Here is a 115,343-nt window from a genome sequence, read left to right on the forward strand (position 1 = left end):
CGGACTCCACCTCGGCGACGGATTTGAAATCATGCACGCGGCCGCTGCGGCTGCGGATTTCGCCGGCCGTCTGCAAGCCGCGCAGCATCAGGATCGTCAGGATGGCCAGCTTGTCCTGTTCCAGCGACCATTTGATGCGCATGCGGTGTTCATACTTGGCGACCCTGGCGCCCGCCTGCGTGATGCCGTTGACGAACTTGCGCTGCATCAGGCGCTGCAGCACGTCGTACACGGTTTCCTCGGTCAGGGCCATGACGGGGTCGCGGCTGGACAACTGGTTGCAGCCGTTGGTCAGGGCATTGAGCGACAGCGGATAGCTGTCCGGCGTCAGCGCTTCCTTCTCGGCCAGCACGGCCAGCACGCGGATCTCGAACGGGTCGAGCAGATTGGGATTGTCGCTGCTCTTGTCAGCTGCCGTCACATCAGTATTCATGCATAAATCCTTAATCGACCAGTTTGTTCATTTGTTCCGAATCAAATTTATCACATTCCGGCACGCCCTGGCAGCAAATGCCCGCCGCCTTCAGGGTGGCGAGGATGGTTTCGATGCGCTGTTCCTGCGCCACGGCGTGCGTGATCAGGCCTTGCAGCGCCTTCGACAGCGGATCGTCGCCGTTCGGCGTGACGCCGTACGCGGCGAACAGGTGCGCCGTGCTGCCTTCGCGCAAGGCGTTGACATCCTTTTGCACGATGTGCGCGGGGTTGCCGACGGCCGTGCCGCCGGCCGGCACGGGTTTCAGCAGCACGGCGTTCGAGCCCACCTTGGCGTACTCGCCCACCGTGAAGCTGCCCAGCACTTGCGCGCCGGCGCCGACGATGACGCCGCGCTCGAGGGTCGGATGGCGCTTGCTGCCGCTATGCAGCGAGGTGCCGCCCAAAGTGACCCCCTGGTAGATGGTGCAGTCGTCGCCGACGATGGCCGTCTCGCCGATCACCACGCCGAAGCCGTGGTCGATGAAGACGCGGCGGCCGATGGTGGCGCCCGGGTGGATTTCGATGCCCGTGATGATGCGGCCGAGGTACGAGATGAAGCGCCCCACCCACTTCATGCGCCGCGTCCAGCACCAGTGCGCCCAGCCATGCATGACGATGGCGTGCAAGCCCGGATAACAGGTCAGCACCTCCCAGCCATTGCGGGCGGCGGGGTCACGTTCAATGATGCTGTTGATATCTTCGCGCAGGTGGTGGAACATAAGACGGATTTCTGAATGGGTAAGAGACAAGACGCTAAATGGTAGCGTATTCGGCGGCGTGCTGCCGGAGAGGCAGATAAACAAGCGCCGCCTCGAGGGCGGCGGCTTGTCAGGGAAGCGCTACAAAACGGTCAGGGCAAGGCGCATTGCCGAAGACAGTACGCAAGTACGGCGCGGCAATGCAACGCCGCCCTGGACGTTTTTTAGCCTTCTTTCGCGATGCGCTGGCGGCGGGCTTCGTACAGACAGACGCCCGAGGCGACCGACACGTTCAAACTCTCGACGGAGCCGAACATCGGGATGCTGACGAGCATGTCGCAGGTATCGCGCGTCAAACGGCGCATGCCTTCGCCTTCGGAACCCATGACCAGAGCCGTCGGGCCCGTGAAATCGGCTTCGTACAAGCCTTTTTCGCCGTCGTCCGACGTGCCGATCAGCCAGATGCCGCGGTCCTTCAATTCGCGCATGGTGCGCGCCAGGTTGGTCACGGTGATGTACGGGACGGTTTCGGCGGCGCCGCTGGCGACCTTGGCGGCCGTGGCGTTGAGGCCCACGGCGCGGTCCTTCGGCACGATGACGGCATGCGCGCCGACACCGTCGGCCACGCGCAGGCAGGCACCCAGGTTGTGCGGGTCGGTGATGCCGTCGAGAATCAACAGCAGCGGCGGGCCATCGATGGCGTCCAGCAATTCGTCGAGGTTACGCGCCAGCGACAGTTGCGAGGCAAACGCGATCACGCCCTGGTGGCGGCGCGTGCCGACGATCTTGTCGAGGCGCGACGAGTCGACGGGCATGACGCGCACGCCGGCCGACTTGGCGGCGGCGATCATGTCCTTCATGCGGCCGTCAACACGGCTGGCATCGACAAAAATTTCTTCCACGGACGACGCTTCATGACGCAGGCGCGAGGTGACGGCGTGGAAGCCGAAAATCATTTTATTCTTCATTATCTATCTATCGCTTATCGCTTGTTCTTGCTTGATTTTGATACAGTTTTTGCTGCACGTGGTGCCGCCGCGGCGGGTGCCGCGGCTGGTTTCTTGCTGCGCTTCGGCTCGCCCTTGGGCGCGGCCTTGGGAGCTGCTACCTTCGGTGCGGCCTTGGCTTGCGCCTTGCCTGCAGGCTTGGCGCCATTGCTGCCATGGCCAGCCTTGACGCTGGTCTTGATCTCATGGCGCTGCTCGGTCGCGGGACCGGGCTTGACCATGGATTTCTTTTCGCCCTTGCGCTTGCCGCTGCCGTTCGGCTTGGCAGGCGCTTCTTCGCCCGCCAGTTCCGCATCGGTAACCAAACGCAGGTCGATCTTGCGCGTTTCCAGGTCGACTCTTGCCACTTGCACCGTCAGGCGGTCCGTCAATTGATAACGCTTGCCCGTGCGTTCGCCGCGCAGTTCGTGGCGCGCATCGTCGTACTGGAAGTAGTCGGTGCCCAGTTCGGTGACGTGCACCAGGCCTTCGACGAACAGGGTGTCGAGTTGCACGAACACGCCAAACGTGGTCACGCCGGTGATCGTGCCGGTGAATTCCTCGCCCAGCTTGTCCTGCATGAAGTAGCACTTGAGCCATGCTTCGACGTCGCGCGACGCTTCATCGGCGCGACGTTCGTTGGCCGAGCAATGCACGCCCAGCGCATCCCAGATGGTCAGATCCGTCTTCTTCGGCTTGCCTTCGGCCTTGTCCTTCGCCTGCTGCTTGCGCGTGGCGTTCGACACGTTCGTGTTCAGCACGGTCTTGTCCGACAGCTTCGGCTCGTATTTCTTGCCTTGCAAGATGGCCTTGATGGCGCGGTGCGTCAACAGGTCTGGGTAGCGGCGGATCGGGCTGGTGAAGTGGGCATACGCCTCGTACGCCAGGCCGAAGTGGCCGATATTATCCGGGCTGTAGACGGCTTGCTGCATCGAGCGCAGCAACATCGTTTGCAGCAGGGCCGCGTCGGGACGCATCTTGATCTGCTGCATCAAGGTCTGGTAATCGGATGCCGATGGCGTGTCGCCGCCCGTCAGGTTCAGGCCGACCTGCTTGAGGAAGGTGCGCACTTGCGTGAGCTTTTCCTTGGTCGGGCTGGCGTGGATGCGGTAGGTGCCTGGGTGCTTGTTGCGCAGCAATAAATCGGCCGCGCAGACGTTGGCCGCCAGCATGCACTCTTCGATGATCTTGTGCGCTTCGTTGCGCGTGCGCGGAATGATCTTTTCGATCTTGCCGGCGCTATTGCAGACGATATACGTTTCCGTCGTCTCGAAATCGATGGCGCCCCGCTCCGTGCGCGCCTTCAGCAAGGCGCGGTAGACGGCTTCCAGGTTCTGCAAATGCGGCAGGATGTCGGCGCGGCGTGCCGCTTCCGGCCCCTTGGTGTTGCCCAGTACGGCGGCCACTTCGTCATACGTCAAGCGCGCGGCCGAATGGATGACGGCCGGGTAGAACTGGTACGCCTTCAATTCGCCCTTGTCGCTGACGACGGCGTCGCAGACGAGGGTCAGGCGGTCGACGGCCGGGTTCAGCGAGCACAGGCCATTCGACAGCTTTTCCGGCAGCATCGGGATCACGCGGCGCGGGAAGTAGACGGACGTGCTGCGTTCGAGCGCGTCGGCATCGAGCGCGTCGTTCGGTTTCACGTAATGGCTGACGTCGGCGATGGCGACGATCAGGCGGAAGCAGTTGGCGCGGCCGATCTTGACGGGCTCGCAATACACGGCATCGTCGAAATCGCGCGCGTCTTCGCCGTCGATGGTGACCAAGGGCACGTCGCGCAAGTCGACACGGTCTTTCAGGTCGGCGGCACGCACTTCGAACGGCAGTTTTTCAGCTTGCTTGAGGGCGGCGGCGGAAAAGATGTGCGGCACGTTGAATTTACGCACGGCAATCTCGATTTCCATGCCGGGGTCGTCCAGGGCACCGAGCACTTCGACGATCTTGCCGACGGGCTGCTTGAAGCGCATCGGCTGCTCGGTCAGCTCGACGCTGACGATCTGGCCGGCCTTCGCCTTGCCCAGCGAACCGGTCACTAAAATGTCCTGGCCGATGCGCTGGTCTTCCGGCGCCACGACCCAGGTGCCGTTTTCCTGGATCAGGCGGCCGATGACGTGGGTATTGGCGCGCTGCGTGACTTCCACGATCGTGCCTTCCGGACGGCCGCGGCGGTCGGTGCCGACGATGCGGGCCATGACCTTGTCGCCATGCAGTACTTTCTGCATTTCTTTCTCAGGCAGGAACAGGTCGGCGCTGGCGTCGTCGGGAATGACGAAACCGAATCCATCGCGGTGGCTGGTGACGCGACCGGCGACGAGCGCGCTCTGGTCGGCCAGCGCGAACACGCCGCCGGCATCAGACTTGAGCTGGCCGTCGCGCTCCATCGCCTTCAGGCGACGGACCAGGACATCCATGGAATCGGCATGCACTTGCAGCGTTTTCCCGAGAGACTGCGGATCGAGAGGCGCGTTGACGCTGCGGAATATGCCGAGAATGTCCTCCCGGCTGGGGATGGTGTGGGTATTTTGGCTCAAAAGTATTTCTATAGTTGGTATTGACAGTGATCAAACGGAGAACAAAGACCGATGACATCACCGTCAATATTGACGCGGTGATGTCCGGTAGTGTACCGGACGACGCCTTGGTTTGCCTAACGGACAGCGTAGCGGAAACCGTACAAGTACCCCGCCGATGAAAAAAAGGAGAAAAGCTGCGCAATGCATTTGACTTCGGCAAATATTGCTCTATAATCTCGGTCTCTTGCAGCGACAAACCTTCACGGGAATGCAGTTGCAGGAAAGCGGTACAGGGTTGATGTGCAGTATGGAGCGAAAGCTCATCTGGCGCAAAACTCTTCAAGTCGCTATAATAGCAGAATTGTTGTTGTAAGTTGTTTTGCAACAAATACTCGAGCAGTAAAAAGTAGTAAGTCAGCAGCATCAGTGCCCACGTGGCGGAATTGGTAGACGCGCATGGTTCAGGTCCATGTGCCTTCGGGTGTAGGGGTTCGAGTCCCTTCGTGGGCACCATTACCTAATTCGCAAAAAAGCCGCAAACTTTCACGAGTTTGCGGCTTTTTTCATGGTCGCAGCCACGACATCGGCGGCCAGGCAGTTAATTATCAAAAAGAAACTTCCTCCCATCCATTTGATAGTATATTGACATCTCCCCATGCCACGCATCACGCTTGGCTGGCAACGGCATTTTGGAGATAAGTCATGACATGCAGGCCCCGCAAACACCAACGAATTCTTCTCGGCAGCTTTATGGCATTGAGCCTCGGCGCTGGCGCCAGCCCGGCGGCGGACTGGGTGAGCACCCGCTCCAGCAGCCCGGAAATCGTCAAGCCGGCGCCGGAACAGGTGCAATTGCAGGTGCAAAATCCGCCGTCCTTCGCCTGGCCGCGCCATGGCAGTTATCCCGCACAATATGTCGTGGAGATTGCGCCGGTTGGCGGCGCCGCGAGCAGCTACACCGTCTCGCGCAACTTCCTGCTGCCATCGAGCGCACTGCCTCCCGGCCAGTATGAATGGCGCGTGAGCCCACGCGCCACATCCCCCGACTGGTCCGACAAGCGCCCGTTTACCATCGACAGCAATTCACGCAATTTTGTCGTTCCCGAATCGTCCGAGCTGGCGAGCACCGTGCGGGCCCATCCGCGCCCCCGCCAGTTGCCAGCTTCATTTGCGCAAGCCAGCGCCTGGGATGCCGCCATGGATGGCAAACGGCGCCCCTTCCTGAACCGGCTCGTCAGCGAAGTCAATCTGAATACCACCGCCGTGGCCAGCGTCAACGATGGCCTGTGGACCACGCCCAACGATGGCGGCCAGTACGGCCGCATCGCCAATGCCGCCGGCGCCGTGATCCGGCAAATGGAGGCGGCCGCCCTGCTATTTCGCCTGACACAGGAACGCAGGTATCTGGACGAAGCCATAGTGCGCGGCGACCAGCTGGCCGCGCTGAGTCCGGATGGACCCACCAGCTATAAAGCCCAGGATCAGGTGGCGCGCATGATTGCCCTGGTACTCGCCAAGGGCGCCGATTTCCTGTGGCTGGACCTGGACCTGCCACGCCGCAGCCGCTGGCTGTCGGTCGCCGCGCAACGACTGACACCCATTTATGCCGATCTGTCCGCCGCCGGCGGGCGCCTGGATCAATCCCCCATGGACTCGCACGGCGTCGAGGCACTCGGCTACCTTGCCGCCACCTCAACCTTGCTGCTCGACGCCAGGCCGGAAGCGCAAGCCTGGTTCGACTTCGCCGTGCGCTCGTACATGCATATCGTCCACGTCTGGAGCGGTCCGGAAGGCGGCTTTGCCAATGGCTCGGCGTATGGCCAGTACACCACCGACATGCAACTGCAATTATGGCAACCGCTGGCCGAAGCCACTGGCGTCAGCCTGTTCAACAAACCCTGGGCCGCGGGATTTTCCGATTATTTCATGCAGTTCATTCCACCGAACGCACCGCGCCACGTCTTCGGCGATGTCCATGAAAGCAAGCCGGACCCGGCGCTCCTGAAGGCGTATGTGGCACGGCAAGCCACGCCGGCGGCGGCCTGGTACAGCAGCCAGCCAGGCGCGCAGGAAAATCCCATTACCCTGCTGCAAGCACCCTACCCGCTCCCCGCCGACACAATCGCGCCCGAGGCACCACCCAACGCCATGCTCTTTCCCAGCATCGGCTGGGCTGCCATGCACAGCGACATGAGCAACCCGGCCCGCACTTCCGTCTACTTCAAGTCGAGCCCGTTTGGCGCCTTCAATCACAGCCACGGCGATCAAAACAGCCTGGTCATCAACAGCGGCGGCAAGCCACTGCTGATCGAAGCCGGCTACCAGGACTACTATGCATCGCCGCTCTCGAAAAGCTGGTACCGCCAGTCGCGTGCGCACAACGCCATCACATTTGATGGCGGCAAAGGCCAGTTCATCGAAGGCCATTACGAGATGCGCTACAAAAACGGCAAGATCACGACATTCACGCACGCGACAGACCTCGACTACGTGGAAGGCGATGCCAGCGCCGCCTACAGCAACGACTTGAGCCTGGCCAAGCGTCAGGTATGGTATTCGCGCCTGAACGACGTGGTGGTGGTGCGCGACAAGCTGAACTCCGCCACAGCCCGCACTTTCGAGTGGAATATCCATGCGCTCAATACCTTATACCTGTACCCGAATGGCCGGGCCAGCATAGAAAATGGCACGGCTTCGCTGTGCCTGCAATCACTACGGCCGGACGAGGAGCAATTGTCCGGCTTTAGCGCCCCCAATCCGCCCCTGGAAGCCAGCCAGCAACATGCCGCCTATATCAAGACGACCCCGGCCATGACGGCGGAGTTCCTGATCGTGCTCGATGTCGGCTGCAAATCGGTGCCCACCTCCTTGCAGCTGGTGCCTGGCGGACGCTTGCTGCAGATAGGCACGCAAACCATCACCCTGCCGCAATAAGCGGCAAAGGCCTGTTTTTGCTTAAAAAACAGGCAGAATTATCCCCTCTTTCATAGGGAAATGCCTTTTTTCAAGTGAAAAAGGTATTTCTTGAAGAAAAGTGCAAAATGTTGATTGACCGAATGCGCGCCAGCCCTTATGATTTTGTCCTCGCTGCAGAACACGCAGCGACTAGCAGCAAGCAGTAACAATGCCCACGTGGCGGAATTGGTAGACGCGCATGGTTCAGGTCCATGTGCCTTCGGGTGTAGGGGTTCGAGTCCCTTCGTGGGCACCACCAGCAACGGTTTGCATGACGTTGTGATCCGCAGTAAAAAGTAGTAAGGTAGCACAGCAGTTAGCAGCACAATGCCCACGTGGCGGAATTGGTAGACGCGCATGGTTCAGGTCCATGTGCCTTCGGGTGTAGGGGTTCGAGTCCCTTCGTGGGCACCACCAGCAACGAGTCGTTCATCGTTGTAATCCGCAGTAAAGTAGTGAGACATCGCAGTAACAGTAGCAACAAGCAGCATCAGTGCCCACGTGGCGGAATTGGTAGACGCGCATGGTTCAGGTCCATGTGCCTTCGGGTGTAGGGGTTCGAGTCCCTTCGTGGGCACCATTACCTAATTCGCAAAAAAGCCGCAAACTTTCACGAGTTTGCGGCTTTTTTCATTCCAGAATGCCGCGCAGTCTTCCCGACCTGCGGCACCCTTCCCTTATTTGACCAGCGCCGCCTTCACGGCCTCGGCCAGGGTCGTCGTCGGACGGCCGATCAGCGTACTCAGCTGCTTGCCGTTCTCTTCCAGCCCGCCTTGCGCCGCGCCCGCATCGGAATCGGCCAGCAAATCGGCAAAGCCTTCCGGCACGCCCACGCCGACCAGGGCCGCCTTGAAGTCCGCCTGCGGCATATCCTTGTAGACGATGCCCTTGCCCGACTGGCGCGCCACTTCGGCCGCATAGTCCGTCAAGGTAAAGCCGTGGTCGCCTGCCAGTTCATATATGGCTTGCGGCTGCTGCGCCGTCAGGACGGCAGCGGCGGCGGCGGCGTAGTCGGCGCGCGCGGCCGACGAGAAGCGGCCCTGTTGCGCCGCGCCCAGCACGACGCCGTGCTCGAGCACGGGCGCCAGGTGTTCCGTATGGTTTTCCAGGTACCAGCCGTTGCGCAGGAAACTATAGGGCAAGCCGGAGGCGCGGATGGCCGCTTCCGTCACCACGTGCTCGGCGGCCAGGCCCAGCGGCGACGTATCGGCGCGCAGGACGCTGGTGTAGGCGAGCAGCGCCACACCGGCGCGCCTGGCTGCTTCGATGACGTTCTGGTGCTGCTGCGCGCGCTGGCCCACTTCGCTCGACGAGATCAGCAGGATTTTCGTTGCCCCCTGGAATGCCGCATCGAGGCTGGCGCCATCGTTGTAATCGGCCTGGCGCACTTGCACGCCTTGGGCGGCCAGGCTGGCGGCCTTGGCCGGGTTGCGCACGGCGGCAATGATATTGCCAGCAGGGATGGATTTGAGCAGGCTGGCGATGACGTGCTGGCCCAGCTTGCCTGTGGCGCCGGTAATGACGATCATGATTTTCTCCTTGGAAGGTGATGGCTAAAATCCTATAATAGGACTATTGCTTACTTATTGTAAGTACGTACCTTTTGGTAAGTATGAGATTTTCTTTTCCATGCATCACCCGGCGCGCTTGATGACGCCACTTTTACGGACACCCTATCATGGACATAGACACTCCCGGCGCCAGCATGCGCGCCGCCCTCGCCCGGCAAAACCAGGGGGCGCACCTGCTGGCGGCCGCCTGTCCGTCGCGTGCCGTGCTCAGCCACCTGACCAGCCGCTGGGCCGTGCTCGTGCTGGTTCTGCTGCTGAGCGGTACGCGGCGTTTTAGCGAGCTGCGCCGTGAAGTGGGCGGCGTCAGCGAGAAAATGCTGGCGCAAACCCTGGAAGCGCTGGCCGGCGACGGTTTCGTGCTGCGCCAGGCCTACCTGGTGATTCCGCCGAAAGTGGAGTACAGCCTGACGCCGCTGGGACGCGAGGCGGCCGAACGCCTGGCCGTGCTGGTCGACTGGATAGAGGATAATTACCCGCGTATCGAACAGGCGCGCGCCGAGCTGGCAGCGACGCCGGAGGCGAAAAACGCCGCTTGAAGCGGGCGTGACGGTCGCGCAAACGCGTTGCTTTGCATAATTATTAATTATCGTTTACTCCTCCTTGCCTTGATGTAATATTAGTCCCATGAACCGCGTAAGGGCGCGACACCATGAATCAGTTGATTTCCTCCATCGCCGACCGCGCCAAGGTGCTGCTGGTCAGCAGTTCGCCGAACGATGTGCGCGAACTGCTGTATGTGCTGGACCGGCACAACCTGGGCACCGGGCTTGCCGGCGATATCGATGAGGGCGTGGAACTGGCGTCCGGGGGCACGGACCTGATCCTGCTCGACGCGGCGCTGGCGGGCACGAATATCGGCGCCACCTGCATGCGGCTGCGCAATGCGGGCGGGCGCCACAGCGTGCCCCTGCTGCTGATGTCGGCCACCCCCAGCGCCGAGGAACAGGGCCGCAGCGTGGGCGCCGGCGCCAGCGACTACATCCGCATGCCCTTCAATGCGCGCGACGTGGCGGAAAAAATCCTCATGGAACTGGCGCTGCACAAGGCCGAGGCGCCCGCCGCCCGGCCCCTGGCCGACACCGCCACGCCGCCGCGGCCCCTGCATCCGCAGACGCTGGAAGTCAATTACCATTCGATCCTGGCCGGCTCGCCCGATGCCGTGCTGCTGTTCGACATCGACAACAAGCTGCTGATCGACGCCAATCACCTGGCCGAAGAGCTGTTCGGCTTGCCGCTGGCGGAATTGCTGCAAGGCGGCATGGAGCAACTGTTCCCGCAGACGCAGGACGATGGCCTGTCATCGCCGCAATTGCTCGATGAAAAGATCCGCGAGACCCTGCAGGGCAAGATCGTCGTCTTCCGCGCCACTTGCTGCCATCGCGACGGCCACCCCATCGCCTGCGAGCTGCGCCTGATGCGCCTGTCCGTGCCGGGTCGCCAGCTCGTGCATGCGCGCATCATCGACTTGACCGAACGCAACCTGGCCGAAGCGATGCGCTCGGGCCAGAGCGCCTTGCTGGAAATGGTCGCCAAGGGCGCGCCGCTGATTCCCACGCTGAACCAGCTGCTGCTGCTGATCGAAGGCCAGTCGCGCGGCGTCTACTGCTCCATCATGCTGCTCGACGACGACGGGCGCCACATGCACAGCGCGGCAGGCCCCAGCCTGCCGCCCGACTACATGGCCCTGCTCGAAGGCGTGGAAATCGGCCCCGGCGTGGGCTCCTGCGGCACCGCCATGTTCCGACGCGAGCCGGTGGTGGTCAGCGACATCATGCACGACCCGCTGTGGGCGCCCTACCGCGAGCTGGCCGCGCCATTCGGCTTGCGCGCCTGCTGGTCGCGCCCCATCTTCGGCCAGGATGGCAGCGTGCTCGGCTCGTTCGCCATGTATTACCGCGAAGTACGCAGCCCCGACGCCCACGACCAGGGCTTGATCGACGCGGCCACCGACCTGGCCGGCATCGCCATCGGCCGCATGCGCCATGAACGCGAGCTGCAGCGCCACCGCGCCCACCTGGAGGAACTGGTGGCGGAACGCACGGCGGCATTGACGCAGGCCAAGGAACAGTCCGAACAGGTGAACCGCGAATTGGCGGCCGCGCTGGACAACCTGTCCATCACGCAAGAGGAACTGGTGCGGCGCGACAAGCTGGCGGCGCTGGGGGCCCTAGTGGCCGGCATCGCGCATGAACTCAATACGCCGATCGGCAACGGCCTCGTGGTGGCCACCACGATGGCCGAGCGCACGCGCGAAATCCAGGCCAGCTTCCACGACGGCTTGCGCCGCTCGGAACTCGACGCCTACCTGACCCAGGCGGGCGAGGCGGACGCCATCATGCTGCGCAACCTGCAGCGGGCCGCCGACCTCGTCTCAAGCTTCAAGCAGATCGCCGTCGACCGCGCCAGCTCGCAGCGCCGCCACTTCCTGTTGCGCCAGTTCATCGCCGAACTGATGCTGCCGATGTCGACGCCGCTGAAGGCCGCCGGCCTGAGCCTGAAGCAGGACGTGCCCGACGGCCTGGCCATGGACAGCTATCCCGGCCCGCTGGGCCAGGTACTGAGCAACCTGCTGGAAAATTGCCTGCGCCACGCATTCGAGGGCCGCAGCGGCGGCAGCATCACGCTCACGGCGCGCGGCAGCGACGATGGCCAGGGCATCACCGTGTCCATCGCCGACACGGGCGTGGGCATCACGGCCGACGACCTAACGCACATCTACGACCCCTTCTTCACGACCAAGCTCGGCTCGGGCGGTTCGGGCCTGGGCCTGCACGTGGCGCACAACATCGTCACGGGCGTGCTGGGCGGCCATATCGACGCCAGCAGCAGCCCCGCCGGCACCACCTTCACCCTGCAGCTGCCCGCCGTGGCGCCGCAGTCGCCCGCCCCCTGACGCCCAGGCACGCTACAATGCGGGCACGCTTTTCTTTCGGAGCACTGCCATGAAATACCTGATCGCGGCCAGCCTGCTGCTGGCCTGCACCTGCGCGTCGGCCGGACCTGCCCCCTGGTACCAGTGGCGCAGCAAGGTCGACGGCACCCTGTCCTGCGCCCAGTCGACGCTGGGATTTGGCTGGGAGCTGGCCTCGGGACCGTACAAAGATAGCCGTTGCGAAAAACCGGCGCTTGTTAAATAATGGGGTCATAACAACACGGGGAACCGGCTTGATTGCTTAAAGAATTAGCGATGGCAATGCGGCGTCGAAAGAGTATGGAACGATAAGAACGTATCTATTCAAACCGAGGAGACCACATGTTTACGAATCCCGAACAATTCGCATCGGCCACCAAGGCCCTGTTTGAATTCCAGCTGATGACCTTCAATACCCTCACCACCAAGGCCGTGCAAGGCGTGGAACAGGTGCTGGCGCTGAACATGGCCACCGCCAAGTCCGGCATCGCGGATGGCATCGCCGCTGGCAAGGAAATCAGCCAGGCCAAGGATCCGAAGGCCGCCATGGCTGCCGCCGCCGCCCAGCTGCAACCGGGCGTGGCCGGCGCGAAAGCGTATAAACAGCAACTCGACGACATCATCAAGGAAATCCACACGGAATTCACCACGGCCGCCGAAGCCCACGTGGCCGAAGCGAAAAGCAATTTGAGCGCGCTGATCTACGACGTGACGAAAAACGTGCCGCCGGGCTCGGAAAACGCCGTCGCCATCGTCAAGGCCGCCATCGACAACGCCTTCCTCGGCTACGAGCAAGTCACCAAGGCGACGAAACAGGCCGTGAAAACGGTGGAAGAGCAGATCGCCAAGGCCAGCGCGCAAGTGGCGCAGGCCACGGAAAAGGCGACGGCCGGCGCCACCGCCGCGGCTGAAAAAGCAGCGCCTGCCGCCAAGCCCAAGGCGACTAAAAAGTAAGCGATGTAGGTAGGATTAGCGCGGCAACGCCGCGCGTAATCCGACGCATTGTTGGCGCCAATGGTGATGTCGGGTTACGCGCGCAGCGCTAACCCGACCTACAACCCGGCGGACGACACATCCACCGGCATGATCCTGTACACGCAGCGCCTGCCTCCCTCCAGCAGGTATTCGCTGCGTTCCACCGTGCAGTCGCCCCCCAGTACCCGTTGAAAGATGGCCAGTTCCGAGCGGCAGAAATTCTGGCATGCCGTGGCGGCCGCGCAGATGGGACAATGGTTTTCCACCAGTAACACGCTGCCATCGTCCTGCGCCTCGGCATGGGCCATGTAGCCCTCGCCATCGCGCGCCTGGGCCAGGGACTCCACCCTTTGCGCCAGATCAAGCCGCACGTCGACCAGCTTGCCATACGCGGCTTCGCTGCTGCGTTCGCGCGCGCTGATCAGCTTATCCAGTCCCTCGTCGCCAAACAGGGCTTGCACTTGCGCGATCAATTCCACGGTCAGGTCGGCATGGCGGTCGGGAAAGCGCGCATGGCCCGCCGGCGTCAATTGCCAGCGCCGCGACGGCCGCCCTACCTTGTCGGCCACATCCTCGAACGCCACCAGCCCCTTGTCGCGCGCCGCTTCCAGCTGGCGCCGCGCACCCATGGACGTGATATCGAGCAAGGCGGCCAGCTGCTGCGCCGTCTGCGGCCCGCGCATCTTCAGCAGGAACAGGCTCTGCTCCGACGTGCTGGCGTTCATGCCACCGCCTTCGCCTCGCCGACACCGGCCAACTGGCGACGCCAGGCCGCCATGCGCCAGGCGGCCCAGGCTGCCGAGCAGGCGCCGGCGACGAGGATCAATCGCGTATCGATCAGGGTCAGCACGGAGCCGCTGAGGGCGACGACGATGTTGGCGATGCAAAAGGTGGTGGCCAGCAAGCCCATCACGGCGCCCTGCCCGTGCGCGCTGAAACGCTCGGCGCACCAGCCCTGTATCACCGTGTTGTACAGCGCATTCGGGATGCCGAACAGCACGATGGCGGCGATGCCGACCCAGATATTCCCCAACGCCAGGACTCCCACGGCCAGCGCCACGCCGCAGGCATACCAGCAGGCGCGCAGCAGCGGCGCGTGGCGGCTGGGGCCGCCTGCCAGCAAGAAGGTGATGGTCATCGTGCCGCACAGGCCGACATTCACCCAGGCAATCGCCTGCGCATTGTAGTTGGCCGTCTCGACCAGCCACAAGGGATAGAACTCATAGAAACTGGCCACGCCGCACGTCAACGCCAGCTGCACGATGAACAGGGTGCGCAGCTCGTCGTGGCGCAGCAGGTTCAGCGAATGCTGGTCGCGCGCCACCTGCCACCAGGACGTCGTCAGCAACGATGGCGTTTCGCGCGGCAAGCCGACGGCCACCAGCACGGCGACCAGCATCAGGGCGGCGGCGGCGATCCAGAACGGCACCGTCACGCCCCACACGAGGGTCGCGCCGGCCAGGATCGGCCCCACCAGCCAGCCCAGGTAAAACGCGCCGTTCAGCCACGACATGGCGCGCAGGCGCAGCGGCCCCTGCAGCTGGTCGGCCAGCATGGCGCGCGCCACGGCGCCATTCCCTTCCAGCAAGCCGGTGATGAAACGGGCGACGATGAACAGCGGATAGGACTGGATCACCAGCGCCCAGGCCGTGATGGCGTGGCCGATGGCGGCGCCCACGGCCGTGCGCATCAGCAGGGGACGGCGGCCATAGCGGTCCGACAGCGGTCCCAGCAAGGCCGAACCGATCAGCAAGCCCAGCGGATTGATGGTCAGCGCCAGGCCGAACAGCAGTTTCGATGGCAGGCCGAGGAAATTATTGAAGGCATTCGGCGCCTCGGCCGCGAACAGCGGCGGCAAAATCGGATACGGCAGGGATGCGCCGATGGTCGACAGCAGCGCCAGCAGACAGGCGGCGGAGATCAATATGATGTTTTTCATGCAGCCTCTATCCGTTTCTTGATTATGTGTATATGGCAAGGCTACGTGGACAGCGCAGATAAGTAAACAAAAAAGTTTATTAATTGAGTGACGCCACTGCGTGTCCCCTGGAATCCTGCAACGCCTTGCTGCCGTGCATGGCATTGCGTCGGCTATCATTCCTGCTTACCACGTTGAACAGGGCACATATGACACTGTCGCAGATTGAAGATAGCCACGGCTTTTCTTACCCGCCACTCTATAAGCGGCTCGCCCAGGACGGCATGCTGGAGGTGGGCGAATACGGGCCGGACTGGTACCGCCTGGTATTTCCGACACTCAAGGAGCATCCTACCCTGCTGCTGCATGCGGACGACTTCGAATTGCTCAATGTAAAGGGCGTCGCTGAAGCGATGGAAGAGCTGGCAGACGCCGGCGACTACCGGCAGATCGACCCGGCCTTCCAGTTCATCCCGTTCGCGCAAACGGGCGCCGGCGACCATTACTGCTTCTTTGCTTCCCGCCAGCAGGACGGCGAGATGCCCATCGTGCTGCTGTGGCACGACCAGAATGAAGCCCAGTACCTGGCGAAGAACCTCCACGATTTCATGTTTCACATGCTGCTCCATGCCATGGCCGACCAGGATACCTACAACGAGGTGAGCGACGAGGAATTCAGGGATCAGCTGGAAAAAACCCTGACCACGCACGCGCGCTACCTGACGCCGCAGCAAGGCGAGGTATTGCAGGCGCTGCTGGCCAGGGACCTCATCGATTACGAGGTGCCGTTGCCGAAGGGACGCAAGGAGGTGCACCGGGGCTTGCTGACCGACATAGAACTCGCCAGGCTGCGCGAGCAATTCATTCCTTACGACAAGTTCGACAGCTATTTTGCCTACAGCACGGCTGGCTGAACATAAAATCGCTGGGCAAGCGGCGGATGAAGGTTTAAACTGTATATAAACACAGTAAAACCCGTTACATTGCCGCTAGCCCTACTATTATTCCCATGTTGAGAGTCCTGGAAAATCCCCTGTACTATCTGGATAATTTCCAGGATGTGCTGAACTGGATCGGCGCGCGCTATGCCGATCTGCTGAGCGCGGAAGAAACGCAATTCATCACCCAGTTCGGCACGCTGCCGCTGGCGTCACGCGCCCTGTTCGTGCGCCTCGTCATGCGCAAGGGCTGTCTGTTCCGCGCAAGCAAGCTCAACTACGACGAGATCGGCGACACGCGCGCCGCCGCCCTGCCCCTGCTGGCCTTGCACTGGGTGGCGGCCGATCCCGCCATCTCGCTCGACGAACTGTTCGAACTGCTGCTGAAAGGGGAAATCGGCCAGGCTTTCGGCCTCGCCGCGCCCCTGAAGGCGGCGCGCAAGGCCGAGCAGCTCGAAGCCTTGCGCGAGGCCCATGCGGAAGACAAGCCGTTTTCCGCCTGGTATCCGTCCTCGGACGACGTGCTGTACCGCATCGACAAGCAGGCCCTGTGCGACCGCCTGCGCCTGATTTACTTTGGCAACTATCACCAGGACTGGTCGGAATTCGTGCTGTCCGACCTCGGCGTGTACCAATACGAAAAAGTGGAATTCTCGCCGCAGTCGCGCGGTTTCCGCACGCGCCAGGATATCGAACACTATGAAGTGCTGCACCAGTGCCGCGAACGCTACAACGACAGCGCGCCGGCCGACGAGGTGCTGCAGGAACTGGCGGCACTGCCCTTGTCGCAGGACAATACCTGGCTGCTAGGCCGCCGCGACAAGCTGCGCTTCCAGATCGCCCAGCACCTGGAAAAATGCCAGGACTGGCCCACCGCCTACCGAGCGTACGCCGATTGCCGCTATCCGGGCGCGCGCGCCCGCGCCATCCGCGTGCTGGAAAAGGATGAACAGCCGCAGGCGGCCTACGACAGGCTGCTCATCGCCCTGGCGGCGCCGGAAAGCGAGGCGGAACAGCAATTACTGCTGCGCATGGCCCCCCGTTTGCGGCGCAAGCTGGGCCACGCCAGGCAGGCGGCCAGCGCGCCCGCCAGCGTCGAGCGCATCGACTTGCAACTGCCGTTTCCCCGCGAAGCATGCTATGTGGAAGGCGTGGTGCAAGCCCATCTGAGCCAAAGCGACGCGCCCGTGTATTACGTGGAAAATACCCTGATCAACTCGCTGTTCGGCCTGCTGTGCTGGCCCGCCATCTTCAAGGCCATCCCCGGCGCCTTCTTCCACCCGTTCCACCGGGGGCCGGCCGACTTGCACAGCGCCGACTTTTCCCTGCGCCGCAGCGCCGACTTCGCCGCCTGCCTGGCGCAGCTTGACGACGGCAGCTACCGGACGGCCATCCGCGCCACGCATGCCGCCAAGCACGGCATCGTCTCGCCCTTCGTCAGCTGGGAGGTGCTCGACGATGGCTTGCTGGAACTGGCGCTGGCCTGCATGCCGGCCGCGCACCTGAGGAAGGCGTTCGAACGCATCTTGCTCGATATCAAAAGCAACCGCAGCGGCTTGCCCGACCTGATCCAGTTCTGGCCGGCCGAACAGCGCTACCGCATGATCGAAGTCAAGGGTCCGGGCGACCGCCTGCAAGACAACCAGCAGCGCTGGATCGCATATTGCGCGCAGCACGCCATGCCCGTCAGCGTGTGCTACCTGCAATGGGAGGCGGCCGCGTGACGTACACGATCGCCGTGCGCGCCCTGTGCGAATTCACCGCCAAGGCGGGCGACCTGGACTTGCGCTTCACCCCCTCGCCCACGGCCCAGGAAGGCATGGCTGGCCACGCCACCGTGACGGGCCGGCGCGACGACGGCTACCAGCGCGAAATCAGCCTGTGCGGCGACTTCGGCCCCCTGCACGTGCGGGGCCGCGCCGATGGCTACGACCCCGCGCGGCGCCAACTGGAAGAGATCAAGACTTACCGGGGCGAGCTCGACGCCATGCCCGCCAACCACCGCCAGCTGCACTGGGCGCAGGCGCGCATCTATGGCCACTTGCTGTGCCAGCAGCTGAAGCTGCCCATGCTGCGCGTGGCGCTCGTGTATTTCGACATCGCCAGCCAGAAGGAGACCGTGATGCACGAGGAATGCACGGCCGAGGCGCTGCGCACCTACTTCGAGCAGCATTGCGCGCTGTTTCTCGACTGGGCCGAGCAGGAAATGGCGCACCGGGCCAGCCGCGACGCGCAACTCGCGGCCATGGCCTTCCCCCACGCCGACTTTCGCCCGGGCCAGCGCCAGCTGGCCGAAGCCATGTACAAGGCCAGCAGCCGTGGCTGCGGCTTGCTGGCGCAGGCGCCGACGGGCATCGGCAAGACGGTGGGCAGCCTGTTTCCCATGCTCAAAGCGACGGCCGCGCATGGCCTCGATAAACTGTTCTTCCTCGCCGCCAAGGTGCCCGGGCGGCAAATGGCGCTCGACGCCTGCGCCATCCTGAAGGACAGCGCGCCGCTGCTGCCGCTGCGCGTGCTGGAACTGAGCGCCAAGAGCAGCGCCTGCGAGCATCCGGACAAGGCGTGCCACGGCGAAGCGTGTCCGCTGGCCAAGGGCTTTTACGACCGCTTGCCGCTGGCGCGCGAGGTGGCGCTGGCCAGCGGTTTGATACTGGACAAGGAAGCCGTGCGCGCCATCGCCTTGCAGCAAGGTATCTGCCCGTATTACCTGGGCATGGAATTGGCGCGCTGGAGCGATGTCGTCATCGGCGACTACAATTATTATTTCGACCTCAGCGCCATGCTGTACGGCATGACCCTGGCCCACGAATGGAAGGTCAACGTGCTGGTCGACGAGGCGCACAATATGGTGTCGCGCGCGCGCAGCATGTATTCGGCGGAACTGGCACAGATCGACCTGAAGATGCTGCGCAAGTTCGCGCCCGAGGCGCTGAAAAAACCGCTGGACCGCGTGTCCCGCCAGTGGACGGCCCTGCTCAAGCAGCAGGAGGGCGATTACCACGTGCATGCGGCCTTGCCGGACAAATTCTTTGGCGCCCTGCAAGGCGTGGCGACGGCCATCGGCGACTACATGGCCGAGCACGCGGGGGCGCTGGACGAAGACTTGCAGCGCTTTTACTTCGATGTGCTGCTGATCAACCGGCTGGCCGAGAGTTTCGGCACGCATTCGCTGTTCGACGTCAGCAAGACAGAGACGGGCTCCACCGTCTGCATCCGCAACATCGTGCCGGCGCCCTTCCTCAAGGAACGCTTTGCCGCCAGCCACAGCACGGCCCTGTTTTCCGCCACCCTGAGCCCGTGGAATTACTACAGCGATACCTTGGGCATGCCGGAGAACACGGCCTGGGTCGACGTGGAGTCACCGTTCCATGCGGAACAATTGTCCGTGCGCGTGGCCGACAGCATTTCCACGCGCTACCAGCACCGCGCCGCATCGCTGCTGCCCATCGCGCAACTGATGGCGCGCCAGTACGCGGAAACGCCAGGCAACTACCTGGCCTTTTTCAGCAGTTTCGACTACATGGAAAAGACGGCCACCCTGTTCGCCCAGCATTACCCGGACGTGCCCATCTGGCAGCAGCCGCGCCGCATGGATGACGCGGCGCGCGCGCAATTCCTCGGCCGTTTCGGCCTGGACACGCGCGGCATAGGCTTTGCCGTGCTCGGTGGCGCCTTCGGCGAAGGCATCGACTTGCCCGGCGCGCGCCTGATCGGCGCCTTCATCGCCACCCTGGGCTTGCCGCAAATCAATCCCGTCAACGAGCAGATCCGCCAGCGCATGGGCGACATCTTTGGCGCCGGCTACGACTACACGTATCTATACCCGGGCATGCAAAAGGTGGTGCAGGCGGCTGGCAGGGTCATCCGCACGCAGTCGGACAAGGGCGTCGTCTACCTGATCGACGACCGTTTCTCGCGTCCGGAAATCCGCCAGCTGCTGCCGACGTGGTGGGATGTGCAGTCAAGCAGGCCGCTATAAATATTGCGATTTCTGACGTCCATTCGCGGCGCTCTGCGGTGTGGCCCGCTGCTGGCAGTGCCCGCACTGCGTCGCAACGGGCGCCTTGCAACACATCCGCTTCTGTTCTTCATAACGTCACAATAATTGCCCACGACCTGCTTAGCCAACCAGTACCTTGAGCTTCTGGTAGCCCGCCTTGCTGACGGGAATGCGCGTGTCGTCGCGCAGGATGGCCACGTGGCTGTCTTTCGTCGCCGCCTCGATGCGGCAGATGCCGTCGATATTGAGCAGGTACGACCGGTGCACGCGCACGAACTTGGCCGGGTCCAGCTGCGCCTCGAGTTCGGCCAGGGTCTGGCTTTTCAGGTAGGACTTGCCTTCCGCGCGAATGCGGATGTAGTCGTCCTGCGCCTCGATGTAGTCGATGCGGGCGCTGGCGATCACGTGGACCTTGGCGCCGTCGCGTATCAGCACGCGGGCCAGGGGCGCGGCGCGCGTGGCCGCCTCGCGTGCCGCCGCGTGCACGGCGGCTTGCAGCTGGGCCGGCGCGCGGCGCTGCGCGCGCGCATGCGCCAGCGCCTGCTCGAAGCGCTGCTCGCTGTACGGCTTCAATAAATAATCGAGCGCATGGCATTCGAAGGCCTTCAAGGCGTACTGGTCATAGGCCGTGACAAAGATCAGCCGCGTCTTCGCGCCGATCAGCTCGGCCACTTCGAAGCCGTCCAGGCGCGGCATCTGGATGTCGAGGAACACCAGTTCCGGCGCCAGTTCCGCGATGGCCTTGACGGCGTCGAAGCCGTTCGCGCATTCGGCCACGATCTCGATATCGTCATGGCGCGCCAGGTATTCGCGCAGCACGCCGCGCGCCAGCGCTTCATCGTCGACGATGGCGACCCGCATTCTTGCCTGCATCATTGCTCCTCCGTGTCGCCGGTCTGCGCCGGCATGGAAATCGTCACTTCGAAAGCGTCGCCGCGCCGCGCCCAGTGCACGCCGGCTTCGTGGCCATACGCGCCGGCCAGGCGCTGGCGCACATTTTCCAGGCCCACGCCATTGCCGCCGGCTGGTCCTTGATCCACGTCAACAGGATTGCGTACCTCGATCTGCAGCAGGCTGCCGGCACGGCGCACGGCCAGCGTGATGCGGCCGCCGTCCGTCAAGCCGCAGATGCCGTGCTTGACGGCGTTTTCCACCAGCGGCTGGATCAGCATGGGCGGCAGCAGGCACGCCAGCGCGGCATCGTCCACGGCAAGCGCCACTTGCAGGCGTTCGCCGAAGCGCACTTGCTCGATGTCGAGAAAATGGCGGATCAGCACGAGTTCCTGTTCCACGGTAATTTTCTTGTGCGCTTCCATGCTCAGGCTCTGGCGAAAGAAGCTGGCCAGCTGCAAGGTCATCTGGCGCGCACCCGCCGCATCGATCGAAGTCAAGGCGCTGATGGAATTCAAGCTGTTGAACAGGAAATGCGGATCGATCTGCGTGCGCAGCATGCGCAATTGCGCCTCCTGCGCCACCAGCTGCGCTTCCAGGCCCCGCTGTTCGGCCGTCTTGGCGCGCACGAATTCCAGCAGCAGGTAATGCACGGCGGCGGCCAGGCAGTACAGCAGCACACCCAGGCCGAAGAACAGGGCCAGCAGCGATTGCGCCAGGTGCACGCCCAGCCAGCTCACCTCGAGCAGCAGGCTGACGCTGTTGAGAAATTGCAGCAGGGTCGCCCACAGCAGGCCGGCGAACAGGGCCGCCACGGCCAGCACACCGGCAATCGCGGCCGGTTGGCGCTTGTTCAGCGGATAGGCGCGGCACAGGTAAAACGCGGAAAAGCCCGTGCCGATCGCATACACGAGCGTGGCGGGCGCCACCAGCAGGACGGCGTTGAGCCAGGGCGCATGGGCCACCCTGGCCAGGATGGAGGCCAGGGCCAGGCCCAGGGCGATGCAGACCAGAAACACCACCACGGCGCCGCGCCGCTTCGACAAGGGCCCCGACATGCGCGCCTAGTTGCGGATTTCCAGGCCGCCCATGATGGCGTAGCCCGTCACGTACAGGCGCTTGTCCTGGTTCGGCGGCACGATGGTTTTCTCTTCAAAACCGCCGAGGATGGGCGTGCCCTGCAGCACGACGCTCCAGTCGGGCGGGATCTTGATGGTGATGCCGCCGCACATGGCAAACACATTGAGCACGGCCTCGCCTTCGATCGACGCCTGGCGCAGGTCGATTTCGCAGCCGGCCATGATGACGTTGATATCGCCGCCCTTGAAGCGCTGCGACGACACGCGCCGCACATAACCGCCCAGGATGGCCGTCACTTCGATGATGCTGTCTTCATCCACCTGGCCGCTGGCGCCGGGCGCTGCCGGTTCCTTGTCGAGCGAGACGGCGCCCTTGCGCGGCTGGCCGAAGTGATCGGCATCGTCGGCGGGCAGATGGCGGCGGCGCTGGCGCTGCTGTGCGCCGGGCAAGGACTTCGACACGACGGCCATGCCGACGGCGATGATCACCAGCGGCCACAGCATGCTCCAGTTGATGTAGAACAGGCCCATGGCTTTCAGGGTCCAGCTCACGCCCAGCAAGACCATCACGCCGCCGACGATGTAGCCGGAGCGGCTATGGCTTTGCGAAATCTTCAGCAAGCCGAAAATGACGAGGATGGTGGGCCAGAAACGGAAGGTGTAGCGCACGTTGATGAAGCCGAGGTTATCGAGCAGGAACAGCAACCCCAGCCCGATGACGATCACGCCCAGCACGATCTGCGACGGCGAGTGCAGCTGCGGTTTATTTTTCATGCTCGGACTCCCGGTAGGCAATAAAATGTTGGTTCAACAGCGGTTCGAGCACCAGCCCCACGCCCCAGGCGATCAGCAGGGCCGGCCAGCTATTGTAGAAGTTCAAGTTCCACAGTTCCTCGTACGACACATACCACCAGGCGGCGAAGAAGATCAGCCACAGGCCGCTCAGTATCTGCCTGGCCGAGACGGGCGCCAGCAGCTTGTTGATGCCGAAGACGACCAGTATCAGCGGCCAATAATGCCATAGAGAATAATAATCGTGGAGGATGATCATATCGAGCCGGTCCAGCAGGATGACGGCGCCTATGGCAATGAGCAACACCCCCCACAGGAGCTGGGTGCGGCGGCAATACGCTTGTTCGGATTTCACGATACCCCCTTGATGTTGGTTGATCGTAAAGATACGCGCGATCGATGCGCAACGATAGCCCGCGTCGGCGAATGGCGGAAATGGCACGGTGAATGGCGGCGGGAACGGCGGATGGCGAAAAAAAGGGCCGGCAAACGCCGGCCCATAAGGGGTTAATGCAGCAGTACACGACTTGGGGAGCCCTTGCGCGATCCCATGGCGGGACGCGCATGCGGAGGCAAAATCTGGTGCCGATCCTTGAGGCGACCGGCTGACCTGCTGGAAGATCGAACATGCCGCCAACTTCACGGCAGTGCGTCTCAACCAAGCAAAGTCATCATACTCCCGATCGCGAAAAAACACCGTTCGCTAGCGCACACAGAAGTGGCTTTACTGCGCTGTATCAAACCCTGCCCCCATTCAATGCGGCGGATGGAGCATATCGCGCTCGATCCAGTCGATCACCGATGATCCCCGCGGCTGCCAGCCCAGCAGCTTGCGCGCCCGTTCGCCACGCACGCGGCTGTTCGAACCGAGGCCGTACGAGGCCATTTCATAGCCCCACTCGGCGATGGCGTCCGGCAAGGGCCAGTCTTGTGCGGGGCCCAGTTGCAGGGCACCGGCGATGGCGGCCGTCATGTCGCGGAACGCCGCTTCGCCCGACTCGACAAAGTAAAAGGTGCCGGCCGGCGACTTTTCCAGCGCCAGCAGGTACAGGCTGACGACATCGTCGATATGCACGTTCGACCAGATGTTGCGGCCCGGCCCCACGTGGCGCACGATGCCGCTCTTGCGCGCCTGCTTCAGCAGACGCGGCAGCTGCACGCTGTCGCGCGGCAAGGCGCCGTGGCCATAGATCAGGGTATTGCACAGCACGCTGGCGCGCACGCCCTGCTGCGCGCTGGCCAGCACCAGCTCGTCGATGGCGACCCTGGCCGCCTTGTCGGCCGTGGGTTCCGGCAGCTTGTCTTCGTAATAAATCTGCTGCGTGCCCTCGCCGCCCGAGGCGTCGCCCACGATGGACGAGCCGCTGGTGTGCAGGAAGGGCTTGTTGGTGCCCGCCAGCGCTTCGATGATGGCTTCCACGGCGCCCCGGTGGTCGCTGCTGGCCGCGTTGACGACGGCGTCGGCCGCGCGCGCCTGCTCGATGATCAGTTCGCGATCATTCAGGGTGCCGACGACGCCCTGCACGCCGATGGTGGCCAGCTCGGCCACCTGCTCCGGCTTGCGCACGAGGCCCGTGACCTGGTGGCCGGCGCGCACGAGGCCCGCCGCGATGGAACTGCCGATGAAACCTGCCGCGCCTGTCAAAAATACCTGCATATTTACTCCCTGTCTGGTTAGATTGCTTTCAATCACACCAACCCAGTATGCCCGCTTTCTTCTTTCGCAAAAAGCGTTCGCGCGGCAAAGGATTTATGACTTGGGCGCAACAATCTTCTGTTTGAGCTGCAGGGCGGCGATGTAGCGGCTCCGGTAGGCGGGGTCTTCCGGCGTCAGCAAGGTGAGCCTGTCGCGCGCGCGCGTGGCGGCCACGTAGAAGCGGTTTTCTTCTTCCAGCGGATCAGTCTTGCTGCGCGGGAACTCATCGACGGCCAAATAAGGCAGGATCACGTGGTTGTACTCGAGGCCCTTGATCTGGTCGATGCAGGCGATCACCAGTTTGGCCTTGCCGCTGGTCACGGCGACGGCGTCCTCCATCTCGCCCAGCCAGCCGGCAAAGCCGCCCAGCGCCACACCCGCTTCGCTGCAGACGGCGATGAAGCCGTGCAGCGAACGGGCCACGACGCGCGCCTGGGCCGGGTCGACATAGATGCGCCGCGCCGTCTGTTCCAGCTGCATCAGGCCGAAGATGTGCTGCAGCGCGTCGCCGGCCAGCGCATCGGGAGGCAAGGCGCGCAGGTAATCGACGGCAGCCAGGGTCAGCGCTGCCTTGTCCTGGTTCTGCGACTTGCCCAGCTGGTTGGTCAGGAATCCTTCCAGCAAGTCCGGATAATTGGCCACGTCGGCCTTGGCTTGCTGCAGCTCGCCGCGCGTAAACGGGATTTCCGCGAACGCCACCAGGGCTTCGAGGATCTCGCCGCGGCGCGGGCCGCTCTTGATCGCGTGCAAGTCCTTGCGGGCGATGGCCACCATGCCGCGCAGCATCAGCACTTCCTGGCTCAGCAAATAGCTGTTCATGTCCACCAGTCCATAGGCGATGCCGCTCTGGAACAGCGCCGTTTCCACGCGGATGGCCTGGTCGCGGTCGCGCAGCAAAATGGCCGTCGTACCCGCATGGGCGTGCTCGAGGGCCGCGATCAGCTGCGCGCTGCACGCCTGCGGCAGCGCATGGTCGTACTGCAGCACCTCGATGTGGGTAGCGCGCGACAGCGCCGACACGCTGGCCTTGTTTTTCAGCACGCCCACGGCGTGCGCCAGTTGCGTGCCGTAGCGGTAGGACGCCGTCAGCGGCAAGCGCTGCAAGGCGGGGAATTCCTGCTCGAAGCGCTGGCGCAGGAAGCGGTGATCGGCGCCCGACCACGTATAAATGACCTGGTCCTTGTCGCCGGCGCCGCAGAAAAACGCGTTGCCGCGGCGTATCAGCATGGTCAGCAGGCGGAACGACGCCTCGTTCAAGTCGTGCAATTCATCGGCGACGATGATCTGGAAGGCCGGCAACTGCTGGCGCAGCGGCTCGTCGCCATCGAGCATGCGCACCAGGTCGTAGGTGGCGTCGAACGGCGCGCGGAACTGGATATCGCCCGTGTCGGCGCCGCGCAAGCCTTCGTATTCACGCAACCACAGATAATGCGTGCGCGACATGCCCAGCAGCTCCAGGTTGTCGTCCAGGGAATTGCTCTCGAAGTCGGGATTCTGGAAATCCAGGCGCGCCTTGGTGCGCAGCTGCAATTTGAGGAATTCGGCGATGGCGCCATTCGTCGTATTGATTTCCAGCGGGTAGCGGTGAGCGTATTTCTCCGACACCACCTCCAGCGCTTCCCACGCCACCGGGCGCAGCTCTTCATCGCTGCGCATGAACGCCACCTGCACGTGTTCCAGCTGCAGCAGCACCTTGGCGGCAAATGCATCGAAGGTGTCAATGACGAGGCGCTTGACGACGCCGAGCGGCACGCCCACTTCCAGCAGGCGCTGGCGCAGGGCCACGCGCGCCGCTTCCGTGAAGACCAGGGCCAGCATGCGCTCGGGCGCGCGGCCACGGTGCAGCGCTTCGGCCAGGCGCAGGGCCAGGGTCGTCGTCTTGGCGGCGCCGGCATTGGCGTCGATCAAGACCACTTTCTTTTGCGCCGTCTGGATGGCGACCTGTTCCGGCGTAGGCGTGATGCGTTTGGGAAGGAACTGCGGGGCGTTATCTGTACTCAAGGGTATCCTGAAATAATGTCTGTTCTCGGCGCGCTACCAGGCGCAGGTGCGCAAGCCGGCAAAGATGTCGCCGCGCTCGGGCGCATGGAAGGCGCGCATGCGCGCCGACTGCAGGCGCGGCGGCGTGGCGAACGAGGCGCCGCGCAGCACCTGGTGGCGCATGAAATACGGCGCCGAATATTCGCGCCAGGCATCGGGCGCAAAGCCCGGATACGGCTCGAACGGCGTCGCCGTCCACTCCCACACCTGTCCCCACTGGAAGCGCGGATGGCCGGACAGCGCAGCATACTCCCATTCCGCCTCGGTCGCCAGGCGCCGCCCGGCCCAGGCGCAATACGCTTGCGCCTCGTACAGATTGATGTGGCGCACGGCTTCGTTCGGCGCCAGGGTCACCGGCTGGCCAAAGCGCAGCGTGCGCCACTGCGTGGCGTCGCGCAGCCAGTACAGCGGCGACGAGCGCTCCTGCTGCATCAGCCAGGCGCTGCCGGCCGCGCTCCAGAACTGGCGGTTCTGGTAGCCGCCATCGGAGACAAAATCGGCGAACTGGGCGTTCGACACGGGCACGGCGTCGATGGCGAAGGGCGCTACATAGCACGCGTATGGCGGGCATTCATTGTCGAAGGCGAAGCCGGCGTCGCGGCGCGAACCCAGTTCGATGCTACCACCTGGAAAGGCGATCTCGCCCAGGCCCGCCGGCAAGGCGGGACTGGCCGCCAGGGTCCCGGGCGCTGCCAGGCCCAGCCATTGCAAGCCGGCCAGCAATTGCTCGCCGCACAAGTCTTCATGGGCCAGCGCCAGGCGGTACGGGTACAGGGCGCCGTCGACATTGGCTTCGCGCGACAGTTTATCGAGTACCCGGTCGAGCACTTCGTGGCAATACGTCTTCACGGCGCCGGGGCTGGGCAAGTCCAGCTTCCAACGCGTGCGCTGCTCGACCATATTGGCGTCGAACAAATCGTCACCGCGCGTCAGCAGGGAATTGTAGACGGCGTCCGCCGGATGGCTGGAAGCCGCTTCGCGCAGGATGAACCACTCGGCGAACCAGGCGATATGCGCGAGTTGCCACAATGGCGGATTGAGCTGTAGATGGCGGGGCATGCGCTCCACCACGTCCAGTCCGGCGGAAACATAACAGTCGAACAGGAACAGGGTGGCTTGGCGCGCGGCCAGCAGCGACTGGGCCAGTTGCTGCGCGCCGGCGTGGCGAAAAGAAGCGTTGATTAAAGTCATGGCCCGATTGTAACGACTTTTGCCAACATCGCACGACTCGCAGGGGAAACGCAGGGGCGCAAGCCCCCTGCTCCCGCCAGCTACTTGACCAGCAATTCGCCCTGCAGCGGCGTGACGACGGACTTCGGCATGCTGACGATGAAACTGCTGCCCTTGTCGGCCACGGACTGGATGGCCAGGGTGCCCCCGTGGCGCAGCAGCACGTGCTTGACGATGGCCAGGCCCAGGCCCGTGCCCTGGGTTTCGCGCGACCGGCTCTTGTCGACGCGGTAGAAACGCTCGGTCAGGCGCGAGATATGCTCGGGGCTGATGCCGATGCCCGTATCCTGCGCGATGAATTGCGGTCCCGCCGCGCCATCCTGCCAGCGCAGGGTGATGGTGCCGCCGGCCGGCGTATAGCGCACGGCGTTCGAGGCCAGGTTGCCGAACGCGCTGTACAGCTCGTCGTAACTGCCCAGCACGTCAGGGCCCTTGCATTCCATCGTGATTTCGTGCTTGCCGGCCGATAAGCCCTTGGCATCGCGCAAGACCTGCTGCATGAGCTTTTTGACATCGACGGGCTCGGGGCGCAGCGGATAGTCGACCGATTCCAGGCGCGACAGGGTCAGCATGTCCTCGATCAGATGCTGCATGCGGTGGCCCTGCTCCGTCATCAGCTTGAGGTGGGCGGCGCGCGTGGTGGCGTCCAGGTCCAGCTCGGCGGAGGCGATTTCCAGGAAGCCGACGATGACGGTCAGCGGCGTGCGCAATTCGTGCGAGGCATTGGCGATGAAGTCGCGGCGCATCATTTCGATGCGTTCCGTCTCCGTCACGTCGTGCGTGACGAGGATCTGGCGGCGGTTTTCAAATGGAATGATCTGCACGATCAGCTTGCGGTTGCGGAAGGTGATCGTCAGCGGCTGGTCGTAGCGGCCCAGGATGATGTAATCCATGAACTCGGGACTGCGGATCAGATTCGTCACGCGCATGCCCTTGTCGCGCTCGTGCGTGAGGCCCAGGTGCTTCTCGGCGGCAGGGTTGCACCATTCGAGGAACAGCACGTCGTCCATGATGACGACGCCATCGGGCAGCAGGTGCATGGCCTGGCGGAAACGCGCCAGCCATTCCGTCAGCTCGGCCTGGTTTTTCTCATCGTCGCGGCGCATGCGGTACAGGCGCGCGAAGATGCTGGTCCAGGCGCCCCAGCCATCGGGCAGCTTGGCGCTTTGCGGATTGTCCAGCCAGTTACTCAGCTGGAACAGGTAGGACAGCTGCACGAACACCATCATGGCCATCAGCACGAAGGCGATGCCCAGCGCATACGTGGCGCCAAACAGATACCAGACGACGGCCACGCCCAGCAGCGCCAGCACCATGCGTAAGGCGGCCGGTACCCAGAACAGCAATTTCGGATTCATAGAGGCTAGCTTTATTTTTCAGACAACATGTAGCCGACGCTGCGCACGGTCTTGATCAGGCTTTCCGCCTCTTTCAAGGCTTTGCGCAAGCGCAATACGTGGACATCGACCGTGCGTTCCTCGATCACCACATGGTCGCCCCACACCTTGTCGAGCAGCTGGCTGCGCGAAAACACGCGCTCCGGATGGGCCAGCAGGAATTTCAGCAGCTTGTATTCGGCATGGCCGATATCGATCTTCTGTTCATCCATCATCACGGTGCAGCTGACGGGATCCAGCGCCACGTTGCCGGCGCGCATGGGCGCCTGCGCGTGTTCCGGGCTCTTGCGTCGCAACAGCGCCTTGGCGCGCGCCAGCAGCTCGCGCGGCGAGAACGGCTTGGTGACGTAATCGTCGGCCCCGCTGTTCAGGCCGGCCAGCTTGTCTTCTTCCATGCTCTTGGCGGTGAGCATGATGACGGGGATGGCGGCAAAATTGCGGTCGGCGCGGATGCGCGACAGCAGGCGCAAGCCCGTTTGATCCGGCAGCATCCAGTCCAGCAGGATCAGGTGCGGCGTGCGGTGCTGGATGAATTCCCAGGCATCGGCGACGTTTTGTACAGAACAGCAATTCCAGCCGGATTCGCGCAGCGAATAGGTCACCAGTTCAACGATGGCCGGCTCATCTTCAACAATCAATACCGTGGTTTTATCAGATGCCATAAAGCTTACTCAGGGAGCTCCTCGGAAATGGCGGGAGCAGCCACCTTGGTGTGGCGGATGTCCTTGCCTTCAACCACGTAAATCACGTATTCGGCGATGTTTTTCGCATGGTCGCCGATCCGTTCGATGGCCTTGGCCACCCACAGGGTGTCGAGCGCCGCCGAAATCGTGCGCGGGTCTTCCATCATAAAGGTGATCAAGTTGCGCATGATAGACCGAAACTCATGGTCGATGATGGCATCTTGTGCAATTAATTGTAATGCCTGCTTGCCATCGTTGCGCGCGAACGCGTCCAGCGCGTCGTGCAGCATGTCGGTGGCCGTGTTGGCGATGCCGCGCACCATCTCGTAATGGTTGACGACGGCGTTGCCGCGCTTGTGCAGATTCTTCGCCACGCGGGCGATTTTTGTCGCCTCGTCGCCTACGCGCTCGAGGTCGGTAATCACCTTGATGGTGGCCATGATGGTGCGCAAGTCGTTGGCGGCCGGCTGGCGGCGCACGATCAGGTGGCTGCAGGCGTCGTCGAGCGACACTTCCAGCTGGTTGACGACGTCGTCTTCGCGCATCACGCGGTCGGCGCGTTCCGGATTGCCGATGCGAAAGCACGTCATCGCGTCGAGGAACTGGGTTTCAACGATGCCGCCCATCAGGAGCACTTTCGAGCGGATCGCTTCGAGTTCGTTGTCGTATTGCTTGGATGAATGTTCGCCTATCATGCCGTCTCTCCGTATTCAGTTGTCTTGTATATATGGCTATGCGGGTGGATCAGCCGAAGCGGCCCGTGATGTAATCCTGCGTTTCCTTGCGAGCCGGATTCATGAAGATCTGGTCCGTTTCGCCGAATTCCACCAGTTCGCCCAGGTACATATAGGCCGTGTAGTCGGAGCAGCGCGCCGCCTGCTGCATATTGTGCGTCACGATGGCGATCGTGTAATCCTGTTTCAGTTCGCTGATCAGCTCTTCCACCTTTGAGGTCGAGATCGGGTCCAGCGCCGAGGTCGGCTCGTCAAGCAACAGCACGTCCGGCTTCACCGCCACGCCGCGCGCGATGCACAGGCGCTGCTGCTGGCCGCCCGACAGCGACAGGCCGCTCTTCGACAGCTTGTCCTTGACTTCGCCCCACAGCGCGGCCTTCTTCAGGGCCCACTCGACGCGCTCGTCCATCTCGCCTTTCGACAGGTCTTCATACAGGCGCACGCCAAAGGCGATATTGTCGTACACGGACATGGGGAACGGCGTTGGTTTCTGGAACACCATGCCGACCTTGGCGCGCAGCATGTTGACGTCCTGGTCGGCGTCAAGCACGTTGCGGCCGCGGTACAGGATCGAGCCTTCCGCGCGCTGGCCAGGATACAGGTCATACATGCGGTTCAAGGTGCGCAGCAAGGTTGATTTACCGCAACCGGACGGGCCGATGAAGGCCGTCACCTTCTTCTCGTGGATATCGAGATTGACGTTATGCAAGCTTTGCGTTTTGCCGTAAAAAAAGTTCAGGCCCGAAATCTCGATGGTTTTCTTCTTTGGTGCCAGGTCTTGGGCTGGATTCATTTGCGTATTCATGTGGGTTCGCTTCGCTCGATATCTGTTTAATTAGGGACTTTTTGGCTGAACACGGTGCGCGACAGGATATTCAGGGCCAGCACGCTGAAGGTGATCAGCAGTGCGCCACCCCAGGCCAGCGAGCGCCAGTTGTCGTACGGGCTCATCGCAAACGAAGCGATGACAGACGGCAAGTTGGCCATCGGCGCATTCATGTTGAAGCTTTGGAACTGGTTATTCAGGGCCGTGAACAGCAGCGGCGCCGTTTCGCCGGCGATGCGGGCCAGGGCCAGCAGCACGCCCGTGATGACGCCAGCCTTGACGGCGCGCAAGCGCACCAGGGTGGCGACCTTCCAGCGCGGCGCGCCCAGGGCAAACGCGGCTTCTAGCAGGCTGTTCGGTACCAGGCGCAGCATATTGTCCGTCGTGCGCACCACCACCGGCACGGCGATCAGCGACAGGGCGATGGCGCCGGCGTAACCCGAGAAATGTTTGACGTGGGCCACGTACAGCGCATACACGAACAGGCCGATGACGATCGATGGCGCCGACAGCATGATGTCCGTCACGAAGCGCGTCACTTGCGCCAGCTTGTTTTCCTCGCCGTATTCGGCCAGGTAGATGCCGGCCAGGATGCCGATCGGCGTGCTGACCACGGTGGCCAGGCCCACCATCAGGGCGCTGCCGACGATGGCGTTGATCAGGCCACCGCCTTCGCTGCCCGGCGCCGGCGTCGTTTGCGTGAACAGGTCGACCGACAGGGCGCCAAAGCCCTTCACCACCAGGGTGAACAGGATCCACACGAGCACGGCCAGGCCCAGGGCCATGGCGGCCACCGACAAGGCGATGCCGATGCGGTGCATCAGCAATCGCTTGCGGTAGACGGGGTTCATGGCCGGCTTGGCCGGAACGTCGAGGGTGCTAACTTGGCTGAGCTGGCTCATTTCGTGCCTTCCTTGCGGGACATGCCAGCCAGCATCAGCTTGGCGGCGGATAAGACGATAAAGGTGATGACAAACAGGATCAGGGCCAGCGAGAACAGCGACGCCACGTGCAGCTCGGACTGCGCTTCGCCGAATTCATTGGCCAGCAAGGAGGTGATGCTGTTACCGGCGGCAAACAGCGACCACGACAGCTTGTTGGCGTTGCCGATGACGAAGGTCACAGCCATGGTTTCGCCCAGCGCGCGGCCCAGGCCCAGCATGACGCCGCCGACGACGCCCGTCTTGGTGTAAGGCAGCACGATCTTGCGCACCACTTCCCAGCGCGTGCAGCCCAGGCCGTAGGCCGATTCCTTCAGCACGGCAGGGACGATTTCAAACACGTCGCGCATCACCGAGGCGATGAAGGGGATGATCATGATGGCCAGCACCAGGCCAGCCGTCAACAGGCCGATGCCCATCATGGGGCCGCTGAACAGGGGACCGATGATGGGCACGTTGCCCAGGGTGGCTTTCAGGATGGGCTGGACGTGGTCGGCAAACAGGGGCGCAAACACGAACAGGCCCCAGATGCCGTAGATGATCGACGGCACGCCGGCCAGCAGCTCGACAGCCGTGCCCAGCGGGCGGCGCAGCCAGGCCGGGCAGATTTCCGTGAGGAACAGGGCGATGCCGAAGCTGACGGGGAACGCGATCAGCAAGGCGATGACCGACGTCACCAGGGTGCCGATGATGGGGATCAGGGCGCCGTACTGGTCATTGACGGGGTCCCACTCGGCCGAGACGATGAAATGCAGGCCGAAGGTGCGGAAGGCGGGAATCGATTCCATGATCAGCGAAATGATGATGCCCACCAGGACGATCAGCACCGACAGGGCGAACAGCATCGTCACCTTGTGGAACAAAAAATCCTGGATACGCTGCTTGCGCATGGTGGAAAGCATTTGCGCGTGACTGATGGAATCGGTCATGGTGCCGCCTGGCATGGGGATCGTGGAGGAGGTAGATTGTGCGCTCATATTGTGCCAGATGTGGGTGGTACTGCCGGTCTTGCTGTTTTAATACGCCTGTCAAAACCTGCTGCGCGTCGTCGGTCTCGGCCTGCGATGCTCGCCGTACCTTCGTACAGTGGCGCTTCTCGACCGCAACTCCCTTCCGCTCACTACGGTTTTGCCAGGTGTCGTTGCTTTTATTCTCTGTATTCTTTTAGCCGGGACCGTCTGCAAGGGCTTGCGGGCGGTCCTGGCTAACTCCCTGTCCCGCCGTGCTGCTGGCGGGACAAGGATCGGTACTTATATGCTCAAGCTAGCGGATCAGTAGATCGACTTGCCCGATGCGTCTTTCAGGTTGGCTTTCCACGATTCCTGCACCAGCTTGATGACCGATGCCGGCATCGGCACGTAGTCCAGTTCAACGGCAGCAGGACCGCCATTTTTGTAGGCCCAGTCGAAGAATTTCAGCACTTCTTTTGCCTTGGCTGCGTCAGCCTGGACTTTGTGCATCAGGATGAACGACACGCCCGTGATCGGCCAGCTGTTCTTGCCAGCCTGGTCGGTCAACACCACGCCGAAGCCTGGGGTTTGCGTCCATGGTGCGGAAGCGGCAGCGGCCTTGAAGTTCTCGTCGTCCGGTTGCAGGAAGTTGCCGTCCTTGTTTTGCAGCTGGGTGTGCGACATCTTGTTTTTCTTGGCGTAAGCCCACTCGACGTAGCCGATCGAACCCTTGATACGCTGCACGTTGGCGGCGACGCCTTCGTTACCCTTGCCGCCTACGCCCACGGCCCACTTCACAGCCGAGCCAGCACCGATTTTCGATTTGAATTCCGGGTTGGTTTTCGACAGGAAGTCGGTGAACAGGAACGAGGTGCCCGAACCGTCAGCGCGGTGCACCACGGTGATTTCCGTATCCGGCAGCTTGACGCCCGTGTTCAGTGCGGCGATCTCGGGAGCGCTCCACTTGGTGATCTTGCCCAGGTAGATGTCGCCAACGACTTTGCCCGTCATTTTCAGCTGGCCTGGGGTCACGCCGTCCAGGTTGACGATGGTGACCACGCCGCCCATGATGGCCGGGAATTGCATCAGACCCGCTTCTTCCAGCTCTTCCGCCTTCAAAGGCATGTCGGATGCGCCGAATTCAACAGTCTTGGCCTTGATTTGCTTGATGCCGGCGCCGGAGCCGACGGACTGGTAGTTCAGGCCGTTGCCGGTGTTGGCTTTGTAGGTCTCAGCCCATTTGGCGTAGATCGGGTACGGGAAGGTTGCACCAGCACCTGTCATATCTGCCGCCATGACGGAAGCGGAAGAAAATGCCATCGCTGCCGAAGCACCCACGACGATAAATTTGAACATTTGCTTCATTTGCATATCAAGTCCTCAGGGTTGTTAGGGCTCAAAGTCCCGGTTGAATGCTGCGCAGTCTAGCAAGCGAATATGACAGCTTTATGACATGCGTCAGATTTCTTGAAATATTTGCCTACGCCCGGGAAATCGCCGTTTTGACGGCCGAAAATGACATCCGCCCCCATGCTTTATGACAGAATATGTCACGGCTACGTCATATTTCATGATTACACTCATTGCGCGTCATACAAGCAAAAATACCGCTAGAATTAATCATCTGCAAAGACAAAAGAATATGAAACCTGAACTGCACATGGAAGTGACCAAATCGGGCATCCTGCTTGACCGCGAGCTGTCGCAACTGACTTTCAACCGGCGCGTGATGGCCCAGGCGGAAGACCCGAACATTCCCCTGCTCGAGCGCCTGCGCTACCTGTGCATCGTCAGCAGCAATATGGATGAGTTCTTCGAGGTGCGCGTGGCCAGCCTGCTGGCGGCCGGCAGCATCGGCGGTTCGCTGGCCGGCCACCCTGCCCTGGCGGCCAACCTGGAGCGCATCGGCAAGGAATGCCATGCGCTGGTGGAACGCCAGTACGAGATATTAAATAGCGACGTCTTGCCGGCCCTGCGCGAAGCGGGCGTGCATTTGCTGCGCGACAGCGACCGCAACGAGGCGCAGCGCGCGTGGGTAAAGCAATACTTCGACCGCGAAGTGCGGCCCCTGCTGACGCCGATCGGCCTCGACCCGGCCCACCCGTTCCCGCAAGTGGTCAACAAGAGTCTCAACTTCATCGTGTCGCTGAGCGGCAAGGATGCATTCGGCCGCGGCACGGCCATCGCCATCGTCAAGGCGCCCCGTGTCTTGCCGCGCGTCATCAAGCTGCCGGACGAGATTTCCGGCGACGGCGTGTCCTTCTGTTTATTGTCGTCCGTCATCCATGCCCACATTTCCGACCTGTTCGCCGGGCGCGAAGTGATTGCCTATTCGCAGTTCCGCGTCACGCGCGACAGCGACCTGTGGGTCGACGAAGATGAAGTCAAGAACCTGCGCCAGGCCCTGAAAGGCGAACTCGTGGGCCGCCAGTTCGGCACCTCGGTGCGCCTGGAAGTGGCACGCAACTGTCCACCGGAATTGTCACAGTTCCTGCTCGACCAGTTCAACCTGGATCAAAGCCGCCTGTACCGCGTCAACGGCCCCGTCAACCTGGTGCGCCTGTCGGAGATGATCGACCACGTCAAGCAGCCCGCGCTGCGTTTCCCGCCGTTCTTCCCCGGCCTCGCGCACAAAGCCATCGGCAACGACATCTTTGCCGCGCTGAACAAGCACGACATCCTGCTGCACCACCCCTACCAGTCGTTCCAGACGGTCATCGACTTCATCCGCAGCGCCGCCTACGATCCATCCGTCGTCGCCATCAAGCAGACGATCTACCGCACGGGCATGAACTCGGACTTGATGGAATCGCTGATTACGGCGGCAAAGATGGGCAAGGAAGTGACCGTCATCGTGGAACTGATGGCGCGTTTCGACGAGGAAGCCAATATCAACTGGGCCGACAAGCTCGAGCAGGCTGGCGCGCAAGTCGTGTACGGCGTCGTCGGCCTGAAAACCCACGCCAAGGTGGCGCTCGTCATCCGCCGCGAAGAAGGCGCGCTGCGCTTCTATGCGCATTTGGGCACCGGCAACTACCACCCCACCACCACCAAGCTGTACACGGACTTCGGCTTGCTGACGGCGAACCAGGACCTGGCCGTGGAAGTGAATGAAGTCTTCATCCACCTGACCAGCCTGACCAAGCCGCACAACCTGAACCACCTGTGGCTGGCGCCGTTCGGCCTGCAAAGCGAGATCATCAAGGCTATCCGCAACGAGGCGAAGATCGCCCGCTCGGGCCGGCGCGGACGCATCATCGTCAAGGTCAACGCGCTCGTCGACGAATCCGTGATCCGCGCCCTGTATGCGGCCTCGACCGATGGCGTGAAGATCGACCTGATCGTGCGCGGCGCCTGTACCCTGAAGCCGGGCGTGCTTGGGCTGTCGGAAAACATCAAGGTGCGCTCCGTGATCGGGCGTTTCCTCGAGCATAGCCGCATTTATTACTTCCGCAATGACCTGGCGCACGATGTCTACCTGGCCAGCGCGGACTGGATGAGCCGCAACCTGTTCCGCCGCGTGGAAGTGGCCTTCCCGATACTCGACCGGGCGCTGAAGCGGCGCGTGATCGCCGAAGGCCTGAATCCGTATTTGAAGGATAATACGAATGCATGGGAACTGGAGCCGACGGGCCACTATGCGCGCCGCAAGCCGCGCGGCAAGCAAAGCCCGTTCAGCGCCCAGCAATACCTGATGCAGACACTGGGCACGCCGGGCGCGGAGGTCGGCGAATAAGCGATAACGACGTTCAACACAGAGGAGTACAGCATGGACCTCATCTTGTGGCGGCACGCAGAAGCCGAGCCGGGCGTGCCGGACCTGGAGCGCGCACTGACAGTCAAGGGGCAGAAACAGGCGCGCCGCATGGGCGAATGGCTCGCTTCGCAATTGCCCGAGAATTGCCGCATCCTCGTCAGCCCGGCCCTGCGCACCCTGCAGACGGCCGAGGCGCTGGGACGCAAGTTCAAGCTGATGCCGGAACTGGCGCCCGGCGCGGAAGCGGAAGACATCCTGAAGGCGGCCAACTGGCCCGGCGGCAAGGAAACCGTGCTCATCGTCGGCCACCAGCCCACCCTGGGCCAGGCGGCCGCCCTGCTGCTGACGGGCGAAGAACAGGAATGGGAAATGCGCAAGGCCAGCGCCTGGTGGTTCTCCCAGCGCGAACCTGGCGATCCCGTCAGCGTTTATCTGAAGGCCGTGATGGCGCATGATCTCGTCGTGAAATAGGGACAATGCGCAAGGCCAGCGCAGGATGGACAGGTTTTCCCGGCACGAACCAGGCGATCCCGTCAGCGTGTATTTAAAGGCCGTGATGGCACATGATCTCGTCGTGAAATAGGGGCAATGCGCAAGGCCAGCGCAGGATGGACAGGTTTTCCCGACACGAAACGGACGAACCCGTCAGTGTGTATCTGAAGGCCGTGATGGCGCATGGCCTGGTGGTCAGACAGGGAAAAATGAAAAATAATGCGCTGGAACAAATACTGGTGGAATTTACAACACGGCAGCCTTGTAAAGCGCGGCCGATCTGCTAGAGTTTAATTGCATCAACTACGTGTCGGAGCACTGCCCTGTCACCTTGAGCAACCCAGCGGACAGCCGTCCAACGGCGGCTGAAAGACCATGTTAACCTTCCTCGTTTTTCTCTTCATCGCCATCTTCGCCGCCATCATCGGCTTTGTCGCCTTTGAACTGATCGAAGAAATGCGCGGCAGCAACCACAAGCTGATGGATCGCTACCACGAGTAGTGTTCACCTCGGCACTATCGCATGGCGCCAGCGACGGCCTACAGGTCCGTCTCTCGCGCCATCCTTGTATCTCCCGACAAAACGTACTGCGCGTGGCGATTTGCAAGCGGCGATGCTCGCTGCCGCAGCGGCCCCGTGCAAGGCACAGTTCCGCTTCCCGATCACAACGCCCTTGCGCCCGCTACTGTTTTGCAGGGCGCCCCTCTACCTCACACTCCCGTCTTGAACTTCGTATAGATGCGCGTCATCAGGCGGCGGATATCGGCCGTGGTCGCTTCCGGCGCGGCCATGCGCTGCTTGTCGGCGTCCGACAGGAAGATGGCCTTATTCTCGCCGATGTCCTTGCGCACATACTTGATGCTGGCAGGATTCGGATTCGCGTAGAAGACCTTGTTGCTCAGGCTGGCATGCACTTGCGGACGCAGGATGTAGTTGATGAACAGGTGCGCGTTGCCCGGGTGCGGCGCGTCAGCGGGGATGGCCATGGTGTCGAACATCAGCGCGGCCGTCTTCGGCACCAGCACCTGGATCACGTTGCCGTTTTTCGCGTCGATGGCGCGCTGGCGCGCGATATTGATGTCGCCCGACCAGCCCAGCGCAACGCAGACGGAGCCGTTGGCCATGTCATTGATGTAGCCTGACGAGCTGAACAGGGTAACGTAGGGACGGATCGCCTGCAGCACCTTGCCCGCTTCCTGGTAGTCGGCGCTGGCTTTCGAATACGCGGGCTTGCCCAGGTATTGCAGCGCGGCCGGCAGCACTTCCGACGGCGAGTCGAGGAAGGAGACGCCGCACGACTTCAGCTTCGACGCGTACTTCGGGTCGAAGACCAGGTCCCAGGCGTTCTCGGGCATGGGCATGCCGCCCAGCGCCGCCTTGACCTTGTTGACGTTGATGCCCACGGTCGTGTAGCCCCACAGCCAGTCGACCAGGTAATCGTTGTTCGGGTCGATCTTCGACAGCTTCGCCTGCAGGCCCGGATCGAGGTTGCCGAGGTTCGTCAACTTGCTCTTGTCGAGTTTACGCAGCAGGCCCGCATCGATCTGCAGGCGCGCCCACTGGGCCGTCGGCACGACGATGTCATAGCCGGACTTGCCCGCCACCAGTTTCGCGTTGAGGATTTCGTTGTTGTCGAAAACGTCGTAGCGTACCTTGATACCCGTTTCCTTCTCAAAATTCTTGATCGTATCGTCGCCGATATAGTCCGACCAGTTGTAGATATTCAGTACTTTCTCTTCCTGGGCGTAGGCAGGCAATGCCAGCACGGCTGCCGCCAAGGTCAATCCCACTCGAATGCGCCGCCCTGCTTGCCATGTGTTTGCCATCGTACCGCCTCCGGAATTAGTCAGAAAATAGTGCCGATGATAGCAAGAAGGGCGGCATCAGGTCCAGCCCGATACCGCCCTGCTTTCACTGCCGGGGCCAGGCCCCGGACAACGTTACACCTTGTCCAGCCCCACCGTGGCGCCCGTAAACACCAGGTTGCCATTCTGGGCGTCGATGCGGATCTCGTCTTTCGGGCCAAAGCGGCCTTCCAGGATCAGCTTCGACAGCGGATTTTCGATCTGCTGCTGGATCGCCCGCTTCAGCGGACGCGCACCATACACCGGGTCGTAGCCCGCTTCGGCGATTTGCTGCAAGGCGGCGTCCGTCAAGCTCAGCGCCATGTCCATGCGCGCCAGGCGTTCTTCGAGAATCTTCAGCTGGATCTTCGCGATCGCGCCGATGTTTTTCTCGTCGAGGCCGTGGAACACGACGATTTCGTCGATACGGTTGACGAACTCGGGACGGAAGTGCGAGCGCACCTCGGCCATCACGGCCAGCTTCACGACACCGGGGTCATCGCTTTCCATGGCCTGGATTTTATGCGAACCGAGGTTCGAGGTCATGATGATGACGGTATTCTTGAAGTCCACCGTGCGGCCCTGGCCGTCCGTCATGCGTCCATCGTCGAGCACTTGCAGCAGCACGTTGAAGACGTCCGGGTGCGCCTTCTCGACTTCGTCGAGCAGGATCACGCTGTACGGCTTGCGGCGCACGGCTTCCGTCAGGTAGCCGCCCTCGTCGTAGCCGACATAGCCGGGCGGCGCGCCGATCAGGCGGGCCACGGAATGCTTCTCCATGAACTCGCTCATGTCGATGCGTATCATCGATTCTTCCGTATCGAACAGGAAGGTCGCCAGCGCCTTGCTCAACTCGGTCTTGCCGACGCCCGTCGGTCCCAGGAACATGAACGAGCCATATGGACGGTTCGGGTCGCTCAAGCCGGCGCGCGAACGGCGGATGGCATCGGCCACGGCCGTGATCGCTTCATCCTGGCCCACCACGCGCTCGTGCAGTTTCTCTTCGATGTGCAGCAGCTTGTCGCGTTCGCCCTGCATCATGCGCGACACGGGAATGCCCGTCGCGCGCGACACCACTTCGGCGATTTCCTCGGCGCCCACTTCCGTGCGCAGCAGCTTCGGATGATCGGGATCGACCTTCGGCATGCCGCTGTCGGCCTGCTTGAGCTGGGCTTCCAGCTGGGGCAGCTTGCCATATTGCAATTCCGACACTTTCTGCCAGTTGCTCTCGCGCGTCGCCTGCTCCATCTGCAGCTTGACGTTCTCGATCTCTTCCTTGATGTGCGTGCTGCCTTGCACCACGGCTTTTTCCGCCTTCAGGATTTCCTCGAAGTCATTGTATTCGCGCTGCAGCTTGACGATTTCTTCCTCGATCAGGCCCAGGCGGCGCAACGACGCTTCGTCTTTTTCCTTCTTCACGGCTTCGCGCTCGATCTTCAGCTGGATCAAACGGCGTTCCAGCTTGTCCATCACTTCCGGCTTGGAATCGATCTCGATCTTGATCTTCGCCGCCGCTTCATCGATCAGGTCGATCGCCTTGTCGGGCAGGAAGCGGTCCGTGATGTAGCGGTGCGACAGTTCGGCCGCGGCAATGATGGCCGCGTCCGTGATTTCCACCTTGTGGTGCAGCGCATACTTGTCCTGCAAGCCGCGCAGGATGGCGATGGTCGCTTCCACGGTCGGCTCGTCGACCAGCACTTTCTGGAAGCGGCGCTCCAGCGCGGCATCCTTCTCGATGTACTTGCGGTACTCGTCGAGCGTGGTGGCGCCCACGCAGTGGAGTTCGCCGCGCGCCAGCGCCGGTTTCAGCATATTGCCGGCGTCCATCGCGCCTTCGGCCTTGCCGGCGCCCACCATGGTGTGCATCTCGTCGATGAAGACGATGGTTTGCCCTTCATCCATGGCCAGTTCCTTCAGCACGGATTTCAGGCGCTCCTCGAATTCGCCGCGGAATTTCGCGCCGGCCAGCAAGGCGGCCATGTCCAGCGAGAGTACGCGCTTGCCTTTCAGCGATTCGGGCACTTCGCCGTTGACGATGCGCTGCGCCAGGCCTTCGACGATAGCGGTCTTGCCCACGCCCGGTTCGCCGATCAGCACGGGGTTGTTCTTGCTGCGGCGCTGCAGGATCTGGATGGTGCGGCGGATTTCATCGTCGCGGCCGATCACGGGGTCGAGCTTGCCCTTGCGCGCCCGCTCCGTCAGGTCCAGTGTGTATTTTTTCAAGGCTTCGCGCTGGCCTTCGGCCTCTTGCGAATCGACCTTGTTGCCGCCGCGCACAGCCTCGATGGCCGCTTCCAGCGCCTTGCGGCTCAAGCCATTTTCGCGCGCCAGCTTGCCGCAGTCGGACTTGTCTTCCGTCATCGCCAGCAAGACCATCTCGCTGGAAACGAACTGGTCGCCCGCCTTCTGCGATTCCTTGTCGGCCAGGTTCAGCAAGGCCACGAATTCGCGGCTGACCTGCACGTCGCCGCCCGTGCCCGACACTTTCGGCAGGCGTTCGATGGAGGCGCCCAGGGCCTTGGACAGGCCGCCCACGTTGACGCCGGCCCGCTGCAGCAGCGAGCGCGCGCCGCCGTCGTCCTGGTTCAACAGGGCCGTCAGCAGGTGGACTGGTTCGATATAGGGATTGTCATTGCCCACGGCCAAGCTTTGCGCATCGGCCAGGGCTTCCTGTAATTTGGTAGTCAGTTTATCTTGTCGCATGAAAAGCGCTCCCGGTTAATTAGTTGTTAACCAAATTGGGGTGAGGCAGTACTTTTCAAGCATACACAAAGCAGAAAACCGATGCACTTGGGCAAATGCTACCGTGCGCCGCGCGCACGCTTCAAATGGGGCTTGCTTTTGCCGCCCATTTGTCTAGGGCCGTCTCGTCGCTGTCGCGCGCATCGACCCAGCGCGCTCCGTCGGGCGTGTCTTCCTTCTTCCAGAACGGCGCTTCCATCTTCAGGTAGTCGATGATGAACTCGCATGCGGCGAACGCCTCGCCCCGGTGCGCGGACGACACGGCCACCAGCACGATCTGCTCCTGCGGCAGCAAGGGGCCGACGCGGTGGATCACCAGCGCACCGGACAGCGGCCAGCGCGCGCGCGCCTGCTCGACGATGGCCTCGATGGATTTCTCCGTCATGCCCGGATAATGCTCGAGCTCCATGGCCGCCACGTCCAGCCCCTCGTTCATGTCGCGCACCGTGCCGACAAAGCCGACGACGGCGCCCACCTTGGGGTTGCCTGCACGCAATTGTGCGATTTCTTGAGTCAGGTCAAAATCGGCCTGCTGGACGCGGACGGAAGTGCTCATTTGGCATGGCCTCCGATGCGGCGCAGCAGGGTTTCGATGCGGCTGGCCGTACGCGCATCGGTACTGGCGGGTATCGCGCACAGTTGCATCAGCTGCGACACTTGCGTGAGCGGCTTCTGGCCCGACTTCAGCGACGATTGCAGCACTTCCACCTGCATCTTCAGGCGGTCGCGGGCAAATTCGGCACCGCTGTCGACGCCGGCGACGATTTCCAGGCGCAGCACTTCATCGAGCAAGCGGGCCTGGTTGGCCTGCAATTGCTGCGCATAGGCGGCGCTGCCTTCGCCCAGTGCGGCCTGGGCGGCGGCAAAGCGCTGCTGCAGGCTGCGTTCGTACTGGGCGTCGAGCGGCGGCAAGGCGCTCCAGCGCTCGCCCCACGCTTGCGCGTCGGCGCTGTCGCCGCCATCGGCGATGACGGTCTCCAGCGCCTGCGCCAGGCGCAGCTTGTCGCGCAAGGCGTTCGCCTGCGCCGCGCCGGCACGCTCGGCGATGGCGTCGGCCTGCGCCTGCACGCCGGCAACGGCCGCCTGGTAGCGCTGTTCGATCTTCGCTTCGCTGGCGCGCGGCACGGGACCGGTGGCGTTCCAGGCGGCGCGCGTGTCGCGCAGCAAGTGGTTGATAAAGGCCGTGCGGGCCCTGTCGTCGCCGTCCGGCACGACCGCCGTTTCCAGGGCCGCGCACAGCGCTTCGCGCGCATGCAGGTGTTCGCGGCGCTCGTGGTCGGCCGCATGGGCCGTTTCCTTGCGCTTGGCAAAGATATCGTCGCAGGCGGCGCGGAAACGCTGCCACAGCGCCTGTTCGGCGCGGCGTTCCAGCGGCAGGGCCTTGGCCAGCTCCTGCCATTTATCCTGCAGGGCTTTCAGCATGTCGACCGTGTTGCGCTCGGACGGCTTGAGCAAGCCCACTTCGACGATCAATTGTTCGCGGCGCGCCGTCTCGATCTGGCGCTGCGTGTCGAGCGGCTTCGACAGCGCGTCCAGCGCGGCGCCGAACTCGGCGTCCAGGCGTTTCTTTTCCTTGCGGTCGATGGTGCCCAGGCGCGTCCAGGCCTGGCGCAAGCGCTGCGAGGCGGAAGCGATGTGTTTCCAGTCGGTACTTTCTTCGGCAGCCAGGGTCGCCGTTTCCGTAATCAGTTCCTGTGCCTTGGCCGCATTGCCGTGGCGTTCTTCGGCCAGTTGCTTGAAATGCTGGGCCGCCGGCGCGTACGCCACGCTGCAGGCCGCGTCGAAACGCTCCCACAGGGATTTGGGCGCCGGGCCGGACAGGGTATCGAGCGACTTCCAGCGCTCGCGCAGGCTGCCCACTTTCTTGGCCAGCTCGGCCATGGCCAGCTGCTGCGCCGGCAATTCCTCGCCCGCCTTGACCAGTTCTTCGCGCGAGACGTTGCCGCCCCAGCGCGCCCAGTCGGCCAGGCGCTTGAATTCGGCGCGCACATGGGCCAGGCGGTCGGACTGGGCCGGCGTCAGGCGGCCATGCTTGCTATCGCGCAAGGTCTTGTCGTGCTCGGAAGCCACGTGCAGCAAGCCATCCTGCAGCGCCGCTTCCATGGCGTCGAGGGTCTTGACAAACTGTTCCGTCGCTTCCTTGGACACGGGCGCATGCTCTTGGCGCGGCTTGCGCGACGCTGGCTCGGCCTGCGCAGGCGTGGCGGCGGCCACGGCGCTGTGCGCGGGTGCCGGCGCGCTGGCCAGCAGGGCGGCAAATTGCTGCTGCAGGCTGTCGGACAGCGGCGACTCGGGCAGGCGCGGCAAGGCTTGCCAGGCGCGTTTCAAGGTCTCGGCGTCGAGCGTGGCGGCGTCCTGCGCCTGCCACCCGGCCAGCGCGACCTGGCGCGCATCGAACACGGCCTGGTGCTGCTGCAGCGCCTGCAGGGCGGACTGCGCCTGCTCGCGCGCCTGGGCAAAGTCGCTTTCCAGATGTTTGGGCAAGGAAGCGCGTTCGGGCGACTGCGCGTGGCGTGCATGCTGCGCGTCCAGGCTTGCCAGCGCCTGCGCCAGCTGCTCGGCGGACTGGCCATTGCTCGCCAGCGCGCGCGCGGCGGCCACGGCGTCGATCACGGCGCGCTGCAGCAGCACTTGCGCTTCCAGGCGGGCGGCCAGCGCGGCACGCGCGGCGGCAAAGGCGGCGGCCAGCTCGGGCGTGGCCTTGATGACCTGCCACTGGCGGTCCAGCTCGGCCACCTGGTTCGGGCTCAGCTTTTCATCGCTCAACAGGCGCTGCGCCGTGTCGATGCTGGCCTGGGCGCGCTGCGTCTCGGCCGCCTGATGGCGGATCAAGTCGATACGGCCCTGCATCAGCTTGGCAACGCGGCGGTCCGTGTTGCGCATGGCTTGGTGGACTTTTTCCAGCAGGGGCAAGGCATGGACGTGTTCGGCAGCGATCAGACGGGCATCGGCAAATTCGCTGGACACGATGAATTCAACGGCGGCGGCTTCGTCGCCCGCCACGGCATGGGCACGCGCCACCTGTTCGGCGCGGCGCGATGCGCTCTGCGCCGAGGCGGCGGCCTGTTCTGCCACGACAGGGTCTGGTGCGGATGGCTTGCTGGCAGAACGCTTGAAAAGAAATTCGAACATGACGGGTTTCGCGTGGATCAAAACCACCATCATAACAAAGCCCGGGGTATCGCATCGGACAGGGCTGAACAAGTTGCCAAATGAATCAAATAAAAATTAAAGCAAGCATTTTCCCCATGCCGGCGCCGCCTTCACGGCAAAACCGCGGCAGCGGCCCGTGCCGCCCTGCGCCGTGTGCGCTCGCTACCAGTTCAAGCCCGCGCGCGCTGCGGCTGATCCGGTGCAAGCGGCCCGGCGCCGGCAGCGGCGTCCGGGATTGCCGTGGCGGCGTCCGGCGTGCCGGCGGCCGGCAACACGAAAGGCAGCACTTGCGCCCGGCCGCGGCGCGCCTCCTGGGCGCGCGCATCGTGGGCGAGGAATTGGTAGGCGATGGCGAACCATGCCTCGCCCACGATGACCTTGCGCGCCAGCGCGAACAGTTCGCGCTCCTCCTTTTCCAGGCGCTGCAGCAAGGCGGCGCAAAAGGCGTCGATGGCCGCGCACAACTGTTCGGCCTGCAATTCGGAATTGTCGATGGCGGCGCCCGCGCGCTGCTGCACGGCATTGATGCTTTCCAGCGCGGCGTGGTTCAAGCCGTTCAACTCATTGAGCAAACCATCGGCATGGGGCGTGGCCTGGCGGATGGCGGGAATCAGATACATCTCCACCTTGCGCCAGTAGCCCCCCTGGTACAGCCGGCTCAACCAGTCTCCCGTGTACTGCATCTGGGCCAGGCTCAGGCGGCTCTGGTGACGCAGCTGCACATGCATGTATTTTTGAAAGGCAAGCAAACTCATGCGAATACTCGCCTGCTCCACTGACAGGGAAACCAATATGTATGTTGCCGTTAGCATGCACTCACTCCCAAAGCGTGCCGGATAGATCATCCTGGAAATGAAAGTGTAAAGACTACCGACAGGGGCGGGTTTGATCCTGCACAAACCCGCAGCGGGCCAGCCGCGCTTTCTCGCGCTTTCCTTTACGGCGCGCGCAAGCCGATATGCAGGTTGACGACGCCCGGCTCTTCCGACGGCGTGACGTCGCCGCCAAAGCTTTTCACCAGCCGCTGCATGCCCTTGTTGCGCGCCATGGCCTCGCCCACCAGCGCCTCCGTGCCGCGGCTGCGGAAATAGTCGACGAGCTTTTCAAACAGGATATGCCCGAGTCCCTTGCCCTTCAGGGCCGAGCGCACGGCGATGGCGAAGTCGGCATGGATATTGTCCGGGTCGGCCACGGCGCGCACCACGCCCAGGGTTTCCGGCTTGCCGTCCGGCCCCGTGTGCGTGGCGATGAAGGCCATGGCGCGGTCGTAGTCGATCTGCGTCAGGCGCGCCAGCTGCGATACGGGCAATTCGCGCATGGAAGTGAAAAAGCGCAGGCGCACGTCGTCCGGGTCCAGCGCGTGGAACAGTTCCATGTGCTGCGGCGCATCCTCGGGACGGATGGGACGCAGCAGGATGGGCTGGTCCATCCACGTCACCTGCTCCTCCAGTTCCTGCGGATACGGGCGGATCGCCAGGCGGTCGCTCTTCTGTCCCGGCTGCAGGCGGATGCGCGCATCGAGGGCAATCACGCCGTGGGCGTCGGCCAGCAGCGGGTTGATATCGAGTTCGGCCAGCTCGCCGATGTCGGCCACCAGTTCGGCCACCTGGATCAGCGTGTAGCAGATGGCGTCGATGTCGGCCGGCGGCTGGTTGCGGTAGCCGGCCAGCAGTTTCGACACGCGCGTGCGCGCCAGCATGTCGCGCGCCAGCACCATGTTCAGCGGCGGCAGGCCGATCGCGTGGTCGGCAGTCACTTCCACGGCGATGCCGCCCTGCCCCACCAGGATGACGGGGCCGAAGGCGGCGTCCGTCGTGACGCCGACGATCAGTTCATGCGATTGCGGACGGCGCGCCATCTGCTGCACCGTGAAGCCGTCGATCAGCGCGTCGGGGCGCATGCGGCGCACGCGCTTCTCCATGGCGGCCGCCGCCGTGCGCAGGATGTCGGGCGTATCGAGGTCGAGCGCCACGCCGCCCACGTCGGATTTGTGCGCGATGTCGGGCGAATGGATTTTCAGCGCCACCGGGTAGCCGATGTCCGCCGCCACGGCCAGCGCCTCTTCCACGTCGGCCGCCATGCGCGTGGTGGCCACGGGTATGCCATAGGCGGCCAGGATTTCCTTCGAGCGGCATTCGCCCAGCACCGTCTGGCCGGCGGCCAGCGCGGCGGCGACGATTTCGCGCACGCGCGCGCGGCGCGGCGTGGCCGACATGGGCAGCTGCGCCGGCACCTGCATCAGGGTTTCCTGGTTGCGCCGGTACTGCACGATCTGCATGAAGCCGTGCACGGCTTTTTCCGGCGTGTCGTAGGTGGGAATGCCGGCGCGGTTGAAGATCTGGCGCGCGGGCGCCACGGTGGTGCCGCCCAGCAGGCAGGACAGCACCGTGCGCGACGTGGCCTTGATCAGCGGCGTGACGGCTTCGGCGATGTCGACCGACGACACCATGGCCGTCGGCGCATGCAGCAGCAGCAAGGCGTCCGCCTGCGCTTCGTCGAGCAGCGGCGCGATGGCGTCCACGTAGCGCTGCACGGGCGCATCGCCGGGCAAGCCGACGGGGTTGTCGTGCGACCAGCCGCGCGGCAGCGCCTTTTCCAGCGCGATCACGGTATCGGGCGACAGCTCGGCCAGCTTGCCGCCGCTGCCCACCAGCGCATCGGTGGCCATCACGCCCAGGCCGCCGCCGTTGCACAGGATCGCCAGGCGCTCGCCGCGCTGCGAACGGATATGCGTGAGCGTTTCCACGGCGTCGAACAGTTCCTCGGCCGAGTACACGCGCAGCATGCCGGCGCGGCGGATGGCGGCGTCGTAGACGGCGTCCGAACCGGCCAGCGCGCCCGTGTGCCAGGCCGCCATGGCCGCGCCTTCCGCTTCGCGCCCCGCTTTCAGCACGATGACGGGCTTGCTGCGCGCGGCCGCCCGCGCCGCCGACATGAACTTGCGCGCCGCCTGGATGTCTTCCATGTACAGCAGGATGGCGGCAGTGTCGATGTCGCCGGCCAGGTAGTCGAGCAGGTCGCCGAAATCGATGTCGTAGCTGGCGCCCAGCGAAATGAACTTGGAAAAGCCCACGCCATGCGCGTTGGCCCAGTCGAGCACGCCCGACACCAGCGCCCCCGACTGCGACACGAAGGCGATCTTGCCGGCCGTCGCCCCCAGGTGGGCGAAACTGGCGTTCAGGCCCAGCTTCGGCACCAGCAAGCCCATGCTGTTCGGCCCCAGGATGCGCAGCAGGTGCGGTTTTGCCGCTTTCAGCATGGCCAGGCGCAGCGACTGCTCGCGCACGGGGTCGAGGCCCGACGTCATGACGATGGCGGCGCGCGTGCCCAGCGCGCCCAGTTCGCGGATCAGGGCCGTGATGGTGGCCGGCGGCGTGCAGATGATGGCCAGGTCCGGCGCCTTCGGCAGCTGCGCCAGCTTGCGGTAGCATTTCAGGCCCATCAGCTCGTCGTACTTGGGATTGACGGGCCAGAGATCGCCCTGATAGCCGCCGCCCAGCAGGTTGTACAGGGCGATGGCGCCCAGCTTGCGTTCGCGCGCGGTGGCGCCGATCAGGGCTACCGAGGCCGGCTTGAACAGCTTGTCGAGATTACGGATGCTCATGTTCTGGCCTCATGGATTGCCGGAGCGGCTAGGTAACCCCAATAAATTATTGGGATTTCTGACGTCCATAAGCGGCGCTCTGCGGCGTTACCTACTGCTAACAGTGCTCGCACTGTTAGCAGCATGCGCCTTGCATGGCATCCGCTTCTGTTCTTCATAAATTCACAGTAAGTCCCTGAGGATTACTTAGCGCCAGTGTAAAGGATGCGTTGCCAAAAAAACTTGACCTTGCATGGCATTTTGCAAAAAATCCCGCGCCCCTACCAGCGCGAACGGTGGCTTTCCGTCACGCCCGCCAGCTGCGCCACGATGCGCTTGGGACTATCCGCGCTGGCGCGCACCCAGCCGCTGAAGGTGCCGACAGGCTGGATGTAGCGGCTGGCCGCGATCCACAGGTTCTTGTCCTCGCGCCGGGCGCCCTCTGGCCTGAAGTGCAGGTCGAGCAAATCGTCGTCCGTCCACACATGCCACGGCGCCAGCGGGTTGTCGGGGTTGAAGTCGAAGTGGGCGCGTCCCAGCGGGTACAGCTGGCCGTCGAGCCACAGCGCATTTTCATGCGCGCCGAAATAGCCTGCCTGCAGGTTGAAGCCCAGGTCCAGGCCGTGCGCCGAGGCCCAGCGCCATTCCGTCTCGCGCGCCAGCAAGCCGTTCGAATAGTCGAAGCTGGCCACGCCGTCATCGAGGCTGTAGCCCATGGCGCCGCACCGCACCGTGCCCCACAGCGGCAGGCCGCCCGACTTTTGCGTCGCGTGCACGCTGCCGCCCTCGCCCACGGGCCCGACGGCGAGCAAGGTGGGCGCCACGGGCGGGCCGAATTCCGCATCGATGCCAAAAAGACCGCAGTCGAGCAGCAGGCGATAGCGGTGCTGGGCCTGGGCTTCGATGGAGATGCTCTGCGACAGGAAGCGGAAACGGCTGCTGGCCCCCGCATGCGGCGCCACCGAAGCGCTCAGGCCGGGCAAGCCGTCCTGCGAAAAGGCGGCCACAATCTTGCCCTTGTGGCGGTCGAAGGCGTAGGCAAAGGCGGTGCTGGTCCAGCCCAGGTCGACGATGGCCACGCCGCAGAACACGCTGGGCGTGGACAGCGCCACGTAATGCCAGCGCTTGTGATGGAACAGACGCCAGATGGCGCCGCGCGCATGCGGCGGCGCCAGCGCGGCCCAGTCGAACGCGCCGACCAGGCCCGCATAGCGGCCAAAACGGGGCACGCCATCGGCGTCCAGCACCTGGGCAGGGGCAGGCGGCAGCATCATGCGGCCCGCCTTGCCGCGTCGCCCGCATCTCGCAGGGCGGCCGCCAGCTGCACGCCGAACGCGGCCGGCTGTGCTTGCGCAACATCGACATCGGGACAGGCATGCCAGCCGGCCAGGCGCCGCACGGCGCCGGCCACGTCCTGCACCAGGCGCGGGCTGATGCGCACGCCATCCTCCAGCGCCAGCGACTTGATTTCAAAGCGCCCCTGCGCGCGGTGCGCCTTGGCGTCCAGCCGGCCCACCAGCGCGCCACGGCGCAGGATCGGCAAGGTAAAGTAGCCGTGGCGGCGCTTCTCGGCCGGCGTGTAGCACTCGAGCCGGTAGTCAAAGCCGAACAGTTCCAGCGCGCGGCGCCGGTCCCAGACGACGGGATCGAACGGCGACAATATCGTCGTCAAGGTGGGCGCCAGGCGGCCGCAAGCGGCGCTGCGCGCCAGTTCCGCATGCTCGGCATGCACGTACACGGCGTCAATCCAGCCCTCCACCGTGCAGCACAGCAGCGCGCCCTCCTCCACCAGCGCCCGCAGATCGTGCGCCAGGCTGACGCGCGATTGCTTCGTGCGGAAGTAGTCGCTGATCCAGCTGGCACGCGCCAGGCCCAGCGCCTTCACGCTGGCCAGCAGCAGGCGCCGGCGCACCGCGTCTTCGGCTGGCAGCAAGCCGTCGTGCCAGCCCGGCAGCACTCTTTCGGCCAGGTCGTAATAGCGCTGGAAGTTGTGGCGCCTGGCGATCATCAGCACGCCCGACGTAAACAGCACTTCGAGCGAGCGCTTTTCCGGCTTCCAGCTCCACCAGCCGCCGCCCTTGCCATCCGTGCGCTCGAAGTCGGCCGAGCGCGCGGCGCCGTTGGCGCGGATGTGCGCCAGCACGGCGGCCACGGCGTCGCCCTGCTCCGCCATCCATTTCACGGAATACTTCCAGCCCATGGCGGCAGGATCGAGCATGCGATGGCGGTACAGGCCGTAATCCTCGATCGGCACGAAGCACGCTTCATGCGCCCAGTATTCGAACAGCGCGCCCTCGGCCAGCAACTGTTCGAGCCAGGGCTGCGGATAGTCGCCCAGCCGGCTCCACAGCACCAGGTAGGGGCTGCGCGCCACGACGTGGATGGTATCGATCTGCAGCACGCCCATCTGGCGGATGGCGGCCAGCACGTCGGCCTTCCCGGCCTTCTTGCGCCGCGCCTGCAACAGGCCCTGCGCGGCCAGGTGCAGCGCGCGCGCGGCGGCCAGGGAGAGCGGCGGAAGGTTCGGTGCGGCGGGCGGAATCGGCAAGGTCAGTTCTTCCTCAAAAAAAAGGGGGCACGCGTCGTCGGCAGGCATTTCAGGAAGATACCGCATTCCCGTCGCGCGCCACGCATTTTTTCCTGAATTTTATTCATGCTATCGCGCAATTTCATTCACCTTGCGCACCGCCATAGTGCAAAAAACCCGGGCAACATGAACAGTTAATGACAACTGCACGAGACCTCTTGACATGCCTCATGGGCTTCTATAACTTGAGAAAATATTGCCATGAGGCAATTAAAAACCGCTCCCCGATCTTTGCCCGCCATGCCCTTCCTTGCTGCCCCCTGGCCGCAGGGCGCCGCCGTGACGGTGCAGCATGCGCAACAGCATGGACGGGGATGCGGCGACGGCCAGTCTGACCAATCTCGCATAATCAATAAAAACAAGGAAGATCGCATGCACACATCCCTGCTTCGGCCCCGGCGGCACCAGGCCGGCTTTATTCACTTTTCCAGGCGGCGCCTGCCGCTGATGCTGGCCCTGCTGCTGGCTGCATGCGGCGGCGGTGGCGGAGATGGCGCCAGCGCGCCGCCCATGGCGCAGCGCCTGCTGGCGGAAACATCGCCTGAAACGGCGCTGACGCCGGTCGCCGCCACGGCCAGCTCGGCGGAACGGGGCGACCTGTCGGCCAGCGCCGCCATCGACCGCAATGACGGCACGCGCTGGGGCAGCGGCTTCTCCGACAACGAGTACCTGACCCTCGATTTTGGCACCTCGCAGCGCATCACCCGCGTGCATATCGCCTGGGAAAACGCGCACGCCAGCGCCTACCTGCTGCAGGTCTCGGACGACAACGCGCACTGGACCACCGTCCAGCGCATCGACGACAGCAAGGGCGGCATCGAGGACATCACGGGATTTACCGCGCAGGGCCGCTACCTGCGCATGCAGGGCGTGAAACGGGCGGGCCAGTACGGCTATTCGATCTTTGAAATCCAAGCCTTTTCGGGCACGCCCGTGCTGCCGCCCGTGACGCCGCCCGTCACCGAACCGCCCCCCGTCACCATCGACCCGAACCAGCCCGGCGTGGCCATCTCGCCCGTGGCCGCCACCTCGTCGCCCGTGGAAAACAACGGCATGTCGGCCGCCATGGCGATCGACGGCAAGACGAATACCCGCTGGGCCAGCAAGTTCGAGGACGGCGCCTGGATCCAGTTCGACTTCGGCGCGAAGACGCCCATCGGCTACATGAAGCTGCTGTGGGAAAACGCGTACGGCAAGCAGTACGCGCTGCAAGTGTCCGACGACGGCCAGCAATGGTCGCAAATCCGCTACGTGACGAATGGCCGCGGCGGCACGGAGGAATTTTTCAACCTGGGCGTGAACGCGCGCTATCTCCGCCTGCAGGGCGTGGCGCGCGCCACGCAGTATGGCTACTCGCTGCTGGAAGTGGCATTCAAGACGCCGGGCAGCGACAACAGCCTGCCCACGAGCGCCACCTCGGCCCTGAAATTTCCCGTCGACGGCCATGGCTGGACGCCGCTGCCCGCCGCCGCGCAGCCGCTGGAAAGCCTGCAATTCACCCTGGCCGACGGCACCCTGGTGACGCGCTTTGGCGCGCGCGGCCTGGCGCGCCACGGCCGCGAACGGGGCGAGGAATGGAACGAGATCGGCTACGGCCCGAATGAAACGGTCGATCCCGTCACGGGCCTGCCACGGGACAAGGGGCCGGGCAACTACCTGACCTTCGTGCCGCAGTACTTCAAGAACCGCACCTGGGGCGTGGAAATCATCGACAACAGCAAGGTGCCCGGCGTCGTCAAGCCCACGCTGATCGTCAACCAGTACACGACCGTCGACTTCCTCTCCGGCGGCGTGGCCTTCTTCCGCGGCTTCGACCGTCCCGGCGTGACAGGCTACGGCTGGATGTCGCCGGGCGAACTGGTCGACCGCAACGTGCCCGTCTGCAAGCCCATGGCCTACCCCGCCAACGACCGCCTAACGAACGCCAACGGCATCAACGGCGCCTGCACCCTGCTGATCAAGGAGTACCCGGGCCATGGCGGCCTCGATGCGAACGGCATGCCGAATGGCACCGACGTCAAGTCCCGCGCGCTGACGGCCGGCGACATCATCGAAGTGTCGCCGTCGATGTTTTCCACCACCGCCTCGATGGCCGCGAAAGGCGACGATGGCGGCATCCGCTACTACTCGTACGAATGGACGTATGTGGTGGGCGCCGGCCTGCGGCCGTGGTATGGCGTGCAGCCGCGCCTCAATTCCGTGCCGCTGCCGCAAGAAACGCTGTCGGGCGGCCTCGGTTCCGTGTCCTACAATTACTCGGACAACGCCCTGTTCATGTTCCAGCAGCCGCACAACAATATCGGCATGCAGAACATGCAGCGCTTCGTCGAAGGACGCCGCCTGGTGCACACCAACTTCACCACGGGCGAGCACAATGAGGGAGGCAACGACCGCTACGCGCCGGCCGTCAAGCTGCAGGGACAGCGCTACGGCCAGTCGGCCTGCATCGCCTGCCACGTCAACAATGGCCGCAGCCCGGCGCCCGTGGCCCTGAACCAGCGCCTCGACACGATGGCCGTGCGCGTCGCCAGCCTCGATGGCGCGGGGCAGCAGGTGCCGCATCCGCAATACGGCACGGCGATCCAGATGAACGCCGTGTCGCCATCCGGCGTGGCGCAAAACTGGGGCAACAGCGTCAGCGTGGCAGGTTTTGCGACCAGCAAGACGACCCTGGCCGACGGCACGGTGGTCGAACTGCGCAAACCGACCCTGGCCTTCGAAGGCCCCGTGCCGGCCATCGTCTCGCTGCGCGCGGCGCCGCCGATGATAGGCGCGGGCTTGCTGGAAGCCGTGCCGGAAGCCGACATCCTGGCGCGCGCCCGTTCCACGCCGGACGCCGACGGCGTCAAGGGCCAGCCGAACTATGTGTATGAGCCGGAAACGGGCGCCGTGCGCCTGGGCCGCTTCGGCTGGAAGGCGTCGAAGGCCACCCTGCGCCACCAGGCGGCCGATGCGCTGCTGCTGGACATGGCAGTCACCTCGCCCGTGTATCCGAACCGCGCCTGCATGGCGGGACCGGTAGCCTGTGCGGCGGGCGGCCGCCAGCCGGGCATCTCGGAAGCGGACCTGCAGTCGATCACCCAGTACCTGGCCCTGGTGGCCGTCCCGGCGCAGCGCAGCCTGGCCAGCGGCTTCCCGAAAGGCGTGGCGCCGATCGACGAACTCAAGGTCGACCCGCAGCAGGTTGCCGCTGGTGCCAAACTGTTCCAGGGCATGCGCTGCGCTGCCTGCCATACCGCAGAAATGAAGACCGGTTCCGGCCATTTGTTTGCCGAATTGCGCAATCAGACCATCCGCCCCTACACCGACCTGCTGCTGCACGACATGGGTCCCGGGCTGGCCGACACCTTCACGGAAGGCCAGGCGCAAGGCAGCATGTGGCGCACGGCCCCGCTGTGGGGTATCGGCTACACGGAAAAAGTCATCGGCAATGGCGGCAAGGCCGGCTACCTGCACGACGGCCGCGCGCGCAGCCTGACGGAAGCGATTTTGTGGCACGGCGGCGAAGGGACGAGGGCGCGCCAACGCTTCGAGAACCTGTCGGCAAGCGACCGCGAGGCGCTGCTGGGCTTCCTGAAGTCGCTGTAGACGTTTGCAACACCGCTGGCGGCACCATCATGGAAAGATGACGGTCACCGCCAGCCCCCTGCCCTGCAGGCCGGCGCCGAGGACGATATCCGCGCCGTGGCGTTCGGCGATGCGGCGCACGATGGACAGTCCCAGTCCGCTGCCGGGCTGCTGGGTGCCGCCCAGGCGCACGAAGCGTTCGAACACGCGTTCGTGCAACTCCTCGGCGATGCCCGGCCCACTGTCGGCCACGCGCACGAAGCTGCGCCCCTCTTCCACGCCACAGCTGATCGCGACGACACCGGGCGCCGGCGTGTAGCGCAGCGCATTCTCGAGCAGGTTGCGCAGCAGGATCTGCAGGCTGTCCGCATCCAGCGCGCATGGCGCCGGCGCCATGCTCACCGCCAGCGACAGCTGATGCTGCCGGCCCCATTGCCGCCACTGCGCCGCCTGCTCGGTCAACAGGTCGGCCAGGTCTCCCGCGCGCAGGTCGACCGCCGCGCCCGCCTGCGGGTCGAGCTGCGCCAGCGCCAGCAGCTGGTTGACGAGGCGCGTGGCGCGCTCCACGCTGGCACCCAGCGCGGCGATGAATTCATCGCGCTCGGCCGCGCTGCGGGCCCGCTGCAGCACTTGCAGGTTGGTCTTGATGGCGGCCAGCGGCGTGCGCAATTCGTGCGCCGCATCGGCCGTGAAGCGCTGCTCGTTGTCGCGGCTTTGCCGCACGCGCCCGAACAGGCGGTTAATTTCCAGCAGCAGCGGGTGCAGCTCCGCCGGCGCGCCCACCAGGTTGACGTCGGCCAGCTCGTTCGGCGTGCGCGCCGACACTTCCTGCGCCGACGTTTGCAGCCCGCGGAACACGCGGTGGATGCTCCACCAGATGGCGATGGTGGCCAGCGCCACCAGCAGCAGCCCGAACACGGCGATGCGGTAAAAGAAGCCGCGGCTGATGTCGTCGCGGTGGCTGGTCGGCTCGGCCACCAGCAGCTGCAGGGTGCGCGCCTGGTTCCACAGCGCATACAGGCGCCAGCGCTGGCCGCCGATGCCGGTCCACGACAGGCCGTCCGGCGCGCTGCGCGACAGCGCGATGTCGGACGCCGCGTCATTGCGGTACAGGACGCGCTGCTGCGCGTCGCGCACCTTGAACAGCAAATAGTGGTGCGGATTGGGCTGGCCCCGCATGGGCAGGTCGACGGGCCCCGTCAAACCGTGCTCGCGCACCTCCTTTTCCACCAGCGACAGCAGCAGGTGGCCCGTTTCCACCAGCGACTGGTCGAACAGCTCCTGGCTTTCGCGGCGCGCCTCGACATACACGATGGCGGCGCTGCCGACCCACAGGCTCAAGGTCAGGCCCAGCAGGACGGTCAGCAGGGTGCGCCGCAGCGACCAGGCGCTCAGGGCACGCCCGCTCATGCTGGCGCCGGGCAGGCGCCCGCTTTCCAGCCGGTTTCGGTGAGAACAATATGCATGGGAAGGGCCTGGGATGAAATTCGCATGATGCCGCGGGCTGGTTAAGAATCTCTTAAGAACTCCTGCGCAAGATTCTGTGCGAAATATTTTTTGGGAAATAACGGCCGCAATTGTAAATGATTCTTATTTTCCCCATGATTCCCATTACTTCAGCTGCATAAACCAATAACTAATCAACGATCAGGAGTTTGCATGTCCAACAGCACCCGCCGCGCCAGCCTGCCGCGCCCCACCACCGTGGCCCTGGCCATCGCCGCCCTGTCCTGCCTGCCAGCCGCCGCCCAGACGGGCGCGCCGGCCAGCATGCCGGAAGTGGTGGTATCGGCCGCCGGTTTCGAGCAGGATATCAAGCAGGCGCCGGCCTCGATCACGGTGCTGACGCGCCAGGAACTGTCGAAGGAACGCTTCGGCAACCTGACGCAGGCGCTGGAAAGCGTGGAAGGCATCGACGTGGGCGCGGCGGGCGACAAGACGGGCGGCATGAACATCAGCATCCGCGGCATGCCCAGCGACTACACCCTGGTGCTGATCGACGGGCGCCGCCAGAATGCGGCCGGCAATGTCACGCCGAACGGCTTCGGCGGCACGCAGACGAGCTTCATGCCGCCGCTGGCCGCCATCGAGCGCATCGAGATCATCCGTGGCCCCATGTCGACCCTGTACGGTTCGGACGCCATGGGCGGCGTGATCAACATCATCACGCGCAAGGTGGGCAAGCAGTGGATGGGTTCCGTCTCGGCCGACTACACCGTGCAGCAAGAATCGGACTTCGGCGACGTCAAGGCCGGCCGCTTCTACCTGAGCGGCCCGCTGGTCACCGACATGCTGGGCCTGTCCCTGCGCGGCAGCAAGCAGCGCCGCGACGCGGCCGACATCCGCCACAGCAACGCGGCCGGCGTGCAGGTGCCCGCCAGCATGGGCGCCAACCCCGTGCGTTCGGACGTGGACAACTTCGGCGCGCGCCTGGCGTTCACGCCCAACCGCTTCCATACCGTCATCCTCGACGCCGACGCGGGCCGCCAGACCTACGACAATTCGAAGCAGCAGCTGGGCACCCTGGGCCTGCAGGGCGGCTACGGCCCGGAACAGAAATACAAGCGCGACCAGTGGACCCTGTCGCACACGGGCCGCTTCGGCTTCGGCACGCTCGACAGCAGCTACATGGTGAACAAGACGGAAACCCTGGGCCGCACGATCCCGCCGGGCACGCCAGGCGCCGTGGCCGGCAGCGCGCGCACGCTGGAAGTGGAGAGCCAGGTCTTCGACACCAAGCTGGTCCTGCCTTTGGGCAAACACATGGCCACCGTCGGCGCGCAATGGTGGAAAGCGGAAATGACGGACGGCGTGGCGCCAAAGACATTCGAATTCACGCAAAAAGCCCTGTTCGTCGAAGACGAATGGCAGGTGCTGGACACCGTCGCGCTGACCATCGGCGCCCGCTATGACGATCACAGCATCTTTGGCGGCCAGACCAGCCCGCGCGCGTATGCCGTGTGGAATGCGACGCCAGGCTGGACCGTCAAGGGCGGCATCAGCAAGGGTTACAAGACGCCGCGCGTGGAACAACTGTCCCCAGGCATCAACGGTTTCGGCGGCCAGGGCACGATTCCCCTCGTCGGCAGCCCGAACCTGAAGCCGGAAACGAGCACGACGGCGGAAATCGGCGCGTATTTCGACAACCTGGCCGGCTGGACCGCCAGCGGCACCGTGTTCAACAATGAATTCAAGGACAAGATCACGACGGGCACGGGCCTCGTCAACTGCGACTACCGTCCCTCGCCCAACCGTCCCGGCTGCGTCAGCTTCGGCAACTGGCCCAACGTCGATGCGTTTGGCCAGTCGATCAACGTGGACGAGGCCGTCACGCGCGGCGTCGAGCTGAACACGCGCTTCCCCTTGGGCAAGACGCTTTCGGCCAGCGCCAACTACACGTACACGGACAGCGAGCAGAAGAGCGGCAGCAACGCCGGCAAGCCGCTGAGCGACACGCCCAAGCACGCCGTCAACGCGCGCCTGAGCTGGGATATCTCGCGCGAGTGGAACGGCTGGCTGCGCGCCGAATACCGCAGCGAGCGCTTCCGCGATCCCGGCACCTCGGCCTCCACGCGCGCCGCCAAGGCCGCGCTGGGCGACTACAAGGGCTACACCATGCTGCACCTGGGCACCAGCTACCAGCTGAGCAAGCGCGTCACCCTGAATGCGGCCGTGTACAACCTGCTCAACAAGGACTTCATCGATTACCAGCCTTACCGCGCATCGTCGGCGCCGACGCTGACCTACGCCAACCGCTACGTCAACAGCCTGGACGGCCGCCGTTTGTGGCTGTCGGCCACCGTGGATTTCTGATGCGTTGATGGCTGAACCGCCATCGAACGCCACGGGCCGCCTCAGGGCGGCCCTTTTTTTCGTCAGGCCGCCGCCACCTTGTCGATGCAGTAGCCGATCGCATGCACCGTGCGGATCAGCTCGCGCCCCAGCTTCTTGCGCAGGTGGTGGATATGCACTTGCACGGCGTTGCTTTCCACTTCGCCGCCCCAGCTGTACAGGCTTTTTTCCAGCTGTTCGCGGCTCAGCACGCGGCCGCTGTGCTCGAGCAGCAGGAGCAGCACGCGGAATTCCTTCAGGGTCAGGGCCACCGGCTGCCCTGCTTTCTTCACCTGGCGGTCCGCGATATCGAGCACCAGGTCGCCATGCACGATGTTTTCGCGCAGGCGCCCGCTGGCGCGGCGGCAGGCGCTGCGGATGCGCGCGGCCAGCTCATCGAGGTCGAACGGCTTGACGATGAAGTCGTCGGCGCCCGCGTCGAGGCCGGCGATGCGCTCGCCCACCTTGTCGCGCGCCGTGACGACCAGCACGGCGCCGCCGTAGCCGCCGTCGCGCAGCACGCCCAGCGCCTGCATGCCATCCTGTCCCGGCAAGCCGAGGTCGAGCAGGATGCAGGCATAATCGTGCAGGCGCACGGCCGTATGGGCGTGCTCGGCCGTCGTGACCCAGTCGACGGCATAGCCGCACTGTTCCAGGCCGATCTGCGTGGCGCGGCCCAGTTGCGGGTCGTCTTCAATGAGCAAAATGCGCATGGGGAGTAGCGGCGCGGTCCGCTCAGTCCTTTTTCTTGATCAGGCCGGCCAGCGCGGCAAACGGATTGTGCGTGGCGGGCGCCACCTCGGCCGACAGCAGGCCGGCGCCGCGGTCCGCTTCCAGGTAGCGCGAGTGCTCATTATCGTGGCAATACAGGCACAACAGCTCCCAGTTGCTGCCGTCGGGCGGGTTGTTGTCATGGTTATGGTCGCGGTGGTGCACCGTCAGCTGTTGCACGTTGGCGCGCGTAAATTCGCGCATGCAGCGGCCGCATACCCACGGGTACATCTTCAGCGAGCGTTCGCGGTAGCCGCTCTCGCGCTGGTCGGCGGCGCGGCGCGCTTCGGCCACGATCTTGTCCAGTCTTGCCGCGTCGGGCTTTTTACTCTGCATGACAACTTTCGATATGGGAGGATGAAGCGCCCATTTTAATGAGGATAGGGCGGGATTTGTACTTTTTCTGCCACGCCGCAGGCCCGTGTCGCCGTTGGCGGGCCTTTTTTAGCATGTGCGGCGCCACAGCTACTTGATTTAACGCAAAATAAGACCAGCGACAGACCACGAACAGACGACGGGAGTGACGGCAACGGGTTCCGCGCAGGGCGGCCGATTTCGGCTATCATGCGCGCCACGCCTCCCGGCCCCTTTCCATGACACTTGCCTGCAAGCGCCCGTGATATCGATAACGAGACCCCTGCAACGCCTTGCCCGCCGCCTGTACCGCTTCAGCCTGGTGCCCCTGTTCGCGCTGCTGTTGCTGCTCGTGATATGGGGCGCCGTCATCTACCAGGTGGGCCAGGAGCGCGCCAGCGCCGTGCGCGATGCGGTGGCCGGCAGCCAGTCGCTGGCGCGCACGCTGGCCGACCATACCGGCTTCATCCTGCGCCAGACCGACCACGCGACGCAATTGTTCAAACTCAAATACGAGGAATCGGATGGCGCCCTGCGCCTGAATGAATTCACGCGCCGCCAGGGACTGCTCGACAGCGTGCTGCCATCGAAGCTCGAGCTGCCGATCGCCCTCGTCGACGCGCATGGCAACGTGATCGACAGCGCCAACGCCTACCTGCCGGAGAACCTGGCCCGCCAGGCCTTCTTCCGTACGCTGGCCAGCAACCCGGCCGACACGGCCCTGGTCGACACGCCCATGCTCGACGCGGAGAGCAAGCACTGGGCCATCCGCCTGGCGCGCCGCCTGAACGATGGCAAGGGCAACTTCGCCGGCGCCATCATCATCCTCGTCGACCCCACGTATTTCGTCGACGACTACGACCGCCTGGACCTCGACGAAAACGGCGTGCTGATGCTGGTGGCGCGCGACAGCGGCCTGACGGTGGGACGCATCGGCGAACAGCTGATCCTCAGCGACCGCATCGACTTCCGCATGCCCGGCCCGCCGCAGCACGCCGCCGAAGAACTGGTGATCGAACCGCCCGTCGACGCCACCGCGCGCCTCTACAGCTACCGCGAGCTGCCGCGCTACCCGCTGCTGGCCGTGGTCGGCGTGAGCCGCGCCGTCGCCCTGGCCCGCTTCGAACACCGCCGCCACGTGTATTTCGGCGCGCTGATCGCCGCCAGCCTGCTGATCGCCGGCTTTACCGCCCTGCTGACGCGCCAGAGCGCGCGCCTGCGCCGCAGCATCCGCCAGCAGAAGGAAGCGCAGGCGCTGCTGCGCGCGGCGCACCAGGGCAGCCTGGATGCCGTGCTGCTGCTGAAAGCCTGGCGCCCCGCCCCGGGCAAGCCGGTGGAAGACTTCATTTTCGCCGACATCAACGAGCGCGCCGCCGACATGCTGGGCAAGCGCCGCTCCGAGCTGCTGGGCCAGCGCGTGCTGGCCCAGGTGCCGCTGCTGCGCGGCGAGCGCTTCTTCAAGCGCTTCGTGCTGGTGATGGAGACAGGGCAGCCGCTGGAGGACGAATTCGAGCTGAAACTGGCCTCGGGCGGCACGCGCTGGCTGCGCCACCAGGTCGTGCCGATCAGCGATGGCGTGGCCGTCACCTCGCGCGACATCAGCGCGCGCAAGCACGACGAACTGGCCCTGCAGGACAACCGCAGCTTCCTGCAATCACTGATCGATCACTTGCCGGTGCTGGTGTACGTGAAAAGCGCGCGGCCCGAGAATTTCGGCCAGATGGAAGTGTGGAACAAGGCCGCCGAAGACATCACGGGCATCCTGGCGGGCGCCGTCATCGGCAAGACCGACTGCGCAGCCTTCCCGCCCGACTTCGGCCTGCATGACGCCGAGGACGACCGCGCCATCCTGGCCGAACGCGGCGTCATCGACCACACCGAAAAGCCGCTGCGCCTGGCCGATGGCAGCCTGCGCTACCTGCATGCCGTGTCCGTGCCCGTCTTCGACGAGCGCCAGCAGATCGAGCATATCCTGTGCATCGCCGAAGACATTTCGCAGCGCCGCCAGCAGGAACTCGAACTGCGCCAGAAGCAGGCCGAACTGGCCGCCGTCACGGATGCGTCTCCGCTGGGACTGGTGCGCCTGGACCGCCAGCGCCGCTGCACCTACGCCAACCGCACCTTCGAAGCGATCACCGGCCTGCCGCGCGCGGCCGCACTGGGGGCCGGCTGGACCAGCGCCCTGCACCCGGACGACTACCCGCTGATGCACGTGGCCCTCGAACAGCTCACGCGCAGCCATGCGCCGTTCCAGTCCACCCTGCGCTGCCTGCACCGCGACGGCAAGCTGGTCTGGGTCTCCGTGAAGATCGCTCCCATCCTCATCGACGACCGCATCGAAGGCTATGTGGGCAGCCTGGACGACATCACCACCTTGCGCGAATCGGAAGTGGCGCTGCTGGAAAGCGAGGCGCGCCTGCGCACCATCGCCGACACCCTGCCGGCCATGATCGCCTACATCGACGCCGACCAGGTCTACCGCTTCCTGAACATCGCCTACGAACGCGAATTCGGCCTGACGGGCCAGCAGGTGCTGGGCAAGAGCGTGCTCGAGACGGTGGGCGCGGCGCGCTACGGCACCGTGGCGCCGTACATCGCGCGCGTGCTGGCGGGCGAGACCTTGAGCTTCGAGGAAGAAGACCTGAAGGAAGGCATCGAGCGCTGCATGGAAGTGATCTACATTCCGCAGATCGGCGAAGACCATCTGCAGGTGGCGGGCTTTCACGTGATGCGCCAGGATATCACCGTGCAAAAGCGCGAAAAACAGCGCCTGCTGAAGCTGGCCCAGGTCGATGCACTGACCGGACTGTCCAACCGCGCCGGCTTCCAGCAAAAACTCAGCGACGCCATGCACGCCAGCCGCCAGCAGCGGCATCTGATGGCCGTCATGTACATGGATATCGACCGCTTCAAGCCCGTCAACGACACGCATGGCCACGGCACCGGCGACGCGCTGCTGCGCGCCTTCGCCCAGCGCCTGACGCAGACCATGCGCGTCACCGACATCGTCGCCCGCCTGGGCGGCGACGAATTCACCATCATCATGGAGCAGATCGCCAGGCCCGACGACGCCGCCTTGCTGGCCGAGAAAATCGTCGCCGCCATGCAGCAGCCGTTCGAACTCGATGGCATCACCGTGCGCATTTCGGCCAGCATCGGCCTGGCCTACTACCGCGACGAAGACATCAGCCCCGCCGTGCTGCTGCAGCGGGCCGACGTGCTTTTATATCAAGCCAAGCAGGATGGCAGGAATACGTACCGGGCCGGTACGACGGTGGACGGATAAACAGCCCTGCGCAGAGCGCCATTCCTGCTATATTGGCGCCTGTCTTCCCTACCATCGCCCCACCATGCGCCTGCTGCACACCTCCGACTGGCATCTGGGCCAGACCCTGCATAACCACGAGCGGGGCTACGAACACCAGCGCTTCCTCGACTGGCTGCTCGACACCCTCGTGGCCGAACGGGTCGACGTGCTGCTGGTGGCCGGCGACGTGTTCGACAACGCCAACCCGTCGGCCGCCTCGCAAAAGCAGCTGTACGTGTTCCTGCAGCAGGCGCGCGCGCGGCTGCCCGCGCTGCAGCTGGTCGTCGTCGCCGGCAACCACGATTCGGCGGGACGGCTGGAAGCGCCCTCCCCCTTGCTGGCCGCGCATGGCACGCACGTGATCGGCCACCTGCTGCGCGACGAAAATGGCGAGATCGACCTGGAACGCCTGTTGCTGCCGCTCGCCGACAGCGATGGCAAGGTGCAGGCCTGGTGCCTGGCCGTGCCCTTCCTGCGCCCCGGCGACGTGCCGAAACTGCCGGCCGGCGACTCCCAGGACGCCTATCTGGGCGGCATCGCCCTGCTGTACCGCCAGCTGGCGGACCTGGCGCTGGCGCGCCGCCAGCCCGGACAAGCCCTCATCGCCATGGGCCATTGCCACATGGTGGGCGGCGAAATGTCGAACGACTCCGAACGCCGCATCGTCATCGGCGGCACCGAGATGCTGCCGTCGGGGATCTTCGACGCCTCCATCGCGTATGCGGCGCTGGGCCACCTGCACAAGGCGCAAGCCGTGGGCGGGCAGGCGCATATCCGCTATTGCGGCAGCCCGATCCCGCTCTCCTTCGCGGAAGTCAACTACCGGCATCAAGTACTGTGCCTCGACGTCGACGGCGAACAGCTGCAGTCCGTGCGCGCCATCGACGTGCCGCGCGCCGTGCCCCTGCTGCGCGTGCCTGCCACGCCGGCGCCGCTAGACGAGGTGCTGGCGCAGCTGGCCGCCCTCGACGTGCCCGCCGCGCCACCGGAAGCGCAACCGTTTCTCGAAGTGCGCGTGCGCCTGGACGCGCCCGAGCCGGGCCTGCGCACGCGCATCGAGACGGCCCTCGACGGCAAGAGCGTGCGCCTGGCAAAGATCGAAACGTCGAGCGCCGCGCGCAGCAGCGCGCCGGAAAGCATGACCCTCGACCAGCTGGGCCAGCTGCAGCCCGACGACATCTTCCGCCGCCTGTACCAGCAAAAATACGCCAAGGAAGCACCGCCCGAACTCCTCTCGGCCCTGGCCGAACTGCTGCTGCCCGGCGCTTGACGCCCAGGGGCATTGCGCCAACCATCCATTCTCCTACGGTACCACTTGAAAGGCTTTATGAAGAAAATCCGTCATTTCCCCCTGCTGGGCGTTTCGTTGCTCATATCGCTTGCCGGTTGCGGCCCAAGCGCCGAGTACCCGCCCCCGATGCCGGCCGAAAAGACAGCAGCGTCGCAACTGTCGAAACCCATCATGCTCAAGGACCTGAGCACTGGCATCAAGGCGGGGAAATCGGTGGCGGATGGCTATCTGGGTAAATGGAGCTATTTCGGCAAACCGCGCGTCGTCACGACCGAGCAGCTGGCTGACGGTACCATTACCGCCATCACTGTCTTGCTGGAAGGGTCGGACCTCTACCCGCTCAAAAGCGAACTGGAAGAGAAATACAGCAAAGAGGAAGGCCATCCCGTCACTTTCAGCTGCAACCATGCATTCCGCCGCCTCCCCGCGCTCGACAACTTGAGAATCTCCGATGAAAACTGCATTGTGTACCATGCCGATCAAATATTGCGCATACATTCCATCTCTCCGTCTGACACGCAGATGATCAATAAATTATGGTCCGCGAGAGCCCTGTTCTACACCACCAAATTGACGCTGGTCGATGCCGGGCTTGAAGCCAGGCGCGAGGCCGCCATCAAGGCGGCGTCCGATGAAAAGCGCGCAGCCGAAGAAGCCAGGGCGAAAAAAGATCTGTAAGCGCACCAGCGCGGCGACTGCACCAGCATAAAGACCAGCATGAAAATCCTCAAAATCAGCGGCAAGAACCTGGCCTCGCTGGCCGGCGAATTTGAAGTCGACTTCCAGCAGGAGCCGCTGGCGTCCGCCGGCCTGTTTGCCATCAGCGGCCCCACGGGCGCGGGCAAGAGCACCCTGCTCGACGCCCTGTGCCTGGCCCTGTACGACGCCACGCCGCGCCTGCTGAAGGTGCTGGGACGGGGCAGCGCCCTGCCCGACGTCGGCAAGGAAACCGTCAACGCCCAGGACACGCGCACCCTGCTGCGCCGCGGCACGCCGGAAGGCTATGCACAGGTCGATTTCGTCGGCAACGACGGCGGTCACTATCGCGCGCGCTGGAGCGTGCGCCGCTCGCGCACCCGCGCCGAAGGCGCGCTGCAAGCCACCGCCATGAGCTTGCACCAGCTGCCCGCGCTTCAGCCCATCGGCGGCACCAAGACGGAAGTCAAGGAAGAAATCGAGCAGCGCATCGGCCTCTCGTTCGACCAGTTTACGCGCGCCGTGCTGCTGGCGCAAAACGAGTTTTCCACCTTCCTCAAGACGGAAGACAATGAACGCGGCGAGCTGCTGGAAACCCTGACGGGCAGCAGCATCTATACCGACATTTCCATGCGCGCCTTCGAACGGGCGAAGAAGGAAAAGCAGGTCCTCGAACGCCTGGGCGACAAACTGGCCGACCAGCGCCCCCTGTCACCGGAAGAACGGGCCGACACCGAGGTGCTGTGCGGCGCGGCCGAAACCACGCTGCAACACGTCGACCTGCGCAAGGCGGTGCTGGAACTGCAGCAGCGCTGGCACCAGGAAAAGCACAAGCTGCAAGGCCAGGCGACGGCGGCGCAAGAAGCGTTCGATAGCGCCGCCGCCGAGAGGGCCGATGCGCAGCCGCGCCACGCGGCGCTGGCGCAATGGGAGTTGCTGCAGCCGGCGCGCCCCCTGGCCGACGACGTGACGCGGCTGGCGAACGACATCGCCGGCACCGGTGCCGCGCTGGAAGCGGCGCGCGTGCAGACGGCGCAAGCGGCGGCGACCGAAGCGCAACTGGCCGCCAGCGCGCAGCTTGCGGCAGCAGCCTTGCTGGCGCACGAAACGGCGCAGCGCGATGCGGCGCCCCTGCTGGACCAGGCGAAGGCGCTCGATGCCCGCATCGGCGCCCACGTGCCCGCGCACCGCCAGGCCAGGGACGGGGCGCAGGCGGCCGATCAGGCCAACGACTCGGCGCGCAGCGCACTGCAGGCACTGCAGCAGCGCCAGCAGGCCATGCAGGCGGAGCAGGAAACGGGCCGCCTGTGGCTGGCATCGCACCAGCACTGGCAGGCGCTGGCCGCGTCGTGGCAATTGTCGGATCAGTTGTTCGCGCAGGCCGGCCAGGCCGCCGCGCAAGCCGATGCAGCCGATGCGGCGGTGGCGCAGGCGGCGCAACTGCTGCGGCACGCCGGCGGCGCGGCGCGCGAAGAGCAGGCCGCGCTGGTCGCTGCCGCCCTGGCGCTGGCCGCGCGCGATGCGGAGCGGCGCGAAGCGGCTGGCGCCGTGCAAGCCATCGACGCACAGCTGCTGCAGGAACAGCGCGGCCAGCTGGAAGAGCATGCGCGCCAGTTGAATGCGGCGGAAAAGACGTGGACGGAGCTGGCGCGCCAGCAGCAGGCGCTGGCGCACGGACAGGCGCGGGCCGCCCAGCTGGCGCAGGCCGCGCAGGCGGAAAACGCGGCGCTGGCCGCGGCAGCAGCACAAACAGCGCTGCTGGAAGCGGGCCTGGCGCAGGCGGAAAAGTCCTTGAAAGGCGCGGAAGCGGCATGCGCGGCCAGCGTCGAGCAGTTGCGCGCCACCTTGCAGGACGACCAGCCCTGCCCCGTCTGCGGCGCGCTCGAACACCCGTACACCCACGCCGACGACGCCTTGCAGGCAATGCTGGCCAGCTTGCAGGATGAAGTGCTGGCCTGCCGCACGCAGGCGCGCGGCAATCTGGAACAGCTGGCCACGCACAGGGCGGCACTGGCCACGACTGCGCGCGAGCAGGCGCAAACGGATGCCGAACTGGCATCGCTGCCGCCCGCCATCGCCGCCCTGGACGCGCAGTGGCAGCCGCATGCGGCCACCCTGCAGCTGCCGCCGGAATCCCAGCGCGCGGACTGGTTCACGCAGCAGCTGGCGGCCACCGCGGCCGGCTTGCAGGCGTTGGCGCAGCAGGAGGCGGCACTGCGCCAGGCCAGCGCGCGGCGCGAGCAGGCGCAGGCGGCGCACGAACTGGCCGGCGCCGAACACGCGCGCCTGACGGCTGCCGCCGCCGAAACGCAGACGCGGCTGGCGCAGTTGCAGGCGCAGCAGGCGGCCAGCCAGGACAAGGCAGAGGCGTCGCGCAGCGCACTCGATGGCTTGCTGGCGCAGCTCGATGGGGCCTTTGCCGACACGGATGGCGCCGAAGACTGGAAAGATGGCTGGCGCGCTGGCCCTGCCGCCTTCCGCGCGGCGCGCGAAACGGAAAGCCGGCAATGGCTGAAGCAGCACGCGGAGCAGGATAGCCGCAGCCACGCGCTGGCGACCCTGGCCGCGCAGCTGGAGGCGGCCGGCGCGGCCGCGCATACGACGGCGCAGCTGGCACTGGCGGCGCACACGGCATTTGCCGCCCTGGACGCACAGCTGAAGGTGCTGCACACGCAACGCGCGGCGCTGTGGGATGGCCAGCCCGTGGCTGACGTGGAGCGCGCGCTGGCCGGCGCCATCGCGCTGGCCAAAGATCAGCTGGCGCAACGGCAGGCGGCGGCGCAAGCGGCCAGCCAGGCGCGCGCGCGTCTCGACGAGGCATGCACGCAAACGGCGCTGCGCCTGGACGCCTTGCGCCGGCAAGGCCACGACGCGGCGGCAGCGCTGGAGCACTGGCTGCGCCAGTTCCAGCTTGCCCATCCGGCCCATGCGCCCGCCGATCTGGCCGGCCTGCGCGCGCACCTGGACGTCGCGCCGGAAGCCATGCGCTTGGAACGGGCCGCCCTGCAAGTCATCGCCGACCGCCACACGACGGCCGCCTCCGTGCTGGCCGAACGCCGGCAGCGGCATACGGACCACCTGGAGCGGCCGCCGGAAGCGCTGGAAACGGACGAGGCCGTGCTGCAGGCCGCGCTCGACGCGCTGGGCGCCGAACGCCAGGCGGCGAACCAGGAAGCGACGCGCCTGCGCCTGGCCATCGCGCAGGACGACGCCAGGCGCCACGGCGCGCAGGCGATGCTGGCGCAAATCGAGGCGCAAGCCCTCATCGAGCGACGCTGGGCCAGCCTGAGTGAGCTGATCGGCTCGGCTGACGGCAAGAAATTCCGCAACTACGCGCAGCAATTCACGCTGGAAGTGCTGCTCGGCTATGCGAATGCGCATTTGAACCACCTGGCGCGCCGCTACCAGCTCGAACGCATCGACAATCCGAACAATCCGTCGCTGGGCCTGATGGTGCGCGACCAGGACATGGGCGGCGAGCTGCGCTCCGTGCACTCGCTGTCGGGCGGCGAATCGTTCCTCGTTTCGCTGGCCCTGGCGCTGGGGCTGGCCTCGCTGTCCTCGAACCGCGTGCGCGTGGAGTCGCTGTTCATCGACGAAGGCTTCGGCAGCCTGGACACGGAAACCCTGCGCGTGGCCATGGATGCGCTCGACGGCTTGCAGGCGATGGGACGCAAGGTGGGCGTCATCTCGCACGTGCAGGAAATGACGGAGCGCATCGCCACCCGCATCCTCGTGCAGCCCGGTTCCGGCGGCAAGAGCGTGGTGACGGTGCGCTAGCGGCGCACCAGCGAGGCGGCAAGGGCGGGACGTCAGCGCGGCACGGCCTCCCTTCCCAGCCTCAGCAGTTCCCAGCCCAGTTCGCGGCGGATCTGCTCGGGGTCAGGCGGCGGACGGCGCTGCGCCAGTTCCGCTTGCAACCATTTCCTGACCAATTCCTTGCCAGGTTGCTTCGGCTGTTCCTTGTCACGCTTTTCCATGATGCTACCTCTTCAATGGCGGCCAGACGACCTCCTATATACGTTCAACGTCATGGCGCGGATTCAGTTGACTTGGGCGTGGCGCAGTTGCAACAGTATGTAAGCAGGCGCGGAGTGGGTTAAAATCCCGGCCTTCGCGCAGCAACCGCCTACGCCCCGCAACAGTTCAAGGAATCCCATGAAAGCCGCCCGCAGCCTCACCTTCAAGTGCGTCAAATGTCACAAATCCATGCAGGTCTACCTGCAAAAAGTCTCCGCCTGCTCGCATATCCAGCCCTACCAGGGCATATGCGCCTGCGGCGAGCTCAAGCGCCACGCCACGGGCCAGGCCGATGCCGTCAAGTCCTACCTGGAATCGGCGGACGGTAGCTGGTCGCACCACCACTAATGGTTAAAGAATGGGCCATGGTTGCCGTTAATCGGGTACTTGCCCATTCAAGAATGTCACCATGTCCCAGCTTCCCGCCCTCATTGCCGGCTCGCGCCAGCCTGCCGCCAACGCCCTGGCGGGACCCGCCTCCCAAAAATCCGGCGCCAGCCAGACCGGCCTGGCGGCCTCGCCACTGATGCAGCGTACGGCGCAGGACGTGGTGGCGCTGTCGAAAAACGGCCTGGACCTGTCGGCCAGGGGGCTGGAGCAGCGCACGGACGCGCTGGGCCACGCCACCGTCGACGTGGCGCAGGACTTCCTCTCCACCATGACGCGCCAGCTGTTCGGCGACGGCGCCAGCATCGCCTTCGACAAGGTCGACCTGCAGGCCGGAGCCAGCTTCGGCAGTGGCAGCGTCTCGGGCACCGGCAGCCGCATGGCCGCCTTCAGCCTCGATGAAAGCGCCCACTTCATCGGCAAGGGCAAGATCACCACGGCCGACGGCCAGACCTTCGATTTCGAAGTGGAAGTGCAATACCAATCGACGATCAGTGCCGGCTTGCTTGAGCAAACGCACGGTCCCGATGCGCCGCAGCCGGACGCTGCCGCCGATGAAGCGGACCTGCCCGCCAGAGAGCTGCCCGCCACGGACTTCGCCGGCAATCTGCGCGACCTGTTCAAGCTGCTGGGCCAGCAGCTGCAAAGCCAGGTCTACCATGGCAAGCGCGACGCAGACGGCGTCAGCGGCAGTGCTGGCGACCCGGCAGGCAGCCTGAGCTTGCGTTTGCTCAATCTGGTACAGCCGGACAAGCCGGCCGACGCCGGCAAGAAAACGGCAGAGGCCACGCCCGAAGCGCAGGCGCGCGCCCGCGCGCTGGCCCAGGCATATGGCACGGACGGTCCAGGCAGCACGGGCAGCGACGTATAATAGAAGACGGCCTGCGCAGGCGACCATGCCGCGCGCCCACCTTCTTTCGATTGAAACCCATGTCCGACACTTCTTCAAATACCGCCCATCCGCAGATCCACTGGAGCGAAAACGGCGCCGAGCATTCGGCCCGCTGGCGCTCGGAAAGCGGCATGCCGCCGCCCAAGCGCCTCGTCATCGCCGACGACCGCACGACGGCCGACCAGGCTTACCGCCTGGCCTGCGAAGGCACGGCCATGCTGTGGCGCGGCGACTTCCAGAATGCGCGCCAGCTGCTGCAGGCGCTGGCGCGACGCGCCGACCACAAGAACGACAAGCCCGGCAAGAAGGCCAAGGCCGCCAAGCTGGCCAAGCCCGAGCCGTCCGCCACGGAAGCATTCCACCTGCACCGCCAGGCCCAGTCGCAGCGCGCCCGCACGCTGGCCATGCTGCTGCTGCCCTTCGATGCCGATTACACGATTCCGCTGCGCCGCGCGCCGGACGTGAAACTGGCTTGCAATGAAGCGTATGGCCGCGGCGAGGAGCCGTTCATCGCCTCGCTGCGCGAGCTGCTGGGCCTGATCGGCGCGCATGAATGGCGCCGCACGGGCGTGGAATTGCCGGCCCTGGGCCAGCGCATCCACCCGCATTACGGCGTGTTCGCGCCGATCCGCGGCGAATACGTGGGCCTGGTGGCCGACGCGCCGCTGCCCGCGCGCGCCAAGCTGGCCTTCGATATCGGCACCGGCACGGGCGTGCTGGCCGCCGTGCTGGCGCAGCGCGGCATCGAACGCATCGTCGCCACCGACCAGGACCCGCGCGCCCTGTCCTGCGCGCGCGAAAACCTGGCGCGCCTCGACTTGCAGGGCAAGGTCGACGTCGTGCAGGCCGACCTGTTCCCCGCCGGCCGCGCGCCGCTGGTCGTGTGCAACCCGCCCTGGCTGCCGGCCCGTCCCAGCTCGCCCATCGAATACGCCGTCTACGATCCGGACAGCCGCATGCTGCGCGGCTTCCTCGCCGGCCTGGCCGGCCACCTGGAGCCTGGCGGCGAAGGCTGGCTGATTTTGTCCGACCTGGCCGAGCACCTGGGCTTGCGCCCGCGCGCGCAATTGCTCGAGTGGATAGCCCAGGCGGGCTTGAAAGTCGTCGACCGCCTGGACGTGAAACCCACGCACCCGCGCGCACAGGACGCCAGCGACAGCCTGCACGCGGCCCGCTCGCAGGAAACCACGTCGCTGTGGCGCCTGGCGGCGGCCTGAGGCAGGACTCAAAACAGGACTAACAACGGGACTTGAACAGGGATCGGCACCCGGTCATTGCGCATTGCAGCAAACTCCGCTATAATTCGCCTGCGGGGTGGAGCAGTCTGGCAGCTCGTCGGGCTCATAACCCGAAGGTCACAGGTTCAAATCCTGTCCCCGCAACCAATACCGGAAAGCCGCTGATTCTTGCAAAGGATCAGCGGCTTTTTTTATTCCACCCCGTGCCGGTCAGCCATGTTAAATTGCCACTTTTAATTTGCAAGGGCGACACCTTGAAAGCATTCCGCACTACCTGCCTGCTGGCCACCGCGCTCTTCTCCGCCACGGCCCAAGCCCAGTCCCAAGCGCAGCGGGATGCGGAATATCTGCAAGAGTTCATCATCCCTTTGGCCAAACTGCAACTTGAGAGGCGCGGCCAATTCCTTCCGCTCGGCGCGGCCCTGAAGCGGACCGACAACTTCGTTCTCATGCCCGTAAGCACCTCCACGCCTGGACTACTGCCGGCCGACATCATCAAACAGATACAGCAAGCCCTCGAGCAAGGTGCCGCCGACGGCGACTACAAAACAACCGCCCTCGTATATGACGCCACAGTCCCCCTGCCCGCATCCGGCAAACCGTCCGATGCGATCGCCGTCGCGCTCGACCATCGCGATGGGTATTCGGTGATCACCTTCCTGCCGTACGAACTGCGCGGCACGGAAGTGCATATGGGCACGCCTTTTACGCGCCAGGGTACGTCCACGGTGTTCAGGCAAAAGTAAGTACCCAGGCAGGCCCGGCAAAGATCCTTCCCGCAACGCAGCAAACTCGTATATAATTCGCCTGCGGGGTGGAGCAGTCTGGCAGCTCGTCGGGCTCATAACCCGAAGGTCACAGGTTCAAATCCTGTCCCCGCAACCAATACCGGAAAGCCGCTGATTCTTGCAAAAGATCAGCGGCTTTTTCATTGCTGGCCGCCTTTATGCGGTGGCGGCGCTTGCCCTGATCTGCCTGGCCGCCGCATGCAGGCTGGCCGCCACGCGCTCCAGCTTGTCGGCGCCCGCCGTTTCCGCCAGCGCGGCAAATGCGCTGACATGAAACGTGGCCACCATCGCCGGCGAGACGTCGAGCTCCAGCGCCGTCTTGCTCAATGCCGTCGACGCCTCGAGGTAAGGCTCGCTGCCCGCCTCGAACGCCTGCTTGGTTTCCAGCAACTCCTGCCCGCCCTCGGCCTTGGCCAGGCAATCGTCGACCTTTTGCTGGAAGGCCGGCAAGCTATCGCGCAGCGGCCCGGCGTCCGGCACCGCTGCGGGCTCCGGCTCCGCTGGTGCGGGCGCAGGCGCAGGCGCGGCGGGCGCAGGCTTGTCCGCCGTCGGCATGTCGCGCAGCGTGAGCCAGCGCTCGACGGCGAGGAAATCGGCAAACGGCTCGGCCACCTTGGGATTCATCAGCCAGACCTCGCCCGTGCGCCAGTCGATCCTGGCGCCGCGCTCATTTCTCGCCAACAAGATATCCTTGCCGCCATCGGCATTCGACACCCGGCCGATATCCAGCCAGTTCATCAACTCCGCCTGGCGCGACATCGCGTTGACCCGGTGGAAGTAGGCCAACCATAAAAATCTGGCGACCAGAAGAACCAGGGCACCGCCAACCATCCACATCATTTTTCGCTCCGCACCACATCAACAGCCCGCATTTTCTCACATGAAAGCTTGCGCCAAGGAAACTTTTACATCTGCCGTGCGGCAGCGCAAATCCACGGCCGTACGCGGCCCGGGCGCGCAGTCGCATTTCAACAACGCCGCGTTTTCCCTGATTGCCTGGCGCGCGCCGCTGCGCTATTATGAGAACAATTCTCATTTAGATTAAGACGTCCTGCACGCATGCTGTCCGCCCCCTCCCCGTCGTCCGATTTCCAGGCCCTGTATGCCGAGCACCACGCGTGGCTGCTGCACTGGCTGAAGCGTCGCCTGCACGATGCGGGACTGGCCGGCGATCTGGCGCAGGATACCTTCATCAAGATCTTCGTTGCGCGCAGCAGCGCCGGGATCGCGCAGCCGCGCCCTTTCCTCGCCACCATCGCGAAACGCCTGCTGGCCAATCACTGCCGCCGCGAAGAGCTCGAACGCGCCTACCTCGACGCGCTGCTGCACCAGCCGCAAGCCTGCACGCCATCGCCGGAAGCGATGTCCATCCTGCTCGAATCGCTGCAACGGATCGACCGCGCGCTGGACCGCCTCTCCGCCAAGGCAAAGGCCGCCTTCCTGCTGGCCCACCTGGACGGCATGAGCTACGCCGAGATCGCCGCCGAACTGGGCACCACCACGCACTCCGTCAAAAAATACCTGAGCAAGGCCAATCTGCTGTGCTTTTTCGCCGTGCCTGATTTTGCCGCGCCCTGACATGCGCGGCGCCACCGTCTACGCCCAGGGCCAGCCCATCGACCTGGCCATCGCCATGCAGGCGGCCGAATGGCTGACCACCCTGATGAGCGGCGCAGCCACGCCGGCGGAAAAAACGGCCTGGCAAGCATGGCGCCAGGCACACCCCGACCATGAGCGCGCGTGGAAACACATCGAAAGCGTCAGCGGCGGCTTGCGCGAACTCGATGCCCAGGCCAGCCGCAAGGCGCTGCTGCAAGGTCCCAGTTCGCGCTCAATCTCGCGCCGCACCAGCCTGCAACTGCTGGCATGGGTATCGACCATCGGCATCACGGGCTGGTTCGGCGCGCGCTCGCCCTACGCGCCCGACTTCGCCCGCGCCGCGCTGGCCGACCTGTCCACCAGCGTGGGCGAGCGCCGCGAACTGACCCTGCCGGACGGCAGCCATCTGCACCTCAACAGCGGCAGCGCCGTCAACATCCGCTACACGGGCACGCAGCGCCTGCTGCAACTGGTGCAGGGCGAAGTCTTCATCGCCACCGCCCGTGAAACGGACCGCCCCTACCGCCCCTTCCTCGTCGAGACCGCGCACGGCCATGCGCAGGCGCTGGGCACGCGCTACTCGGTGCGCCAGGCCGAGGGCAGCACCGTCGTCGCCGTCGAGGAAGGCGCCGTCCGGCTGCTGCCGCGCCTTGGCGACGACAAGCTGCTCGTCCAGGCGGGCCAGGCCGCCAGCATGACGGCGCAGCAGGTCTTGCCCGCGCACGCCGTCTCGCCCGACATCTGGGCCTGGCGCCAGGGCCTGCTGCTGGCCGACGCCATGCCGCTGCGCGACTTCCTGCATGAACTGAGCCGCTACCGCCACGGCTTGCTGGGCTGCGACGACACGGTCGCCCATCTGCGCATCTCCGGCGTCTTCCCGCTGGCCGACCTCGATGCCGTGCTGCTGTCGCTGCCCGAATCCCTGCCGGTAGACGTGCGCCTGCGCACGCGCTACTGGGTGCAGGTGGAAGCGCGCCAGCAGCGCTGAAGATGTATTTTGATGCCAGCGCAAAAAAAACTTACCCGCTTTCGATTCTCGCGTGACCTGTGTAGGCAACGTTCTTTTTGACGACTACACCACAAGGTAACCATGTCTCCAGTTATGTCTTCCCAGTCCCGGTCCCGGCCGCGCCCGCGGCGCACGCGCATGGCGCATGCCGTCCAGTTCGTCTTCATCGGTTCGGCCCTGCTGCTGAACGCCCAGGCGCCCGCCCTGGCGCAGGACAGCACGGCGGCGCCAGCGGCCAGCCAGGACTTCCAGGTGCCGGCCGGCGACCTGGCAACGGCGCTGCGCCAGGTCGCCAGCCAGTCCAGGGTCATCCTCAGCTTCACGCCGGAACAGACGCGCGGCAAGACCTCTTCCAGCCTCACCGGCCGCCACGACGTGCTGGCCGCCCTGAACGGCGTCTTGCGCGGCACCGGCCTGAAGGCGGAACGCAGCGCGAATGGCAGCTTTGTCCTGCGCCCGGCCGATGCCGAAGCCAGGGGCGAAGCGCTGTCCATGATGCCGGAAGTGTCGGTCAAGGCGCAGCAGGATGCCACCGAAGGTTCGGGTGCGTATGTCTCCCCCCTGCCGATCGCCACGGCCACGCCGCTGGGCCTGTCCATCAGGGAAACGCCGCAGTCGGTCAGCGTCATCACGCAGCAGCGCATGCAGGACCAGGGCTTGAGCACCATCGCGCAGGTGATGGCGCAAACGCCGGGCATCACCCTGTTCGCGCTGGGCAGCGAGCGCACGGGCTTCACTTCGCGCGGCTATTCGATCACCAATTACCAGCTCGATGGCGTCAGCACGCACTCGGAAAACCTGGGCCTCAATGCGATACCGTCGCAAAGCCTGGCCGACATGGCGCTGTACGACCGCATCGAAGTGCTGCGCGGCGCCTCGGGCCTGATGACGGGCGCCGGCGACGCCTCGGGCGCCATCAACATGGTGCGCAAGAAGCCGACGGCGCAGTTCCAGGCGTCCGTCGAGGGCGAGCTGGGTTCCTACGATGAACGGCGCGTCATGGCCGACGTTGCCGGCCCCCTCAACGCAGCGCGCACGCTGCGCGGCCGCCTGGTGACGGTGTACGAGGAAGGCGACAGCATCATCGACGGCTACAGCCGCGACAAGAAAGTGGTGTATGGCGTGGTCGAGGCGGATCTCTCGAGCGACACGAAACTGACGGCCGGCGTCACGCACCAGCGCAAGCGCTCGAACGGATCCCTGTCCTACCTGGGCTTCCCCCTGTTCTACAGCAATGGCGCAATGACGGACCTGCCCCGCTCCTTCAGCCCGGCGGCCACGTCGAACCGCTTCGGCACCAATTCGACCGACCTCTTCGCCACCCTGGAACACGCACTGAGCAACGACTGGAAACTGAAAATCTCGGCCAACCGCGTGCAATCGTCGCAGGAAGAGCGCGCCGTCTACCTGAACGTGAGCGAGGGTTTTCCCGACCAGACCACGGGCGATGGCCTGCGTTTGAGCGCCGACTACCGCGATTACCAGCTCCAGGTCAACAGCGTGGACGTCAATGTGCGCGGCCCGTTCAGCGCGTTCGGCCGCCAGCACGAACTGGTGCTGGGCATGGACTACAACGAATTTCAAAGCACGACAGACGGCAGGTTCGACTGGAATATCCAGGGCAAGGCCGCCAACCTGTACCGCTGGAATCGCACGGCAACGCCCGTATTTGGCGACACCTATGTCACCTATGACAGCACGCGCCGCCAGGCCAGCGCGTATGCCGCCACGCGCCTGAACCTGTCCGAGCGCCTGAAACTGATCGCCGGCGCGAAGGTGCTGCGCTACAGCGAGAACTACATCTCGGACGCGCCTTCCGTGAATTTTTACAGCGCCTCCCCCGCCTCGGAAAGCCGCGTCTTCACGCCGTACGGCGGCCTGGTGTTCGACATCGACGGCACGCACAGCGCCTACGCCAGCTACTCCACCATCTACCAGCCACAGGCCCAGCAAGACCGCTACGGCAAGCTGCTGGCGCCGCGCGAGGGCAAGACCCTGGAAGCGGGCGTCAAGAGCGGCTGGCTCGATGGCCGCCTGAACACCTCTGCCGCGCTGTACCAGATCCGCCAGAGCAACCTGGCCGAATCGGATCCCGGCTACACCGTGCCGGGCACGAACAATCCCGCGAACCGCGCCATCAAGGGCGCCAAGACCCAGGGCGTGGACCTGGAAGCGACGGGCGCCCTGACGCCGGACTGGAACATTTCGGCATCGTGGTCCTACAGCCAGACGGAAAACAATACCGGCAAGGCGATCCTGACCACCTTCCCGCGCCACCTGGTGAAACTGTGGACCACCTGGCGCCTGCCCGGCGACTTGCATCGCCTGACGGTGGGCGGCGGCGTGAACTGGCAAAGCCGCGTGTATTCCGACATCGATGCGTGGCAAATCAACAGCACCCTGCACTGGGAACAGAAGGCGTATTCGGTGGCCAGCCTGATGGCGCGCTACGACGTCAGCGACAAGCTCTCTGCCACCGTGAACGTGGCCAACCTGTTCGACAAGCAGTACACGGCTTCCGTGTCGGACTGGTGGTACTCGGGCATGCATGGCCCGGCGCGCAAGGTGGCATTGAGCGTGCGCTACCAGTTCTAGGGTCGGCTGAATATTTCACATTGGCGCAGGGCCGGTGATACAATTTTCCCGCTTCACGGGCGTTGCCGGTCATTGCCGCCAACGCCCGTGCCCATAGAGACACCCAAGGAGAATGTGTGAAGGACCTCGCCCCCGCCCTGCCAGCCGATCCGGCCGACCAACCCGCCAATCCCTCGCGCCGGCGCATTTTCCAGGCTGCTTCCGCAGTCGGCCTGGCCGCCAGCCTGCCGGCGCTGGCCGACGCCGCGCCAGCCAGGAAGACCATCGTCAAGGGTTCGCTCGACGCGAAACTCAAGGCGCACGTCAAGAACGTGGTCGTGATCTACCTGGAAAACCGCAGCTTCAACAACCTGTTCGCCAACTTCCCCGGCACCAGCGCGCCCCTGTCCGCCGTCACGGCGGAACAGGCGCAGCAGCTGGACCGCGACGGCAAGCCGCTGGCCACCCTGCCGAAGATCTGGGGCGGCCTGGTGCCGAACCAGCAGAATATCGGCGGCATCGATTACCTGATCAAGGAAGACCAGATTTCCGGCCTGCCGAACGCGCCCTACAAATTGAGCGACGCGGCCGGCAAGCCTCTGCCCGAGAGCATCATCACGCGCGACCTCGTGCACCGCTTCTATAACAACCAGATGCAGATCAACGGCGGCAAGAACGACGGCTTTGCCGCCTGGGCCGACAGCGGCGGGCTGGTGATGGGCCACTACGGCGAAACGTCGAAAAACCTGAATCTGTGGCAGATCGCCGAACAGTACACCCTGTGCGACAACTTCTTCATGGCGGCCTTCGGCGGCTCCTACATGAACCACCAGTTCCTGGTCACGGGTCGCGCCAACGAATACTTCAACGCATCCGAGACGGCGGCGAAGAAAAAGATCGCCGTGCTGTCGGACGGTCCGCAAGGCGTGCGCCTGGCGATCTCGCCCGAGTGCCCGGCCTCGGCGCTCGAGGGCAAGCCGAAATACGTGAACGACGGCGCCATCACGCCGGACGGCTATGCCGTCAACACCATGGCGCCGCCCTACCAGCCCAGCTACATCCGCCCCGCCTTTGACGGCGACCCGCTGCACGCCGATCCGGCCGATGCGAATACGCTGCCGCCGCAAACCTACGACACCATCGGCGACCTGCTGTCGCGCAAGGGCGTCAGCTGGGCGTGGTATGGCGGCGGCTGGCAAGCGGCGCTCGACCACAAGGGCGGCGGCAGCAAGCCGAATTTCCAGTTCCACCACCAGCCGCTGAATTACTTCAAGCAGTTCGCCCCGGGCACGGCGGCGCGCGCCGAGCACCTGCGCGACGGCGGCACGGGCGACAGCCCGATTTCGAACAAATTCCTCGCCGCCGCCGTGGCGGGCAAGCTGCCGGCCGTGACCTTCTACAAGCCGCAGGGTAATTTGAACCTGCACGCCGGCTATTCGGACATCGAGTCGGGCGACCAGCACGTGGCCAACATCATCGCCCACTTGAAGGCGTCGCCGCAGTGGAAGGACATGATCGTGGTGATCACGTTCGACGAAAACGGCGGCTGGTGGGATCACGTGGCGCCGCCGAAGGGCGACCGCTGGGGCCCGGGCACGCGCATTCCCGCCATCGTCGTCTCGCCATACGCGAAGAAAGGCGCAGTCGACCACAGCTTCTACGACACGACGTCGATCCTGCGCCTGATCACGCGCCTGCACGACCTGCCACTGCTCGAAGGCCTGAAAGTGCGCAACGACGCGTTCGCGGCCCGTGGCGCGCTGCCGCCCGGCGACCTGACGGGCGCCCTGAGCTTCCGCTGATAGAACAACAGCGCATCCCACAATGCGGCACGCCTGTGATACACTGCGTGCCGCACTTAAATCCGCAGGACAAGTTTTCCTGATGGTTGTCCCAACAATGAGCCCGACTCCAGTAGCCGGGCTTTTGTTTTGTGGATGAAGTTAAAGCGTATTGACATAGGCGGGCAACACCTTGCCCGCCCCCTGGCTTTCGCAAGCCAGGGACAGAGGTTAGCAAATGAGAGATAAAAAAGACAACGCCACCATCGATTTGCCCGGCTTTGGCCCGCCGCCTGCGCCCGACGCGCCAGAGCCGGCGCCGGAACCGCAGCGCCGCGTGCGCACGCGCAAGGTGGCCTTGAAACAGGTGCAGCTGGAATTGCTGGAGCCGACCGATGCCACGGGCTTGCCCGTCTGGACGCGCGACCCCGGCCTCGACCTGACCGGCTTGCCGGTCTGGGCGCCCGACAATTGACCCCATGCCGGCGGCCGTTTGCCGCCAGCTTCCACACCACCATCCGCACAAGGGCGTAAGCCTGTAGACTGTGCCCATCCACCCGCCTTTTACCGGTTACGCCCCCTATGAACACCACCTCCGACACTACCACCGCTTTTTCCAGCCTGCCGCTGACGCCCGCCTTCCTGGCCAACCTGGACTCGCTCGGCTATCACGAGATGACCACCATCCAGGCGCAAAGCCTGCCGGCGGTGCTCGATGGCCGTGACCTGATCGCCCAGGCCAAGACGGGCAGCGGCAAGACCGCCGCCTTCGGCATCGGCATCCTGCACAAGCTCAATCCGGCCTGGTTCGCCGTGCAGGGCCTGGTGCTCTGCCCTACGCGCGAACTGGCCGACCAGGTGGCCAATGAACTGCGCCGCCTGGCGCGCGCGGCCGGCAACATCAAGATCCTGACCCTGACGGGCGGCGCGCCGATGCGCCCGCAAATCGCTTCGCTGGAACACGGCGCGCACATCGTCGTCGGCACGCCGGGCCGCCTGCGCGATCACCTGGGCCGCGGCACCATCAACCTGAACCACGTGCAAACGCTGGTGCTCGATGAAGCGGACCGCATGACGGACATGGGTTTTTACGAGGAAATCGCCGGCATCGTCAGCGCCTGCCCGGCGCGCCGCCAGACCTTGCTGTTCTCGGCCACGTACCCGGAAGACATCCGCCGCGCCACCGCATCGTTCCTCGTCAACCCGCTGGAAGTGACGGTCGAAGCGCAGCATGACAACGACAAGATCGAACAGCGCTTCTATGAAATCGGCTTCGACGAGCGCAATGCGGCCGTCGGCAAGCTGCTCAAGCACTTCAAGCCGGAATCGACACTGGCCTTCTGCAACACCAAGGTGCATTGCCGCGAACTGGCAGAAGAACTGCGCCAGCAAGGCTTTTCCGCGCTGGCCCTGTACGGCGAGCTGGAACAGCGCGAGCGCGATGAAATCCTCGTGCTGTTCGCCAACCGCAGCTGCTCCGTGCTGGTGGCCACCGACGTCGCCGCGCGCGGCCTCGACATCTCCGACCTGGGCGCCGTGATCAACGTCGACGTCTCGAAGGATACGGAAGTGCACATCCACCGCATCGGCCGCACGGGCCGCGGCAGCAAGAAGGGCCTGGCCCTGTCGCTGTGCGCGCCGAACGAAAAGAAATGGGTCAAGCTGATCGAGCAATACCAGAACAGCGCCGCCGAATGGCACGAACTGAAGGAACTGGACGAGGACGACGGCGCCGAGGCGCTGCCGGCGCCGATGGTCACCCTGTGCATCATGGGCGGCAAGAAGGACAAGCTGCGTCCGGGCGACCTGCTGGGCGCGCTGACGGGCGACGCCGGCCTCACCAAGGAGCAGGTGGGCAAGATCAACGTGTTCGAGTTCATGACCTATGTGGCGCTCGACCGCAACGTGGCCGAAGCGGCCTTCAAGCGCCTGAACGCGGGTAATACCCTGGGGCGCGACTTCGGCAACATCAAGGGCCGCAGCTTCAAGATGCGCTTTATCGAGGCGTAAGCGCCTGCAAGGCACGCAGGGTCGCCATGACCCTGCGCCCCGGATAGTCTGCCCAGGCGGGATACCGCCCGCGGTAATAGCAGTTCCAGTAGCTGGCGACGCGCCGCTCCAGGGTCGCGACATACGCGGGGTTCTCCCGCAGATAGCGCGCCAGCGCATCGGCATTCCAGGCCGGCAGCGCCGCCCCGATTCTTTCCACGATCTCCAGCACGTATTCGCCGCACAGGTGCACGAGGAACGGCACCGTCCACGGCCGCTCCTGCCGCAACAGCTGCGCCACGCAGTGCTCGCGCAAGTGGCCGTCATGGTGGCGCGTGCCCAGGCACAGGGCGATCACGCCCGCGTCGCCAGCCAGCCGCGTGCAAGCGAGCAGCTGCTCGCGGCCATAATACGTGCGCAACGGTATGCGCAGGAGGTGGCCATCCTGGCGCACCTCGAACACGCCTGCGGGAGCGTGCGGCTGCCCGCTGGACAAGGCCGGCAACAGGTGCGCCAGCATATCGGCCAGCGCCGCCGGCAAGGCCTGCGCCTCAGTCATCGGACGCGTCCCTGCACGTCTTGCGCACGCCCAGCGCAGGTTTATCCCTCCTTTCAAAGATCACATTCGAATACCACCCGGCCGGATCGCCGTCGCTGGGCTTGCCCAGCGAAATATAGTAGCCGTCGTGCGCAAACACGGCCGTGGTTTCCTTGCCCGGCATGGCGGCCCGCAGGAAGGCGGGATACGCCGCCTTGTCCAGCCGGGCAAAGTGCGCGGCCAGCAGCGCCAGCAGGCGCGCGTGCGTCTCCGGCGCATACGGGAACAGGTACAGGTATTCGACCAGTTCATTGCCGTCGGCCAGGCGCGTGACGGCACCCGTCGCTGCTTCCGCCACGCCACCGAAGCGGCACAAGGTGCCGCCGCTGTAGGCGAAGTCGATGACGGTCTGCGGCGCGCACGCCTGCCGTTCGCGGTCGATGCCGACGGGCGGCAGCGCGCGCACCTGTGCCAGCAGCGCCTCGCCGGACGTGGCCAGCACGGGGAAGCCCGGGCATTCGCTGGCCGCCTGCGCGGACGAGAAGGCAAGACAACAACTGAACAACAGCACAGCACGCTTCACGGCATCTCCCGTTTCCATCAGGCGGCCATTATGCATGGCCGGCGCAGATACGGCCACACGCTCACAAGGGGCGCGCCTGCTGGCCCTGCGGCGTATCCTCGATCTCGTAGCCGGCCGCCCGCGCCAGTTCTCGCAGGCGGTCCGCCTCGGACCACAGCCGGTGCGCGCGGGCCACGGCGCGCTCTTCCAGCCACGCCCGCACCTGCTCCGGCACGGCCGCCGGCGCCGGCCGCCAGCGCAGCAGGTCGAGTCCCAGCGCCGCATCGAAGCGGGCCATGCTGGCCTTTTTCACGGCATCCGGCATATCGCTTTTCAGCAGTTCCCAGGCCACGGCCAGCGCGCGCGGGTAATTGAGGTCATCGTTGAGCTGTGCCGCGAAGCGCGCCAGCCATGCGGGATCGGCATCGCCCGCCGCCTCGCCCAGGCCATGTACGGTCGCGCGCAGGCGCGCCAGGCCGCTGGCGGCGGCACGCAAGGCATCGTGCGTGAAATTGAGGCTGCTGCGGTAATGAGCGCCCAGGCACAGGTAGCGGTAGGCGAGCGGATCGACGCCCTGCTCCAGCAGGCTATGCAAGCGCAAGAAGTCACCGGAAGATTTCGACATCTTCGTATCCTGCGTCTTCAGGAAGGCGCCGTGCAGCCAGAAATTGGCCAGGCGCGTGCCATGGCGCGCTTCCGTCTGCGCGATCTCGTTGCTGTGGTGGACGGCCACATGGTCTTCGCCGCCGCAATGGATGTCGAAATACGCGCCCAGGTGCTTTTCCGCCATCGCCGAGCATTCGATATGCCAGCCGGGAAAGCCCAGGCCCCAGGGGCTGTCCCATTCCATCTGCCGCTGCCCCGGCGCACCGCTGAACTTCCACAGCGCGAAGTCGCAGATATCGCGCTTCTCGCCCAGCTCCACGCGCTTGCCCGCCTGCAGGCCATCGCGCTGCAAGCGCGCCAGTGTTCCATAGCTGTCCTGGCGCGTCGTGTCGAAATAGATGCCGTCACTAGTGCGGTAGGTATAGCCCTTCGCTTCCAGGTCGCGGATGAAGGCGATCTGCTCGGGAATGTGATCGGTGGCGCGGCACCAGACGGTGGGCGGCAGGATATTCAAGCGCTGCAGATCGTCTTCGAACGCGCGCGTGAATGCGGCGGCGATATCCCAGGCCGACTTGCCGCTGCGGGCGCTGCGCGCTTCGACCTTGTCGTCGCCGCTGTCCGCATCCGACGTCAAATGGCCCACGTCCGTGATATTCATCACGTGACGCACCTGCAGGCCGTTGAACTCGAGCGCGCGGCGCAAGCCGTCGACGAACAGATAGGTGCGCAGGTTGCCGATATGCGCGTAATCGTAGACGGTGGGGCCGCAGGCATACAGGCCCGCCTGGCCCGGGGCGATGGTTTCGAAGGGCCGCAGGCTGCGGCTATACGTGTCGTACAAATGAAGTGTCATGCGGGACTTTCATGCGCGTTGCGGAAAAAGAAAATGGCCACAGGTTTTTCAACACTGTGGCCATCGGAATGAGGAGTAAAAACTTATCGGCGCAAGGCCGCATCCTCCCGGGGCCAGGTACACGGACACAGCGCGGCAGCGGCGCGGTATGCAGGGACTGGATGGAGGATGAAAGAGGTCATGAGGGAGAATATCGCATGCGCGCCGGCGGGCCGTCAAGCCCGTCGGCGGCGCTGTCTTATTTTTTCGCCTGCTCGATATGCGGCAGCAGCACCGTCAGGATGCCCAGCAGCGGCAGGTAAGAGCAAATCTTGTAGACATAGGCGATGCCCGAGACGTCGGCCAGGTGGCCCATGGCGGCGGCCGCGATGCCGGACACGCCGAACATCAGGCCGAAGAAGATCCCCGCGATCATGCCCACCTTGCCCGGCACCAGTTCTTGCGCGAAAACGACGATGGCGGAAAACGCGGAGGAAATCACGAAACCGATGATCACCGTCAAGACGGCCGTCCAGAACAGGTCGACATATGGCAGCAACAGGGTAAATGGCGCCGCGCCCAGGATGGAAATCCAGATCACGCGCTTGCGGCCGATGCGGTCGCCGATGGGGCCGCCCATGAAGGTGCCCGCCGCCACGGCGGCGAGGAAGAGGAACAAATACAACTGGGCATCGCCGAGCGACAGGTGGAACTTGTCGATCAGGTAGAACGTGTAATAGCTCGACAGGCTGGCCATATAGATGTACTTCGAGAACACCAGCAGCGCCAGCACGCCCAGCGCACCCATCACCTTGTTGCGCGACAGGTTGGGCCCCTGGCCGCCCGCCTTCGGCTTGAAGCTGGCCAGGTGGCCGCTATACCAGTGGCTGACCTTGTACAGCACGCCGATGGCCAGCACGGCCAGCAGGCTGAACCAGGCGATATTGCCGTGGCCACGGTTCACGATGACGGCGGCCGCCAGCAGCGGGCCCAGCGCGGAGCCGACGTTGCCGCCCACCTGGAACAGCGACTGGGCAAAGCCGTAGCGCCCGCCGGAGGCCATGCGCGCCACGCGCGATGCTTCCGGGTGGAAAGTCGAGGAGCCGACGCCGATCAGGCCCGAGGCGATCAGCAGCGTCGGGAAGGTCGTGACGACGGACAGCATCAGCACGCCGGCGAGGGTAAAGCACATGCCAACAGGCAACAGGAATGGCAGCGGACGGCGGTCCGTGTACAAGCCGATCCAGGGCTGCAGCAGCGATGCCGTGCACTGGAACGTCAGGGTGATGAGGCCGACCTGGGTAAAACTGAGTGAAAACTCGGCTTTCAGCATCGGATAAATCGACGGCAATAATGCCTGGATCAGGTCATTGAGCAAATGCACGAAGGCGACGGCGCCCAGGATGTGCATGGCCAGGCCTGATTGTTGTTGGGAATTATGGAGCGCAGGGGCCGCCGGCATCGGCGTGGCCAATGTCGGGGCAGGTGTGGTTGTGTGCATGGTTCATCCGCAGTGATCGGGCCCGGCAGGCGGCCCGGCAAAGAAAGCAGTATAGTATGGTCGCTGGACTGATAACTTCCAATAATCGTCGCTTAAGTGACAACCCTGAGACACGCGCGGCGACCTGGCCGGCGACAGACAACACATGCATACCGACCACCCTGTCCTGGCCCAGCCGGACGGCATCCCATTCAGCCGCAGCACCAATGCGCACGACTACCAGCACGTGCCGCGCCCCGTGACGGCCATGTCCAAGCAATACGCGGCGGGCGACCATACGGCACCGCACAATCATGTGCGGGCCCAGCTGCTGTACGCCACCGAAGGCGTGATGCGCGTAACGGCCGAGCACGGCGTGTGGATATTGCCGCCGCGCCGCGCCCTGCTGATACCGGTCGGCGTCGTGCATGAAGTCCACATACTTAGCGAACTGAGCATGCGCACCGTGTACATCGATGCGCAGGTGGCCGCCCCGTTCGGCCCCGATTGCAAGGTGCTCGAGGTCAGCCGGCTGCTGCGCGAGCTGATCCTGGCGCTGCTGGCCGAGCCCGTCGAGTACGCGCTGGCGGGCCGCGGCGACTGGCTGGCGCACCTGATCCTGTCCGAACTGACCCTGGCCGACACCGTGCCGATTGCCATCCCCTGGCCGCGCGACCGGCGTCTGGTGGCCGTCTGTTCCGCCATCATGGCGGCGCCCGGCAGCCGGCGCAGCATCGAGGACTGGGCCCATGACGCGGGCGCCAGCGCGCGCACGCTGATCCGCCTGTTCCCCAAGGAAACGGGCTTGCATTACCGTCAATGGCTGCAGCAAGTCCACCTGGCCGAGGCCTTCTGCCGCCTGGACCGGGGCGAAGGCGTGGCCGCCATCGCCTATGCGCTCGGCTACGCCAGCCCCAGCGCCTTCAGCGCCATGTTCCGCCGCATCCTGGGGCGCACGCCGCAGCATTACCTGGGCGAATGGCGCGGCGCGTAGCTGGGCTTGGCGTGGCAAGGCCACGCGTAAGCCGACAAGCTGCGCTGGCTGTCGGCTTACGCCCTGCGGACTAAGCCGCCCTACTTCTTCTCGCCGGAAATCAGGCGGTAGGCCAGCGCACCGAGCAAGGCGCCGATGATAGGCGCCAGCCAGAACAGCCACAGCTGGCTCGTGGCCCAGTCGCCCACGTACAGCGCCACGCCCGTGCTGCGGGCCGGATTGACGGAGGTATTGGTGACGGGAATGCTGATCAGGTGAATCAGGGTCAGCGCCAGGCCGATCGGCAATGGCGCGAAGCCGGCCGGGGCGCGCTTGTCAGTGGCGCCGAGGATGACGATCAGGAAGAACATCGTCAGGACGATTTCGATGACGAGGGCCGACAGCATCGAATAGCCGCCCGGCGAATGGGCGCCGTAGCCGTTCGAGGCAAAGCCCTTGCTGACGTCGAAACCGGCCTGGCCGCTGGCGATCACGTACAGCACGCCGCCGGCCACGATGGCGCCCAGCACTTGCGCGATGATGTAGGGCAGCAATTGATTGGCGGGAAAGCGGCCACCGGCCCACAGGCCAATCGACACGGCGGGATTCAGGTGGCAACCCGAGATGTGGCCGATGGCGTAGGCCATCGTCAGCACCGTCAAGCCGAACGCCAGCGCCACGCCGGCAAAACCGATACCGAGGCCGGGGAAGGCGGCGGCCAGCACCGCACTGCCGCAGCCGCCCAGCACCAGCCAGAACGTACCGAGAAACTCGGCTCCATATTGTTTCATGATGTATTCCTTCAAAGTGACGAGAAAACGCGCTAGGGATGACCAACCGCACTTCAGTTCCGCCTCCGTTCGACCCGGATGGCCACAACGACAGCAGGCAACGCTCCACATCGAGCCGCAGAGCGCGCATAATGACACAACGTCATTATCAAGGCAACATTATTATGTATAATAATGTTAATGGTTCTCTTGACACATAAAGGCTATTTTGATAATTTTCCTCGCACCTCGCGGCGCATGTATTTGTGTGGCGCCGCCAGTGGCGCAAAGCCGAAGCCCGCATACAAGCCATGGGCGTCATCGGTGCCCAGCATCCAGGCAACATCGCGCAAACGTTCGTCATTGAGCACGGCAGCCACCAATTGCTTGCCATATCCCCTGCCCTGGCAGGCGGGCAGCACGAAAACGTCGCGCAAGTACGCAAAGTCCGTGCAATCGGTGATGACCCTGGCGAAGGCCACTTGCTGGCCATCCACATAGCCGCCGAAACACAGGGCGTTGTCGATGCCCTTGCGTACCGTTTCCAGCGCCACGCCGCGCTTCCAGTACGATTGCTCGCTCAGGTAGCGATGGATCATGGCGACATCGAGCTCGCCGCGGTCGGTGGAGATGCGCATGCTCGCCTTCATCAGTTCTTGATCAGCACGTCGGCTTCCGCGATGCTGGGTTCACCGAAGTACACGGTGCGTACGCCGCCCTTGTCGTCGCTGCCGATATACACGCCCGTCATGCTGCGCTGGGCCGGGTCATACAGGATGCTGTAGCGGTGACCGCAATTGTGCGGCTCGCAGACACTCGTCAGGAGGAGCGCCTTGCCATCGATTTCGATGGGCTTGAGCGGACTCGTCACGCCGTTCGGCACCCAGCGTTGCTTTTTCAGCCCGGCCCTCTTCAAGCCCACATTGAAGGCGGTGCGAAATGCGTAGTCCGCCTTGTAGACCTCAGGGAAATACGGGCAAGCCGAGCTGCCGTCGCAGCTCTGCGCCTGCTCGATCAGCGACAGTTTGGGCGTGCGCGCCTGCGCCGGCATGACGGCCAGCGCCATGGCAGCGCTGACGAACAGGGGGACTAGCGAACGTGCGTGCATGAAATCTCCTGAAAGCAACAAATAATGCGCACAGCATAGCAGAATGGCATGTTTACCCCTGGCACGGCATCACGGCGAGCAGCGGATGCCGACCACGCCGTTGACCTTGCCTTCCGGCCAGTCCGTCTCGCGCCAGCGGTACACGCCGGGGGCGACGAAGATCAGTTGCCACTCCACCAGCTTGCCATTCGCATTCGTGCGGGTTTCATTGTCGTAGCGCAAAGTCAGGCTGCGTTCCGTTTCCGCCATCACCGTCGCGGCAAAGCGGTTGGTCTCGCCCAGCTTGCTTTTCCAGGTGCGGTCATTGAAGATCGCCAGCCGCTGATGATCATCAGACAACTGCATGCGCGTAAAGTGCCGTGCTTCTTCGCACACGCTATTCGTATTGAAGCTGTCGGACCAGCTGCCCGACAATTGCGTGACATCGAACGGTACGGGAGCGGCAGTCACGGCCGCGCTCAGCAGCAAAGTTGCAAGCATAGGAGGTCAATAGAGAACGAAAAGAAAGGATAAATCATGGCAGGCGCAGCGCCAGGGTAATGCTGGACGGCAACGCAGGCGTACGCCGGTGCAAGGTCGCCTGTTCATACGCATAGGCCATGGCGATCAGCTGTGCCTCGGCATGCAAGGCCCCGATGAAAGACAGGCCGACCGGCAAGCCGCGCACGGCGCCGGCCGGTACCGTGATCTGCGGCTGGATGGCATGCGCCGGCGGCACGGCGTGGCACGTGGGGCCCACCAGCGCATCGAGCGCCTGCGCGCGCAGCAATTCTTCGAGGGCGCCCGGCACGGAGGCCGGCGGCAGTTCAACCAGTTCGGCGCCCTGCCCGCGCAATACCTGCAGCGCCTGCTCGATCACGGCATCGGTCGCGGCGCAGCGGCCAAACAGGCCGCGCGCCACGCCGATGCGGCGCCCGTGCAGGCCAGCAACATCCAGCGCTGCGCCATGGGTCGCCGTATCGCCGCACAGGGCGGCCAGCAGCCAGGCCGCCTCGCGCACGCTGGGCGCCATCGGACCTGCCGCGGCCGGTTCGCCCGCCTGCCCGGCGGCTGCCCTGCCCGTCGGCTGGATGGCGACCAGGCCGCACGTGGAGGCGGGCGCGACGATGGAGCCGTCCGCCTCGCTGTCGACGGCCAGGATGGTCAGGCCCGCCCAGCTGGCACTCGCATGCGGCACGCTGACGGCGGCCCACTGGCGCAAATTGCTCTTGCCGATGATGACGGCGCCGGCCGCGCGCAAACGGGCGGCGACGAAGGAATCGCAGCGCGCATGCGTGGCCGCCGGCGCCTGCGTGCGCGTCGTCATGCGGTCGCCCGTGGCGATATTGTCGCGCAAGACGACGGGGATGCCGTGCAAGGGGCCGCGCACCTTGTGCCCTTGCCGCTCGCGGTCCATTTCCAGGGCAATTTTCAAGGCGTCGGGATTGATTTCAATGCCGGGATAGGCGCGCGCGCCGATGCTGCACAGCGAACGGATGCGCGCCAGGTACTGCGACGTCAGCGCATGCGAACTGAGCTTGCCGGCCTGCATCATCTGCTGCTGCGGCAAGACCCCGGCATCGAGCAAATGGGCCATGGGGCTGGCTGGCGCCGTGGCGCGGGCCAGCACGGGACGCGAGGCGCGTGCCGGAACAGCCGTCACGGCAGGCGTCGCGCCCCGGGATGGGCCATTCCATAACAGGTGACTGCGCTGCATGCTATCTCCAGAGAACTTCAATGTTGCTAACGCAACAGTGTGCTTGCCATAGCATAGCAGTCCTGGCCAGCAAATAGTTGCGATAAGGAATTATTTTTTAAGCAAAAAAAAACGCCGCCCGAAGGCAGCGTTTCTTGATGATCGACAACTGGGGCAAGCCAGGCCGGCATTCGCCAGGCCCCGCATGCAACGCAGTATGACGCTCTCTTAGTTGCGTACGACACGCTTGTATTCGTTGGTACGGGTGTCGATTTCGATGACATCGTCTTGCGCAACGAACAGTGGCACTTGCACGGTGTGGCGGTGCGCGTCGATGGCGTTTTCGATCTTGGCTTCTTTCAGGACGTTGCCCGACGTATTGCCCTTGACTGCAGGCTCCGAGTACACCACTTGACGGGCGATGGTCGTAGGCAGTTCAACGGAGATGGCTTTGCCGTCGTAGAAAATGGCTTCGCATTCCATGCCATCTTTCAAGTAGTTCAGCGCTTCGCCCAGGTTTTCTTCTTCGATTTCGTACTGGTTGTACTCGGCGTCCATGAAGACGAACAGCGGATCGGCGAAGTAGGAGTACGTCACTGGCTTTTTATCCAGAACGACCACGTCGAACTTGTCGTCGCCGCGGAACACGTTTTCCATCGGGGTGTTCGTCAGAAGATTTTTCATCTTCCATTTGTAGGTGAAGCCCGTGCGGCTCGAACCGTTGACATCAGAACGCAACACGATCATTGGCTTGCTGTCGACCATGATGATATTGCCAACACGAATTTCTTTTGCGGGTTTCATAGGAATGTACGTAAAAAGTGGGTTGCATGAAGACCATCTGCCGCTTCGGAGCCATCAGCGCCGCAAGCTTGCGTTTGATCGGTTAAAAATACGTTAGAAATAACCGGGCATTTTACCTTAATTTTTGGCAAGCGCCTATCTCGTCGCACCGGCGAACGCCAGCAGGTTACTTGCCAGATCGCCATGGGCTTGCATCTGCCGCTGCCAGTCCTGCGCGCGCGCGCCGATGCGCGGCACATCGGCCTGCAATGCGGGCCACAGCGTCGCCCAGTCCAGCGCCTGCGCGCCGGCGCCATTCCAGGCCAGCGCCGCCTGCACCAGGCTGGCGATCGGCCCCTCGGCGTCGATCGCATAGCGCTGCAGGAATGCACGCAACTTGACGTGATGCAAGTTTTCATCTTGCAGGTAGATATGCCAGAGGAAGGGCTTGCCGGCCCATTGCGCGCGCACGAAGCTATCCTCGCCGCGCACCAGGTTGACGTCGCAAGCCCACAGCAGGCGGTCGTAATCGTCCTGCGGCACGAAGGGCAAGATGCGCACCGTCAGCGCGCCGCGCGTGCGGGCCGCGCCAGCGATAGCCGCATCGTCGCCGATAAAGGCTTGAACGGCATCGAACGCAACGCCTTCCGGCACCAGGCACACCACGGGCTCGCTTCCCGCCTGCCAGGCCGAAAACAGCTCGGCGACGGGGGCGGACGGGTAGCAGAACAGCGATACCTTCAAGGCGGCCATCTCTGCCGGCATCACGCCGAACTGCCCCAGGAATGCCGCCATGGCGCCCGCATCAGCCTGGAACGCCAGTTTTTTCTCGTCCAGCGCCGCCTCGCGCAGCAAGCCGCCCGTTTTATGCGTGAAGCCAGGAAAGAAGAAATGCTTGATCATGCCGTGGCGCGGCGAAGTCAGCGCGTGGCAGCCCTCGACCCACTCTTCCGCCGTCAAGCCTTCCAGGTTCAGCCACACCGGGTGCGGCGCACACTGCGCCATGGCGGCGATATAGCCGGGCGGAATGTCGCAGGCAAAAAACTCGATGACGATGTCGGCCACGTCGCCGGGCACAAACACGCCATCCTGGCCGCGCCAGTGCCGCACCGTCACGCCGGATGCCTGCTGCACTTCGGCGCGCACATCGATATCGGGGCAGATGCGCTTGAAACTGGACAAATCATCGACCCACAAGGTGACGGCCACGCCATGCTCGCCGCACAACTGCCGCGCCAGACGCCAGCAAATGCCGATATCGCCGTAGTTGTCGACGACTTTGCAGAAAATGGCCAGAGATGGCGCGCGATCGATAGGCAGTGGCATGAATAAGCGAAAAAATGAGAAACGTTGGCATGGCGGCGGAAAACAAAAAAGCCGCGCTGTTACCAGGCGGCTTTGTTGTTGGCTGATTCAGCCGGTCTGGCGTCCCCAAGGGGATTCGAACCCCTGTACTCACCGTGAAAGGGTGATGTCCTAGGCCTCTAGACGATGGGGACAGAAAATCTGTCCTGAATGCGCTGCTTTGCACCCGACCTGTTATTTACACTGCTACTTGCTTGACTACTTGCGAATCTGGCGTCCCCAAGGGGATTCGAACCCCTGTACTCACCGTGAAAGGGTGATGTCCTAGGCCTCTAGACGATGGGGACAGAAATCTGTCCTGAATGCAAAAAAGCATCCTGACCCGGTACGACAGCAATGCTGCAGAAACAAAAAAAGCCTGACTTGTCAGGCCCATTCAGCACTGCAATATTACTTTACAACTAAATCCTGGCGTCCCCAAGGGGATTCGAACCCCTGTACTCACCGTGAAAGGGTGATGTCCTAGGCCTCTAGACGATGGGGACCTGTGCTGGCTTTACTCTCAGCGGACTCTTCGTTGAAGGCTTTGCTTAGCCCCTCAAAAAAGCGTGCGCGAAGTTTAACACGAAGCGATTCACGAAATCAACTGCTGGCCTTCTTTTTTCCACCTTATTTGCATCATTCTCCCCTATGAGGACAGGATGATGGCAGGAAGATATGGAAAGCGCTGGCACGCCAGGCACGCAGGAAAAACCGCGCCAACCTTCTGGCGCGGCAAAAGCATTCCTTAGCGCAAGATATCGTCCGTACTGATGATGCGCACATCATGCATCTGGTCCAGATACGCCTCCAGGTAGCCCTTGTGGGATGCGCCGACGATGACCAGGGTGCGCATGCCCGGGCGCGCCGTCATGATTTCGCGGATATTCGATGCCATGCGCAAGTTACGCACCTCCCATGAGGCGACGTAGTTGCGACCATAATGCTGTGGCGACGGCTCTTCCAGCGCCGCACCAAAATCGCCACGGACTGCCAGATCCGCCTCTGCGCGTCCGTTATAGGCGCGATATACCGCCAGCACACCGGCCGGCGTAGTCATTTGCCCTTCAAACCCGGCGTGGATGCGCTTGCGCTCCGCCGAAAAGGGATTATCCCAAGCCGCCCTGATCGCCTTGGCATAAGCCTTCACATCGGCAACAGGCATATCGGCCGTGTGGTCATCCATGCCATACACCCGCTCGTGCCCACCCTTCGCCGCCAGCACGGCAGCAATCTGATAATCCTCGTTGCGCTCCTCCCGCAGGGAATTGAGCTGCGCGACCAAGGGCTCGCTCAAGCCGTCACCGGCGCGCCACTCTTCCACGGGCAGGCGCAGCCATTGCACCAGCGCCGATGCACGTTCGCCGCCAGCCAGGAACAGCGAGGCCAATGTACGCCGCTGCACGGCGGACGGCGCCGCCGGCCAGGCAGCCAGCAAACGCTGCGCCTGCGCCGTTGCCGCGACCACATCGAGTCCCGTGGCGGCCTGCGCGGCCGCAGTGTCATAGCAATAGCCTTTCGCCGTATCTTCATAACGTTGCGGATAAGCGCGCATGTAAGCGCACTGCAGGCCGGAAAGCGCCTCGATCGCAATCGCGTCCGGCCGCCAGTCCGCCAGGCGCTCATTGAGCAAGCTCAACTGAGCCAGGTCGAACGATTTCGGCAGTTGCGACAAATGGGGCGAGCCAAGCACCAGCACGTCATTGGTCGACCCCCTTTGCAACTTCAGCGCACCAGGATCGAATCGCGCCGCAGGCGACGCATCCGCTTGCGCGGGAATGTGAATAACGGCGGCAAGAAAAAAACTGGCAAATAAGCGGTGCATCCTGTCTCCTGAATGTGATGGTCCATTGTTAATCGCAGGCCATGATGAATTCAACCTGCCGGCCAACTTTAACCGCTCCGAAAGTCACTGTCAGTTATATCCCAGCAACCAACAGAAACAAAAAAGCCGCCCGAGGCGGCTTCAAATAAACCAACACACAAATTCTTTCGATTCAATATATCCCATGCATGCACGCTCGCATGCAAGACAAAATCTCCGAAGCAAATAAAAAACCGCCCGAAGCGACTTTGATTTTCGCTACCTGCTTTTGCGCTACTGGTGCAGAGGTGGAGGCAAGCGGGAGCCAAGCGCCAAACTCTTGCATGCCATGCCAGCGCGCTAACAGCTTAGCCCTATTCCCCTCAGGCGAAGAAATTACTCGCACAAATAAAAAAAGCCGCTCGAGGCGACTTTGATTTATTCACTACAATTGACTACCTGTTTCTGCGCTGTTGGTGGAGGCAAGCGGGAGCTAACCGCTGACCTCTTGCATGCCATGCAAGCACGCTAACAGCTTAGTCCTATTCCCCCGAGCGAATAAACGACCAGCACAAATAAAAAAAGCCGCTCGAGGCGACTTTGATTATCATGTGATTTCTGCGCTGTTGGTGGAGGCAAGCGGGAGCTAACCGCTGACCTCTTGCATGCCATGCCAGCGCGCTAACAGCTTAGTCCTATTCCCCCGAGCGAATAAACGACCAGCACAAATAAAAAAAGCCGCTCGAGGCGACTTTGATTATCATGTGATTTCTGCGCTGTTGGTGGAGGTAAGCGGGATCGAACCGCTGACCTCTTGCATGCCATGCAAGCGCGCTAACAGCTTAGTCCTATTCCCCCGAGCGAATAAACGACCAGCACAAATAAAAAAAGCCGCTCGAGGCGACTTTGATTATCATGTGATTTCTGCGCTGTTGGTGGAGGTAAGCGGGATCGAACCGCTGACCTCTTGCATGCCATGCAAGCGCGCTAACAGCTTAGTCCTATTCCCCCGAGCGAATAAACGACCAGCACAAATAAAAAAAGCCGCTCGAGGCGACTTTGATTATCATGTGATTTCTGCGCTGTTGGTGGAGGTAAGCGGGATCGAACCGCTGACCTCTTGCATGCCATGCAAGCGCTCTCCCAGCTGAGCTATACCCCCCGGGCGCAGAAACACTGCTACTTCTTTACTACCAAACACCAGACTGAACTGGCGTCCCCAAGGGGATTCGAACCCCTGTACTCACCGTGAAAGGGTGATGTCCTAGGCCTCTAGACGATGGGGACCTCGGTACTACATTTTTACTTCTACAATTTGTAGCCTTACTCCTGCGCTGTTGGTGGAGGTAAGCGGGATCGAACCGCTGACCTCTTGCATGCCATGCAAGCGCTCTCCCAGCTGAGCTATACCCCCCGGGCGCAGAAATAATAAAAGCCGCACTTGGCGACTTTGTTCCACTACTTGCTTTCCATCCAGGCTCCGCTTTTTACGGCCCCGAACTTACAACAATCAGTACAAACAACTGCCACTACTATAACACAACTACCTGGCGTCCCCAAGGGGATTCGAACCCCTGTACTCACCGTGAAAGGGTGATGTCCTAGGCCTCTAGACGATGGGGACCGCGGAACTTCCAAACAACATCTGCACCACTTCAACGACTAACAAAACCTGACTGCGATTTTGCTGCTGGTGGAGGTAAGCGGGATCGAACCGCTGACCTCTTGCATGCCATGCAAGCGCTCTCCCAGCTGAGCTATACCCCCGTTGGTGCAGAAACAAGAGTATAGCAAAGAAGTTTCACTCTGCAAATACCCTTTTTCGTCTATGAGCAACTTTTCATAGGGGCGGTTTCTGCGCTGCGTTTACACGTTCAATTCGGCGCGGCGATTACAGCCACTTTGCCAGGCGCGCCAGCACGGTGTCGCGGCCAAATACCACCACCACCTGGTCGATGGCCGGCGTCTGCAGCTGGCCCGTCAAGATCAGGCGCAAAGGCATGGCCAGCAGCGGCATCTTGATGCTGTTGGCGGCCAATACTTCCTTGATCATGGCCGCCACGGCTTCCTTGCTCCACTCCACCGTGGCGATGCGCTCGGCAAATTGCGCCAGCACGGGCTTGATGGCGTCCGTGATGTGCTGCGCCACCAGGTCGGCATCGGGCTGCGGCTCGCGGAAGAACAGCATCGAGGCGGCGGCCAGTTCGTTGACCGTGTTGGCGCGCTCCTTCATCATGCCCAGCACCAGCGCCAGATCCGGCGCACCTTCGAAGACGGCGCCCGCTTCCAGCATCTGCGGGCGGGCCAGGTCGGCCAGGCGCGCATTGTCGGCTTGCTTGATATAGTGGTTATTGAGCCACTTGAGCTTTTCCAGGTCGAACTGCGCGGCCGACTTGGTCAGGTGATCGAGGTTGAACCATGCGCAGAACTGCTCCACCGAGAACACTTCATCGTCGCCGTGGCTCCAGCCCAGGCGCGCCAGGTAGTTCAGCATCGACTCCGGCAGGAAGCCCTGCGCCGGGTAATCCATCACGCTGACGGCGTCGCGGCGCTTGGACATCTTCTGGCCGTCCGAACCCAAAATCATCGGCAGGTGGCCGTACAGCGGCAGCGGTGCGCCGATGGCGCGCAGGATGTTGATCTGGCGCGGCGTGTTGTTGACGTGGTCGTCGCCGCGCAGAACGTGCGTGATGCCCATGTCCCAGTCATCGACGGCGACGCAGAAGTTATACGTTGGCGTGCCGTCCGGACGCGCGATGACCAGGTCGTCCAGCTCGCGGTTCGAAATCGTGATCGTGCCCTTGACCACGTCATCCCAGCTGACGTCGCCGTCGAGCGGATTCTTGAAGCGCACGACGGGCTTGCGGTCCGCCGGCACGGCAGGCAGGGTCTTGCCCGGCTCCGGACGCCAGGTGCCGTCGTAGCGCGGCTTTTCGCCAGCGGCGCGCATGCGCTCGCGCATCGCTTCGACTTCATCCGGCGACGAGTAGCAATGGTAGGCCGTGCCTTCGGCCAGCATCTGCGCCACCACTTCGCGGTAGCGGTCCATGCGCTGCATCTGGTAGAACGGGCCTTCGTCGTGGTCCAGACCCAGCCACTGCATGCCTTCGATGATGGCTTGCACGGCTTCCGGCGTCGAACGCTCCACGTCCGTGTCTTCGATGCGCAGCACGAACGTGCCGCCGAAGTGACGGGCAAAGGCCCAGCTGTACAAGGCGGTGCGGGCGCCGCCCAGGTGCAGATAGCCGGTCGGGCTGGGAGCGAAACGGGTACGAACGGGAGTAGCGGTTGTGGTCATCGAAGTAATCAGGCTTGAATAAGTAAAACGCCATTTTACTCTGTTGACCGCCGCCGCTCCACAAGCGCGCTTACAGCTGCTGCAAGCGCCGCTTGACCTCCTCCGCCTGCGCACGCAGCGCCTGCTCGAACAGGGCGACCAGCTGCGACAGGGGCCGGTGCAGGGGCTTGACGATGTTCACGGTGAACGGCAGCGACACGCCGAAGCGGCGGATCTGCAACCCCTGCCCCGCATAGTCAAGCGCCGTCAGCGGATTGACGATGGCCAGCCCCACGCCTTCGCGCACCATGGCGCACACGGAGGCGGCGCTGTGCGTGTCGAGCGCCATGCGCCGCTCCACGCCAGCCTGCGCGAAGATGGCGTCGATCTGCTGGCGGTAGGGGTCGACGGCGGCCAGGCTGATGAAAGGCTGGCCGGCAAAATCGGCCGGCTGCAGCACGGCCTTGCCTGCGAGCGCATGGCCATCGGGCAGCACGCATACTTCATCGACGGACATCAGCACATCGAACACGGTACCGGGCGGCGCGCTGCCCACTTCCGTCAGGCCGATATCGTGGCGCTGCGCCGACAGCCACTCTTCCAGCAGCGGCGACTCCTGCGGCGTGATGCTGATGCTCACCTTGGGAAAATCGGCCACGAAGCGCTTGCACGCCTGCGGCAGCAGGGACTGGGAAAACACGGGCAGGCAGGCGATCGACAGCTGCCCCTGGTCGAACTGGCGCAAGGCCGCCGCCGTGCTGACGATGCGCTCCAGGCCGAAATACGCGCGCTGGACCTCCTCGAACAGCTGCAGCGCCTGGGCCGTCGGGCGCAGCCGCCCCCGCTCGCGCTCGAACAGGGTCAGGCCCGTCAAATGCTCGAGGCGCGCCAGCTCGCGGCTGACGGTGGGTTGCGAAGTGTGCAGCATGGCGGCGGCGGCCGTCACGCTGCCCGTCGTCATGATGGCGCGGAAGACTTCGATATGGCGCAAGGAGATAGTCATGGTCATATCATAAATGAATAAGGTAGCCTCAAATAGATATTTTATAGTCGAAGCACAATCGGCCATCATGCAGTCATCCCTCATTCCCCCGAAAGCACACGATGAAGCCCGTCCCCGACCAGACCCTCGCCCAACTCGCCCAGGAACACGGCACGCCCCTGTGGGTCTACGACGCGGCCACCATCCGCGCGCGCATCGCCCAGCTGGCGCAGTTCGACACGGTGCGCTTCGCGCAAAAGGCCAATTCGAATATTCACCTGCTGACATTGATGCGCGAAGCGGGCGTGCACGTGGACGCCGTCTCGCTGGGCGAGATCGAGCGCGCGCTGCAGGCGGGCTTTACGCCGGCGCAAACGAACGGCGCCGCCGGCCTGGTGTTCACCTGCGACCTGTTCGACCGCGCCACCCTGGCGCGCGTGGCGGCGACGAAGATCGAAGTCAATTGCGGCTCCGTCGACATGCTGCGCCAGCTGGGCCCAGTGTCGCCCGGCCACCGCGTCTGGCTGCGCATCAATCCCGGCTATGGCCATGGCCACAGCAACAAGACCAATACGGGCGGCGAAAACAGCAAGCACGGCATCTGGCACGAGGAACTGCAGGAAGCGCTGGCCGTCATCCGCGCCCATGGCCTGCACCTGGTGGGCCTGCACATGCATATCGGCTCCGGCGTCGACTACAGCCACCTGGAAACCGTCTGCGGCACCATGGTCGACCTGGTGAAAAACATGGGCCACGACATCGAAGCCATTTCCACGGGCGGCGGCCTGTCCGTGCCCTACCGCGAAGGCGAGCAGCCGGTCGACACGGACCACTACTTCCAGCTGTGGGATGCGGCGCGCAAGCAAATCGAGGCGCACCTGGGCCACGCCGTGCACCTGGAAATCGAACCAGGCCGCTTCCTCGTGGCCGACAGCGGCCTGCTGGTTGCCGAAGTGCGCGCCACCAAGCAAATGGGCGGCAACCATTTCACCTTGTTGGATACGGGCTTCAATGAGCTGATGCGCCCCGCCATGTACGGCAGCTACCATGAAATGTCGCTGATCGCGCATGACGGCCGCGCGCTCGATGCCAGCCCGGCATGCGCCACCGTCGTCGGCGGCCCCCTGTGCGAATCGGGCGACGTGTTTACGCAGCGCGACGGCGGCGTGGTGGAAACCCGTTTGCTGCCGGCAGCGCAGGTGGGCGACTATGTCGTCTTCGAAGGCGCGGGCGCGTATGGCGCGTCGATGTCGTCGAACTACAACAGCCGCCCGCACGCGGCGGAATACCTGGTCGACGGCGAGCAATCGCGCCTGATCCGCCGCCGCCAGACGGTGGCCGAGCTGATCGCGCTGGAACAGTTGTAAAACCCCGCCCCGTGCGGGCATGCGCATCTGCTAACATCGGGGCAACTCGATGAAAGCCCGCCATGCCCGCCACCACCCCCTTCCGCCGCCGCGCCTCCATGGCGCTGCTGCCCCTGCTGCTGTCCGCCTTCCTCGCCGGCTGCGCGTCGCTGCCTTCGCTGGACGGCCGCATCGCCTCCACTGTCATCACGGATACGCAACACACCCGGCTGGGCACGGCCATCGCGCCGCTGGCGGCGCAGCACCCTGGCGTATCGGGCATCTACCCGCTGGCCGACGGACGCGATGCGTTTGCCGCGCGCGCCCTGCTGGCCGCCGCGGCCCAGCGCAGCCTGGACGTGCAGTACTACATCTGGCACAAGGACATCACCGGCACGCTGCTGTTCGACGCCCTGCGCCAGGCGGCCGAACGGGGCGTGCGCGTGCGCCTGCTGCTCGACGATAACAACACTGCGGGGCTGGACCAGACCCTGACGATGCTGGGCAAGCAGCAGAATATCGAAATCCGCCTGTTCAATCCCTTCGTGCCCCGTTCGCCGCGCGCGCTGGCCTTTGTCACCGATTTTTCCCGCGTCAACCGGCGCATGCACAACAAATCGTTCACGGCCGATAACCAGGCCACCATCGTCGGCGGGCGCAATGTGGGCGACGAATACTTCGGCGCGGCCGGCGACGTGCTGTTCGCCGACCTCGACGTGCTGGCCGTCGGCCCCGTCGTCGACGACGTCTCGCGGGAATTCGACCGCTACTGGAACAGCGCCTCGGCCTATCCTGCGCAACTGCTGCTGACCAGGCCTGTCGAGGGTGACGCGGCCACCATCGCGGCCGAAGCGGACCGCATCGACGATACCCAGGCCGCCGAGGAATACGTGCAGGCGCTGCGCACTTCGCCCTTTGTCCGGCAGATGATGGAACGCACCCTGCCATTCGAATGGGCGCAGACGCGCATGGTCAGCGACGACCCGGCCAAGGTGCTGGACAAGGCCAGGCCAGGCACGGGCGTGGCGGAAAACCTGCAAAACCTGCTCGGCGTGCCGGAAAAGGAAGTGGACCTGATTTCGCCGTATTTCGTGCCTGGCAAGTCCGGCACCCAGGCCTTTGCCGACCTGGCGAAACAAGGCGTGGGCGTGCGCATCCTGACGAATGCGCTGGAAGCGACCGACGTGGCGGCCGTGCATGCCGGTTATGCGAAATGGAGAAAGCCGCTGCTGGAAGCGGGCGTGCTGCTGTATGAATCGCGCCGCTCGTGGGAACAGGGCGACGCGCGCGAACAGCCCGGGCGCTTCGGCAGTTCCGCGTCCAGCCTGCACGCGAAGACGTTTGCCGTCGACGACCGGCGCATCTTCGTCGGTTCCTTCAACTTCGACCCGCGCTCCATCGAACTGAACACGGAAATGGGCCTCGTCATCGACAGTCCCGCGCTGGCCCGCCAGCTGGGCCAGGCCATGCGCACCACGATACCGCAGCGCGCCTACCAGGTCATGCTCGGCGCCGACGGCGCCCTGTACTGGATCGCCCGCAGCGCCAACGGCAGCACCACGCGCTACGACACGGAACCCGGCACCAGCGTGTGGAAGCGCATGGGCGTGGCGATTCTGTCGGTGCTGCCGATAGACTGGCTGCTGTAAGTAGCCGGGTCAACAATGTGTCGGATTACGCGTGGCCTTGCCCCGCTAATCCGACCTACGCTCCTCGCAAGGTCCACGCAGGTCGGGTTAGCGCCACGCGCGTAACCCGACATGTGCAGTTGCCGGATTACGCGTGGCTGTGCCCCGCTGATCCGACCTACGTTCTTCGCAAGATCATCGTAGGTCGGGTTAGCGCAAAGCGCGTAAGCCGACAGGCGCGCAGACCTCCCTTTATCGCACCGCTTCCGTTAAAATCCGCCCTTCCGACGCCGACGGCTGGCGCACGCGCAGCAGATGGGCCAGGGTCGGGGCGATGTCGACCACTTCCGCATACTGGCCATAGGCGCCCGGCTTGATCCAGCGCGGGCCGTACACCATCAGTGGCACGTTGGTGTCATACGTGTACGGCGTGCCGTGCGAAGTACCGCCAACGCCCTTGCCGAAGTACCAGGCCGGCTTCGTCACCAACATCAGGTCGCCCGACAACTGGCGGTTCCAGGCGCGGCGCATCAGGGTATCCATGCGCGTGGCGACGGCGCCCGTTTCCATCTGCGTGCGCGTATAGACTTGCGCCAGGCCGTCCTGCTGCAGCAGGAAGCGGGCCGCCGCGTCTTCCAGCGCGGCGCGCTGGATGCCGCTCTTTTCCGCCAGCGCGTAATCGAGGTAGATATTCGGCAGCGACGACACGGTGACCAGCTTGTCCACGCCCAGGGTCGTGGCCAGGTGCTGGTTCAGCGCATCGACCAGTTTGGCGCCATCGATGCGCTTGGCCGAGAAGCCGCGCGTTTCGGCAAATTCCGGCACGTTGGCAAAGCCATGGTCGGCAGTCAACACCACCAGCACGTTATCCATGCCGACTTTTTTATCCAGGTCGGCAAAGAAGCCGGCCAGCATGCGGTCGAGGCGCTGCAGGTGGTCGTGCGACATCTTGCTTTCCGGCCCGTAGGCATGGTTCACGTAATCGTGCGCCGACAGGCTCACACCGAGGATATCGGGCACGCCGGCCGGATTGCGGCCCAGGTTCTCGCCATCGATGGCGGCGCGGGCGAATTCCAGGGTCAGCTCGTCGAGGAAGGGGCCGGACTTCAAGCGGCTGTAGTATTCGCCGTCGAGCTTGCCGCTGTCGCTGTAGTAGGCAAACGGGAAGGTGTTGCGCGTGCCCGGCTTGGCCGGCACAAGATCATCACGGGCGTCCCGCGCATAGGCCGAATCGGCCAGCAGCGGCGTCCAGCTCTTGCCGTAATAGCGGTCCTGCGGCCTGGCCGCCTGGTAGCGCTGCACCCATTGCGGATGCTGCTGCATATAGTAGGTGCTGCTGGCGAAGTTGCCCGTCTTTTCCATGTACATATAGGCCGTGCCCGTTTTCCCGGCCAGCAGGATGGCGCCGCGGTCCTTGCCGGATACGGTGACGACCTTGGCCTGGTCGCCCGTGGAATAGCGCAGTTCGTCGCCCAGGGTGCTCACGCGCAGCCTGGTCGGCGCCGTGCCGTCGTCGGGCTGCGTTTCTTCGCCGATGTAGTGGAAATTGCCGTCCTCGGTGCAGTACACGGATTTTTTCGTGACGGGATCGATCCAGTTATTGCCGATCACGCCATGCTGGTAAGGATAGGCGCCCGACAGCACGGCCGAGTGGCCGATGGCCGTCACCGTGATGCCGTGCGCCTGGTGCGCATCGCTGAACCAGGCGCCCTGCTCCAGCAGGCGGCGGAAACCGCCCTGGCCAAACTGGTCGCGGTAGCGCGTCACCTGCTCTTGCGGCAAGCCATCGACCACCAGCACCACCACCAGCTTCGGCTGCGCCACGGCGGCGGAAGCGGCAGGAGCGGCCTTGGCCGCATGCGCCTGGCACGCCGCCACGCTCGACATCAGCAGCAGCGCATGCGCCAGTTGCCGGGAAAGGGAAAAATGTTTCGTCATATCCGCTCGTTTATCAAAACACATTATAGGGATGCCATACGCTGGCCACCGGGCAGCATACGCAGACTATATGACGCAATGATGACAATAAGCAATACTATGAAAAAGGCCGGATTCCTGCGGGAGTCCGGCCTGTCGAGGTCTTGGGTGGAATGGCTTGGCGACTACTTGACCGTCACCTGGATGCTTTTGCTCAGCTCGGGGCCGTAGGACTGGTGCGCGCCGTTGGCGAACTGCATGGTGAGGGTGTACTGGCCTGGCGGCAGGGTGACATCCGTTTCCGTCTGTCCTTTGCCGAAATGCAAGTGCTTGTCGTCCATGGGAATCATCTCGCCCGCCTTCATCGCCCCCATATTGATCAGCAGATGATGGTGGCCCGTCTTGGCCGTCATGTCGCCGGCCGGCTTGACGGCCATGCCGCTGACGGCAAACTTGACCTTGAACGGGCTGCTCACCGTCGCGCCATCCGCGGGCTCGACGAACGAGACGGATTGCGCAAAGGCGCTGGCGGCCAGCAGGCTGCCAGCAATTACGGCTGCGGCTTGGCGCAGGAATGTCGTGTTCAAATGCATGATGTCTCCTCTTGTTTAGTAACAACACGGACTGCATGAAACCATATTCCTGCCGGTCGTGGCGCCGGGGAAGAGTGTATCCAATGGTGCCACGGTGGTCTTGAAAACCGTAGCGAGCAAGCTCAATATCGGGTTGAGTAACGCAACCGTACTTTAGTACGGTGAGTAACGCCGCCCCGAAAGTGAGCTGCGCAGTAGGTTTGCAAGACCACCCAGCCGCTAGTCGTTCTTGATGACGATGCTAGGGAACTTGCTGGTCATGTCCTTCGCCTTTTCCGCCACCTTGATCGCGATGGTGCGGGCGATCTGCTTGTAGATCACGGCGACGGGGCCTTCCGGCTCGGCCACCACGGTCGGCGTGCCGGAATCGGTCTGCTGGCGGATGGCCATGGTCAGCGGCAAGGCGCCGAGGAATTCCACGCCGAAGTCCGCGCACATCTTCGCGCCGCCGCCGGCACCGAAGATTTCTTCCGCATGGCCGCAGTTCGAGCAGATGTGCGTGCTCATGTTTTCCACCACGCCGAGGATGGGAATGCCGACTTTCTCGAACATTTTCAAACCCTTGCGCGCGTCCAGCAGCGCGATGTCCTGCGGCGTCGTGACGATGACGGCACCCGTGACGGGCACTTTCTGCGACAGGGTCAGCTGGATATCGCCCGTGCCTGGCGGCATGTCGACGATCAGGTAGTCGAGGTCGCGCCAGTTGGTCTGGTCCAGCAGCTGCTGCAGCGCCTGCGTGACCATGGGGCCGCGCCACACCATCGGCTCGTCCGGATCGATCATGAAGCCGATCGACGACACTTGCAGGCCGTGGTTTTCCATCGGCTCCATGCTCTTGCCGTCCAGGGTCTTCGGCTGGCCGCTGATGCCCAGCATCATCGGCTGTGACGGGCCATAGATATCGGCGTCCAGCATGCCGACGGTCGCGCCTTCGGCGGCCAGGGCCAGGGCCAGGTTGACGGCCGTCGTCGATTTGCCCACGCCGCCCTTGCCGGAAGCGACGGCGATGATGTTTTTCACGTTGCTCATCGGCTTCAAGCCGCGCTGCACCGTGTGCGAAATGATTTTCGACGACACGCCGACGCTGACATTGCCCACGCCCGGCAGCACGCGCAGGGCGGCCAGCACGGACTTGCGGATCAGGTCGATCTGGCTTTTCGCCGGATAGCCGAGTTCGATGTCGAGCGAGATATCGCTGCCATCGACCTTCAGATTCTTGACTGTTTTACTGGAAACGAAGTCTTTATTTGTATTTGGATCAATAACCTGCGCCAGTGCGGCTTTAACGTCTTCTACTGTGATGCTCATGACTATCTCCGTATGCAATACGCGCAGTCTAGCGCAAAATTGCATGGCGCGATGGAGACAAAAGCACTACTTGCCGGCGCTGCATCTGCTCATATTACGTTTCCGCTGTTAAAATGCCCTATTATCCATCCCAAAAGTGCATCAATCATGACTCGCAAGCTGTTCGTCACCACTGCCCTGCCTTACGCAAACGCCGCTTTTCACATTGGCCATATCATGGAATACATCCAGGCTGATATCTGGGTCCGGTTCCAGCGAATGCAACGCGATGGCGCGGCCGGCCGTGAAGTGCACTTTGTGGGCGCCGACGATACGCATGGCACGCCCATCATGATCGCCGCCGAAAAGGAAGGCATCACGCCGCAGCAATTCGTCGCCAACATCGCCGCCGGCCGCGCCCAGTACCTGGACGGCTTCCATATCGCCTTCGATAACTGGTATTCGACCGACTCGCCGGAAAACGTCGACCTGTCGCAATCGATCTACCGCAAGCTGCGCGATACGGGCCTGATCGTCACGAAAACCGTCGACCGCTTCTTCGATCCGGTCAAAGGCATGTTCCTGGCCGACCGCAACATCAAGGGCGAATGCCCGAAATGCGGCGCCAAGAACCAGTACGGCGACAATTGCGAAGTGTGCGGCGCGGCCTACCAGCCGACCGACCTGGTCAATCCGTTCTCCGTGTTTACCAATGCGACGCCCGTGATGAAGCCGTCGGAACAGTACTTCTTCAAGCTGTCCGATCCGCGCTGCTTCGAATTCCTCAAGGATTGGCTCAACACGCCAGGCCGCTTGCAGCCTGAAATGGTCAACAAGGTCAGCGAGTGGCTGGGCGAGGCGGGCGAAAAGCTGGCCGACTGGGATATCTCGCGCGATGCGCCCTACTTCGGCATCCCGATTCCCGATGCGCCGGGCAAGTTCTTCTATGTGTGGATGGACGCGCCGGTCGGCTACCTGGCCAGCCTGAAAAACTATTGCGACAAGAAAGGCCTCGATTTCGACGCCTTGCTGAACGATCCGGCCACGGAACAGATCCACTTCATCGGCAAGGACATCGTTTCCTTCCACCTGCTGTTCTGGCCCGCCATGCTGAAATTCGCCGGCCACCCGGTGATCGACAAACTGAAAGTCAATGTCCACGGCTTCCTGACGGTCAATAACGAAAAAATGTCGAAGTCGCGCGGCACCGGCATCTCGCCGCTGCGCTACCTGGACCTGGGCATGAACCCGGAATGGCTGCGCTACTACATCGCCTTCAAGCTGAACTCGAAAGTGGAAGACCTGGACTTCAACGGCGACGACTTCGTGGCCCGCGTGAACAGCGACCTGATCGGCAAGTACGTGAACATCGCCAGCCGCTGCGCCGGCTTCATTGCCAAGAAGTTCGACGGCAAGCTGGCCACCGCCCTGTCGCCGACGGCCCAGGGCTACATCTGGCGCGCGCTCACGTACAAGGTGCAGTCCGGCGACGAAGTGCTGAACAAGGAACGCCAGGCCAGCATCGCCCAGCACTTTGAAAACCGCGAATTCGGCAAGGCCTTGCGCGAAATCATGGAAATCGCCGACATCACCAACCAGTATGTCGATGAAAACAAGCCGTGGATCCTGGCCAAGGATGCGGAGAAGACGGCCGAGCTGCACGAAGTGTGCACCACGGCCCTGATCCTGTTCCGCCAGCTGACGATCCTGCTGTCGCCGGTGCTGCCGGGCGTGGCAAAGAACGTGGCCGGCTTCCTCAACGACGAGCAATTCACCTGGGCCGACACGCAAGTCGACGCCGTCTCGACCAGCATGCTGGGCCGCACCATCGGCACCTATAACCACCTGATGACGCGCATGGATGCAAAGATGATCGAAGCGCTGTTTGACGCGCCGCAAGCGGCAGCCGCCGCGCCCGCCATCGAAGCAGCAGGCGATGCCGCCGCAGCCGCTCCTGCCACGGCGATCGAGGAACTGGCGCCGGAAATCAAGATCGACGACTTCCTCAAAGTCGACCTGCGCATCGCGAAGATCGTCAACTGCGAACTGGTCGATGGCTCGGACAAGCTGCTGCGCCTGACCCTGGACGCGGGCGAAGGCCGCCTGCGCAATGTGTTCTCGGGCATCCGCTCGGCCTACCAGCCGGAAGAGCTGGTCGGCAAGCTGACGGTGCTGGTGGCCAACCTGGCGCCGCGCAAGATGAAGTTCGGCATATCCGAAGGCATGGTCATGGCGGCCTCCGCCGCCGACGAGAAGGCGAATCCGGGCATCTACATCCTGAACCCGTGGCCAGGCGCCGAACCTGGCATGCGCATCCGCTAAGCCCCAAGGAACGATGATGAATATCGTGGTGCGCGAAGCAACAAATGCCGATGCACAACTGATCGCCGAGCTGACCCGCGCTGCGTGGGCCGGCAAGGTGGCCGCTTCTTCCAGCGGACACCACGAGACGGCGCAGCAAGTGGAAGAGCAGCTGCGCCACGGCGGCGGCTTCCTGTTGCTGATCGACGACGTCCCGGCCGGTTCGCTGCGCTGGATGCCGCTCGACAGCGATCCCGCCATCTGGAAGATTTCGCGCATGGGCGTGCTGCCCGCCTACCGGGGCAGCCACGTCTCGCAGCACTTGCTCGAAGCCATCATTCATCACGGACTGTCGTGCCAGGCCGAGGAATTGCGTCTGGCCGTGCGCCGCGACCAGCGCAAGCTGATCGATTTTTATGCGGCCTTCGAATTCGACCTGGCCGAGGAACTGGAATATTCGCACGCCAACCCCGCCGAACCGGCGCCGATGGTGATGCGGCGCTTGCTGCGTTATTGATTTTTAGCATTTTCGCCCCGGCTTGCCGATAAGACAACCCGCCGCCGCACGCGGCACGGTAAAATACGGCCGGCTGACCTTACTTACCAGACACTCAGAAGAGAATATGAAACTGCCTGCAAAACACAACAACTATGTTTCCGACCACACCCTGTTCATCGCCGAACTGAAGGCCAAGAACCCTGGCATGGAAGCGGGCCAGCAAGCGGGCCGCGCCTTGCTGTGGGACAAGCCATCCGTCAGCCTCGATGAGCAGGAACGCCAGATGGCGTCGGCCATCAAGCAACAGGCTTACGTTTACCAGAACAAGAACTAAGAGCCGGAACCGGCACGATGTTGCCTGAAGAGTCGGCGAGCACGCCCGGGCTGGATGCACCGGACGCGAGCGCAGTCATCGAGTCGCCCGAACCCGTCGCTAGCGGCGACGGCGGCGGCGACCCTGCAACATCTGCAACAACGGACGCGGCGCCCGCCGCCGATCCACTGGGCATCGCCCGCCTGTATGGCGAGCCCATGCTGCGCATGCCCACGGACCTGTACATTCCGCCGGATGCGCTGGAAATCTTCCTCGAAGCCTTCGAAGGCCCGCTCGACTTGCTGCTCTACCTGATCCGCAAGCAAAACTTCAACATTCTCGACATTCCGATGGCGCAGGTGACCCTGCAATACCTGAAGTACGTCGACCAGATCCGCGTGCGCAACCTGGAACTGGCCGCCGAGTATCTGTTGATGGCTGCCATGTTGATCGAGATCAAGTCGCGCATGCTTTTGCCCTCGCGCAAAAGCGACGTCGAGGAAGATGGCGGCGATCCCCGTGCCGAACTGGTGCGCCGCCTGCTCGAATACGAACAGATCAAGCTGGCCGCCTACGACCTGAATGCCATTCCCCAGTTCGAACGCGATTTCGTGCGCACGCAGATCTTCATCGAACAAAGCCTGACACCCACCTGGCCCGACGTCGAGCCGGTGGACTTGCAGCAGGCGTGGCTCGACGTGCTGAAACGCGCCAAGCTGACCCAGCATCACCGCATCAGCCGCCAGGAACTGTCCGTGCGCGAGCATATGTCGAGCATCCTGCGCCATTTGCAATCGTCGCGCTTCGTCGAATTCAGCGAGCTGTTCGACATTGCCGGCGGCGTGCCCGTGGTGGTGGTCAACTTCGTGGCCCTGCTGGAACTGGCCAAGGAAACCCTGATCGAAATCACGCAAGCCGAACCGTTTGCCCCCATCTACGTCCGGCTGGCTTATTCGCCCGCCTGATACCCTCTCCCTTTGTCACTGACCACCGTACAACGGGGTTTTAGCGAAAGCAATCAATGAAAATTATTTCCGACATCGAAGAATTGCGCGACCAGCTCAGCGGACAGCTGCGCACGGCGTTCGTTCCCACCATGGGCAACCTGCATGAAGGCCATCTGTCGCTGATGCGCCTGGCGCGCAAGCATGGCGACCCCGTCGTCGCCTCGATTTTCGTCAACCGCCTGCAGTTCGGCCCGAACGAGGATTTCGAGAAATATCCGCGCACCATGGAAGCCGACATCGCCAAGCTGGAAAAGGAAGGCGTGTACGTGCTGTTCGCGCCGACGGAAAAGGAACTGTATCCGGAACCGCAGGAATACCGCGTGCGCCCGCCCGATGACCTGGGCAATACCCTGGAAGGCGAATTCCGCCCCGGCTTCTTCGAAGGCGTGTGCACGGTCGTCACCAAGCTGTTCTCGTGCGTGGGCCCGCGAGTGGCCGTGTTCGGCAAGAAGGATTACCAGCAACTAATGATCATCCGCAACATGGCGCGCCAGTTCGCGCTGCCGACGGAAATCATCGCCGCCGAAACGTATCGGGCCGACGATGGGCTGGCTTTGTCCTCGCGCAATATGTACCTGTCGGAAAGCGAACGCGCCGAGGCGCCGGAACTGTACAAGGGGCTCAACTTCGTCGCCGAGGAAGTGCGCAAGGGTAATCTGGCCGTGGGTGAACTGGAACAGGCCGCCATGCAGCTGTTGAATGGCCGCGGCTGGAAATCCGATTACATCGCCGTGCGCAAGCGCGCCAACCTGCAGGCGCCAAACGCCGCCGAACTGGCCGCAGGCGAACCGCTGGTGGTGCTGGCCGCCGCCAAGCTGGGGCAGACGCGATTGATCGACAACCTGGAAATTTAACCGGCTGCCTCGACGCCACTGTCACGACAACGGGACCAATCGGCCCCGTTTGCAAATCTTTCCTACTTCTCCAGTCCCACCAGTCTCAACTCGGCATACAGCGACTTGCCTCTGCCGCGTGCCGCCTGCAGCATGTCGTAGCTGGCCGCATCGAGCACGATTTCCTGCCCTCCCCATAGCTTGCGCTGATGCGCGGGCAGCTTCAGGCTGCGCAGCATGGCCCGCGCCTGCGCCGGATCGGCAGCCAGCAGGCGGATGGCGCGCACATGGCGCCGCACCCCCGTCAGGATGGGCAAACCGCCCTGCGGGCCACTCTGATTCAGGCTGACATAGTCGTGGCCACCCACGCGGTGCAGGTAGGCATGCCTGCCGTCGCCCTCGGCAGCCGGCTGCACGGTCGCTTCCTGGGCATCGGATGGCAGCTCGGCAACAACTGGCGCGACAGGCGCCACGGCGGCTTGCTCAAGGCTCACGCCGCAGGCGGCCAAGAGGGTCGTGCTCAAGGCAAAAAATAATACGGGTGCTCGGCGCATGCTGCGCTCCTTCTTGTCGGGGTCGGGGACAAAGGGGAAATACTGCAGCGATCATGGGCCAAATTATTTGACGTGTAAAGTTAACTTGTGGAAATATTTCATTCATTTTGGAAATTAATCACCATTAGTCGATCTGCCGCAACAGCTGCCCGTAATACTGCTCGCCCTGGCGCACATGCGCGTCGAAATCGTAGCCTTGCTCGCGCATGCGGGCAAAATCCGCCGCCGCGATGCACAGCACATAACTGTGCCGGTTCGCCACCAGCCGCGACGCCAAGGCGGTCCCTCTCACGGCGTCGCCGCCATACCATTTGCCTGCCCCGTCGTGCAGCGCCGGATGGATTTTCCCGCCCGCCTCCACCTGCCAGCCACCGTCGAGCAATATCCAGATGGCGCCATCGGCGTCGCCGCTGCTGGCGATGACGGTGCCGGCCCGGACTTCCCACTCGTGCGACTGCGCAATGACGGTGCGCAGCTGCGCCGCGGTCAACTGCGTGAAGAATGGCGACTTGCGCAACAGGTGCGGATAGGTGACGGAAGCTTGCATGGCGGGGGGCACCTGGGCGGCATTGACGGACCAGGCGTAGCGGGCCAGCGGCAGGAACAGCGCGCCGGCGGCAAGGACAACAAGGGAGAATCGTGCAACGGTCATGCGTCGGGACATGCTGGGCTCCATGGGAAAAGCCTCACTATAGGCAGGCCCGCCAGGCGGATAAAGGGGGTATTCCTGCCTGCATCATGCCAAATGGCTCAACAATCATTATTAATCTGAATTGCACACTGCAAGCATTTTTACCATCTTTATCCACATATAAATAAAGCTCACAATGGCTGCACTGGCTCGCTCTTTCGGGCCTTTCCACCACGACAGGAGAACCACCATGAATACAGCATCCACCCCAGCCAGGGTCGCCATCGTCACCGGCGCCTCGCGCGGTATCGGCGCCGCCATCGCCCGCCGCCTGGCCCGCGACGGCATGCAAGTCGTCGTCAATTACGCCAGCGGCAATGTCGAAGCAGACAAGCTGGTGGCGACCATCGTGGCCGACGGCGGCGCGGCCATCGCCGTCAAGGCCAACGTGGCCGATGCGGGCGATGTGCAAGCGCTGTTCGATGCGGCGGAAGCGGCCTTCGGCGGCGTCGACGTGCTGGTGAATAACGCCGGCATCATGCCGCCCGTGCTGCCCACCCTGGCCGACACGGACGACGCCACCTTCGACAGCCTGTTCGCCATCAACGTCAAGGGCAGCTTCAACACCATGCGCCAGGCGGCCAGCCGCTTGCGCCATGGCGGCAGCGTCGTCAATTTCTCCACCAGCGTGATCGGCCTGGCCCTGCCCGGCTACTCCGTCTACGCCGCCAGCAAGGCGGCCATCGAGACGATGACGAATATCTTCGCCAAGGAATTGCGCGGCAAGGACATCACCGTCAACGCCGTCGCCCCCGGCCCCACGGCCACGGCCCTGTTCTTGAACGGCAAGACGGAGGAAACGATAGAGCGCATGAGCAAGATGGCCCCGCTCGAGCGCCTGGGCACGCCGGACGACATCGCCGCCGCCGTCGCCTTCCTGGCCGGAGCGGATGGCCGCTGGGTCAATGGCCAGACCCTGCGCGCCAACGGCGGCCTCGTATAGCGCCAGCCAAAACCTGCTGCGCGTCGCGCCTTGCGGCCTGCGATGCTCGCCGTACTTTGCGACGGTTGCGCTTCCCGGCCACAAATCCCTGACGCTCGCCACGGTCTTGCCAGGCGCCGTGAAGACTCAATCAATCGCTCAATCGATCAATCAATGGAATCCATCATGCAACAAGTCATTCTGATTACGGGCGCCTCGACCGGCATCGGCGCCCTCTCCGCCCGCGCGCTGGCCGCCGCCGGCCACACGGTCTATGCCAGCATGCGCGACACGCTGGGACGCAATGGACCGCGCGTGCAGGAATTGCGCGACTACGCCACGGCCCGTGGCGCCGACTTGCGCGCGCTGGAACTGGACGTGCTGTCGCAAGCGTCGGCAGACGCCGCCATCGCCGCCATCCTGGCCGAACAGGGCCGGCTGGACGTCGTCGTCCACAATGCGGGCGGCCTCGTCACCGGCCCCATGGAAGCGTTTGCGCCGGCAGAGATCCAGCACGTCTTCGACACCAACGTGATCGGCGCCCAGCGCGTCAACAAGGCCGCCCTGCCCGCCATGCGGGCGCAAGGCAGCGGCTTGCTGCTGTGGATCAGCAGCACCACCACGCGCGGCGGCTTTCCGCCGTTCATGGGTCCGTATGCGGCCGCCAAGGCGGCCATGGATTCCATCGCCGTCACCATGTCGTATGAATTGACGCGCTTTGGCATCGAGACATCCATCGTCACGCCGGGCGCCTTTACGCGCGGCACGGCGCACTTCCCGAACGCGGGCAAGCCGGCCGACCAGGCGACCAGCGCCGCGTACGCGCGCTATGACGGCTTGATGGACGAGGTGGGTGCGCGCCTGTCGGCCCTGACGCCGGACGATGCCGACCCGTTGGCCGTGGCCGAGGAAATCGTGCGCGTCGTGGGCCTGCCCGCCGGCCAGCGGCCGTTCCGCACGGTGATCGACTTTATCGGCGACGGCGCGCAGGAAGTATCGGCAGTGGCCGAACAGGTGCGCATCAGCTTTGCCCGCCGCATCGGCATCGACGACCTGCTGTCCATCCCCGTCGCCTGAGGCGCAAAAGCGGGGATGAAAAAAAACGCTGCCAGGGCAACCTGACAGCGTTTTTTCACATGGCCGCGCGCCCTCGCAAGACGAGGCTGCCGGCCAGGCCTGCTGGCGTGCTTAAGCGCCAGCCTTTTCCAGTTTCTCGAAAATCTTGTTCAGCTTTTCATCGAGGGTCGCGGCCGTGAACGGCTTGACGACATAACCGCTGGCGCCAGCCTGGGCGGCGGCGATGATGTTTTCCTTTTTCGCTTCGGCGGTGACCATCAGCACGGGCAGTTTGGCCAGTGCCGGATCGGCGCGGATATGCTGCAGCATCGTCAGGCCGTCCATGTTGGGCATGTTCCAGTCCGAGACGACGAAATCGTAGGATTCCGCGCGCAGCTTGGCCAGGCCCATCACGCCGTCTTCCGCCTCGTCGACGTTGGCATAACCCAGTTCCTTCAACAGATTCCGGACAATGCGGCGCATCGTCGAAAAATCGTCAACGACTAAAAATTTCATCTTTGGATCAGCCATGAATAACTCCGTTGTTTCTGTAGCGGTTTGTTAATAATATCGACATGAATGCCGACATTATGGTCGACACTACGGCAGCAAGTTATAGGATAGCATTTTCGTTGCTTTTAGGCGAACAAACTTGCCGCAGATCATATAAAACGTGGCTTACACGCGCAAAGCGCGCATGCCATGCGCAGCCAGGTGTCCCAGCACCATGCCAGGCAGCGCCGTCAAAGCGCCAACCTCATGCGTGGCGCCGATGGCGATCGCCTCGCGCGGCATGCCGAAGACGACGCAACTGGCTTCATCCTGGGCAAAATTATACGCTCCCGCCGTCTTCATCTCCAGCATGCCCTGCGCGCCATCCTTGCCCATGCCGGTGAGGATCACGCCGACGGCATTCTTGCCAGCCGATTGCGCGGCCGAACGGAACAGCACGTCAACGGACGGGCGATGGCGGTTGACCGGCTCGCCCTGGTCGATCTTGGTCATGTAGTTGGCGCCGCTGCGCGTCAGGGTCAGGTGCGAATGGCCGGGCGCGATATACGCGTGGCCAGGCAGGATACGCTCGCCGCCAGCAGCTTCCTGCACCGAGATCTTGCACAGCGAATCGAGGCGGCGCGCGAACGAGCGCGTAAACCCTTCCGGCATGTGCTGCGTGATCAGGATGCCGGGGCAATCGGACGGCATCTGCATGAGGAATTCGCGGATCGCTTCCGTGCCGCCCGTGGAGGCGCCCACGATGATCAGCTTTTCGCTCGACGTCAAAGGGCTGCGCAAGGCTGGCAGCGGCGCCGCCGTCTTGTCGCTGGCCGACGGCAAGGTGCGTGCGCGGATGCGCGCCTTGGAAGCCGCGCGGATCTTGTCGGCGATCATGTCCGTGTATTCACGCATGCCGCTCTGGATCGAGATCTTCGGCTTGGTGACGAAATCGACGGCGCCCAGTTCCAGCGCGCGCATGGTGATTTCCGAACCGCGCTCGGTCAGCGACGACACCATCAACACCGGCATCGGGCGCAGGCGCATCAGCTTTTCCAGGAAGTCCAGGCCATCCATCTTCGGCATCTCGACATCCAGCGTCAGCACGTCGGGATTGGTCTGCTTGATCATCTCGCGCGCCACCAGCGGATCGGGCGCCGCGCCCACCACTTCCATGTCGGGCTGGCTGTTGACGATTTCCGTCATCACGCTGCGGATCAGCGCCGAATCATCCACGATCAAAACTTTGATCTTCATAGTTATCCTTCCAGGCCTTGCGGCCCTTATTCTTAATCGGTAAGAACGCCTGACAAAACCGCCGCGAGCGGCTGCGAACTGTGGCCGAGAAGCGCAACCGTGCCGGGGCACGGTGCGCATCGCAAGCCGCAAAGCGCGACGCGCAGCAGGTTTGGTCCGGCGTTTAGAACAGTTCGATCTCGCCGCCGACCGGCGCCACCTTGAGGCGGCTGGCGTAATCGAGCTCGCGGCGCACCAGGGTGTCGTTATGCGTCTGCATCAGCTTTTTCACCAGCACCTTGCCGCTGCGCGGGAAGAAGTACACCTTGCGCGGGTGGATGTCGTTGAGGTCTTCCGCCACCACGCGCATCTTCTCCGCCTTCAGGTAATTGATGACGAAAGCCGCATTGCGCTCGCCGACGTTGATCGCCGTGAAGCCGCGCAGCACGGCGCCGCCGCCAAACACCTTCGCTTCCATGTT

The 115,343-nt window shown here is 63.9% G+C and carries 94 protein-coding genes and 14 tRNA genes (2 of these 108 only partly in view); 44 read left to right on the top strand and 64 right to left on the bottom strand.

Translation table 11 applies throughout. From position 1 onward, the window contains the following. The 4 genes from YQ44_RS16945 to rnr form a co-directional block, all read right to left on the bottom strand. Positions 1–433, bottom strand: the 5' portion of a protein-coding gene (locus YQ44_RS16945; RefSeq protein WP_071324392.1) for a YceH family protein. It extends 266 nt beyond the left edge of the window; the window shows 433 of its 699 coding nt (coding positions 1–433); the start codon lies at positions 431–433; its stop codon lies beyond the left edge, outside the window. Between the two features lie 10 nt (positions 434–443). Continuing rightward, the gene (cysE, locus tag YQ44_RS16950; RefSeq protein ID WP_071324393.1) at positions 444–1,193 is read right to left on the bottom strand and encodes a serine O-acetyltransferase; all 750 of its coding nucleotides are present in this window, start codon (positions 1,191–1,193) and stop codon (positions 444–446) included. A gap of 203 nt (positions 1,194–1,396) precedes the next feature. Continuing rightward, positions 1,397–2,140, bottom strand: coding sequence for a 23S rRNA (guanosine(2251)-2'-O)-methyltransferase RlmB (gene rlmB / locus YQ44_RS16955; RefSeq protein WP_071324394.1), 744 nt, complete (start codon positions 2,138–2,140; stop codon positions 1,397–1,399). A 14-nt stretch (positions 2,141–2,154) separates the two neighbouring features. Further along, complete coding sequence (rnr, locus tag YQ44_RS16960) at positions 2,155–4,692, bottom strand: ribonuclease R (protein ID WP_071324395.1); 2,538 nt, start codon at positions 4,690–4,692, stop codon at positions 2,155–2,157. A gap of 410 nt (positions 4,693–5,102) precedes the next feature. Here rnr and YQ44_RS16965 point away from each other — a divergent pair. The 5 genes from YQ44_RS16965 (at position 5,103) to YQ44_RS16985 (ending at position 8,209) form a co-directional block, all read left to right on the top strand. Continuing rightward, positions 5,103–5,187: transfer RNA gene (locus YQ44_RS16965), tRNA-Leu, on the top strand. Positions 5,188–5,424: 237 nt separating this feature from the next. Continuing rightward, complete coding sequence (locus YQ44_RS16970; RefSeq protein ID WP_083411915.1) at positions 5,425–7,608, top strand: heparinase II/III domain-containing protein; 2,184 nt, start codon at positions 5,425–5,427, stop codon at positions 7,606–7,608. Between the two features lie 192 nt (positions 7,609–7,800). Continuing rightward, positions 7,801–7,885 (top strand) — tRNA-Leu (locus YQ44_RS16975). Between the two features lie 73 nt (positions 7,886–7,958). Further along, positions 7,959–8,043 (top strand) — tRNA-Leu (locus YQ44_RS16980). Positions 8,044–8,124: 81 nt separating this feature from the next. Next, positions 8,125–8,209: transfer RNA gene (locus YQ44_RS16985), tRNA-Leu, on the top strand. A 97-nt stretch (positions 8,210–8,306) separates the two neighbouring features. On the opposite strand, the gene YQ44_RS16990 is transcribed toward YQ44_RS16985, so the two are convergent. Then, positions 8,307–9,158 (bottom strand): SDR family oxidoreductase, encoded by an 852-nt coding sequence (locus YQ44_RS16990; protein ID WP_071324397.1) that lies wholly within the window; start codon positions 9,156–9,158, stop codon positions 8,307–8,309. A 149-nt stretch (positions 9,159–9,307) separates the two neighbouring features. Here YQ44_RS16990 and YQ44_RS16995 point away from each other — a divergent pair, with 149 nt between their 5' ends. From YQ44_RS16995 to phaP, 4 genes are all read left to right on the top strand, one after another. Continuing rightward, positions 9,308–9,736 carry a winged helix-turn-helix transcriptional regulator gene (locus tag YQ44_RS16995; protein ID WP_071324398.1) on the top strand — a complete coding sequence of 143 codons (429 nt, stop codon included), beginning with the start codon at positions 9,308–9,310 and terminating at the stop codon, positions 9,734–9,736. Positions 9,737–9,849: 113 nt separating this feature from the next. After that, positions 9,850–12,093, top strand: a complete 2,244-nt coding sequence (locus tag YQ44_RS17000; RefSeq protein WP_071324399.1) for an ATP-binding protein — start codon at positions 9,850–9,852, stop codon at positions 12,091–12,093. A 49-nt stretch (positions 12,094–12,142) separates the two neighbouring features. Further along, entirely contained in the window at positions 12,143–12,337 is a 195-nt protein-coding gene (locus tag YQ44_RS17005) for a hypothetical protein (protein ID WP_071324400.1), read from the top strand. 116 nt (positions 12,338–12,453) lie between these two features. Beyond that, positions 12,454–13,065: a TIGR01841 family phasin gene (gene phaP, locus YQ44_RS17010; RefSeq protein ID WP_071324401.1), complete on the top strand. Its 612-nt coding sequence runs from the start codon at positions 12,454–12,456 to the stop codon at positions 13,063–13,065. Between the two features lie 98 nt (positions 13,066–13,163). On the opposite strand, the gene YQ44_RS17015 is transcribed toward phaP, so the two are convergent. Both YQ44_RS17015 and YQ44_RS17020 read right to left on the bottom strand, forming a co-directional pair. After that, positions 13,164–13,811, bottom strand: a complete 648-nt coding sequence (locus tag YQ44_RS17015) for a helix-turn-helix transcriptional regulator (protein WP_071324402.1) — start codon at positions 13,809–13,811, stop codon at positions 13,164–13,166. Continuing rightward, positions 13,808–15,025: an MFS transporter gene (locus tag YQ44_RS17020; RefSeq protein WP_071324403.1), complete on the bottom strand. Its 1,218-nt coding sequence runs from the start codon at positions 15,023–15,025 to the stop codon at positions 13,808–13,810. Before YQ44_RS17020 ends, YQ44_RS17015 begins: the two co-directional genes overlap by 4 nt. A 188-nt stretch (positions 15,026–15,213) precedes the next feature. Here YQ44_RS17020 and YQ44_RS17025 point away from each other — a divergent pair, with 188 nt between their 5' ends. From YQ44_RS17025 to YQ44_RS17035, 3 genes are all read left to right on the top strand, one after another. Beyond that, the gene (locus YQ44_RS17025; RefSeq protein WP_071324404.1) at positions 15,214–15,918 is read left to right on the top strand and encodes an SMI1/KNR4 family protein; all 705 of its coding nucleotides are present in this window, start codon (positions 15,214–15,216) and stop codon (positions 15,916–15,918) included. A gap of 95 nt (positions 15,919–16,013) precedes the next feature. Further along, complete coding sequence (locus YQ44_RS17030; protein WP_071324405.1) at positions 16,014–17,666, top strand: VRR-NUC domain-containing protein; 1,653 nt, start codon at positions 16,014–16,016, stop codon at positions 17,664–17,666. After that, entirely contained in the window at positions 17,648–19,921 is a 2,274-nt protein-coding gene (locus tag YQ44_RS17035; RefSeq protein ID WP_071324406.1) for an ATP-dependent DNA helicase, read from the top strand. Before YQ44_RS17030 ends, YQ44_RS17035 begins: the two co-directional genes overlap by 19 nt. A gap of 141 nt (positions 19,922–20,062) precedes the next feature. On the opposite strand, the gene YQ44_RS17040 is transcribed toward YQ44_RS17035, so the two are convergent. From YQ44_RS17040 to pstS, 14 genes are all read right to left on the bottom strand, one after another. Next, complete coding sequence (locus YQ44_RS17040) at positions 20,063–20,803, bottom strand: LytR/AlgR family response regulator transcription factor (RefSeq protein WP_071324407.1); 741 nt, start codon at positions 20,801–20,803, stop codon at positions 20,063–20,065. Positions 20,804–20,814: 11 nt separating this feature from the next. After that, positions 20,815–21,891 (bottom strand): sensor histidine kinase, encoded by a 1,077-nt coding sequence (locus YQ44_RS17045; RefSeq protein WP_071324408.1) that lies wholly within the window; start codon positions 21,889–21,891, stop codon positions 20,815–20,817. A 6-nt stretch (positions 21,892–21,897) separates the two neighbouring features. After that, a complete protein-coding gene (locus YQ44_RS17050) occupies positions 21,898–22,686 on the bottom strand; it encodes a LiaI-LiaF-like domain-containing protein (RefSeq protein WP_071324409.1) in 789 nt (262 codons plus the stop codon). After that, on the bottom strand, positions 22,676–23,059 hold the full coding sequence (locus YQ44_RS17055) for a LiaF transmembrane domain-containing protein (protein ID WP_071326573.1): 384 nt from the start codon (positions 23,057–23,059) through the stop codon (positions 22,676–22,678). Before YQ44_RS17055 ends, YQ44_RS17050 begins: the two co-directional genes overlap by 11 nt. A gap of 399 nt (positions 23,060–23,458) precedes the next feature. Continuing rightward, entirely contained in the window at positions 23,459–24,361 is a 903-nt protein-coding gene (locus YQ44_RS17060; RefSeq protein WP_071324410.1) for an NAD-dependent epimerase/dehydratase family protein, read from the bottom strand. Positions 24,362–24,454: 93 nt separating this feature from the next. After that, on the bottom strand, positions 24,455–26,401 hold the full coding sequence (locus YQ44_RS17065; protein ID WP_071324411.1) for a UvrD-helicase domain-containing protein: 1,947 nt from the start codon (positions 26,399–26,401) through the stop codon (positions 24,455–24,457). A 33-nt stretch (positions 26,402–26,434) separates the two neighbouring features. Continuing rightward, complete coding sequence (senA, locus tag YQ44_RS17070) at positions 26,435–27,631, bottom strand: selenoneine synthase SenA (RefSeq protein ID WP_232250926.1); 1,197 nt, start codon at positions 27,629–27,631, stop codon at positions 26,435–26,437. A gap of 80 nt (positions 27,632–27,711) precedes the next feature. Then, a complete protein-coding gene (phoR, locus tag YQ44_RS17075) occupies positions 27,712–29,028 on the bottom strand; it encodes a phosphate regulon sensor histidine kinase PhoR (protein ID WP_071324412.1) in 1,317 nt (438 codons plus the stop codon). An 11-nt stretch (positions 29,029–29,039) separates the two neighbouring features. Beyond that, entirely contained in the window at positions 29,040–29,729 is a 690-nt protein-coding gene (locus YQ44_RS17080; protein ID WP_034755074.1) for a response regulator, read from the bottom strand. Between the two features lie 5 nt (positions 29,730–29,734). Then, on the bottom strand, positions 29,735–30,445 hold the full coding sequence (phoU, locus tag YQ44_RS17085; RefSeq protein WP_070218051.1) for a phosphate signaling complex protein PhoU: 711 nt from the start codon (positions 30,443–30,445) through the stop codon (positions 29,735–29,737). Between the two features lie 49 nt (positions 30,446–30,494). Continuing rightward, a complete protein-coding gene (gene pstB, locus YQ44_RS17090) occupies positions 30,495–31,277 on the bottom strand; it encodes a phosphate ABC transporter ATP-binding protein PstB (RefSeq protein ID WP_010396817.1) in 783 nt (260 codons plus the stop codon). 38 nt (positions 31,278–31,315) lie between these two features. Beyond that, positions 31,316–32,212, bottom strand: a complete 897-nt coding sequence (gene pstA, locus YQ44_RS17095; protein WP_071324413.1) for a phosphate ABC transporter permease PstA — start codon at positions 32,210–32,212, stop codon at positions 31,316–31,318. Continuing rightward, the gene (gene pstC / locus YQ44_RS17100; RefSeq protein ID WP_083412161.1) at positions 32,209–33,180 is read right to left on the bottom strand and encodes a phosphate ABC transporter permease subunit PstC; all 972 of its coding nucleotides are present in this window, start codon (positions 33,178–33,180) and stop codon (positions 32,209–32,211) included. The genes pstA and pstC overlap by 4 nt, the downstream gene beginning before the upstream one ends. A gap of 342 nt (positions 33,181–33,522) precedes the next feature. Further along, complete coding sequence (gene pstS / locus YQ44_RS17105) at positions 33,523–34,572, bottom strand: phosphate ABC transporter substrate-binding protein PstS (RefSeq protein WP_071324415.1); 1,050 nt, start codon at positions 34,570–34,572, stop codon at positions 33,523–33,525. 271 nt (positions 34,573–34,843) lie between these two features. Here pstS and ppk1 point away from each other — a divergent pair, with 271 nt between their 5' ends. The 3 genes from ppk1 (at position 34,844) to YQ44_RS29680 (ending at position 37,951) form a co-directional block, all read left to right on the top strand. Further along, positions 34,844–36,937: a polyphosphate kinase 1 gene (gene ppk1 / locus YQ44_RS17110; RefSeq protein WP_071324416.1), complete on the top strand. Its 2,094-nt coding sequence runs from the start codon at positions 34,844–34,846 to the stop codon at positions 36,935–36,937. Positions 36,938–36,970: 33 nt separating this feature from the next. Further along, positions 36,971–37,429: a phosphohistidine phosphatase SixA gene (gene sixA, locus YQ44_RS17115; RefSeq protein WP_070304180.1), complete on the top strand. Its 459-nt coding sequence runs from the start codon at positions 36,971–36,973 to the stop codon at positions 37,427–37,429. A 396-nt stretch (positions 37,430–37,825) separates the two neighbouring features. Next, entirely contained in the window at positions 37,826–37,951 is a 126-nt protein-coding gene (locus YQ44_RS29680) for a hypothetical protein (protein WP_257786856.1), read from the top strand. Positions 37,952–38,160: 209 nt separating this feature from the next. On the opposite strand, the gene YQ44_RS17120 is transcribed toward YQ44_RS29680, so the two are convergent. From YQ44_RS17120 to YQ44_RS17155, 8 genes are all read right to left on the bottom strand, one after another. Beyond that, complete coding sequence (locus YQ44_RS17120; protein ID WP_071324417.1) at positions 38,161–39,276, bottom strand: polyamine ABC transporter substrate-binding protein; 1,116 nt, start codon at positions 39,274–39,276, stop codon at positions 38,161–38,163. 114 nt (positions 39,277–39,390) lie between these two features. After that, complete coding sequence (gene clpB / locus YQ44_RS17125; protein ID WP_071324418.1) at positions 39,391–41,997, bottom strand: ATP-dependent chaperone ClpB; 2,607 nt, start codon at positions 41,995–41,997, stop codon at positions 39,391–39,393. A gap of 121 nt (positions 41,998–42,118) precedes the next feature. After that, positions 42,119–42,592 carry a molybdopterin synthase catalytic subunit MoaE gene (moaE, locus tag YQ44_RS17130; protein WP_071324419.1) on the bottom strand — a complete coding sequence of 158 codons (474 nt, stop codon included), beginning with the start codon at positions 42,590–42,592 and terminating at the stop codon, positions 42,119–42,121. Continuing rightward, positions 42,589–45,168, bottom strand: a complete 2,580-nt coding sequence (locus YQ44_RS17135) for a DUF349 domain-containing protein (protein ID WP_071326575.1) — start codon at positions 45,166–45,168, stop codon at positions 42,589–42,591. The genes moaE and YQ44_RS17135 overlap by 4 nt, the downstream gene beginning before the upstream one ends. A gap of 191 nt (positions 45,169–45,359) precedes the next feature. After that, positions 45,360–45,944, bottom strand: coding sequence for a hypothetical protein (locus tag YQ44_RS17140; RefSeq protein ID WP_071324420.1), 585 nt, complete (start codon positions 45,942–45,944; stop codon positions 45,360–45,362). Between the two features lie 182 nt (positions 45,945–46,126). Beyond that, on the bottom strand, positions 46,127–48,793 hold the full coding sequence (locus tag YQ44_RS17145) for a bifunctional acetate--CoA ligase family protein/GNAT family N-acetyltransferase (protein ID WP_071324421.1): 2,667 nt from the start codon (positions 48,791–48,793) through the stop codon (positions 46,127–46,129). Between the two features lie 260 nt (positions 48,794–49,053). After that, complete coding sequence (locus YQ44_RS17150) at positions 49,054–50,046, bottom strand: DUF2804 domain-containing protein (RefSeq protein WP_071324422.1); 993 nt, start codon at positions 50,044–50,046, stop codon at positions 49,054–49,056. Beyond that, positions 50,043–51,320 carry a winged helix-turn-helix domain-containing protein gene (locus YQ44_RS17155; protein WP_232250927.1) on the bottom strand — a complete coding sequence of 426 codons (1,278 nt, stop codon included), beginning with the start codon at positions 51,318–51,320 and terminating at the stop codon, positions 50,043–50,045. The genes YQ44_RS17150 and YQ44_RS17155 overlap by 4 nt, the downstream gene beginning before the upstream one ends. Positions 51,321–51,731: 411 nt before the next feature. Here YQ44_RS17155 and YQ44_RS17160 point away from each other — a divergent pair, with 411 nt between their 5' ends. After that, a complete protein-coding gene (locus YQ44_RS17160; RefSeq protein ID WP_198043739.1) occupies positions 51,732–54,947 on the top strand; it encodes a di-heme oxidoredictase family protein in 3,216 nt (1,071 codons plus the stop codon). Between the two features lie 27 nt (positions 54,948–54,974). On the opposite strand, the gene YQ44_RS17165 is transcribed toward YQ44_RS17160, so the two are convergent. Then, positions 54,975–56,336 carry a sensor histidine kinase gene (locus YQ44_RS17165; protein WP_071324424.1) on the bottom strand — a complete coding sequence of 454 codons (1,362 nt, stop codon included), beginning with the start codon at positions 56,334–56,336 and terminating at the stop codon, positions 54,975–54,977. A 249-nt stretch (positions 56,337–56,585) separates the two neighbouring features. On the opposite strand from YQ44_RS17165, the gene YQ44_RS17170 reads away from it, so the two are divergent. After that, a complete protein-coding gene (locus YQ44_RS17170) occupies positions 56,586–58,739 on the top strand; it encodes a TonB-dependent receptor domain-containing protein (RefSeq protein ID WP_071324425.1) in 2,154 nt (717 codons plus the stop codon). A gap of 62 nt (positions 58,740–58,801) precedes the next feature. Here YQ44_RS17170 and YQ44_RS17175 read toward each other — a convergent pair whose 3' ends face one another. Both YQ44_RS17175 and YQ44_RS17180 read right to left on the bottom strand, forming a co-directional pair. Next, positions 58,802–59,470 (bottom strand): response regulator, encoded by a 669-nt coding sequence (locus YQ44_RS17175; protein WP_071324426.1) that lies wholly within the window; start codon positions 59,468–59,470, stop codon positions 58,802–58,804. Between the two features lie 22 nt (positions 59,471–59,492). Beyond that, the gene (locus YQ44_RS17180; protein ID WP_034755042.1) at positions 59,493–59,864 is read right to left on the bottom strand and encodes a YajD family HNH nuclease; all 372 of its coding nucleotides are present in this window, start codon (positions 59,862–59,864) and stop codon (positions 59,493–59,495) included. 280 nt (positions 59,865–60,144) lie between these two features. Between YQ44_RS17180 and YQ44_RS17185 the strand changes: the two genes are divergently transcribed. From YQ44_RS17185 to YQ44_RS17200, 4 genes are all read left to right on the top strand, one after another. Then, entirely contained in the window at positions 60,145–63,168 is a 3,024-nt protein-coding gene (locus tag YQ44_RS17185; RefSeq protein WP_232250928.1) for a PAS domain-containing protein, read from the top strand. A 64-nt stretch (positions 63,169–63,232) separates the two neighbouring features. Next, the gene (locus tag YQ44_RS17190; protein WP_071324428.1) at positions 63,233–64,459 is read left to right on the top strand and encodes an exonuclease SbcCD subunit D C-terminal domain-containing protein; all 1,227 of its coding nucleotides are present in this window, start codon (positions 63,233–63,235) and stop codon (positions 64,457–64,459) included. Between the two features lie 57 nt (positions 64,460–64,516). Beyond that, the gene (locus YQ44_RS17195; RefSeq protein ID WP_071324429.1) at positions 64,517–65,158 is read left to right on the top strand and encodes a hypothetical protein; all 642 of its coding nucleotides are present in this window, start codon (positions 64,517–64,519) and stop codon (positions 65,156–65,158) included. Positions 65,159–65,197: 39 nt separating this feature from the next. Continuing rightward, positions 65,198–68,956 (top strand): AAA family ATPase, encoded by a 3,759-nt coding sequence (locus YQ44_RS17200; RefSeq protein WP_071324430.1) that lies wholly within the window; start codon positions 65,198–65,200, stop codon positions 68,954–68,956. Between the two features lie 32 nt (positions 68,957–68,988). On the opposite strand, the gene YQ44_RS29355 is transcribed toward YQ44_RS17200, so the two are convergent. Further along, entirely contained in the window at positions 68,989–69,156 is a 168-nt protein-coding gene (locus YQ44_RS29355) for a hypothetical protein (protein ID WP_198043741.1), read from the bottom strand. A gap of 178 nt (positions 69,157–69,334) precedes the next feature. Here YQ44_RS29355 and YQ44_RS17205 point away from each other — a divergent pair, with 178 nt between their 5' ends. The 6 genes from YQ44_RS17205 to YQ44_RS17230 all read left to right on the top strand — a co-directional run bounded on the left by YQ44_RS17205 (position 69,335) and on the right by YQ44_RS17230 (position 72,598). Then, positions 69,335–69,544 (top strand): hypothetical protein, encoded by a 210-nt coding sequence (locus YQ44_RS17205; RefSeq protein ID WP_034755039.1) that lies wholly within the window; start codon positions 69,335–69,337, stop codon positions 69,542–69,544. Between the two features lie 61 nt (positions 69,545–69,605). After that, complete coding sequence (locus YQ44_RS17210; RefSeq protein WP_071324431.1) at positions 69,606–70,454, top strand: hypothetical protein; 849 nt, start codon at positions 69,606–69,608, stop codon at positions 70,452–70,454. Positions 70,455–70,513: 59 nt separating this feature from the next. Next, complete coding sequence (locus YQ44_RS17215; RefSeq protein ID WP_071324432.1) at positions 70,514–71,692, top strand: methyltransferase; 1,179 nt, start codon at positions 70,514–70,516, stop codon at positions 71,690–71,692. Positions 71,693–71,783: 91 nt separating this feature from the next. Continuing rightward, positions 71,784–71,860, top strand: a tRNA-Met gene (locus tag YQ44_RS17220). A gap of 107 nt (positions 71,861–71,967) precedes the next feature. After that, positions 71,968–72,459: a hypothetical protein gene (locus tag YQ44_RS17225; protein ID WP_071324433.1), complete on the top strand. Its 492-nt coding sequence runs from the start codon at positions 71,968–71,970 to the stop codon at positions 72,457–72,459. Between the two features lie 62 nt (positions 72,460–72,521). Next, a tRNA-Met gene (locus YQ44_RS17230) sits at positions 72,522–72,598 on the top strand. 59 nt (positions 72,599–72,657) lie between these two features. Here the strand turns inward: YQ44_RS17230 and YQ44_RS29360 are convergent. Continuing rightward, a complete protein-coding gene (locus YQ44_RS29360) occupies positions 72,658–73,239 on the bottom strand; it encodes a hypothetical protein (RefSeq protein WP_198043743.1) in 582 nt (193 codons plus the stop codon). 142 nt (positions 73,240–73,381) lie between these two features. Here YQ44_RS29360 and YQ44_RS29060 point away from each other — a divergent pair, with 142 nt between their 5' ends. The 7 genes from YQ44_RS29060 to dbpA all read left to right on the top strand — a co-directional run bounded on the left by YQ44_RS29060 (position 73,382) and on the right by dbpA (position 81,474). Then, complete coding sequence (locus YQ44_RS29060) at positions 73,382–73,546, top strand: hypothetical protein (RefSeq protein WP_156894890.1); 165 nt, start codon at positions 73,382–73,384, stop codon at positions 73,544–73,546. A 14-nt stretch (positions 73,547–73,560) separates the two neighbouring features. Continuing rightward, positions 73,561–74,079, top strand: a complete 519-nt coding sequence (locus YQ44_RS17240) for a sigma-70 family RNA polymerase sigma factor (protein WP_071324435.1) — start codon at positions 73,561–73,563, stop codon at positions 74,077–74,079. 1 nt (position 74,080) lies between these two features. Beyond that, positions 74,081–75,088, top strand: coding sequence for a FecR domain-containing protein (locus tag YQ44_RS17245; protein WP_071324436.1), 1,008 nt, complete (start codon positions 74,081–74,083; stop codon positions 75,086–75,088). 159 nt (positions 75,089–75,247) lie between these two features. Next, entirely contained in the window at positions 75,248–77,704 is a 2,457-nt protein-coding gene (locus YQ44_RS17250; RefSeq protein ID WP_156894891.1) for a TonB-dependent siderophore receptor, read from the top strand. A 116-nt stretch (positions 77,705–77,820) separates the two neighbouring features. Continuing rightward, entirely contained in the window at positions 77,821–79,485 is a 1,665-nt protein-coding gene (locus YQ44_RS17255; RefSeq protein WP_071324438.1) for an acid phosphatase, read from the top strand. A gap of 217 nt (positions 79,486–79,702) precedes the next feature. Next, positions 79,703–79,939: a hypothetical protein gene (locus YQ44_RS17260; RefSeq protein ID WP_071324439.1), complete on the top strand. Its 237-nt coding sequence runs from the start codon at positions 79,703–79,705 to the stop codon at positions 79,937–79,939. 107 nt (positions 79,940–80,046) lie between these two features. After that, entirely contained in the window at positions 80,047–81,474 is a 1,428-nt protein-coding gene (gene dbpA, locus YQ44_RS17265; protein ID WP_071324440.1) for an ATP-dependent RNA helicase DbpA, read from the top strand. Here the strand turns inward: dbpA and YQ44_RS17270 are convergent. The 4 genes from YQ44_RS17270 to YQ44_RS17285 form a co-directional block, all read right to left on the bottom strand. Beyond that, positions 81,461–82,012 carry a hypothetical protein gene (locus YQ44_RS17270; RefSeq protein WP_071324441.1) on the bottom strand — a complete coding sequence of 184 codons (552 nt, stop codon included), beginning with the start codon at positions 82,010–82,012 and terminating at the stop codon, positions 81,461–81,463. The genes dbpA and YQ44_RS17270 overlap by 14 nt on opposite strands. Beyond that, the gene (locus YQ44_RS17275; RefSeq protein WP_156894892.1) at positions 82,005–82,574 is read right to left on the bottom strand and encodes a hypothetical protein; all 570 of its coding nucleotides are present in this window, start codon (positions 82,572–82,574) and stop codon (positions 82,005–82,007) included. Before YQ44_RS17275 ends, YQ44_RS17270 begins: the two co-directional genes overlap by 8 nt. A gap of 61 nt (positions 82,575–82,635) precedes the next feature. Next, a complete protein-coding gene (gene cysS, locus YQ44_RS17280; RefSeq protein ID WP_071324443.1) occupies positions 82,636–84,012 on the bottom strand; it encodes a cysteine--tRNA ligase in 1,377 nt (458 codons plus the stop codon). Between the two features lie 238 nt (positions 84,013–84,250). Then, positions 84,251–85,402 (bottom strand): MFS transporter, encoded by a 1,152-nt coding sequence (locus YQ44_RS17285; protein ID WP_071326577.1) that lies wholly within the window; start codon positions 85,400–85,402, stop codon positions 84,251–84,253. A gap of 235 nt (positions 85,403–85,637) precedes the next feature. On the opposite strand from YQ44_RS17285, the gene YQ44_RS17290 reads away from it, so the two are divergent. Next, positions 85,638–86,465, top strand: coding sequence for an AraC family transcriptional regulator (locus tag YQ44_RS17290; RefSeq protein WP_071324444.1), 828 nt, complete (start codon positions 85,638–85,640; stop codon positions 86,463–86,465). A gap of 80 nt (positions 86,466–86,545) precedes the next feature. Here the strand turns inward: YQ44_RS17290 and aqpZ are convergent, their stop codons facing one another. From aqpZ to YQ44_RS17385, 18 genes are all read right to left on the bottom strand, one after another. Then, entirely contained in the window at positions 86,546–87,235 is a 690-nt protein-coding gene (aqpZ, locus tag YQ44_RS17295; protein ID WP_071324445.1) for an aquaporin Z, read from the bottom strand. Positions 87,236–87,438: 203 nt separating this feature from the next. Continuing rightward, on the bottom strand, positions 87,439–87,852 hold the full coding sequence (locus tag YQ44_RS17300) for a GNAT family N-acetyltransferase (protein ID WP_232250929.1): 414 nt from the start codon (positions 87,850–87,852) through the stop codon (positions 87,439–87,441). Between the two features lie 11 nt (positions 87,853–87,863). Continuing rightward, the gene (locus YQ44_RS17305) at positions 87,864–88,322 is read right to left on the bottom strand and encodes an Ivy family c-type lysozyme inhibitor (RefSeq protein ID WP_071324447.1); all 459 of its coding nucleotides are present in this window, start codon (positions 88,320–88,322) and stop codon (positions 87,864–87,866) included. 69 nt (positions 88,323–88,391) lie between these two features. After that, the gene (locus tag YQ44_RS17310; RefSeq protein WP_156894893.1) at positions 88,392–88,802 is read right to left on the bottom strand and encodes a hypothetical protein; all 411 of its coding nucleotides are present in this window, start codon (positions 88,800–88,802) and stop codon (positions 88,392–88,394) included. 34 nt (positions 88,803–88,836) lie between these two features. Then, entirely contained in the window at positions 88,837–90,018 is a 1,182-nt protein-coding gene (locus tag YQ44_RS17315; RefSeq protein WP_232250930.1) for an amidase family protein, read from the bottom strand. A gap of 207 nt (positions 90,019–90,225) precedes the next feature. Then, positions 90,226–90,801 carry an elongation factor P gene (locus tag YQ44_RS17320; protein WP_034778059.1) on the bottom strand — a complete coding sequence of 192 codons (576 nt, stop codon included), beginning with the start codon at positions 90,799–90,801 and terminating at the stop codon, positions 90,226–90,228. 135 nt (positions 90,802–90,936) lie between these two features. Beyond that, positions 90,937–92,106, bottom strand: coding sequence for an elongation factor P maturation arginine rhamnosyltransferase EarP (gene earP / locus YQ44_RS17325; protein WP_071324449.1), 1,170 nt, complete (start codon positions 92,104–92,106; stop codon positions 90,937–90,939). A gap of 97 nt (positions 92,107–92,203) precedes the next feature. Continuing rightward, positions 92,204–92,279 (bottom strand) — tRNA-Glu (locus tag YQ44_RS17330). 77 nt (positions 92,280–92,356) lie between these two features. Continuing rightward, positions 92,357–92,432 (bottom strand) — tRNA-Glu (locus tag YQ44_RS17335). 122 nt (positions 92,433–92,554) lie between these two features. Beyond that, positions 92,555–92,630 (bottom strand) — tRNA-Glu (locus YQ44_RS17340). A gap of 242 nt (positions 92,631–92,872) precedes the next feature. Beyond that, a complete protein-coding gene (locus tag YQ44_RS17345) occupies positions 92,873–93,949 on the bottom strand; it encodes a DUF5694 domain-containing protein (RefSeq protein ID WP_071324450.1) in 1,077 nt (358 codons plus the stop codon). A gap of 1,065 nt (positions 93,950–95,014) precedes the next feature. Then, positions 95,015–95,090 (bottom strand) — tRNA-Ala (locus YQ44_RS17355). A 49-nt stretch (positions 95,091–95,139) separates the two neighbouring features. Continuing rightward, positions 95,140–95,215, bottom strand: a tRNA-Glu gene (locus YQ44_RS17360). A 51-nt stretch (positions 95,216–95,266) separates the two neighbouring features. After that, a tRNA-Ala gene (locus YQ44_RS17365) sits at positions 95,267–95,342 on the bottom strand. A gap of 134 nt (positions 95,343–95,476) precedes the next feature. Next, positions 95,477–95,552, bottom strand: a tRNA-Glu gene (locus tag YQ44_RS17370). A 67-nt stretch (positions 95,553–95,619) separates the two neighbouring features. Beyond that, positions 95,620–95,695 (bottom strand) — tRNA-Ala (locus tag YQ44_RS17375). 124 nt (positions 95,696–95,819) lie between these two features. Beyond that, the gene (gene gltX, locus YQ44_RS17380) at positions 95,820–97,226 is read right to left on the bottom strand and encodes a glutamate--tRNA ligase (protein WP_071324451.1); all 1,407 of its coding nucleotides are present in this window, start codon (positions 97,224–97,226) and stop codon (positions 95,820–95,822) included. A 70-nt stretch (positions 97,227–97,296) separates the two neighbouring features. Further along, positions 97,297–98,208: a LysR family transcriptional regulator gene (locus YQ44_RS17385; protein WP_071324452.1), complete on the bottom strand. Its 912-nt coding sequence runs from the start codon at positions 98,206–98,208 to the stop codon at positions 97,297–97,299. Positions 98,209–98,309: 101 nt separating this feature from the next. Here YQ44_RS17385 and lysA point away from each other — a divergent pair, with 101 nt between their 5' ends. Together lysA and YQ44_RS17395 are read left to right on the top strand one after the other, a co-directional pair. Next, the gene (gene lysA, locus YQ44_RS17390) at positions 98,310–99,554 is read left to right on the top strand and encodes a diaminopimelate decarboxylase (protein ID WP_071324453.1); all 1,245 of its coding nucleotides are present in this window, start codon (positions 98,310–98,312) and stop codon (positions 99,552–99,554) included. 62 nt (positions 99,555–99,616) lie between these two features. Continuing rightward, positions 99,617–101,182 (top strand): phospholipase D family protein, encoded by a 1,566-nt coding sequence (locus YQ44_RS17395; RefSeq protein WP_198043745.1) that lies wholly within the window; start codon positions 99,617–99,619, stop codon positions 101,180–101,182. Between the two features lie 231 nt (positions 101,183–101,413). On the opposite strand, the gene YQ44_RS17400 is transcribed toward YQ44_RS17395, so the two are convergent. The 3 genes from YQ44_RS17400 to apbC form a co-directional block, all read right to left on the bottom strand. Beyond that, positions 101,414–103,099 (bottom strand): alkaline phosphatase family protein, encoded by a 1,686-nt coding sequence (locus YQ44_RS17400; protein ID WP_071324454.1) that lies wholly within the window; start codon positions 103,097–103,099, stop codon positions 101,414–101,416. 164 nt (positions 103,100–103,263) lie between these two features. After that, positions 103,264–103,671 (bottom strand): DUF4399 domain-containing protein, encoded by a 408-nt coding sequence (locus tag YQ44_RS17405; RefSeq protein WP_071324455.1) that lies wholly within the window; start codon positions 103,669–103,671, stop codon positions 103,264–103,266. A gap of 219 nt (positions 103,672–103,890) precedes the next feature. After that, positions 103,891–104,979 (bottom strand): iron-sulfur cluster carrier protein ApbC, encoded by a 1,089-nt coding sequence (gene apbC, locus YQ44_RS17410; protein ID WP_071324456.1) that lies wholly within the window; start codon positions 104,977–104,979, stop codon positions 103,891–103,893. Positions 104,980–105,126: 147 nt separating this feature from the next. On the opposite strand from apbC, the gene metG reads away from it, so the two are divergent. The 5 genes from metG to panC all read left to right on the top strand — a co-directional run bounded on the left by metG (position 105,127) and on the right by panC (position 109,932). Beyond that, entirely contained in the window at positions 105,127–107,280 is a 2,154-nt protein-coding gene (metG, locus tag YQ44_RS17415) for a methionine--tRNA ligase (RefSeq protein ID WP_071324457.1), read from the top strand. Positions 107,281–107,296: 16 nt separating this feature from the next. Beyond that, entirely contained in the window at positions 107,297–107,776 is a 480-nt protein-coding gene (locus tag YQ44_RS17420) for a GNAT family N-acetyltransferase (protein ID WP_071324458.1), read from the top strand. Positions 107,777–107,882: 106 nt separating this feature from the next. Continuing rightward, positions 107,883–108,092: a DUF3460 family protein gene (locus YQ44_RS17425; RefSeq protein WP_071324459.1), complete on the top strand. Its 210-nt coding sequence runs from the start codon at positions 107,883–107,885 to the stop codon at positions 108,090–108,092. A gap of 17 nt (positions 108,093–108,109) precedes the next feature. Beyond that, the gene (locus YQ44_RS17430) at positions 108,110–109,036 is read left to right on the top strand and encodes a segregation and condensation protein A (protein ID WP_071324460.1); all 927 of its coding nucleotides are present in this window, start codon (positions 108,110–108,112) and stop codon (positions 109,034–109,036) included. Positions 109,037–109,092: 56 nt separating this feature from the next. Continuing rightward, positions 109,093–109,932, top strand: a complete 840-nt coding sequence (panC, locus tag YQ44_RS17435) for a pantoate--beta-alanine ligase (RefSeq protein WP_071324461.1) — start codon at positions 109,093–109,095, stop codon at positions 109,930–109,932. 62 nt (positions 109,933–109,994) lie between these two features. On the opposite strand, the gene YQ44_RS17440 is transcribed toward panC, so the two are convergent. After that, positions 109,995–110,465, bottom strand: coding sequence for a hypothetical protein (locus tag YQ44_RS17440; RefSeq protein WP_156894894.1), 471 nt, complete (start codon positions 110,463–110,465; stop codon positions 109,995–109,997). A gap of 124 nt (positions 110,466–110,589) precedes the next feature. Beyond that, complete coding sequence (locus YQ44_RS17445) at positions 110,590–111,129, bottom strand: hypothetical protein (protein ID WP_156894895.1); 540 nt, start codon at positions 111,127–111,129, stop codon at positions 110,590–110,592. Positions 111,130–111,346: 217 nt separating this feature from the next. On the opposite strand from YQ44_RS17445, the gene YQ44_RS17450 reads away from it, so the two are divergent. Continuing rightward, positions 111,347–112,099: an SDR family oxidoreductase gene (locus YQ44_RS17450; RefSeq protein WP_198043747.1), complete on the top strand. Its 753-nt coding sequence runs from the start codon at positions 111,347–111,349 to the stop codon at positions 112,097–112,099. 165 nt (positions 112,100–112,264) lie between these two features. Next, a complete protein-coding gene (locus YQ44_RS17455; RefSeq protein WP_071326581.1) occupies positions 112,265–113,155 on the top strand; it encodes an SDR family NAD(P)-dependent oxidoreductase in 891 nt (296 codons plus the stop codon). A 111-nt stretch (positions 113,156–113,266) separates the two neighbouring features. On the opposite strand, the gene cheY is transcribed toward YQ44_RS17455, so the two are convergent. From cheY to cheD, 3 genes are all read right to left on the bottom strand, one after another. Further along, positions 113,267–113,665 carry a chemotaxis response regulator CheY gene (gene cheY, locus YQ44_RS17460; protein ID WP_010396677.1) on the bottom strand — a complete coding sequence of 133 codons (399 nt, stop codon included), beginning with the start codon at positions 113,663–113,665 and terminating at the stop codon, positions 113,267–113,269. Between the two features lie 147 nt (positions 113,666–113,812). Beyond that, the gene (locus tag YQ44_RS17465; protein ID WP_071324464.1) at positions 113,813–114,883 is read right to left on the bottom strand and encodes a protein-glutamate methylesterase/protein-glutamine glutaminase; all 1,071 of its coding nucleotides are present in this window, start codon (positions 114,881–114,883) and stop codon (positions 113,813–113,815) included. A gap of 163 nt (positions 114,884–115,046) precedes the next feature. After that, positions 115,047–115,343, bottom strand: partial view of a chemoreceptor glutamine deamidase CheD gene (cheD, locus tag YQ44_RS17470; RefSeq protein WP_071324465.1) — the 3' end only. Its footprint extends 312 nt past the window's final position; 297 of the gene's 609 nt are visible here — the last part of the coding sequence; the start codon falls outside the window, past its right edge; it ends in the stop codon at positions 115,047–115,049.

Source organism: Janthinobacterium sp. 1_2014MBL_MicDiv, assembly GCF_001865675.1.
GTDB lineage: Bacteria > Pseudomonadota > Gammaproteobacteria > Burkholderiales > Burkholderiaceae_D > Janthinobacterium.

Coding starts and splice junctions, on each gene's coding strand:
- pstC (WP_083412161.1), bottom strand. CDS start 33,180: ATGACCGATTCCATCAGTCACGCGCAAATGCTTTCCACCATGCGCAAG.
- YQ44_RS16970 (WP_083411915.1), top strand. CDS start 5,425: ATGGCATTGAGCCTCGGCGCTGGCGCCAGCCCGGCGGCGGACTGGGTG.
- aqpZ (WP_071324445.1), bottom strand. CDS start 87,235: ATGAAACAATATGGAGCCGAGTTTCTCGGTACGTTCTGGCTGGTGCTG.
- YQ44_RS16995 (WP_071324398.1), top strand. CDS start 9,308: ATGGACATAGACACTCCCGGCGCCAGCATGCGCGCCGCCCTCGCCCGG.
- YQ44_RS29060 (WP_156894890.1), top strand. CDS start 73,382: ATGAAAGCTTGCGCCAAGGAAACTTTTACATCTGCCGTGCGGCAGCGC.
- YQ44_RS17310 (WP_156894893.1), bottom strand. CDS start 88,802: ATGCTTGCAACTTTGCTGCTGAGCGCGGCCGTGACTGCCGCTCCCGTA.
- YQ44_RS29355 (WP_198043741.1), bottom strand. CDS start 69,156: ATGGAAAAGCGTGACAAGGAACAGCCGAAGCAACCTGGCAAGGAATTG.
- YQ44_RS17405 (WP_071324455.1), bottom strand. CDS start 103,671: ATGCATTTGAACACGACATTCCTGCGCCAAGCCGCAGCCGTAATTGCT.
- YQ44_RS17000 (WP_071324399.1), top strand. CDS start 9,850: ATGAATCAGTTGATTTCCTCCATCGCCGACCGCGCCAAGGTGCTGCTG.
- YQ44_RS16990 (WP_071324397.1), bottom strand. CDS start 9,158: ATGATCGTCATTACCGGCGCCACAGGCAAGCTGGGCCAGCACGTCATC.
- YQ44_RS17135 (WP_071326575.1), bottom strand. CDS start 45,168: ATGTTCGAATTTCTTTTCAAGCGTTCTGCCAGCAAGCCATCCGCACCA.
- YQ44_RS29360 (WP_198043743.1), bottom strand. CDS start 73,239: ATGAACTGGCTGGATATCGGCCGGGTGTCGAATGCCGATGGCGGCAAG.
- senA (WP_232250926.1), bottom strand. CDS start 27,631: ATGACTTTAATCAACGCTTCTTTTCGCCACGCCGGCGCGCAGCAACTG.
- YQ44_RS17050 (WP_071324409.1), bottom strand. CDS start 22,686: ATGAAAAATAAACCGCAGCTGCACTCGCCGTCGCAGATCGTGCTGGGC.
- rlmB (WP_071324394.1), bottom strand. CDS start 2,140: ATGAAGAATAAAATGATTTTCGGCTTCCACGCCGTCACCTCGCGCCTG.
- earP (WP_071324449.1), bottom strand. CDS start 92,106: ATGCCACTGCCTATCGATCGCGCGCCATCTCTGGCCATTTTCTGCAAA.
- YQ44_RS17150 (WP_071324422.1), bottom strand. CDS start 50,046: ATGATGCTGCCGCCTGCCCCTGCCCAGGTGCTGGACGCCGATGGCGTG.
- YQ44_RS17300 (WP_232250929.1), bottom strand. CDS start 87,852: ATGCGCATCTCCACCGACCGCGGCGAGCTCGATGTCGCCATGATCCAT.
- cheY (WP_010396677.1), bottom strand. CDS start 113,665: ATGGCTGATCCAAAGATGAAATTTTTAGTCGTTGACGATTTTTCGACG.
- YQ44_RS17290 (WP_071324444.1), top strand. CDS start 85,638: ATGCATACCGACCACCCTGTCCTGGCCCAGCCGGACGGCATCCCATTC.
- YQ44_RS17160 (WP_198043739.1), top strand. CDS start 51,732: ATGCACACATCCCTGCTTCGGCCCCGGCGGCACCAGGCCGGCTTTATT.
- YQ44_RS17215 (WP_071324432.1), top strand. CDS start 70,514: ATGTCCGACACTTCTTCAAATACCGCCCATCCGCAGATCCACTGGAGC.
- YQ44_RS17455 (WP_071326581.1), top strand. CDS start 112,265: ATGCAACAAGTCATTCTGATTACGGGCGCCTCGACCGGCATCGGCGCC.
- YQ44_RS17345 (WP_071324450.1), bottom strand. CDS start 93,949: ATGCACCGCTTATTTGCCAGTTTTTTTCTTGCCGCCGTTATTCACATT.
- panC (WP_071324461.1), top strand. CDS start 109,093: ATGAAAATTATTTCCGACATCGAAGAATTGCGCGACCAGCTCAGCGGA.
- YQ44_RS17385 (WP_071324452.1), bottom strand. CDS start 98,208: ATGACTATCTCCTTGCGCCATATCGAAGTCTTCCGCGCCATCATGACG.
- YQ44_RS17395 (WP_198043745.1), top strand. CDS start 99,617: ATGCCCGCCACCACCCCCTTCCGCCGCCGCGCCTCCATGGCGCTGCTG.
- YQ44_RS17250 (WP_156894891.1), top strand. CDS start 75,248: ATGGCGCATGCCGTCCAGTTCGTCTTCATCGGTTCGGCCCTGCTGCTG.
- YQ44_RS17205 (WP_034755039.1), top strand. CDS start 69,335: ATGAAAGCCGCCCGCAGCCTCACCTTCAAGTGCGTCAAATGTCACAAA.
- phaP (WP_071324401.1), top strand. CDS start 12,454: ATGTTTACGAATCCCGAACAATTCGCATCGGCCACCAAGGCCCTGTTT.
- YQ44_RS17425 (WP_071324459.1), top strand. CDS start 107,883: ATGAAACTGCCTGCAAAACACAACAACTATGTTTCCGACCACACCCTG.
- pstB (WP_010396817.1), bottom strand. CDS start 31,277: ATGAATCCAGCCCAAGACCTGGCACCAAAGAAGAAAACCATCGAGATT.
- YQ44_RS17030 (WP_071324405.1), top strand. CDS start 16,014: ATGTTGAGAGTCCTGGAAAATCCCCTGTACTATCTGGATAATTTCCAG.
- YQ44_RS17145 (WP_071324421.1), bottom strand. CDS start 48,793: ATGAGCATCCGTAATCTCGACAAGCTGTTCAAGCCGGCCTCGGTAGCC.
- YQ44_RS17195 (WP_071324429.1), top strand. CDS start 64,517: ATGAAGAAAATCCGTCATTTCCCCCTGCTGGGCGTTTCGTTGCTCATA.
- YQ44_RS17015 (WP_071324402.1), bottom strand. CDS start 13,811: ATGAACGCCAGCACGTCGGAGCAGAGCCTGTTCCTGCTGAAGATGCGC.
- sixA (WP_070304180.1), top strand. CDS start 36,971: ATGGACCTCATCTTGTGGCGGCACGCAGAAGCCGAGCCGGGCGTGCCG.
- YQ44_RS17305 (WP_071324447.1), bottom strand. CDS start 88,322: ATGCACGCACGTTCGCTAGTCCCCCTGTTCGTCAGCGCTGCCATGGCG.
- YQ44_RS17200 (WP_071324430.1), top strand. CDS start 65,198: ATGAAAATCCTCAAAATCAGCGGCAAGAACCTGGCCTCGCTGGCCGGC.
- YQ44_RS17025 (WP_071324404.1), top strand. CDS start 15,214: ATGACACTGTCGCAGATTGAAGATAGCCACGGCTTTTCTTACCCGCCA.
- YQ44_RS17245 (WP_071324436.1), top strand. CDS start 74,081: ATGCGCGGCGCCACCGTCTACGCCCAGGGCCAGCCCATCGACCTGGCC.
- YQ44_RS29680 (WP_257786856.1), top strand. CDS start 37,826: ATGTTAACCTTCCTCGTTTTTCTCTTCATCGCCATCTTCGCCGCCATC.
- YQ44_RS17060 (WP_071324410.1), bottom strand. CDS start 24,361: ATGCAGGTATTTTTGACAGGCGCGGCAGGTTTCATCGGCAGTTCCATC.
- apbC (WP_071324456.1), bottom strand. CDS start 104,979: ATGAGCATCACAGTAGAAGACGTTAAAGCCGCACTGGCGCAGGTTATT.
- YQ44_RS17165 (WP_071324424.1), bottom strand. CDS start 56,336: ATGAGCGGGCGTGCCCTGAGCGCCTGGTCGCTGCGGCGCACCCTGCTG.
- YQ44_RS17170 (WP_071324425.1), top strand. CDS start 56,586: ATGTCCAACAGCACCCGCCGCGCCAGCCTGCCGCGCCCCACCACCGTG.
- YQ44_RS17440 (WP_156894894.1), bottom strand. CDS start 110,465: ATGCGCCGAGCACCCGTATTATTTTTTGCCTTGAGCACGACCCTCTTG.
- YQ44_RS17190 (WP_071324428.1), top strand. CDS start 63,233: ATGCGCCTGCTGCACACCTCCGACTGGCATCTGGGCCAGACCCTGCAT.
- YQ44_RS17315 (WP_232250930.1), bottom strand. CDS start 90,018: ATGCAGCGCAGTCACCTGTTATGGAATGGCCCATCCCGGGGCGCGACG.
- YQ44_RS17140 (WP_071324420.1), bottom strand. CDS start 45,944: ATGAGTTTGCTTGCCTTTCAAAAATACATGCATGTGCAGCTGCGTCAC.
- phoR (WP_071324412.1), bottom strand. CDS start 29,028: ATGAATCCGAAATTGCTGTTCTGGGTACCGGCCGCCTTACGCATGGTG.
- YQ44_RS17040 (WP_071324407.1), bottom strand. CDS start 20,803: ATGCGGGTCGCCATCGTCGACGATGAAGCGCTGGCGCGCGGCGTGCTG.
- YQ44_RS17045 (WP_071324408.1), bottom strand. CDS start 21,891: ATGTCGGGGCCCTTGTCGAAGCGGCGCGGCGCCGTGGTGGTGTTTCTG.
- YQ44_RS17020 (WP_071324403.1), bottom strand. CDS start 15,025: ATGAAAAACATCATATTGATCTCCGCCGCCTGTCTGCTGGCGCTGCTG.
- YQ44_RS17450 (WP_198043747.1), top strand. CDS start 111,347: ATGAATACAGCATCCACCCCAGCCAGGGTCGCCATCGTCACCGGCGCC.
- YQ44_RS17445 (WP_156894895.1), bottom strand. CDS start 111,129: ATGTCCCGACGCATGACCGTTGCACGATTCTCCCTTGTTGTCCTTGCC.
- YQ44_RS17240 (WP_071324435.1), top strand. CDS start 73,561: ATGCTGTCCGCCCCCTCCCCGTCGTCCGATTTCCAGGCCCTGTATGCC.
- lysA (WP_071324453.1), top strand. CDS start 98,310: ATGAAGCCCGTCCCCGACCAGACCCTCGCCCAACTCGCCCAGGAACAC.
- YQ44_RS17400 (WP_071324454.1), bottom strand. CDS start 103,099: ATGACGAAACATTTTTCCCTTTCCCGGCAACTGGCGCATGCGCTGCTG.
- YQ44_RS17260 (WP_071324439.1), top strand. CDS start 79,703: ATGAGAGATAAAAAAGACAACGCCACCATCGATTTGCCCGGCTTTGGC.
- clpB (WP_071324418.1), bottom strand. CDS start 41,997: ATGCGACAAGATAAACTGACTACCAAATTACAGGAAGCCCTGGCCGAT.
- YQ44_RS17005 (WP_071324400.1), top strand. CDS start 12,143: ATGAAATACCTGATCGCGGCCAGCCTGCTGCTGGCCTGCACCTGCGCG.
- gltX (WP_071324451.1), bottom strand. CDS start 97,226: ATGACCACAACCGCTACTCCCGTTCGTACCCGTTTCGCTCCCAGCCCG.
- dbpA (WP_071324440.1), top strand. CDS start 80,047: ATGAACACCACCTCCGACACTACCACCGCTTTTTCCAGCCTGCCGCTG.
- YQ44_RS17175 (WP_071324426.1), bottom strand. CDS start 59,470: ATGCGCATTTTGCTCATTGAAGACGACCCGCAACTGGGCCGCGCCACG.
- YQ44_RS17285 (WP_071326577.1), bottom strand. CDS start 85,402: ATGCACATCCTGGGCGCCGTCGCCTTCGTGCATTTGCTCAATGACCTG.
- pstS (WP_071324415.1), bottom strand. CDS start 34,572: ATGCAAATGAAGCAAATGTTCAAATTTATCGTCGTGGGTGCTTCGGCA.
- YQ44_RS17270 (WP_071324441.1), bottom strand. CDS start 82,012: ATGACTGAGGCGCAGGCCTTGCCGGCGGCGCTGGCCGATATGCTGGCG.
- cysS (WP_071324443.1), bottom strand. CDS start 84,012: ATGACACTTCATTTGTACGACACGTATAGCCGCAGCCTGCGGCCCTTC.
- YQ44_RS17080 (WP_034755074.1), bottom strand. CDS start 29,729: ATGGCATCTGATAAAACCACGGTATTGATTGTTGAAGATGAGCCGGCC.
- metG (WP_071324457.1), top strand. CDS start 105,127: ATGACTCGCAAGCTGTTCGTCACCACTGCCCTGCCTTACGCAAACGCC.
- YQ44_RS17420 (WP_071324458.1), top strand. CDS start 107,297: ATGAATATCGTGGTGCGCGAAGCAACAAATGCCGATGCACAACTGATC.
- ppk1 (WP_071324416.1), top strand. CDS start 34,844: ATGAAACCTGAACTGCACATGGAAGTGACCAAATCGGGCATCCTGCTT.
- YQ44_RS17210 (WP_071324431.1), top strand. CDS start 69,606: ATGTCCCAGCTTCCCGCCCTCATTGCCGGCTCGCGCCAGCCTGCCGCC.
- YQ44_RS17430 (WP_071324460.1), top strand. CDS start 108,110: ATGTTGCCTGAAGAGTCGGCGAGCACGCCCGGGCTGGATGCACCGGAC.
- YQ44_RS17035 (WP_071324406.1), top strand. CDS start 17,648: ATGGGAGGCGGCCGCGTGACGTACACGATCGCCGTGCGCGCCCTGTGC.
- phoU (WP_070218051.1), bottom strand. CDS start 30,445: ATGATAGGCGAACATTCATCCAAGCAATACGACAACGAACTCGAAGCG.
- YQ44_RS17465 (WP_071324464.1), bottom strand. CDS start 114,883: ATGAAGATCAAAGTTTTGATCGTGGATGATTCGGCGCTGATCCGCAGC.
- YQ44_RS17320 (WP_034778059.1), bottom strand. CDS start 90,801: ATGAAACCCGCAAAAGAAATTCGTGTTGGCAATATCATCATGGTCGAC.
- YQ44_RS17180 (WP_034755042.1), bottom strand. CDS start 59,864: ATGCAGAGTAAAAAGCCCGACGCGGCAAGACTGGACAAGATCGTGGCC.
- pstA (WP_071324413.1), bottom strand. CDS start 32,212: ATGAGCCAGCTCAGCCAAGTTAGCACCCTCGACGTTCCGGCCAAGCCG.
- YQ44_RS17120 (WP_071324417.1), bottom strand. CDS start 39,276: ATGGCAAACACATGGCAAGCAGGGCGGCGCATTCGAGTGGGATTGACC.
- moaE (WP_071324419.1), bottom strand. CDS start 42,592: ATGAGCACTTCCGTCCGCGTCCAGCAGGCCGATTTTGACCTGACTCAA.
- cysE (WP_071324393.1), bottom strand. CDS start 1,193: ATGTTCCACCACCTGCGCGAAGATATCAACAGCATCATTGAACGTGAC.